This window comes from Agromyces sp. H66, assembly GCF_004959775.1.
Lineage (GTDB): Bacteria > Actinomycetota > Actinomycetes > Actinomycetales > Microbacteriaceae > Agromyces.
In genome coordinates this window covers 1-113,879 of the sequence record NZ_SJZG01000007.1, presented here as the reverse complement: position 1 = coordinate 113,879, position 113,879 = coordinate 1, and the positions used below count along the sequence as shown (strand labels likewise).

Here is a 113,879-nt window from a genome sequence, read left to right as displayed (position 1 = left end):
ATCTCGCCCGCCGGCACGTCGAGCGATACGTCGCCCAGGATGCGCGCGCCGCCGATGCGGAGGCCGACGTGCTCGAGACGGAGCATCGGGTGGTCGGTCATGGCTGCCTCACTGCGTTGGAAGGTGGGGTCCGAGGTCGAGGTCGGGCGAGGTCGCCCGCGCCGGTGCGCGGCGCGGGCGGCCTCGGGTCACTCGCCGGCGACCGGCGGTGCGACCGTCTCGGCGTCGATGGTCTCGACGAGCTCGGGCACCCAGTCGCCGCCGTCCTGCACGAGCCGCGCCTGGTACATCGGCTGGATCATCGCGTGGTCCTCGGCCCGAACGGTGATCTCGCCCTTGACCGATTCGAACGTCCAGCCCTCGAGCGCCTCGATCATGCCGTCGACCGTGTCGCCGCCCTCGCGGATGGCCTGCACGATCATCTGCGCGGCGACGAAGCCGTCGGGAGAGAACAGGTCGGCCTCGGCGCCCGCGGCCTCGAGGTGCTCGATCATCGCCGCCTCGGCGTCGGTGCCGGAGGCGCCGCCGAAGTAGTGGTTGAGGAACGAGATCTTGTCGGATGCGTCGCCGTATGCGCCGTAGGTCGCGACGTCGCCGAGGCCCGTGACGACGGGCACGGCGTCGAAGACGCCCTGCTGGGCGAGGGCGGTCCACATGGCGCCCGACGAGGCCCCGGCCCACGCCACGAAGACGAGGTCGGGCGAGGCGCCCAGCAGCTGCTGCGCGAACGGCGTGAACTCGGTGGCGTCCTCGGCGACGAGCACGCCTTCGACCGTGGCGCCCTGGCCGCCGAGCACGGCCTGAACGCCCGCGAGGTTGCCCTGGCCGAACGCCGTGTCCTGGGCGAAGACGACGACCTTCTTCCCGGCCGGATCGCCGATGAAGGTGCCCGCGGTCGCGACATCCTGGAAGGTCTGCCGGCCCGACCGGAACGTGTACTCGTTGACGCCGGTGATGGCGTCGGCGGCCGCGGGGCCCGAGATGTAGAGGATCTTGTTCTGCGCGGCCTGCTCGGCGAGCGCCGTGGCGATGCCGGACGCCGCGGTGCCGGCGAGGATCTGGTAACCCTGCCCGATGAAGTCCTTGGCCCTCGAGACCGCGGTGTCGGGGTTGCCCTGGTCGTCGGCCCACTCGATCTCGAGCTCGCGGCCGTCGACCGTGCCGGTGCCGTCGGTCGCGTAGTCGAGGCCGGCCTCGAAGCCCGCGGTGTACGCGGCCCCGTAGGCGGCGAGCGGTCCGGTCTGCGACGTGAGCATCGCGACCTTCACCGGAGCGCCGGCGTCCGTCGCGTCACCGCCGCCGGTCGCCGCGGTCGGTGCGCACCCGACCAGTGCAATGGATGCGGCGGCGATGATCGCCGTCGCGAGGTACTTCTTCGTAGCCCGCATGTGAATGCCTCTCGACAGTGAAATGGCTGGACGTGTGCAGTGCGAACCTGACAGGTGGTTCAGGTCTCAGAAACGTACAATAGGCTGGAAGTCGAAGCGCACGCAACTCGAACGAAGGAGTTCACCGAACCATGACCGTCCCCGATGTCGTCATCATCGCCGGAGCACGCACGCCCTTCGCGCGCATCAGCGGCAACCTCGCCGGCCGCACCGCCGTCGAACTCGGCACCGTCGCCATCCGCGGCGCCCTCGAGAAGGCCGGCGTCTCCCCCGATGACGTCGACGCCGTGATCATGGGCCAGGTGCTGCAGGCCGGCGCCGGCCAGAACCCCGCCAAGCAGTCCGCGGTCGCCGCGGGCATCCCGTGGCGGGTGCCCGCCACCACCGTCAACAAGGTCTGCCTGTCGGGCCTCGTCGCGATCACGGATGCCGCGCGCCTGATCCGCCTCGGCGAGGCATCCGTCGTCGTGGCCGGGGGCCAGGAGTCGATGACGCGCGCCCCGCACCTCCTGCCCGGCTCACGGGCCGGTTTCGCCTACGGCGGCGTCGAGCTCGTCGACCACGCCGCGAACGACGGCCTCACCGACGCGTTCGACCACGAGTCCATGGGCGCCTCGACCGAGCGCTTCAACGCCCGCTACGACATGACCCGGGCCGAGCAGGACGAGATCGCCGCCGCGTCGCACGTGCGCGCCGGGCAGGCGCAGGCCGCGGGCGTGTTCGCCGACGAGATCGTGCCGGTCGAGGTGCCCCAGCGCAAGGGCGACCCCGTCGTCGTCGCCGAAGACCAGGGTGTGCGGCCCGACTCCACCGTCGAGGTGCTCGGGAAGCTGCGTCCGGCGTTCACGGCCGACGGTTCCATCACGGCGGGCAATTCCTCGCCGCTCTCCGACGGCGCCGCGGCGGTGGTGGTCGCGAGCCGCGAGTGGGCCGAAGAGCGGGGGCTCCCCTGGCTCGCGCTGGTCGGCGCCGCCGGTCAGGTCGCCGGCCCCGACAACTCGCTGCACTCGCAGCCCGCCAACGCCATCGCGGCCGCGCTCGAGAAGGCCGGCCTCGGAGCCGGCGATCTCGACCTCGTCGAGATCAACGAGGCGTTCGCCGCGGTCTCGCTGCAGTCGGCCCGCGAACTCGGCATCTCGAACGAGATCGTCAACGTGCACGGCGGCGCCATCGCGGTCGGCCACCCGATCGGCGCATCCGGCGCCCGACTGGCCCTGCACGCGGCGCTCGAGCTGTCGCGTCGGGGCAGCGGTCGCGCCGCGGTCGCGCTCTGCGGCGGCGGCGGCCAGGGCGAGGCGCTGCTGCTGTCGCGCTGAGCGGACTCGTACCGCACGAGAGCTTGTGCAGGAGAAGGGGCCTCATCCCGTGCTGAGGTACGGGATGTGGCCGCTTCTCCTGCGCAGGCCTTGCGCGGCCGCGCGATCGCGCGACCGGACGGCCGCCGCTCGACCCTCGCGCGCGGGCATGCGACGATATGCCGCATGGCACTCGCGCATCTGCCGCTCGACCACCGCCTGCGGCGGATGACCGGACGCGACCCCGACGAACCGCATCGCTCGGCCACGCCCCTCGAGCTGTTCTTCGACCTCACGTTCGTCGTCGCCTTCAGCCAGGCCGGTGCGCAGACGGCGCACCTGCTCGAGCTCGGGCACTGGTGGCCCGCGATCGTCGGGTTCGCGTTCGCGGTGTTCGCCATCTGGTGGGCATGGATCAACTACTCGTGGCTCGCCTCGGCGTACGACAACGACGACATCTTCTTCCGCGTCGCCACGATGGTGCAGATGCTCGGAGTGCTGGTGCTCGCGCTCGGCCTGCCCGACCTGTTCCACTCGCTCGACGAGGGTCGGCACGTCGACAACGGCGTCGTCGTCGCGGGCTACGTGGTGATGCGCGTCGCCACCGTCGCGCTGTGGCTGCGTGCCGCGAAGCACGACCCGTCGCGCCGGCGCACCGCGCTCACCTACGCGGCGTTCGTGTCGGTCGCACAGGTCGGCTGGGTGGCGCTCATCTTCGTCAACCTCCCGCTCGCCCCGACGCTGGCCTTCAGTGCGGCACTCATCATCCTCGAAGTCGTCGGGCCGTACGTCGCCGAGCACGGCCGGGACGGCGGCACCCCGTGGCACGCCCATCACATCGCCGAGCGCTACGGGCTGCTCGTCATCATCACGCTCGGCGAGATCGTGCTCGGCACGATCCTCGCGCTCTCCGCCGTGGTCGACGAGCAGGGATGGTCGGTGGAGACCGTGCTCGTCGCCTTCGGCGGCACCGCACTGGCGTTCGGGTTGTGGTGGTCGTACTTCACCATGCCGTCGGGGAAGGTGCTCCACCGCTTCCGCGAGCGCGGATTCGTGTGGGGGTACGGGCACTACTTCGTCCTGGCCGCGCTTGCCGGCACCGGCGCGGGCCTGCACGTCGCCGCATACGAGATCCAGGGCATCGCGCACATCGGCATCGTGCAGGCACTGCTCACGGTCGTCGTGCCCGTCGGCATCTTCATGATCGCGCTGTTCACGGTGTACTCGCTGCTGCTGCGGCAGTTCGACCCGTTCCACATCTGGCTGTTCATCGGCAGCATCCTCGTGCTCGTGCTCGCGGTCGTCGCGGTGGCCGCCGGGGCGAGCTTCGGGGTCGGCATCCTGATCACCGCCGCGTCGCCGCTGATCGTCGTGGTCGGCTACGAGACGGTCGGCCACCGCCACCAGGCTGCGGCGCTCGATCACCTCCTGGCGCCCTGAGCTTGTGCAGGAAAAGGGGCCCATCCTCCGCTGGGACCGGGGATGGAGCCCATCTTCCTGCACGAGCTTCGGGTGCTACGCGTTCGGCCGGTTCGCGCGCAGCACCTCGAGGCGTGCGCGGTACTCCGACTCGTCGATGTCGCCCTTCGCGAACCGCTCGGCGAGCGTGGACTCGGCGCTCGCGCCGCGCGCCCACGGCGGGCCGTAGCCCTCGGGGCCGCCGTTCGCCCAGGCGTGCCGCCGACGGCTGACGAGGAAGACCACGAGGCCGATGACGAGGATCCAGAAGTCGGGGATGAGGAAGAACACCCATCCGAATCCGGCACTCCAGGGTCCGGCGTAGTGGGTGTCCATGGCGAGGGTGGCGAGGGTGGCGAGCATGAGGTGTCCCTTGATCATGCGACCCCGGGATGGGCCGTCGAGACCATGCTCGTGCGGCGGCGGCATCCGCGAATCCGCCCGGTGGAGGCACTTCGCCTCCTCCCCAGGGAGCAGGCGACGGATGCTACTGCCAGCCGGGTGCCACGAGCCCCGACTCGTAGGCGACCACCACGAGGTGGACCCGGTCGCGTGCATGCAGCTTCGACATGATGCGCGACACGTGGGTCTTCGCCGTGAGCGGGCTCAGCACGAGCCGAGCCGCGATCTCGTCGTTGGTGAGCCCCTGGCCGACGAGGCGCAGCACCTCGCGCTCGCGGTCGGTCAGTGCCGCGAGACGCTCCTCGTCAGGGGCGTCCCGCAGGCCGACGGCCATGCGCTCGAGCAGGCGCTTGGTCACGCCCGGCGAGAGCAGCGCCTCGCCGCCCGCCACCACTCGCACCGCGCGGATGAGGTCCTCGGGCTCGGTGTCCTTCACGAGGAACCCGCTCGCTCCGGCCCGCACCGCGCGGGCGACGTACTCGTCGAGCTCGAACGTGGTCACGATCACGACGTGGACGCCCGCGAGCGCCGGGTCGGCCGCGATCTGCTCGGTCGCCCAGAGCCCGTCGCCACCCGGCATCCGGATGTCCATGAGCACCACGTCGACGGGCTCGCGACGCACGAGCGCGAGGAGTTCCTCGCCGGTCGACGCCTCCCCCACGACGTCGAGATCGTCCTCCGCCTGCAGCAACGCCCGGAAGCCGGCCCGCACGAGGAGCTGGTCGTCGGCCAGCGCGACCCTGATCATGCCGTCGCCCCCCACGGGAGACGTGCGGTCACGCGCGTGCCGCCGCGGGGCGACGCCGAGATCTCCACCGAGCCGCCGAGGAGCGCCGCCCGCTCGCGCATGCCGAGGATGCCGGTGCCCTCCTCCGCGCCCCGGGAGCCTCGGCCGTCGTCGTCCACGGTGACGAGCAGCTCGTCGTCGAGCCGCTCGAGGGCGACGATCGCCCGCGTGGCATCCGCGTGCCGCACGACGTTCGTGAGCGCCTCCTGCACGATGCGGTACGCCGCGAACTGCACGGCGCGGCCGGGCGGCTCGGCGAGCCGGTCGACGAGCTCGGCCTCGAAACCGGGCGAGCGCACCCCGGCGAGCAGGCGCGGCAGTTCGGCGAGCTCGGCCTGCGGGGCGAGCGGCGCGTCGCCCTCGCTCCGGATGACCCCGAGGACGCTCCGCACCTCCTCGAGCGCCGTCTTCGAGGTCTCCTTGATGCTGCCGAGCGCGGTGCGGGCCTGCTCGGGATCCCGATCCATGAGGTGCAGCCCGACGCTCGCCTGCACGTTGATCTGCGACAGTGCGTGCCCGATGACGTCATGCAGCTCTCGGGCGATGCGCATTCGCTCGCGCTCCTCGGCGGTGCGGCGGCGGCGGATCGCCGCGGCCTGGAGCTCGGCGGCCCGGTCCCGACGCACCCGCACGAGGGCGCCGATGCCGAAGCAGGCGGCGAGCCCCAGTGTCACGAGGGCGATCCGGAACGGATGCCACGCCAACCCCACCATCGGAGCGAACACCATCGCGGCGACCCAGGCGATCACCACCGAGACGACCGCCCAGACGAGCGCGCGGCGCGCCACCGCCAGCACGATCGCGAATGCCAGGGCCAGGTAGGGCGGCCCGTCGTCGCGGACGAGCAGGAGATAGCCGAGTGCCGCGGCGGCGACGAACGCCACGGTCGGTCCCGGGTACCGGCGCGACGCGAGCAACGCGATCGGCCCCACCGCGGCGAGCGCGATCTGCGCAAGCCCCGCGGCGACCCCCGGTCGGTGCCAGAACACGCTGCTCATCGCCGCCGGCACCTGCACCAGGAGACTGATGACGACGGGGATCCACAGCACGGCGCCGGGCGGCGGGCGGAAGCGGTCGGGTCGTCCGTCCCACCGTGCCTCCCAGTGGGGTCGACCGTCGGTGACGGGCACCCCCCGATCGTATCGCCGCGGCATCCGCCCGGGATCGGCCCGTCGGACGCTCACGTGCTACTCCCGCGGGAGTACGACCGAGTCAGAACAGCTGCACCGGCTTCACGAGGTCGGCGTAGATGAGGAGCGCGCTCATCGCGCCGAGGACCACGACCACCGCGAGGGTCACCGGCATGAGCTTGGCGAGGTCGACCGGGCCCGGATCGGGGCGTCGGAACAGCTTCGCGAAGCCGCGCCGGATGGCCTCCCACAGGGCGCCGGCGATGTGTCCGCCGTCGAGCGGGAGCAGCGGGATGAGGTTGAAGACGAACAGGGCGATGTTCAGCGACGCGAGGATGCCGATGAGCCCTGCGGCCTTCGAGGCGAGCGGAATCTCCTCGAGGCTCGCGATCTCACCCGCCACCCGGCCGACGCCGACCACCGAGATGGGACCGTTCGGATCGCGGTCGCCGGGCCCGAAGGCGGCCTCGGCGACGTCGACCATGCGCTGCGGCAGGTTCAGGATGATCCCGACCACGCCGGTGATGTTCTCGCCGACGGCGGGGAGCACGGCCGTGACCGGCTGGCGCACCGTCTCGGATGCGGGGCCGATGCCCACGAAGCCCGCCTGCACGGTGACGGGCTCGCCCGCGGCATCCGTCACGAGCTGGCCTCGCTCGTCGGTGACGTAGCGCTCGCTCAACATGGGGGTGACGGTGAGCGCGACCTCGACGCCGTCGCGCTCGACCACGACGTCGAGCGGCTCGCCGGGGTGGTCGCGGATGATCGCGGTGGACTGCGTCCACGACTCGACGGCAGTGCCGTCGATCGAGACGATGCGGTCGCCGGGAAGGATGCCGGCCTCCGCGCCGGGCGCGGCCGGGTCGCCCGTCTCGCAGGTCTGGCGGTCGCTGGTGGCGGGCAGCACGCACTCGTTCACGGTCGCGACCGTGGTCGACGGCTGCGCCACCCCGAAGCCCATGAGCAGCACGGCGAAGAGCGCCACCGCGAGCACGAGGTTCATGAACGGACCGCCGAGCATGACGATGATGCGCTTCCACACCGGAAGGCGGTAGAAGGCGCGGTCCTCGTCGCCCGGCGTGATCGACTCGGTGCTCGAGTCGCGGGCGTCCTGCACGAGACCGCGGAAGAATCCCGTGCTGTCGGTGCCGGCCTGCTCGCCCTTCGCGGGCGGGAACATGCCGATCATCGAGATGTAGCCGCCGAGTGGAATCGCCTTCACGCCGTACTCGGTCTCGCCGCGGCGCTTCGACCACATGGTCGGGCCGAAGCCGATCATGTACTGCGTCACCTTGACGCGGAACAGCTTGGCGGGCACGAGGTGCCCGATCTCGTGCAGGCCGATCGAGACGGCCAGGCCGATCACGATGATGACGACGCCGACGATGAAGGCGAGCACGGAATCCACCCGTCGAGCGTACTGCCGCCGGCTCTGCGACGGCTGTCGTTCGGCTGTGAGAACGGGATGCCGCCCTTCGACCGGCTCAGGGACCTGCGACGCGGGCGATGCGCGCCTCCGCCGCGCGCCGGGCGCTGCGCTCCGCCTCGGCGAGCGAGGCGACCGAGACCCGGTCGGCGGATGCCTCGTGGGATTCGACGACGGCGCGCACCGTGTCGACGATGTCGGTGAAGCCGAGGCGGCCGGCGTGGAACGCCGTCACGGCCTCCTCGTTCGCCGCGTTGAACACCGCGGGGTACTCGCCGCCGGCGCGGCCGACCTGCTTGGCCAGGGCGACGGCCGGGAACGCCTCGGCGTCGAGCGGTTCGAAGGTCCAGCTCGTCGCGGTCGTCCAGTCGAGAGGCTTCCCGACGGCGGCGACCCGGTGCGGCCAGTCGAGGCCGAGCGAGATCGGCAGTCGCATGTCGGGCGGCGACGCCTGCGCGATGGTGGAGCCGTCGATGAACTCGACCATCGAGTGCACGATCGACTGCGGGTGCACCACGACCTCGATGCGGTCGTAGTCGACGTCGAAGAGCAGGTGCGCCTCGATCACCTCGAGGCCCTTGTTGACGAGCGTGGCGGAGTTCGTGGTGACGACCAGGCCCATGTCCCAGGTGGGATGGGCGAGCGCCTCGGCGGGCGTGACGTCGACGAGGTCCGCCCGGCGGCGCCCGCGGAACGGACCGCCCGAGGCGGTGAGCACGAGGCGCCGCACCTCGGCGTGGGTGCCGGCGAGGAGGGCCTGCGCGATCGCCGAGTGCTCGGAGTCGACGGGCACGATCTGGCCGGGCTGCGCCAGCCGGGTCACGAGATCGCCGCCGACGATGAGCGACTCCTTGTTGGCCAGGGCGAGCGTCGTTCCGCGTTCGAGTGCGGCCAGGGTGGGCCCCAGCCCGACCGAGCCCGTGATGCCGTTCAGCACCACGTCGGCGTCGACGTCGCGCACGAGCTGCACGGCCTCGTCGATGCCGACGGCGGTGTGCTCCACGCCGAACTGCGCGGCCTGCGCCTCGAGCAGTGCCCGATTCGATCCGACCGCGAGGCCGACGATCTCGAAGCGGTCGGGGTTGGCGCGGATGACGTCGAGCGCCTGCGTGCCGATCGAACCGGATGAGCCGAGGATGATGACGCTGCGCACCGTCCCACTGTACGGCCGGAGACCGACGCGGCGTTCTCGTTCAGGTGATGACGGCGACGGATGCCGCGCGGTTGCCCGGCACGGGCACGTCGTGGAACTCGACCCGTCGCCACACCGAGCCGAACTCGGGGACGCTGCGCACGATGCGGCCGACCCCGCCGTCGGCCCCGGGCATGGTGAGCGCGAGCCGCGACGGCTCGATGAAGTCGGTGTGGCCGACGGCGCGGAGCAGCGCGGTCTTGCGGGCCCACAGGGTGGCGCGCACGAGCGCGCGCCGCGCCGCGTCGAGTTCGTCGAGCGCGCGCCGTTCGTCGGCGTGGAACGCCGCCTCGTCGATGGCCTCACCCGCGTCGAGCGTCGCGGACTCCATGCCGATGCCGAGCGGATGCCGCGTGGCCGCCGCCGCGACGACGGCGTCGCCGCACACGGCCACGTCGGCGTACCAGGGCGCGCCCGACGCCGTCAGCGGGTAGGCGACCGCCACCCGTCCGTGGCGGGCGCCGCACGTCGCGCAGGCGTGCTCGAGCTCGACGTCCTCGGCGGGAACGCCGGACGAGCTCGCGATGAGCCCGCGGAGCGCCGCGTCGGCCGACGGCGGCCGTCGGGAACCCGCGAACACGAGGACCCGCACGCCGGTCCCCTCGAGCTCGACCAGCTCGCCCTCCGTCGTGACGTCCATGCGTCCCATCCTCGCGCATCCGGCCCGGCCGCGCCGTGCTCGCGCTGCCGGCGACGCAATATTCCGACCCGGGCATGCCGGCCCGCCTATGGTCGGATGGTGAGCGAGATCGAAGCCGACGCCGTTCCGGCGCCCGTCGTGCGGCAGGGTCCGCTGTACCGCATCGTCCGCGGCATCCTGCGTCCGCTCGTGCGGCTCCTGTACCGCCCGACCATCACCGGCGCCGAGCACGTGCCGAAGCGCGGACCGGTCATCCTCGCGAGCAACCACCTGTCGTTCGTCGACAGCATCGTCATCCCCCTCGCGTCGCCCCGGCCGGTGCAGTTCCTCGCCAAGTCGCACTACTTCACGGGCACGGGCCTGAAGGGCTGGATCTCCCGCACGTTCTTCACGGCCATCGGCGCCGTGAGCGTCGAGCGCGGGGCGGGCGCACAGGCGCAGGAGGCGCTCGACCAGGGTCGCCGCATCCTCGAGACGGGCGCCGCGTTCGCGCTCTACCCCGAGGGCACCCGCTCGCTCGACGGCCGGCTGTACCGCGGGCGCACGGGTGTCGCCTGGCTCGCCCTCGAAACCGGTGCGACCGTCGTGCCGGTGGGGCTCATCGGCACCGAGGCGATCCAGCCCGTCGGCGCGAAGCTCCCCCGCATCCGTCCGGTCACGGTGCGGTTCGGCGCGCCGCTCGACCTGAGCCGGCACGGCGCCTCGTCCTCCGGTCGTGCACGTCGCGCCGCGACCGACGAGGTGATGGCCGCCATCCACGCACTCACGGGCCAGGAGCTCGCCGGCCGCTACAACGAGACGCCGCCGTCGGGGACGCTGGCGAAGATCGCCGACCGCGTCGTGCCCCGCGAGCGGGTCTGACCGGATTCCCAGCCTGCCCTCGCGCGCGCCCGGTATCGTCGACACGATGAGGATCGCCGACGTCGCCCGAGGCATCGCCGTCGCACTCGTGGCCGTGGCGCTCGCCTCGTGCACCGTGCCCGCCGACGACGCCGGCCGAGCGCGGCTGCCCGCTGCGCCGGGCTGGTCGGAGCCGTCGACCTCGGAGTTCGACCCCGGCCACATCGTGAGCGACGACGCCTTCTACGACAGCGGGGCGATGACCGAGGACGAGATCCAGGAGTTCTTCGAGTCGGTGCCGTGCCGTGCCGACGAGGGCGTGCGCTGCCTCGCCGACTTCACGCAGACGACGACCACCCAGCCCGCCGAGGGCGGCGCGCACTGCGGCGAGTATCGCGGCGGCATCCGGGAGCGCGCGAGTCGCATCGTCGCCAAGGTCGCGGATGCCTGCGGCGTGAGCCCCCGCACGCTGATCGTGCTGCTGCAGAAGGAGCAGTCGCTGCTCACCCGCCCGACGCCGTACGGCTACGAGCGCGCGACCGGCTACGGATGCCCCGACACGGCCGACTGCGACGCGAAGTACTTCGGCTTCTTCAACCAGGTCTACAACGCGGCCTGGCAGTTCCGGCAGTACACCGAGGAGCCCGACCGCAGGTTCCGCATCGGCACCGTCGAGGTGGGGTACCACCCCGACGCCGCGTGCGGCGCCTCGCCCGTCGAGATCCGCAACCAGGCCACGGCGAACCTCTACAACTACACCCCGTACCAGCCGAGCGACGCGACCCTCGCGGATCCCGACGAGGGCGACGCCTGCTCGGCGTTCGGCAACCTGAACTTCTGGCGCATCTGGCATCGCTGGTTCGGCGACCCGCAGGCGGAGCGACTGCCGTCGTACTTCCCGCCGTGCTCGCGCCTCGTCGGCGGGCACGCCTGCCCGGCGCAGCCCACGCTGCCGGCCGCGGCCTCCGGTCGCTGAGTCCATCGAAGCGGCTCGCCGGCTCCCTTCGACAGGCTCCCTTCGACAGGCTCAGGGAGCGGCGACCACGATCGTGGGCTCGTGGCGCACCGGGAAGCCGACGGATGCCGCGATGAAGCACTTCTCGGACGCCTCGGCGTGGATCTCGCGGGCGGCGTCGAGCATCGAGGCATCCGCCACCGTGACGCGTGGACGCAGCACGACCTCGGTGAAGGAACCCCCGCCGCGGCCGTCCTCGACCATGGTGCCCGTCGGGGCATCCGAGTAGCCGCGCACGACGACGCCGTGCCGCGTCGCGACGTGCAGGTACGAGAGCATGTGGCACTCGCTGAGCGCCGCGAGCAGCAGCTCCTCGGGATTCCATCGTTCACGGTCGCCGTGGAACACCCGGTCGCTCGACCCCGCGATGTCGTGCAGCTTGCCGGCGGCGCGCACGACGTGCGCCCGGCTGTAGGCGCGGTAGTTCGACGTGCCTTCGCCGCGGTCGCCCTGCCACTCGACCTCGAGCGTGTAGTGGTGTGTCCCGAGCATCCCTCGTCCTCTCGACCGGTACCGTCCCGTCCTCGATTGTGCACCCTCCCGGCCGCGGCGGGCTCCGCCCGCGGCGATAGGCTTGGGGCACCATGACTGACACCCAGATTCCCGCAGAGACCGCGACCGCCCCGGTGTACTCCGTGCCGCAGGAGCGTCGGGTCGTGACCGCCATCCCCGGTCCGAAGTCGGAGGAACTGCACGCCCGACGTTCGAAGGTCGTCTCCGCCGGCGTGTCCTCGGCCCTTCCCGTGTACATCGAGCGCGCCAACGGCGCCGTCCTCGTCGATGTCGACGGCAACCGGTTCATCGACTTCGGCGCGGGCATCGGCGTGACCACCGTCGGCCACACCGAGCAGCGCGTGGTGCAGGCCGCCGCCGACCAGCTGCAGGACGTCATCCACACGCTGTTCACCATCACGCCGTACGAGGAGTACGTGCGGGTCGCCGAGCTGCTCGCCGAGCACACGCCGGGCGACTGGGCGAAGAAGTCCGTGCTCGTCAACTCGGGCGCCGAGGCGGTAGAGAACGGCGTGAAGATCGCCCGCAAGCACACGGGCCGCCGCGCCGTGGCCGTGCTCGACCACGCCTACCACGGCCGTACCAACCTCACGATGGCGATGAACTACAAGGCGCACCCCTACGCCACCGGCTACGGGCCGTTCGCGGGCGACGTCTACCACGCGCCGAGCTCCTACCCGTACCGCGACGGCCTGTCGGGCGCCGACGCCGCGGCGCGCACGATCGCCTACCTCGAGAAGGTCGTGGGCGCGACCGACCTGGCGTGCCTGGTGGTCGAACCCATCCAGGGCGAGGGCGGCTTCATGGTGCCCGCCGACGGGTACCTGCCGAGGCTCCAGGCCTGGTGCACCGAGCACGGCGTCGTCATGATCGCCGACGAGATCCAGAGCGGCATGGCGAGGACCGGCCGGTACTACGCGAGCGAGCACTTCGGTTGGGAGCCCGATCTCGTGCTCTCCGCGAAGGGCATCGCCGGCGGACTCCCGCTCGCCGCGGTCACCGGTCGTGCCGAGATCATGGATGCCTCCCACCCGGGCGGCCTCGGCGGCACGTTCGGTGGCAACCCCGTCGCCTGCGCCGCGGCGATCGCCGTGTTCGAGTCGATCGAGCAGAATCACCTCCTCGACGAGGCCGAGCGCATCGGGCGCACCCTGAAGGCCGGCCTCGAGCGCCTCAAGGAGCGCTACGACGTCATCGGCGACATCCGCGGCAAGGGCGCGATGGTGGCCATCGAGCTCGTGCAGCCCGGCACCGCCGAGACCACGAAGCAGCCGAACCCCGAGGCCGTCTCGGCGCTGGTGGCCTATGCCGCCCAGCACGGTGTGCTGTTCCTCAACGCCGGCACGTGGGGCAACGTGCTCCGCTTCCTGCCGAGCCTCGCGGTCACCGACGCCCTCATCGACGACGGACTCCGCGTGCTCGACGACGGCTTCGCGTCGCTCGGGTGACCCGGTGCCCGGTACATTCTCCGTCAGCGACGCCGTCGAACTCGCCGTGGTCGAGCGCAGTGGTTTCATCGAGTCCAGGCACGCCGGTTCCGCCGTCGTGCTCTCCCCCGAGGGCGAGGTCGTGCGTGCCCTCGGCGACATCCGCACGCCCGTCTTCCCCAGGTCCTGCCTGAAGCCGTTCCAGGCGGTGGCCGTCATGACCTCGGGCGTCACGCTGCGCGGCGAGGACGCGGCGATCGCCACGGCGAGCCATTCGGGCACGGCGGCGCACGTCTCGCTCGTGCGCGGACTGCTCGACCGGGTATCGCTGCCGCCATCGGCGCTCGGCTGCCCGCCGGCGGCGCCGTCGGACCAGGTCTCGCGCGAGGACCTGATCCGCAGCGGCGGCGCCCGCGAGCGCATATACATGAACTGCTCGGGCAAGCACGCGGCGATGCTGCTCTCGTGCGTCGCGAACGACTGGTCCCTCGACGGCTACCTCGACCCCGAGCATCCGCTGCAGAAGCGGGTGCTCGACGTCGTCGAGCGCCTCACCGGCGAGCGGCCGGCGGCGACCGCGGTCGACGGCTGCGGCGCCCCCGTGCACGCCATCAGCCTGGGCGCGCTCGCCCGCGGCATCCAGAAGATCACGACGGCCGCCGCGTCCTCCCCGTTCGCGTTGTTCCGCGAAGCCGCGGCGCTCACCGAGGCGGTGCGCGAGAACCCGTGGGCCGTCGGCGGACCCGGCCAGCCCGACACCGTCGCGATCGAGCGCCTCGGCGTGTTCGCGAAGGTGGGCGCCGAGGGGGTCATGGTGATGACCGCCCCCGACGGCACCACCACGGCGCTGAAGGTGCTCGACGGATCGTCGCGCGCCTCGACCATCATCGCGCTGCGCCTGCTCGCCGATTCGGGTTCGATCGAGCATGCCGCCGTCGATGCCGTGCAGACCGAGCTCGACCTGTGGGTCATGGGCGGCGAACGCCGTGTCGGCGAGGTGCGCGCCACGGTCTGAGCCTCGCGGCCCTGGCGGCGACTGCGCCATCTCGGCGGCCTCCGCGCCACTCGACGTGGCGCGGAGACGCACGAGATGGCGCAGTCGCGACGGTCGCTCGCCCGTCAGCCGAGCTTCGCGAGCCGCTTCGCGCGGGCCGCGCGCGACACCTGCGCGCCGATCACGAGCACGAGCGCGAACAGGAACACCGCCGAGGCGATGACGTTCGCCTCGGCCGGGATGCCGCGCGATGCGGAGATGTACACGTACTTCGGGAACGTGGAGGTCGAACCCGAGTTGAAGTTCGTGATGATGAAGTCGTCGAAGCTCAACGCGAACGACAGCAGCGCGGCGGCGAGGATGCCCGGGGTGAGCAGCGGGAACGTGACCCGCCAGAACACCTGCGCCGGGGACGCGTAGAGGTCGCGCCCGGCCTCCTCGAGCGCCGGATCGAGGCTCGCCACGCGCGCCTTCACCGTGACGACCACGAAGCTGATGCAGAACATGGTGTGGGCCAGGATGATCGTCGTCATGTCCTTGGGCACGCCCACCGCGAGGAACTGGGCGGCGAGCCCCGCGCCGAGCACGACCTCGGGCGTCGCCATCGGAAGGAACAGCAGGAGGCTGATCGCCGAACGCGCCCGGAACCGGTAGCGCACGAGGGCGATCGCGATCATGGTGCCGAGCGTGGTGGCGATCACCGTGGCCGTGAGGCCGATGACGACGCTGTTGCCGAAGGCCTCGCACACCGCGCCGCCCTCGACCCTGCAGACGTTCAGCCACTTGTCGAAGGTGAACCCGCGCCAAGAGATGTTCGACTTGATCGAGTCGTTGAACGAGAACACGAACGTGTAGACGATCGGGATGAGCAGGAACACGAACGCGATGATCGTGTAGGCCGGAAGCAACCAGTCGCCGAGGCCGATGCGGCGTCGTCGTGGCTTCTGGATCGGGATGCGTGCCCCCTCCCGCTGCTCCTGCTCGGCGAGACCGCCGAGCACGGCCCCCGCCTGGACTTCGCCGCTCACAGCAGGTCCTCCGTTCCGGAACGCTTCACGTAGATGCCGACGAGCACCAGGATCGCCGCCATCAGGATGATCGAGAGGGCCGCCGCCGCCGGATAGTTCAGGAGCACGAGGAAGTTGGCCTCGATGACGTTGCCCATCATCTGCGTGTCGGGACCGCCGAGGAAGTCGCGACTCGCGTTCACGTAGTCTCCCGCCGCCGGGATGAACGTGAGGAGCGTGCCCGCCACGATGCCGGGCATCGAGAGGGGCACCGTGATCTTGCGGAACACGGTGAACGGGTTCGCGTACAGGTCGCTGCCGGCCTCGAGGTACCGGGTGTCGAGGCGCTCGAGCGTCGTGTACAGCGGCAGCGTCATGAACGGGATGAAGTTGTAGGTGAGCCCGAAGATGACGGCGAAGGGCGTGCCCGTGAAGTGCGCGTCGGGGGCCATCAGCGACAGCGCCTTCAGCGACGAGATGATGATCGACTCGTCGGAGAGGATCTGCTTCCACGCGAGCGTGCGCAGGAGGAAGCTGATGAAGAACGGGGCGATCACGAGCACGAGCATGAGGCTCTGCAGCAGCGGCCAGCGCCTGGCCTTCACGCCGATGAAGTAGGCGAGCGGATAGCTGAAGAGCAGGGCCAGCACGGTGGCGGCCAGCGCGTACCCGAACGACCGCGCGATGTGCGGGAGGTACTGCTGGATGACGGTCACGTAGTTCTGCCAGTTGAACGCGTAGTCGAACTGGCCGATGTCGCCGAACTCCCGCGGCGCCTGCAGCGACGTGAGCACGAGCGAGATGAGCGGGGCGAGGAAGAACAGCACGAGGTACGCGATGCCGGGCAGCAGGAGGAAGAGCGCGATGCGGCTCTTCTTCTTGGGTGCCTGGGGCTGCGCCTCCGCCGTCGCGAACGCTGCGAAGGCCATCGTCAGTGCTCCTCGAGCTCCGAGACGAGCGCCTCGCGACGCTGCACCGCGATCGATCGCGTCGAGTCGTCCGACGGGAACCGGCCGACCTCGCTCGGTTCGTCTTCGAGCCCGAACCCGTGGTCGACCGCCCAGCTCAGCCACACGTCGGTGCCGACATCGGCGACGGGACCGAAGCCCATGTTCTGCGCGAACACGACGACGGTGCCGGCGCCGGCGACCTCGACGAGGTACTGCGTGCTGACGCCCGAGAACGAGACGTCCACGATCCGGCCCGGACCGAGCACGTTGCGATCCGACGATGCGGCGGGCTCGTCGACGTGGAGGGCGACCTTCTCGGGCCGGACCCCGACCGTGACCTCGCCCTGGTGGCGCTGGGCGCGCGATGTGGGCACGACGATGCGACCGCCCGCCGCCGCGACCGTGATCGCGGTGCCGGTCGTGCCGACGACCTCGCCCGTGAACAGGTTGGACTGGCCGAGGAAGTTCGCCACGAAGGACGTGCGCGGGAGCTCGTAGAGCTCCTCGGGGGCGCCCATCTGCTCGATCGCGCCCTTGTTCATGACCGCGACCGTGTCGGCCATTGTCATGGCCTCCTCCTGGTCGTGCGTGACGTGCAGGAAGGTGAGGCCCACCTCCTCCTGGATCGTCTTCAACTCGAGCTGCATCTGACGACGGAGCTTCAGGTCGAGCGCGCCGAGCGGCTCGTCGAGGAGCAGGAGGGCCGGGCGGTTCACGATCGCGCGGGCGAGTGCGACGCGCTGCTGCTGACCGCCGGAGAGCTGCTGCGGCTTGCGCTGCGCGACGTGGTCGAGCTCCACCAGCTTGAGCGCTTCGTGCGCCTTGCCGAGCGGATCGGCCATGCGACGGCGCTTCAGCCCGAACGCGACGTTCTCGATGATCGTCATGTGCGGGAACAGCGCGTAGCTCTGGAACACGGTGTTGACCGGCCGTTCGTGCGACTTCGTGTCGGTCACGTCCTTGCCGCCGATGAGGATCCGGCCCCTGGTCGGCTCCTCCAGACCTGCCACGAGCCGGAGGGTCGTGGTCTTGCCGCAGCCCGACGGACCGAGGAGGGCGAAGAAGGAACCGGCCGGGATGACCAGGTCGAGCTCTTCGATCGCGGTGAAGCCGGGGAACCGCTTCTGGATGCCGACGAGTTCGAGGTCGGCGCCGCGTTCGGCGAACTCACGTACCGCGATGCTCATGCGCCCAGCAGGATGCTCTGGAACTCGGTCTGGTACTTCTGCTCCTCGGCGCCGGAGAGGGAGCGGAAGACGTAGGCGTTGGAGAGCGTCTCCTCGTTGGGGAAGATGAGCTGGTTCTCCGCGAGCTCGGGGTCGATGGCCGCGGCGGCCTCCTGTGCGCCGACGACGGGCGTGATGAAGTTCACCCAGGCCGCGACCTCCGCGGCCACCTCGGGCTCGTAGTAGTAGTTGATGAGCGTCTCGGCGTTCGTCTTGCGCGGCGAGCCGATCGGCACGAGGAAGTTGTCGTTCCACAGCGTGCCGCCGCCCGAGGGGATCAGGAACTCCCACTTGTCGCCGGCCTCGGCGTTGATCACCGTGATGTCGCCCGACCAGACGATGGCCGCGAGGGTGTCTTCGCTCTTCAGGTCCTCGAGGTAGGAGTTGCCCTTGATGTTGCGGATCTGGCCGTCTTCGACCTGCTTGCGGAGCTGTTCGAGCGCCTCGTTGTACTCCTCGTCGCCCCATTCGCCCGAGATGTCCACGCCGTTCTCGAGCATGAGCAGGCCCATGGTGTCGCGCATCTCGGAGAGCACGCCGACGCGGCCCTTGAGCTCGGGGTTCCAGAGGTCTGAGACCGAGGTGAGCCCACCGGGGATGGCCTCCTTGTTCCAGGCGATGCCGGCGAAGCCGCCCTGCCACGGGATCGACATCTCGCGACCCGGGTCGAAGTCGACGTTCTGCAGCGACGGGGTGAGGTTCGCGAGGTTCGGGATGTTGCCGTGGTCGAGGGCCTGGGTGTATCCGAACCGGATCCAGCGCGCGACCATCCAGTCGGTGAGGCACACGGTGTCGGCGCCGATGTCCTGGCCGAGCGCCAGCTGGTCCTTGACCTTGCCGTAGTACGTGTTGTTGTCGTCGACGGCGACCTCGTAGTTCACCTTGATGCCCGTCTCCTCTTCGAAGGCGACCAGCGTGGGGTAGTTGCCGTCGTCATCCTCGTCGATGTACGCGGCCCAGTTCGCCCAGTTGAGGGTCTTGTCGTTCGCCGAGTTGTCGGCCGCGGCGGTCGGCTGCGACTGGCCGCCGCCGGTCGAGCACGCCGCGAGCGCGAGCGCCGAGGCGCCGGCACCGGCGCCGGCGAGCAGCGTCCGGCGATTGAGCTGAGTCTGACGCGCCTGGGCGATCAGCCGACGGATCATCGGGTCCTGGGGAAGAGGCCGAGCGGTCACGGGAACTCCATTCGGTGCAGGGACGTGCAAGGGGTTGATCGATATTGCCACACTGAGGTCAGAGAATCACGAGATCATGTCCGAATCGTTAATTTCTGACGACAGACCGTTCGGATTCCGTTCCGGATCGGTCACTCGGGCGACTGATTCCGTCGTCGCCGTGGAGGCCAGCCGGCCCGCCGCGACGCGGTTCCCGCGGCGGATACCACGCACTGGGTCACGCGGTCGTCGAGCAGCGGCGGCAGCCCCTGTCCGGCGTGGAAGACCCGATGCTCCCGCGGGCCGCCGTGCACGACGACCGTGGCCTCCTCGCGAGCCAGGGCGGCCGACGACCAGTTCGCCGCCCACGCGTCGGCGTCGCCCACGACGAATCGGGCCGCCACCGGCCGGGCGGCGCCGGCGATCGCGGTGCGGACGACCGTGTCGCCGACGGGCTCGAGCAGGAGCGCGTCGAAGCCCGCCTCCCGGAGCGCGGCGAGATCGGCCCGCGGCGCCGCCGACACGACGGCGTACAGGCCGGCGACCGCCTCGAGCGGTTCCGGAGCCGGGTGGGGCTCTGCGGCGCTCGCCGGCGCGTGCACCACCTGCATCCGATGGCCGTCCCATTGGCCGGCCCCTGGCGGCTCATGCGCGCGCCAGAGTTCGCCGGAGCCGCCGGCATGCACGAGCTCGGCCCTGCTCGCATGCCGGAGCAGCAGACGGCGCCCGAACGCCTCGAGGATCCCGGCGCCCAGCCGGTGGGCGAGGCCCGCCGCCGCGGCCACGTGCACGCCGGCCCGCCGCCCCTCTCGCAGCACCGCCTCGAGCGCCGCGATCGCCGCGTGCCGGTGGTCGTCGGGCCAGTCGCCGAACGCGTGATCGAGGTCGTCCACGAGGAGCAGGAGCTCCGGTCCGGGTTCGGCTCGCTCGACCCGAGCGAGCACGGCGTGCAGGATGTCCCAGCGCCGGCTCCGGGGACCGTCGAGGCGTAGCACCGCCGGAGTCGACTCCCGACGCTCCGCCGCCCGGGCGACCGCCGCGAGGGTGGTGGTGCGGCCGCTCCCCGGCGCGCCCAGGACGAGCAGGTGCCCGTCGTCGGCGGGCGACCAGGCCAGCACGTCGTGCCGCTGGCGTTCGGGCACGTCGACGAGGCCGATCGCGAGCGCGCCGGGTGGCAGGCTCGCGGTTGCCTCGGCCCGGTCGAGCTCACGGGCCGGGAGTCGCTCGGGCAGCGGATCCAGCCACGGCCGCCGCGCCGGGCGGGCGCCCGCGCCGGCCGCGCGAAGTCGTGCGAGCGCGCCGTCGCCGACCCGTGCGGACTGGAATACCACGGGCACGCCGTCGCCCACGTCGACGACACCGCGCCCCGGCGTGTCGGGCCGGATCGACGCCGCCGCCTCGGTGCCGACCACCGCCATGCTGTCGGCGCGCTGCATGACCCGCAGGGACACGCGGATCGAGCAGTTCGCGGTGACCTGTTCGCGGACGACGCCGTTGGGGCGCTGCGAGGCGAGGATCAGGTGCACCCCGAGCGAGCGGCCGCGCGCCGCGATGTCGGCGATCACCGCGCCGAGCTCGGGAAACCGTTCGACCATCGCCTGGAACTCGTCGACGACGATGACCAGGCGCGGGAGGTCGACGCCGGGGCCGAGCCCGACGATGTCGCGCGCCCGCTCGGCCCGCAGCACGGATTCGCGACGGCGCAACTCCGCACGCAGGCTGAGCATGGCGCGCTCGGCCTCGGATTCGTCGAGGTCGGTCACGATGCCCGTGACGTGGGGCAACCCGCGCAGGGGCTCGAACGAGGCGCCGCCCTTGAAGTCGACGAGCAGGAACGCCACCCGGTCGGGCGGATGCACGGCGGCGAGCGCGGCGAGCCAGGCCAGCAGGAACTCGCTCTTCCCGCTGCCGGTCGTGCCCGCGACGATGGCGTGCGGGCCGCCGGCGACGAGGTCCAGCCCGAGGGGGCCGTCCCGATGCACGCCCACGTGCACGTGCAGGTCGGCGCGCGAGCCCGGCACCCCGACCGGCTGCTCGAGGTCGTCGAGGTCGACGCGCGTCGCCAGGGCGGTGTCGGCGGCGTATCCCTCTCGCACGGCCGCCGCCCGCATCCGGTCCGCCCACGCCGTCGCCTCGGCCGCGCCGATCAGCTCGGGGACGACGACGTCGCGGACACCGCCGAGGCCACTCCGGTCCACCGTGGCGGACCCGTGACCCGCCACGTGCACGACGGTCGCGAGGCCGGGCGGCAACGCGGCGGGCTCCGCGGCGACCGCGATCACCGCACCCGCCGCGCCGATCGCGACCGATGCGCCCGTGCCGCTCGGACGCGACCGTGGCGGTTCGATCCGACCCCCGTCGTCCAGCACCCGGACGACGCGTTCGCCTCCGCCGCCGTGATGCGGCAGTCGCCGCGCCCATGACCACTCGGCGCCCGCGGGCACCTCGATCCCGACGAGGTCGGGTCGGCATCGATGGGCGAGCTGGAGGAGCAGGCCGCGTGCCGTCGCCCGCGCGAGGGGCGGCGGCCCCACGATCCCGATGCCGAGACCGGCGGGCGCGGGCACGGGCGCATCGTCGAGCCGCTTCGCGAGGGCGACCAGCTCGCGATCGGCGGCATCGACGGCCGTGCCGTCGACGCGGAGCCCGCTCGCGACGCCGCCCCGCCCGACGATCACGGCACCGGGCGTCGCCTCCCGCCAGTCGGCGGCCGCCGATGCCGCGGCGAGGTGCCGTGCCGACGGCGCCCGGCGCCACGCGGCGGCCCGCTCCTCGGCATGCCGCTCGATGATCTCCGCACGCGCCGACTCGAGGCGCTGCGCCCGATCGGCGACTCCCCGGCGGCGGGCGCGTCGCGCCTGCCGGCGCGAATCGAGCACCGAGGCCACCGCGACGAGCGGCCCGAGCGCGGCGAAGGCGAGCGAGACGGCCGACCCCGTCGCCATCCACAGCACGAGCGCACCCGCGACCGGAGCCGTGGTGGCCAGCAGCGGGAATCCGGCCGCCGGCGGCTCGGGCGGATGCGGCGGCAGGACGATCGGCGGGCCGACGGGCTCGTCGGGGGTGGGGTCGGATCGGTCCATCGCCTCATCCGATCACCCGGCGACCGCGACGGCGACGGAGGATCGCCTCGACGAGGCCGCACGCGACATCCGCTCGGCTGTGGAGGACGAGAGCGTCGCGACGGCGGATTCACTCCACGGTGAAGTACTGCTCCGCGAGCTCGACGCGACTTCCGCGCGGCACCAGGTAGCGACGGCCGGGCTCGCACCTGATGGCTCCGTCGTCGGGCCGGCGCACGATCGTGCCGTTGCCCGAGAAGCGATCGGCGATCCACAGCATGCCCTCGTGCTCGCCGAACTCGAGATGGGTCTTCGACACCGACAGCGTTCGGTCGGCGATCTGCACCAGCTGGTCGAACGACTCCCCCGGCTGCGGCAGCGGCTTGCGGCCGATGAGGCCCGTGCCGAACACCGTGCGCGTCTCACCCGTGCTGAACGCGAGCACGAACCGGGGAGACGGGTGGACGGACCGCCCCTCCTCCGCGACCGCGGCCTCCACGGTCGCGAGCGGCGTCGTGGGCCGGAATCCGTCGACGGGGATGCTGATGACACCGCTGTTGCGGCGCACCGGTTCCTCCATGATCGTGGTGTCGCCGGGTCGCGGATCGGCACGTCGGCGGGACTCGGGAGTGGCGGTCGTCGAACTGCCGCAGTCGCCGCAGAACATCGCGCCCTCGGGCAGCACGGCCCCGCAGATCAGACACGTCACGACTTGGCTCCCCTCCGCGAGACAGCGTACCCGCCGAGCGAGGCCAGGGAGATCGCGGCCCGCAGACGCTCCCGCCGGGTGCGCGGTGCGCCGAGGCGCTGCTGCAGGTCGTCGACCGACTCCCAGACGAGCCGGTCGGCCCCCTCGGGCGGACCGTCGGGAGCGAACACCGCCCGATCGACGACGGAGGCCAGCACCAGCGGTGCGAGTCCGCCGACGGTCGCGGCCTGTTCGGCGCGCGTCGCATTCGGCCGGATCGGGTAGCCGTAGTCGGCGGCCGTGTCGGCGAACTCCTGCCACCCGCCTTCGATCCGCTCGACGGGCGTGACGGCGAGCCGGCGCAGCCGGCGCCGGCGGAGCTTCGCGGCGATGATCGCGAGGAACGGGCTGACGAGCAGGGCGACGCCGAGCATGACGAACCCCGCCGTCGTGAGCACGCCGAGCAGCACGGCGACCCAGGGCTCGGTGCCGTCGTCGCGATCGTCGAGCGCGAGCTCGGGGTCCGCGTCGAGGCCGTCGACCGGCGTGCGCTCGGCCGGGGGCGGCAGCGCCGATTGCGGGCGGGAGACGACCGTCGGCTCGTCGGGCTCCTTCTCGGGGATCTCGCGCGGCTCGGGATTCGGGTCGATCGCGAGCCACCGGCCGTCCGCGGCCTGCACCTCGATCCATGCCTGCAGCTCGGCCCCCACGAAGACGGTCGTGCCGCCGGACGCCTCGTCGCCGGAGTCCTCGCCGTCGGGCAGGTAGCCCACCACGACGCGCGCCGGGAAGCCGATCCGGCGCGCCATGAGCGCCGCGGCGACCGCGTACTGCTCGCCGTCGCCGATCATCGGCCGCTCGGTCACGAGCTCGACCAGCCGGTCGTGGCCGTGGCCCGACCGGCTCGGTCGCTCGTCCTCGAGGCCGTGGCTCACGTACCCCTCGCGCTGGAAACCGGCGATCACGGCCGCCAGCCGCTCCCCCGGCTCGTCGGAGGCCGGAGCCCACTGGTCGAGCAGCCGTGCGAGGTCGGCGGGCAGCTCGGGTGCCGCGGGCAGCACGCTCGTACCCGGCCTCAGCCCGGCGAGGTCCTCGACGGGCGGCGGCGCGATGGCGCTCGCGACGTACCGGTCTCCGTTCTGCAGGCCCGGTTGCACGGCGGCCGTGCCGGTCACGTCGTTGTAGAAGAAGCCGTCGGCGAGGAGCTCGGCGCGCTCGCCCTCGAACGTGATCCGCTCGAGGCGGCCGACGCCCGGCACCCAGACGTCGGCGTAGCCGAGCACCGCCACCTCGACCACGACGCGCTCGCCGTACGTGTCGGACTGGTCGAGACGGTAGGGCACGCGCGTGAACCGACCCGACTCGGCCGTGCCGTCGGCTCCGCCCACGGAGTAGACGATCCCGTCGTACGTGTCGAGCGTCGCGATCCGGATGCCCCACCCCGGCGGCAGCCCGTGCACGGCGAGCATCGGGCGGTCGGCGACGTCGGGGTCGAACGCCGCCCGGAACCCGGCGAGCGGACTCTCGTGGTTCTCGGGCTCGAACGGCGGCTGCAGCTCGGCCCGCACGACGCTGCGCTGCGGGACCGGCAGCGCGAAGGCCGCCGCCGTCGCTCCGACGAGCGCCACCGCGACGAGGGCGGACGCGCCGAGGACGCGTCGCGCGTCGGCGAGGGCCGCCTCCACCGGCCGGCCCGTCGTGATCGCACGTCGCCTGGCGATGCCCACCCGGACGAGCCACGCCACGGCCGTGACGAGGAACACGAGGCCCGTCTCCAGCCCGTACGCCGCGTGCACGACACCCAGGGCGATGCCGGCGAGGAGCAGGAGCGCGGGCGGCACGACCGCGGCCGACGGGTGGCGGCTGCGGAGGGCCACGGTGATCGCGACCGTCGCGGCGACCAGGCCGAGGAGGAACGGCGGCACGAGGAGCGCCTGGTACGAGCCGACCGGCACCGCGATGGTCACGAGCTGCTTCCAGGAGAGCGCGGCGCCGGCCACGAGCTCGACGATGCCCTGCGCCGAGGGCAGCACGCCGGCGATCGAGCGACCGGGCACCGCGGCGGGCACGCCGAGCACGAGGTAGGCACCGAACACCGCGACGACCGTGAGCCATGCCGGCCACCCGAATCGTGCCCCGAGGATCCCGATGACCGTGCCCGCGAGGATGGCGACCGAGGCGGCGACGAGGAACGCCTCGCTCTCGTAGACCGGCCACCACGGGATCATCGCGGCCGCCAGCATCGCGACGACGAGCACGGCGCTGATGGCCGTCGGCCACGGCCGCTCGGCTCCGAGTGGTCGTCGGGCGGGGCTCATGCGACGGACGCCGATCTGGCGAACAGCGAGCGAAGGTCCTCGAGATACCCGATCCCGAACACCGTGAGCCCGGCGAGGGTGCGCGCAGAGGCCTCGCCCTCCGGCGAGCAGCGCACGGCGATTCCCTCGATTCCGGCAGGGAGCCGGGATGCCGCGGCGCGCAACGGCGCGATGCCCCGCGCCGTTCCGGTCACGAGGAAGGCGAGCGAGACGCCGGGCAGCCCCTCGGCCGCGGAGCGGGCGACATCGGGGAGCATCAGGGCCTCGTCCTCGCGCTCGACGACGCACAGTGCGTCGAGGAGTCGATCTCGCGTCACGGTGGGCAGCTCCCGCATGGCGCTGCCGCGCGTCGCACGCGCCCGGCTCGAACCCGACACCACGAACGACAGCGTCCGCGCGTCGCGGATCGCGCGTGCGCCGACGGATGCCGCGGTGCTCACCGCGAGCTCGAACTCGTCGTCGTCGGTGTACGCGCCCGGATCGATGTCGAGCAGCACCATGAGGCGGCTGCGCCTCGTCTCCTCGAACTGCCGCACCATGAAGGTGCCGGTCTTGGCGGAGCTCTTCCAGTGGATGAACCGGCGGTCGTCGCCCGGCACGTACTCCCGCAGCGCGTGGAACGCGATGTCGCTCGCCGTGAGATCCCGCGTCGGCGATCCCTCGAGATCGCGGATGAACCCCGTGCTCAGGGCCTCGATCGCGACCGTGCGCGGGTGCACGTGCAGCTCGACGACCTGCGACCAGACGATCTCGCGCCGCATGAGGCCGATCGGGTCGGCGCGCACCGTGCGCGCCGGGCCGATGCGCACGATGCCGCGTCGATCGGTCGGGATCCGGAACTGCTCGTCGACGGCGCCGCCGCGGGGCAGGCCCGGGAGCACCCGCTCGATCACCTGTTGGCCGACCGGCACCTCGAGTTGGACACCGCCGAACCGCCGGCGGCCGGGGTTCGCGGCGATGAGCCGCGCCTCGGCCTGCTCGCCGACGACGACGCGCGGCGTCGGCAGCACGAGCTCGATGGTCGACGCCCCGCGGCCCACGAGCCAGACGGATGCCGCGGCCACGAGCACCACGAGGCCCCAGCCGATCGCGATGAACTCGATCCAGCCCAGGGCGTAGCCGACCACGAGGGCGGCCACGGCGCCCCCGACGACGGACCAGCCGAGCGGCGTGACGACGCCCTGCACGGCGCGCGCCCATCGCACTCCCACGCCCGCCGCAGCCGTCGCCCATCGGATGGCACGCCCGATGACCACCGCGAGGAAGCCCTCTCGCTTCGCCTCCTCGGGGATCGTCGTGCGGGTCTGGGCGAGCGTCACACGGCCTGCCTGCTGGACGGCGGCGGGGTCTCGATGAGCACCTGGGCGATGAGATTCGACGTGGTCACGCCGTCGAACTCGGCCTCGGGATCGAGGATCAGCCGATGCGCGAGCACCGGCTCGGCGAGCGCCTTCACGTCGTCGGGCACCACGTAGTGGCGCCCGCGTCCGGCCGCGTGCGTCTTCGCCGCCCGGATGAGCGCGAGGGCGCCCCGCACGCTGACGCCGAGCCGCACCTCGCGCGCCGTTCGCGTGGCGTCGACGAGCCGCGACACGTAGTCGTGGATGGTCGGGTCGACGTACACGGTGCGGGCGAGCCCGGCCATGTCGGTGACCTCGTCCGCGTCGAGCTGCGCCTCGACCCGGTGCTCGTGCGCGCGCTGGTCGGCGCCCTCGAGGATGCGGATCGTCGACGCGTGGTCGGGGTACCCGATCGACGTGCGCATGAGGAATCGGTCGAGCTGCGCCTCGGGGAGTCGGTACGTGCCCGCCTGCTCGACGGGGTTCTGCGTCGCGATGACCATGAACGGCCGGCCCACGGCATGGGTCTGGCCGTCGACGGTGACCTGCCCCTCCTCCATGACCTCGAGTAGCGCCGACTGCGTCTTCGGGCTCGCGCGGTTGATCTCGTCCGCGAGCACGATGTTGGCGAACACCGGCCCGGGGTGGAACTCGAATGCGCCGCTGCGCTGGTCGTAGACGGTGACGCCCGTGATGTCGCCGGGCAGGAGGTCGGGCGTGAACTGCACCCGGTTGCTCGTGCCGTGCACCGACTGCGCCATCGCCCGTGCGAGCGACGTCTTGCCCGTGCCGGGCACGTCGTCGAGCAGCAGGTGCCCCTCGCTGAGGAACGCCGTGAAGGCGAGCCGCACGACGCGGTTCTTGCCGAGCAGCACCTCTTCGACCGCGCCGACGAGTCGGTCGAGGTTCGCCGCGAAGCGCGTCGCCTCCTCGGGGGTCATCGTCATGTCTGCTCCTCGCTCATCGGTTCCAGTACCTGGCCGTCACGCCGGCGATCTCAACATCCAACCAGACCCGATCGCCGGGCTTCGCCTCGGGGATCTGGCACGTGGTCGCGGATTGCGCGGAACGTCCGCCCTCGTCGCCGTCGACGCCGCACGTGAAGGCGACGGGCAGTCCGGAGTTCGCGGGCGCCGCGGTCCACGACCAGGTCTTGCCCGCCTCGTCCCAGACGCGGCTCGGCAGGGCGAACGTCAGCGACGGCTGCGGGTCGGTCGGCAGCACCTGCGACCACGGCCCGCAACTGCCCCACACCGAGCACTCGCGCACCTGGAACCGTGCCGCCTCGCCGAACGGGCGGCCGAGCAGCGACCGCAGCCAGCCCGAACCCCGGAACTCGACGGGGGTGCCGATCTGCACGCCGGCCGCGTCGACCGCGACGATCTGCAGGCGCGGCCCGGCGTCCACGTCCGAGATGTAGCGGTCCCAGGTCTCGACGTTCATCCAGTCCATGGCGCTGGTCACGTCGGAGACGGTCCGCGGCGCCGGCCGCACGACGATGCCCGCGACCTCGGTGCTGACGCACCCGGCGCGGTTGAAGCCCCAGACCACGAAGGAGTAGCGGGTGGACTCCGTGGCCGTGCCCGCGAACGTCACGCTCGAGGCATCCGGACCCACCCGCACGACCTCCGCGACCGTGCCGCCGCTCGCGGGCGGGATCACCTCGCCGGGCGCCGGGCTCGTGACCGAGCACGCCTGCGGCCCCGTCGGCACCGAGGTCTGACCGTCGGCCAGCCGCTGCACGAAGTATCCGCCCATGGCGTCCCCGTTGCCGGAGAACGGCGACCACGAGACGGTCACGGTGCCGGCGGCGGGGTCGCCGTCGACGTCGATGCCGCCCGCGATGGGCGAGCCGAACGGCATCCCGGTACCGCCCGCCGCGGTCCACACGGCGAGCGCCGGATACGCCTCGTTGCGCGCGCTCACGGTGAACGGCACCTGGCTGCCGTTCACGAGTCCGCCGGCCTCGATCGCACACGTCGTCGCGGTGCACGCGCCCGCGGCGTCCACCTCGCTCGAGATGCCCTCCACCGTGACGACGTAGGAGCTCACGGCGCTGCCGGCACCCGTGTCGACGGGTGCCCATTCGATGCGCAGGCCGCCGTCGAGCGGGAGCGCGCGGAGTCCGGTGGGCGGCGGCGGGATGACGTCCGACCAGATCGGTCCCGGCGCGTCGAGCGGGTCGGAGAGGCCGATCGCGTTGCGCGCCTGCACCCGCACGGTGACCGCGTTCGCCTGTCCGTTCCCGGGCGTGGCCACGGTGCAGGTCGTGGCGACGCACGTCGACGTGCCCACGACGTCGCCGCCGGGCGCGACGAGCGAGATGTCGTAGCCCGTGATCGGCGAGTTGTTGAAGGCCCCCGCCCCGAACACGACGTCGAGCGTGCCGTCGCCGAATCCGGTCACCTGCGCGCCCGTCACGGGGTCGGGGCGGTCCTGCACCGAGATCGTGACGGACCCCCACGCGTACCGGCTCGGGTCGTCGGTCGCGTCGGCGACCTGGTACTGCAGGGTGGTGTTGACGGGCGCCGCCCCGCTGGAGACCGCCACCGTGAGGGTCGAGTGGTCCTCGCTCGGCTCGATGGCGACGCCGGCGGGCAGTCGATCGCCGAGGCCGCGCACGCCCACGACGCGGAGCGGGGTTCCGGGGAACGGATTGGTCGCGCCGTCGTTCGCGAGCACGTCGATCGTGGTGGTGCGACCCCGGGCGGCGACCGCGAGGTCGGGGGCCGGCTGCGCGAGCGGACGCGTCGAGGGGACGACGCGCAACTCGATGCGGCCGGGCCTGCCGTCGCCGCGGTCGTCGCCGACGGCGATCGACACGGCCTGGCGCGTGCCGGTCGGCGTCGACTCGGCGGTCGTGATCGTGAGGTCCCGACCGTCGAGCGACAGGTCGAAGCCCACGGGTTCGGGCGGCAGCACGCGGAAGTCGAGTTCGTCGAGGGCGTCGGGGTACGGGTAGTTGGTGAGCTTGACGAGGTCGATGGTCTTCGACTGGCCGGGTTCGAAGTCGATGGTGCCGCCCGTGAACGCCGGCGGCTGGTCATCGGTGGGCTCCACCACGATCGGGATGACGATCGTGCCCGTGCGTGCGGTGGGATCGTCGGGCGATTCGCCGTCGGTGACGGTGAACGAGAGCGAGGCCGGGCCGAAGTAGCCGGGTTCGCTGCGGAACCGGATGGTGTCCTCGTCGACGACGAGATCGGTGCCGTCGCTGTGCGAGGCGCGCACGGTCGCGGCGTCGGTGATCCGCACCGGCCGGCCGGACGCGGCGATGACGTACTCCTCGAGCTCGAGCACGACCTCTTCGCCGCTCTGCACGCGTACCTCGGGCGCGTCGCGACGCAGCTGCGGGAGGGCGTCGTCGCGCCCGGGCACCCAGATGAACGCGTACGACGTGACCTCCGGGTCCTCGGGATGGCTCACGGAGAACGGGACGATGCGCCGCCGGTCCTCGACGCGGACGCGGATGGCGCCGTCGCGGCGCACCTGCGCACCCTCGTCGTAGCCCTCGACGAGCCCGACGTCGAGCTCGGCCGCGTCGCCGTCGGCCAGGAAGACGTTGCGCAGCACCGCCACGTCGACGTACTCCTCGCCGAGGATGTCGCTGAGCGTCAGCACGGTGTCGCCGGCCTCCGGCCGGGCGAGGGGCGCATCGGCGCGGGCCTCCACCCGGAGGAACGTCGACGCCTCGCCGAGGTGCTCGTTCTCGATCGTGTAGATGAACCCGTAGTCGCCCTCGCCGGCGGGCACCTCGACTCGGACGGTCTCGCCGTCGACACGCGCGGTCGCACCCGACGTGATGGGCTCGACCGAGCGGAGGACGAGCGCTCCGCCGTCGGGATCGGAGTCGTTCTCGAGCACGCGCACCGAGATGGTGCGGCCCGGGCGCACCGTGATGACGTCCTCGACGGCGATCGGGCGGCGGGCGCCGTCGAGCCGCGGTGCGACGCCCACCCGGATCGAGCCGGTCGCGCGCGCGCCCAGCGCGTCGACCACGGCGTACTGGAACGCGTCGGTGCCGGCGGAGTACTCCCCGGCCTCGTATTCGAGCCAGTCGCCGCCGCGCGCGACGACGGCGCCGCGATCGGGGTTGGACTCCTGGCCGAGCAGCTGCACCGAGTCACCGTCGGGGTCGACGCCGCCGAGCGGGATCGGGATGCGCACGGTGTCGCCCGCGAGCACGCGTGCGGTCACCGTCTGCGGCACCGGCGCGGTGTTCGTCTCGGGATCGGCATCGCGCACCGAGATGTGCACGGTCGCCGTCGCGAACTGGCCGTCCGGACCGTCGACGCGGTAGGTGGCCTCGAACTCGCCGGGTTCGTCGGGCGCGTAGTACCGCAGGCGGTCCCCTGCCGCGAACAGCAGTCCGGCCTCCGGTTCCTCGACGATGCCCGGCGCGAGCGAGATGGGCAGCGAATCGGGGTGCTCGTCGTTGTCGAGCACGGCGATGTCGACGACGTCGCCGGTGCGCGCCGAGATGGTGTCGGGCGCCGCGACGGGCGGCTGCGTGCGGCTCGGGTCGGGCACCTCGACGAGCGTGACCTCGCCGTCGGCGTCGGCCAGGCCGTTGCTCACGCGGTAGCCGAACGTCGTCGATCCCGTGGCGAGCGGCTGGGTGAGGGTGACCCGGAGGATGCGGTGGTCGATGATCTCCATGCGGACGCCCTCGGCCTCGGCCTCGGCCTCCTCGGTGAGACCGGTGACGATGAGCACGCCCCCCGTGGGGTCGATGTCGGTCGCGAGCACGTCGACGTCGACGGGTCGGTCGAGCCTGAGGAACGCGGAGTGCGGCACGGTGATGGGCGTCGTGTCCCGGTCGGGCGGCGCCGACACGTCGACGCGCACGAGGCCGGTCGCCGTGTCGGTGCCGTCGGTCACGGTGTACTCGAGGTAATGCGTTCGCACCGCGATGCTCGTGAACCGGAAGCTGCCGCCGTCGAAGTCGGGCACGATGTCGACCTCGGGCTTGGCGGGGACCGCGCTCAGTCGCGGGTGGCCGGAGCCGCCGCGCACGTGCCGCAGCGGGTCGATGCGGATCTCCTCGCCCGCGGTCGCCAGCGCCACGAACGGCTCGGCGACGAGCGGGACGTCGCCGGGAGCCCGCACCCGCACGGTGAGCACGCCGGCACCGTCGTCGCGGCCGTCCGAGACCGCGAGGGACACGCTGCGTTCGGAACCCGCGCCGCCCTTCTCGTCGAACACGACGACGCCGTCCGCGGTCGACGACACGGCGTCGGGCTCCCCGACGTTCGCCTCGCGGAGGAAGAACGGATCGCCGTCGGGATCGACCCAGTCGCCGAGCACCGCGGTGGTCAGGCGTCCGCCGCTCTGGACCGATGCCCGGGTCTCGCGCTGCTGCACGGGCGGCGCGTTCTCCTCGGGGTCGCGCACCGTCACGGTCACGGTGGCGCGCGCGGTGCCGCCGCGCCCGTCGCCCACGGTGTAGCCGAACGAGAGGGTTCCGGATGCCTCGTCGCCGAGCGTGAGCTGCAACTGCTGGTTGTCCGACACGCGGTCGAGCCTCGCGCCGCCCGGCAGTTCGCCGTCGACGCCGTCGACGACGAGCACGTCGCCGTTCGCGTCGTAGTCGTTGAGCAGCACGGGCAGGAGCGTCGACCGTCCGGGGCGCGCGCCGAACTCGTCGGCCAGCGCGACCGGCGGCACCTGGCTCTTCTCGATCGTGGGCTTCTGGTCGGGGTCGTTCTGCTCGACCGTCTCCTCCGTGCGATCGTCCTGGAGCAGCGCGTCCCAGTTGTCGATGAGTCCGTAGTCGTCCGACGCCGCCCACGTCCTGCCGCTCGATCGGTCGTTGAGCACGAGCGACTCGCCGTTGGCGAGGAAGGCGAGGCTCCCGGCGCCGGACGCGCGCTCGAGGTCGACCTGCCGCGGCCGCGTGCCGGGGCAGGAGCGCCACGCCTCACCGCGAGCCCACGCCGCGTGGAGGCATCCGTCGTGGAGGACCGGAGCGGCCGGCGCACCCACGACGTCGTCGACGAGCACCTGCGGCTCGCCGCCGTCCAGGCGCACCGACACGAGCCCCCGGCGATGCGCGATCGCGACGGAGTCGCCGTCGAGCGCCGGTTCCTGCAGCGCCGGGTCGGACGTCGGCTCGAGGACGCCGGAGAGGTCGACCTCGCGGCCGTCGAGCCAGAGCGTGCGGGCCGTCACGTCGAGCACGACCCAGCGGCCGTCGACCGACGTGATCTGCACCTCGGGATCGCCGTCGGCGGGCGGCACCTGCCATCTGGCCGCGACCGTCTCGGCCTCGGCGGCGTCGACACGGGCGATCCCGCCCGTCGACGGCGTGTAGGCGAACATGACGCCCGCCGGATCGACGCTCGTCACGGCGCTCGCGCCGAACGTGAGGACGGGGTCGGCCTCGCCGTCGAAGTCGGCGAACTCGGCGACCGGCACCGTCCAGACGTCGCCGTCCGCCGAGATGACGACGCGGGAGCCGGCGAGCGCGACCGACGTGGTCTCGGGAGGCACGGCGATCGTGTCGGTGACCGTCGACGTCGTCGCGTCGACGACGCCGACGCTGGCCCGGTCGGGATCGAAGACGAGCACGGTCGACCCCCGTTGCACGACCTCCGACGACGAGCCTCCGGTCTCGACCACGGAGTTCAACTCGTGGATCGCGGTGTTCGCGCGGCCCACCGCCTGCAGGCCGTCGTTCACGACCCAGACGGCGGCGTCGCCGAGATCGACCCGCTGCGCGGCATAGCCGCCGGATGCCACGGCCACGCCCGCCACGACGGCGACGATCGCGGTGACGGCGCCCGCCGTCGCGAGCGCCGACCGGTGGGCGCCGAGCCGCGGCATCCGCATCAACCGACCTCCGCCCCCACGTCGACGCAGCGCTCGACGCTCGGCACGCCCGACTTGCCGTCACGCGTGACGGTGACGCTCGCGCACACGCGATCGCCGGCGTCGGCGCCGACGTCGAGGCGCGCGGCGCGCTGCATGGGCCACGGCTCGCCGTCGACCGTCACGACGTAGGCGTCGCCGCCCTCGATGCCGGGGTCGTCCCACGTGAACACCACGGCGGCCCCGTCGACCTCGCCCCGCACGTCCGTCACGACGGGAATCGTCCTCGACCCCTGCACCACGGCGAGGATGCCCGCGCTCACGACCGCGATGAGCAGCGCCGCGGCGAGCGAGATGCCCCACACGAGACGCTTCGTGGTCGGCGGCGCGGTGCGACCGCGGGCGGTGGATCCCTCGCGGGGGTGGGACTCGGCGCCGACGCCCGAGGCGGAGCGCCGTGCGGCGGAACGTCGGGTGCGACGTCGTGCGCCGTGGCCGCCGTCGAGCGCGTGCTGGCCGCTGACGCGGGTGCGCTCATCGAGGTCGACCGCCGTGGCGAGGGCCCAGTCGTCCATCGCCACCTCGATCGGCGTCTGCGGGAGGCCGAGTTCCTCCTCGACGGCCTGCAGGTCCCGGATGAACTCGAGCGCGCTCGCCTGGCGATCCTTCGGTCGACGCGACATGGCCCGCGCCAGCACTCGCTCGAGGCTCGCCGGAACGTCGGCACGGCCGGTCGGTGCGGGCCGGGCCTTCTCGATCCGCGACATCAGCGTGATCGAGGAGTTGTCGCCGCCCGGCACCTCGAACGGGCTGCGACCCGCGACGAGGGAGTACACGGTCGCCCCGAGCGACCACACCTCGCTCGCGACGGTGCCCGACACGTCGTCGTGCAGCACCTCGGGCGCCGACCACGGGATGGACAGGCCCACGGCGTCGCTCATCGCGGCCTCGCCGAGCGTGGCGGCGATGCCGAAGTCGCTGAGCACCGGGTGCCCGTACGCCGTGGTCAGGATGTTCGACGGCTTGATGTCGCGGTGCAGCACGCCCTGCCGGTGCGCCGTCTCGACGGCGCTCGCGATGCGGACGCCGATCGAGAGCGCCTCGGCCAGCGGCAGTTGCACGGCGCGGTAGCGCTGCCCCAGCGCGGCGGAGCAGTACTCCATGACGAGGTAGGGGCGGCCGTCTGCCGCGACCGAGGCCTGGTAGACGGTGAGGATCGACGGGTGCGAGGAGAGCTGGGCCATGATGTTCGCCTCGGCCTGGAACATCTGGCGCATCTCGTCGTTGACGACCTCGGCCAGCAGCACCTTCACGGCGACGAGCCGGCGCGGCATGTTCTGCTCGTACAGGAACACGTCGGCGAACCCGCCGGAGCCGAGCACGCGGATGAACGCGAACCCGGGCAGGTTCGGCGGGGTGGACGGCAGACGCCTCGACACGTTCCTCCCTGCATCCGGTGCCTCGACGCCACCCGCGAACCGGCGGCGACCGGTGCCCCCATTGTAGGTTGGCGACGGATGCCGCAGCGAAGCGATGTGCGGGGCGATCTCGTCACCCAGTGGCATCCGTCAGTGCAGGTCGTCACCGCCGGCGCTGTGCCGCGCCCCGGGCGGGCGCACGACCTTCAGCACGTCGAGGACGATGACCGTCACGTTGTCGCGACCGCCGTTGCCGAGGGCCGCCTCGACGAGTTGGCGCGCCGCGGCGTCGGCCTTCCGGTTGGCCATGAGGAAGTGCCGGATCCCATACGCGGTGAGCTCCTTGGTGAGCCCGTCGGAGCAGATGAGCAGGCGCATCCCCTCCTCGATCGCGATGGCGCGGTAGTCGGGGATGGGCGCCTCGTGGAAGCCGACCGCACGCGTGATGACGTTCGAGTGCGGGTGCGTGTCGGCCTCCTCCCGCGTGATCTGGCCGGCGTCGACGAGTTCCTGCACGATCGAGTGGTCGACCGTGAGCTGCTCCAGCACGCCGCCGACGAGCCGGTACACCCGCGAGTCGCCGATGTTGAAGACGATCCACGCGGGCTCGTCGGAGATCGCGCCGAGCGCGGCGCCCGTGACGGTCGTGCCGCTGCCCTCGTCGGTGACCCCGGCCCCGCGACCCATGTCCTGCACGGCGAGGCGCAGCGCCTGGTCGATCTCGGGGGTCCCCATCAGGGGCTTGCCGCCGTGCTCGGCCAGTCTCGTCACGACCGCGGCGCTCGCGAAGTCGCCGGCCGCGTGCCCGCCCATGCCGTCGGCCACCGCGAAGATGGGCGCCTGCGCCACGTAGCTGTCCTCGTTGACCTCGCGACGCAGGCCCGTGTCGGTCATCGCGGCCCAGGAGATCTCGAGTTCGGTGCCGTCGGGCAGGTCGACGCGATGACGGGCGTTGCCGTTGCCAATCTGCGTCACGGGTGCGGCCTGCTGTCTGTCGGGTATGGCGCTGCGGGGGGTCCGGGGGCGGGAGCGAGGGAGATCTCGACGATCGTACCGTCTCCGAGGTCGAGGCTGGTGCCCGGCGGGACGACGATCGACTCGCCCGATCGCATCCGGCGAGTGCCGGACGCCCCGTGCACGACCGTGCCGTTCGTGGAGCGCAGGTCGGTCGCCACGAGGCGCGTGCCCTCGACGCGCAGCTCGAGGTGCGTGCCCGAGACCACGGCCCGCGGCGACGCGACCGTGACGAGCTCGTGGGCCATGCCGCTCCGGATGCGCGGCGCGAGGGGGCGGCGCCCGATGAGCACGGGCGCGATGACCGGGTGCGGCAGTCCGCCGCCGATGCGGAAGGCCGGCACGAGGGTCGTCGTCGACCCGTGCTCGTCGCCCGTCGTCGACGCCGATGAGGCCGACGGGGCATCCGCCACGGCGGTCGCGGCGAGCGCCGACGATGCGCCGGGCTCGTCGCGACCCGGGAGCTCGACGTCGATCGTGGGGATCGCCACCGGCCTCGTCGCCGTGGGCGACGGCTGCGGCGACGTGCGGACCGTGTCGTCGTCGTCGGTGTCCGGCGTCCGGCCGCGACGGGGCATCAGGATCGTGTCGGCGGCCGCCGCCGCGGCTGTGGCGTCCCGCAGCGCCGCCGCCGCGTCGCGCGCCGCGTCGGGGGCCGACTGCCATTCGATCGACGTCGCGCAGAGGCTCGCTCGTGCGTGCGGTACGGGGTCGGCGGCTCGGCCGAGCCGGTCCAGGGGCGCCTCGGCGGACGTGATCCGCAGGGCCACCACCTCGGCGAACTCGGCGAGATGCCACGGCCGGATGCCGCGGGCGTCGAACCGTCGCGTGCCGCCGGGCGAGGTGAGGTCGACGACGGCGTTCCCGCGCACCACTGCGGTCACCTCGGTGGGATCCGCGCTGGGCCACCAGACGATCGCGAAGTCGTCGACCTGCTCGGCGGAGTGGAGGGGGATCGACCCGACGAGGGCCTCGATCTGCACGCGGTCGTCGCCGGCCGCCTCGGCCAGCGCCGAGGCGCCGGCGTCGGGGGCGGGCGCGGCGAGCGCGGCGATGAACCGATCGCCGACGACGATGTCCCACGCGGTCGCGCCGGGCACCGCGGCGCTCATGAGGGATCCCGCGACCATGGCGACCAGTCTGGCACCGTCGCGCCCGGTCGTCAGCCGATGTGACTCATCACGTGCTTGATGCGGGTGTAGTCCTCGAAGCCGTAGTTCGAGAGGTCCTTGCCGTAGCCCGAGTGCTTGAACCCGCCGTGCGGCATGTCCGACACGAACGGGATGTGCGTGTTGATCCAGACGCAGCCGAAGTCGAGGCGCTTCGCGAAGCGCATCGCCCGGCGGTGGTCGCTCGTCCAGACCGAGGAGGCGAGCGCGTAGTCGACGCCGTTGGCCATCGCGAGCGCCTCCGAATCGTCGCGGAAGGTCTGCACGGTGAGCACGGGGCCGAAGATCTCGCGCTGGACCGCCTCGTCGTCCTGCCGGAGTCCGGTCACGATGGTCGCCTCCCAGAAGTAGCCGACGTCGCCCTGCCGACCGCCGCCGAGGACGATCTCGGCGTGTCCCGGGAGTCGCTCGACGAATCCCGACACGTGAGCGAGCTGGTTGGCGTTGTTGAGCGGTCCGTAGAGCACGCCCTCCTCGTGCGGCCCGCCGGTGCGCGCGTTCCGGCGCGCCTCGGCGACGAGCGCCGCGACGAGCTCGTCGTGCACCGACTCGTGCACGATCACCCGGGTCGCCGCCGTGCAGTCCTGGCCGGCGTTGAAGTACGCCGCCGTGACGATGCCGGCGGCCGCCTGCTGGATGTCGGTGTCGCCGAACACGATGGCCGGCGCCTTGCCGCCGAGCTCGAGGTGCACGCGCTTCAGGTCGGCGGCCGCGGCGCGCGCGACCTCCATGCCCGCGCGGACCGATCCCGTGATCGCGACCATCTGCGGCGTGTCGTGCCCGAGCAGCTCGCTGCCCGTCGAGCGGTCGCCCGTCACGACGTTGCAGACGCCTGCCGGCAGGAACTCGGCGGCGACCTCCGCGAGCAGGAGCGTCGAGAGCGGCGTGGTGTCGCTCGGCTTGAGCACCACGGTGTTGCCGGCGGCGATCGCCGGCGCCACCTTCCAGACGGCCATGTTGAGGGGGTAGTTCCACGGCGTCACCTGGCCGATCACGCCGATCGGCTCGCGGCGCACGAACGAGGTGTGGTCCTTCAGGTACTCGGCGGCCGACCGCCCCTCGAGGTTGCGGGCGGCGCCCGCGAAGAAGCGCAGCTGGTCGACCGACTGCATGATCTCGTCGGCGACGAGGGTGGCCCGCGGCTTGCCGGTGTCCCGGGACTCGAGATCGGCGAACTCCTCGGCACGCGTCTCCATGGCGTCCGCGATGCGGAAGAGGGCGAGCTGTCGTTCGGCGGGCGTCGTCTCGCCCCACACCTCGAAGGCGTCGGATGCCGAGCGGTAGGCGGCGTCGACGTCGGCCGTCGTCGACACGGGCGAGACCGCGTAGGCCTCCTCGGTCGCCGGGTCGATGAGGTCGATGACGGTGTCGCCGCGCGCCTCGACGTACTCGCCGCCGATGAAGTTCCGGAGTGGTGCGTTGCCCATGCGGATGCGTCCTCTGGTCGTCGGATCATGGCGGCGCAGGTCGCGCCGCCGCGGCGCGACCTGCGGCGCCGTGCGCCCATGGTAGCCGGGGAGGCACGGCGATGGCGAGCGAAGAGATATGGAATCAGTTGTGAAACCGGCATGATTCGACGGATTCGCTTGCGAGTGGCGTCCGTCACTGTCACAATCAACGAATGACGAACACAGCTCGCACGCCAACGGCGCGCCCGGTGACCCTCGACGACGTGTCGAAGGCGATCATCGAGCAGCTGCAGGCGGACGGGCGCCGGTCGTACGCCGACATCGGCAAGGCCGTCGGACTCAGCGAGGCGGCCGTGCGGCAGCGCGTCCAGCGGCTCACCGAGTCGGGCGTGATGCAGATCGTCGCCGTGACCGACCCCATGCAGCTGGGCTTCACCCGGCAGGCGATGATCGGGGTCCGCGTGGGCGGCGACACGCGAGAGGTCGCCGAACGCCTCGCGGAGATCCCCGAGATCGACTACGTCGTGCTCACGGCCGGCAGCTTCGACCTGCTCGCCGAGGTGGTGTGCGAGAACGACGAGGAGCTCATCAACCTCCTCAACTCGCGCATCCGGAGCCTGCCCGGCGTGCTCAGCACCGAGACGTTCGTCTACCTGAAGCTGCAGAAGCAGTTCTACAACTGGGGCACCCGCTGAGCGGGCACCCCGCCAAAGGAGGACAGCAATGACCACCCTCGACTCGGCGACGAACGCCGGAGCCGCCGGCTACGACGACGCCGCGCTGCAGCAGAAGGCGAAGGACCACCTCTGGATGCACTTCGCCCGCCAGTCGACGATGGAGACGTCGGGCGTTCCCATCATCACGCGCGGCAAGGGCCACCACATCTACGACATCGAGGGCCGCGAGTACTTCGACGGGCTCTCGGGCCTGTTCGTGGTGAACGCCGGACACGGACGCCGCCGACTCGCCGAGGCGGCCGCCAAGCAGGCGGAGGAGCTCGCGTTCTTCCCGATCTGGTCGTACGCCCACCCGTCGGCGATCGAGCTCGCCGACCGCCTCGCCGGGTACGCCCCGGGCGACCTCGACCACGTCTTCTTCTCGACCGGCGGCGGCGAGGCCGTGGAGACGGCCTTCAAGCTCGCCAAGTACTACTGGAAGCTCCAGGGGCGCCCGACGAAGCACAAGGTCATCTCACGCGCCGTCGCCTATCACGGCACGCCGCAGGGCGCGCTCGCCATCACGGGCATCCCGGCGATGAAGGAGATGTTCGAACCGGTCACCCCCGGCGGCTTCCGCGTGCCCAACACGAACTTCTACCGGGCGGCCGATGTCGGGGCGCCCGCCGACGACGTCGAGGCCTTCGGCGTCTGGGCCGCGAACCGCATCGAGGAGATGATCCTCTTCGAGGGCCCCGAGACGATCGCGGCGGTCTTCCTCGAGCCCGTGCAGAACTCGGGCGGGTGCTTCCCGCCGCCTCCCGGATACTTCCAGCGCGTGCGCGAGATCTGCGACCAGTACGACGTGCTGCTCGTCGCCGACGAGGTGATCACGGGCTTCGGCCGCATCGGGAACATGTTCGCCTCGACCACCTACGGCTTCCAGCCCGACATGATCACGTGCGCCAAGGGCATGACCTCGGGGTACTCCCCCATCGGCGCGACGATCATCTCCGAGAAGATCTACGAGCCCTTCAGGCACGGCACGACGTCGTTCTACCACGGGTACACCTTCGGCGGGCACCCCGTGTCGGCGGCCGTGGCGCTCGAGAACCTCGACATCTTCGAGGAGGAGGGGCTCAACGAGCGCGTCCGCGAGAACTCGCCGCTGTTCCGCGCCGAGCTCGAGAAGCTGCTCGACATCCCGATCGTCGGCGACGTCCGCGGCGACGGCTACTTCTTCGGCATCGAACTGGTGAAGGACCGGGCGACGCGCGAGACCTTCAACGACGAGGAGTCCGAGGACCTGCTCCGCGGCTTCCTGTCGAAGGCGCTGTTCGATGCCGGTCTGTACTGCCGTGCCGACGACCGTGGCGACCCCGTGATCCAGCTGGCGCCGCCGCTCACCATCGGCGTGCCCGAGTTCCAGGAGATCGAGCAGAAGCTGCGTGGCGTGCTCACCGAGGCGGCCGACCGCGCGGCCGGCTTCAAGGGTCACCGCCACGGCGGAGAGCACCTCCTCGTTCCCGCACGCGTCTGATGGCGCGACCGCGGCAGCCCACCGCCACCGATGCCTCGCAGTCCTCGTACCGACGTGCGAGCTTCTGGCTCGACGACCTCGTGGTCTCGGGGCGCGACGACCTCGCGCCCCGGGACCCGCTCACGGCCGACGCGCGCGTCGACGTGTGCATCGTGGGCGGTGGGCTGACCGGTCTCTGGACGGCGTACGAGCTCGCGAAGGCCGACCCGTCGCTGAAGATCGCCGTGCTCGAACGTGAGATCGCCGGGTTCGGCGCATCGGGCCGGAACGGCGGGTGGTGCTCGGCGCTCTTCCCGCGCTCGGCGGCCTCCCTCGAGCGCGAGCACGGCTTCGACGCCGCCGTCGCGATGCGCCGCGCCATGGTCGACACCGTCGACGAGGTGGGCCGCGTCGCCGAGGCCGAGGGCATCGACTGCGACTTCGAGCGGGGCGGCACGGTCGTGTTCGCCCGCACCGACGTGCAGCGACGCGGCGCCAGGGCCGACGTCGACGAGGCGCGCCGGTTCGAGGTCGACCGGCCCGAGTACTGGGACGGACGCACGGTCGCGGCGAGGTTCGGCGTGACCGGGGCCGACGACGGCGATCCGGGGGCGACGTTCGACCCGGCGTGTGCGCGCGTGCACCCGGCGAAACTCGTGCGCGGTCTCGCGGACGTCGTCGAGTCGCTCGGCGTGAACGTCTTCGAGCGCACCGAGGTCGTCGACTGGGCGGCCGGCCGCGTGCGGTTCCGAAGCGTCGACGGCGACCGGGAGGGCACCGTCTCGGCGCGCCACGTCATCATCGCGCTCGAGGGCTACGGCTCGCGACTGCCGAGGGTGCGCCGGCGCATCCTCCCGCTCTACTCGCTCATGATCGCCACCGAGCCGCTGGCCGACGAGGTGTGGGACGAGATCGGCCTCGATCACGGCCAGACGTTCAGCGACTACCGCCACCTGCTCGTCTACGGCCAGCGCACCGCCGACAACCGCTTCGCGTTCGGGGGCCGCGGGGCCAGGTACCACTGGGGCAGCGCGGTCGACCCCGCGTTCGAACGCGTCGACGGCGTGTTCGAGCATCTGCAGCACGCCCTGCGCGACCTGTTCCCCGCCGCGGGCGACGCCCGCGTCACCCACCGCTGGGGCGGTCCGCTCGGCGTCGCACGCGACTGGCACGCGACGGCGAGCTACAACCCGAGGACCGGCGTGGGCTTCGCGGGCGGCTACGTCGGCGACGGGCTGTCGACGACGAACCTCGCCGGCCGCACGCTCGCCGACCTGGTGCTCGAACGGGACACGCCGCTCACGCGACTGCCGTGGGCGAATCACCGCTCGCCGCTCTGGGAGCCCGAGCCGCTGCGCTTCGCCGGGGCGAATCTCGGCATCCTCGGCATGCAGCTGGCAGACCTCGAGGAGCACCTGACCGGCCGGCCGTCGGTCGCGGCGCGCCTCATCGCCCCGCTCACGGGTCACTGACCTCGTCCGCGGACGCGCCGCCGGCGTCGTCACCGTCGGCGAACGCCCACTCGGGGATGGCGCCGGTGCCGAGGTAGGCGTGGAGGAGCCCCGACATCGTGTGGGCGGGATCGATCTCGAGCGCCCGCTCGACGAAGGCGCCCGCCGCCGAGCCCCTACCCAGCGCCCACGCCAGCCACGCCGCCACGCAGAGCGGGCCCGGGCGATGGCGCTCCGGGGCGTGGGCGAGCGCACGCCTGAGCACCGCGATCGCACGTTCGATCCGATCGGGCTCGGGACGCGTCGAGCTCTCCCCGAGCAGCAGCCGGGTGAGGAGCCCGGCGACCGTCTCGGCGCCGCGCTGCGACCACTCCCGGGCGACGAGCTCGCCCACGTCCTCGCCGTGCTCCGCCGCCCGCTCGTTCGCGTCCATGGCGTCGTCGAGCGCCATCGCGCCGATCGCCGGCCCGAACGCGAACTGCAGCATCATCGCGTCGCGGAACGCCGGGCGACCCGTGAGGTGCACGAGCCAGGCGAGCCGGTCGGCGCCCACGTCGGCGGGATCCGCGTCGAGCAGAGCCTCGACCAGTTCGACGGGGTCGGTGAGCGCGCCGAGCCCGTCCAGCAGCCGTTCGACGTCGCGCGGGCGCCTGCGCCGACCGAAGGCGTCGACCCGATCGTCGGCGGCGCAGGCATCGAGCAGGTCCGCCACCCGCGTGGCGAGGTCGGCGTCGGGCTCGGGCAGCGCCGCGAGACCCGCGGCGCCGGCGGGATCGGGCACCCCGCATCGGGCGTCGGAGGCCGCCGGGCTGCACGTGATCATCTCGAGCGGATGCCCCTGCGCCGGCGTCTGCGGATCGAGCACCGAGCCCCATCCGTCGCCCGCCACGCAGAACGCGTCCCGCACGACGAACCCCGCCGACTCGGCGCGAGCGGCGACGAGCTCGAGGAGCGCTCGCTCCGGCATGGCGCCCCGACGGGCGAAGGTGGCCTCCGTGTAGGCGATCGGGACGATCGCGTCCACGCCGGGCATCCGGCAGACGGTGCCCACCATGGCGGAGGCGACCGCGTCGCGGTCGCGGGCCCGCCCGGGCAGGTCGTAGCGCAGCACGCCCGCGCTGCGGTTGCCGCGGAATGCGATGCAGACGAGTGAGCGCATCGGTGCGTGGCCGATGAGGGCCGGGACGAGGGCCAGGAGGTCGTGCGCCGCGTCGGCGCGGATGATGGTGGTCATGCCGCCAGCGTGCGGCCGCGGCATCCGTCACCGAGCCGTCACGGGCGCGCGCGGGGTCGCAGCGACGAGGTTCGTCGTTGTCGAGGACGAGTCAGCGATCGGCGAAGATCTCGGAGACCTCGGCCACCTCGGCGGCGGTCGGACGCCAGGCCGAGCCGGCGGCCGCGTTCTGCCGGATCTGCTCGGGCTTCGTGGCCCCGGCGATGACGCTCGCCAGGGCGGGCTGGGCGAGCATCCACCCGAAGGTGGCCTCCAGCATCGTGAGGCCGCGCTCCTCCGCGAACGCGCGATAGCGGTCGAGCTCGTCCCACGGCGCCTGCTCGACCAGGTACGACCGCTGCCGCATGATCCGGGTGTCGGCCGGTCGCTCGTCGCGACGGAACTTGCCGGTGAGCAGGCCGTTCTGCAACGGGAAGAAGGGCAGGAACCCGACGCCGAAGTGCCTCGCGGCCGGCAGTACCTCGGCCTCCGCACCGCGGGACAGCAGGCTGTACTCGTTCTGCGCCGAGACGAAGCGTGCCGTCCCGAGCTCGCGGGCGAGGAGCTCCGCCTCGGCGAGCTGCCACCCCGACAGGTTGGAGTGCCCGATGTAGCGCACCTTGCCCTCGCGCACGAGGTCGTCGAGCGCGGCGAGCGTCTCGTCGACGGGCGTGCCGGGATCGGGGGTGTGCAACTGGTAGAGGTCGATCCAGTCGGTCTGCAGGCGGCGCAGCGAACCCTCGACCGCGAGCCGGATGTACCGTCGCGATCCGCCGGCGCCCCACGAGGGCAGCGGCGACCGGATGCTCGAGTGCCCGAACTTCGTCGCGATGACGACCTCGTCGCGGCGGCCGCGCAGCGCGTTGCCGAGCAGGGTCTCGCTCAGCCCGTATTCGCGACCGTACACGTCGGCCGTGTCGATGAGGGTGACGCCCGCGTCGAGCGCGGCGGCGACGACCGCGTCGGTGCCCTCCTGGGTCTCGGTGGCGGTGCCCGGGCGACCGAAGTTGTTGCCGCCGAGGCCCACCGACGACACGCGGAGTCCGGAACGGCCGAGGGGACGGTAGTCGAGTCCGGTCATCCGCCCAGCCTACGCGGGCCCGGCCCTTCCGCGCGGCGCCCGGCGACCCGACTCGTCCTCGACAGGCGGCGTTCCGGCGAGCGTTCCGCGATGTCCGATTCCCGCGAGTCGATGTCGGATGCCGCGGCTACCCTCGAACCATGACCAGCGTGTACCTCACCCGCCTCGACAGCCCCATCGGGCGCGTCGAGCTCGTCGGCGACGACGTCGCCGTCACGGCACTCAACATCGAGCGCGACGGCGCCCTCCCCCACGACGGCCGGCCCGAACGCTCGAACGACGTCCTCGACGCCGCCCGCGAGCAGCTCGTCGAGTACTTCGCCGGCTCCCGCACCGAGTTCGACGTTCCCGTGCGGCTCGTCGGCACCCCGTTCCAGCAGGCGGTGTGGGCCGAGCTCGAGCGGCTCGGCTGGGGCGAGGCCACCTCGTACGGCGCGCTCGCGGCCGCGGTCGGCAGGCCCGGCTCCGCTCGGGCCATCGGCGGCGCGGTCGGTGCCAACCCGGTACCCATCATCGTCGGCTGCCATCGGGTGCTCGCGTCCGACGGGCGCATCACCGGGTACTCGGGCGGCGAGGGCGTCCCGACGAAGCTCTGGCTCCTCGGTCACGAGCGCATCGGCTTCGCCGCGTGAGCGTGGTCCCGCGCGCCGAGCTGGTCGAGGGCGACGACGGACTCGTCCGTTGCGCCTGGGGAGCGAGCGACCCCGAGTACCGCCGCTATCACGACGAGGAATGGGGCACGCCGCAGCACGATCCCGTGCGCCTGTTCGAGAAGGTCTGCCTCGAGGGATTCCAGGCCGGGCTGTCGTGGATCACGATCCTGCGCCGCCGCCCCGCGTTCCGCGAGGCCTTCCACGGGTTCGACGCCCATCGCGTCGCCGCCATGACCGAGGCCGACGTCGAGCGCCTCCTCGGCGACGCGCGCATCATCCGGCACCGCGGCAAGATCGAGGCGACCATCCAGAACGCACGCGCGACCCTCGCGCTCGACGTGCCACTCGCCGAGCTCCTGTGGAGCTTCGCCCCGGCGCCGCGCGCATCGTCACCCGGCTCCTTCGCGGAGGTGCCCGCGGTGACGCCCGAGTCGACGGCCATGAGCAGGGAGCTTCGCAAGCGCGGGTTCCGCTTCGTCGGACCGACCACCATGTATGCGCTCATGCAGGCTGCGGGCATGGTCGACGACCACCTCGCCGGTTGCCATCGGGCGCGAGCGGCCACCGCAGTCCCCGGGGCCTGACCGAGCGGCGCGCTCGAGGCGCTCAGGCGACGAGCTCGAGCTCGTGGGGCGCGTCATCCGACGACCGGAGTTCGAGCGTGAAACCCGCTGTGGTGGCCCAGTCGACGAGGTCGCCGAGCGATGCGATGTCGGGTCGCGACTCGAGCAGGGCGCGCGTGAAGCGACCCTTCGCCTGCTTGTTGAAGTGGTTCAGCGCACGCCGGCGCCCATTGGCGTCCTCGGCCACGACCCGGACGAACGCGCAGCCCCCACGGACGGGGGCGGGTCCCAGCTCGACGTAGCCCTCCGAACGCAGGTCGACGATCACACCCTCGTGTGCGGCGAGCCGCTCGGCGATCGCGGCTCGCCAGTACCGGCGCAGGGTCGGCCCCGGCAGACGCGAGTCGTGCGAAAGCCGGTACGCCGGAATCGCGTCGAGCGCGCCGACGAGGCCGAACAGGGCCGAGTGCACCACCACCGTCTCGGCAGCGAACGAGCGCGCCGGCCCGTCGAGGGTGCCGGCCTCGAGCGCGTCGAACAGCACCCCCGTGTACCGGTCGATCGCGGGCATGGTCGGCGACGCTCGGAGAGCGCCGTTCCGATCGACCTCGGAGGCGAGACGCGGTCCGAGCCTCAGCGCCCGCATCATCGCCTCAGGGTCGGCGGCGAGCCCCACGACGCGCTCGACGAGCTCCTCCCGGAGCCCGGTGAGCTCCGGGAACGCGAGCGTCGCCGTGTCGAGCGGCGGACCCTCGCCGCCGTCGCGCTTGGTCTCCGACGGCGGCAGCAGGACGAGCATCTACGAGGCGATGAACGCGAGCGCGGCGTCGACGTTCGAGCCCAGGGATTCGATGCTGTCGATCGTCACGCGCGGCAGCGCCGCGCTTGGTCCCGTCCACGCGGCGTAGCCCTCGAGACTCTGCTCCACGGCGCGCCAGGTGGTCTCGTCGAGGTGCGGCAGGTTGCGCTCCCGCTTCTCGAGCCGTTCGCGATGCAGGCCCTCGTCGGAGCAGACGACCTCGATGACCCGCAGGCGCACCTCGGTGCGCTCGGCGAGGTCGCGCCACTGCAGGCGAGCCGCCTCCGCCGCGTTCACGGCGTCGACGATCACGGTGCGACCGGACTCCAGCTCCTTCTCCGCGATCTGCTCGGCGACGAGGTACGCCGCGAGGCCGGTCGGCTGGTCGGCGTCGATCCCGGCGCGCAGGATCGCCGACTCGATGGGATCGACCGACACGACGGTGGCACCGAGGCGGGCGCCGACGATCTCCGCGATCGTCGACTTGCCCGCACCCGGCAGCCCCGCCATGACGACGAGTTGGGTGACGCTCAGGTCACCGAATTGGCGGTCGATCGGCTGCTCCCCCGGCATCCCGACCTCCTCAGGCGAGTTCGGCGCGGGAGGCGACCACCTGCACCGCGTCGGCATGCACGGACAGGAACCCATCTTCGGCGCTGGCCGTGATCTTCTCACCGCCGGTCAGCGTGACGCGCACCTCGCCGCCGGCGAGGATCGCGAGCATCGGCTCGTGACCGGGCAGGATGCCGATCTCGCCTTCGACGGTGCGTGCCACCACCATGGTCGCCTCGCCCGACCAGACTTCCCGGTCGGCCGAGACGACGCTCACGTTGAGGGCGGCCATGCTCAGCCGTTCTCCTTCTGGATTCGCGCCCAGTTCTCCTCGACGTCGGAGATCGGTCCGACGTTGAAGAAGGCCTGCTCGGCGACGTGGTCGAAGTCGCCGCGGGCAATCGCGTCGAACGACTCGATCGTGTCCTTCAGCGGCACCGTCGATCCTTCGACGCCGGTGAACTTCTTCGCCATGTAGGTGTTCTGCGAGAGGAACTGCTGGATACGACGCGCGCGCGACACCGTGATCTTGTCCTCCTCGGAGAGCTCGTCGACACCGAGGATCGCGATGATCTCCTGCAGTTCCTTGTTCTTCTGGAGGATCTGCTTGACCGTGGTCGCAACACGGTAGTGGTCCTCGCCCAGGTACCGGGGGTCGAGGATTCGCGACGTCGAGGTCAGCGGGTCCACGGCCGGGTAGAGACCCTTCGACGCGATCTCACGCGAGAGCTCGGTCGTCGCGTCGAGGTGCGCGAAGGTCGTCGCCGGCGCCGGGTCGGTGTAGTCGTCGGCGGGCACGTAGATCGCCTGCAGCGAGGTGATCGAGTGACCGCGGGTCGAGGTGATGCGCTCCTGCAGGATGCCCATCTCGTCGGCGAGGTTCGGCTGGTACCCCACGGCGGAAGGCATACGGCCGAGCAGCGTCGACACCTCGGAGCCCGCCTGCGTGAAGCGGAAGATGTTGTCGATGAAGAGGAGGACGTCCTGCCCCTGCACGTCGCGGAAGTACTCCGCCATCGTGAGGGCCGAGAGCGCGACGCGGAGACGCGTGCCCGGCGGCTCGTCCATCTGGCCGAAGACGAGGGCCGTCTTGTCGAAGACGCCCGCCTCCTCCATCTCGTGGATGAGGTCGTTGCCCTCACGCGTGCGCTCGCCGACTCCGGCGAACACCGACACGCCACCGTGGTCCTGCGCCACGCGCTGGATCATCTCCTGGATGAGGACGGTCTTGCCGACGCCCGCACCGCCGAAGAGGCCGATCTTGCCACCCTGCACGTACGGGGTGAGGAGGTCGATGACCTTGATGCCGGTCTCGAAGAGCTGCGTCTTCGACTCCAGCTGGTCGAAGGCCGGCGGCTTGCGGTGGATCGGCCAGCGCTCGGTGATCTCGATCTGCTCGCCCGGCTCGGCGTTCAGCACCTCGCCGATGACGTTGAAGACCTTGCCCTTGGTGACATCGCCCACGGGAACCGAGATCGCGGCGCCGGTGTCGCGGACCTCCTGGCCGCGCACGAGGCCGTCGGTCGGCTTCAGGGCGATCGCACGCACGAGGTCGTCGCCGAGGTGCTGCGCGACCTCGAGGGTGATCTCGTTGGACTCGTCACCGATCGTGATCGTGGTCTTCAGGGCGTTGTAGATCTCGGGGATCGAGTCGTGCGGGAACTCGATGTCGACGACGGGGCCCGTGACGCGGGCGATGCGGCCGACGGCGCCCGCAGTCGACTCGGCGACCGGCGCGGTTGCGGTGTCAGTCATTCTGCTCTCTCTTTTCTGGATTACTTGGTGGCGACGAGCGCGTCGGCGCCACCCACGATCTCGGAGATCTGCTGCGTGATCTCGGCCTGCCGCGCGTTGTTGGCGAGGCGCGTGTAGTCGATGATGAGCTTGTCGGCGTTGTCGCTCGCCGACTTCATGGCCTTCTGCGTCGCGGCGTGCTTGGCGGCCGCCGACTGCAGGAGGGCGTTGAAGATGCGGCTCTCGATGTACACCGGAAGCAGCGAGTCGAGCACGGTCTCGACATCGGGCTCGAACTCGTAGAGCGGCTGCACCGTGGCATCGGGCTCCTCGACGCCCTCGACCACCTCGAGGGGAAGCAGGCGAACGACCTCGGGGGTCTGCGTCATCATGCTCACGAACCGGTTGTAGACGATGTGGATCTCGTCGACTCCGCCGTCGCTCGCGTCACGCAGGAAGGCCTCGAGCACGGCGTCGGCGATGTCCTTCGCGAGCTCGAACTCGGGGTTCTCGGAGCTGCCGGTCCACTGCTGCTCGGAGGCCCGCCGGCGGAACTGGAAGTAGCCCACCGCCTTGCGACCGACGAGGAAGTACACGACCTCCTTGCCCTGCGAGCGGAGCAGCTCGCTGAGCTCCTCCGCCTCGCGCAGCACCTGCGAGTTGAACGCACCGGCGAGTCCGCGGTCGGACGTGAGGATCACCACGGCGGCCCGCTCGATCGTCTCGGGCTCGGTGGTGAGCACGTGGTCGACGTTCGAGTACGTCGCGACCGCCGAGACGGCACGCGTGATGGCTCGCGAGTACGGCGTCGAAGCCTTCACCCGTGCCTGCGCCTTCTGGATGCGCGAGGCGGCGATGAGCTCCATCGCCTTGGTGATCTTCTTCGTCGTCTGGGCAGACTTGATCTTCTGCCGGTAGACCCGAAGTTGCGCTCCCATGTCTCTCCTGTATCCCTAGAGTCCGATCGACGGCCGAATCGCCTAGCGGCGAGACTTGACGATCTTCTCCTGGTTGACGTCTTCGACGGCGATCGCCTCGAACTGCTCCGACCCGACCGATGCGAGGGGCTTGCCCTCACCGGTCTGGAACTCGAGCTTGAACTTGTCGACCTCGGCCTCGAGCGTCGCGACGTTCTCGTCCGAGAGGACGTTGGTGTCGCGCAGCTCCGTCAGCACCGTGGTGTTGCGGCCGAGGTAGTCGAGGAGCTCGCGCTCGAAGCGCAGGATGTCCTCGACGGGCACCTCGTCGAGCTTGCCGTTGGTGCCCGCCCAGATGGACACGACCTGCTCCTCGACGGGGTACGGCGAGTACTGCGGCTGCTTGAGCAGCTCGGTCAGGCGCGCACCGCGGGCCAGCTGGCGCCGGCTCGCCGCGTCGAGGTCGGATGCGAACATCGCGAACGCCTCGAGCGAGCGGTACTGGGCGAGCTCGAGCTTCAGCGTGCCCGAGACCTTCTTGATGGACTTGACCTGGGCGTCGCCGCCGACTCGGGAGACCGAGATGCCGACGTCGACCGCGGGACGCTGGTTGGCGTTGAAGAGGTCGGACTGCAGGAAGATCTGGCCGTCGGTGATCGAGATCACGTTGGTCGGGATGTACGCCGAGACGTCGTTGGCCTTGGTCTCGATGATCGGAAGTCCGGTCATCGAGCCCGCGCCGAGCTCGTCGGAGAGCTTCGCGCAGCGCTCGAGCAGGCGCGAGTGCAGGTAGAAGACGTCACCGGGGTACGCCTCGCGGCCCGGCGGGCGACGGAGCAGGAGCGACACGGCGCGGTAGGCCTCGGCCTGCTTCGAAAGGTCGTCGAAGATGATCAGGACGTGCTTGGCGTCGTACATCCAGTGCTGCCCGATGGCCGAGCCGGTGTACGGCGCGAGGTACTTGAAGCCGGCCGGGTCGGACGCGGGGGCCGCGACGATGGTCGTGTACTCCATGGCGCCGGCGTCCTCGAGGGCGCCCTTCACGCCGGCGATCGTCGAGCCCTTCTGGCCGATCGCGACGTAGATGCAGCGAACCTGCTTGTCGGGGTCGCCCGACTCCCAGTTGGCCTTCTGGTTGATGATCGTGTCGATCGCGATGGCCGTCTTGCCCGTCTGGCGGTCGCCGATGATGAGCTGGCGCTGACCGCGGCCGATCGGGATCATGGCGTCGATGGCCTTGATGCCGGTCTGCAGCGGCTGGTGCACCGACTTGCGCTGCATGACGCCCGGCGCCTGCAGCTCGAGGGCACGGCGGCCCTCGAGGCCGGTGATCTCGCCCAGGCCGTCGATGGGGTTGCCGAGCGGGTCGACGACGCGGCCGAGGTAGCCCTCCCCCACGGGCACCGAGAGCACCTCGCCCGTGCGGGTCACCTCCATGCCCTCCTCGATGCCGGTGAACTCACCGAGCACGACGACGCCGATCTCGTCCTCCTCGAGGTTCAGCGCGAGGCCGAGCGTGCCATCGGCGAAACGCACGAGCTCGTTCGCCATCACGGAGGGCAGGCCCTCGACGTGGGCGATGCCATCGGCGGCGTCGGTGACGTACCCGACCTCGGTCTTCTGGGCCGCGCCGGGCTCGTATTCCCGGGCGAACTCCGAGAGAGCCGAACGGATCTCGTCGGGGCTGATGGAGAGTTCTGCCATTGCCATTTCCTTCTCTGCGGGCCAGGCCCTTTTCTGTACTGGTTGTACAGCTACTGGTGTGTCGCGGCGAGGGACGCCGGTCGTGTTCGTCCGGCGTCAGCCGGCAAGCTTCTGCCTCAGCGAGCTGAGGCGGCTGGCGACGGAGCCGTCGATGACGTCGTCGCCGATCTGCACGCGAACCCCGCCGAGCATGGCGGGATCGACGATGGTGTCGAATCGGATGCGTCGACCGGCCTGCGCCGAGAGGCTCTGCTCGAGGCGCGAGAGCTGGGCGTCGGTGAGCGGCACCGCCGTCGTGACCGTGGCGACGTCGAAGCCTCGCTGGTCGGCGACGATGGATGCCGCCGTGCGAAGCATCTCGCCGATGCGGCGTCCGCGGGGATCCAGCACGAGGTGCCGCACGATCACGACCGTGGCGGGCGAGGCCTTGCCGGTGAGCAGACGGTCGACGACGGCGGCCTTCGCGGCCGGCGAACCGAGCTTCGAACCCAGCGCGAGTTCGAGCTCGGAATCGGCGGCCACCGTGCGCTCGAAGGAGAAGAGCTCGGCGTCGATGTCGACGCCCTTCCCGGCGGCATCGGCGGCCAGGCGGAACCCGAGCTCCTCGAGCCCGGCGAGGAAGTCGGACGGGCTCGACCAACGACCGGAGGCGACGCTGACCAGCAGCGACGCCGCATCGGCCGAGATCCTGCCGCCGAAGACCGTCTCGACGAGTGCGCGCTTCTGTGCGGCATCCGCCTCGTTGTCGGTGAGGGCGGTGCGCAACTGCGACGTCGCCCCGATGACGCGGCCCGCGGCGAGGAGGTCCTCGGCAACCGGCAGTGCGGCACTGCCGAGCGACGCGAGCGCCGCCCGGGCCCGGGCCAGGGCCTCTCTCGTAGCGCTACCCATGGATTACTTCTTCCCTCCGGCGGTGGCCTCGGATGCCTCGAGGTCGGCGAGGAAGCGGTCGACCACGGACTTCGCCTTCTGGTCGTCGGAGAGCGACTCCCCGATCACGCCCGACGCGAGGTCGATCGCGATGGTGCCGACCTCCGACCGCAGCGACACGAGTGCCGCCTGGCGCTCGGCCTCGATCTGCGCCTGCGCGCTCGCGGTGACGCGGGCGGCCTCGCTCGAGGCCTGGTCCTTCGCCTCGGCGACGATCTTCTTGCCGTCCTCGCGGGCGGTCTCGCGGATGCGACCCGCCTCGGCACGCGCGTCGGCGAGCTGGGCGGTGTACTCCTCGAGCGCCGCCTCGGCCTTGCGCTGCGCCTCGTCGGCCTTCGCGATGTTGCCCTCGATCGCCTCGGCACGCTCGTCGAGCAGCTTCTGGACGCGCGGGAGCGCGTACTTCCAGAAGAAGACGAGGATGATGACGAAGCAGACCGCCGACCAGACGATGTCGTACAGCTCCGGAATCACCGGGCTCTGGGTCTCGCCACCCTCGGTTGCAGCGCTCAGTACTGCATGGAGCACGTTGGCCTCCTCAGTTGGGGCGGGTGGATCAGACGAAGATGAAGTACGTGGCGATGCCGATGAAGGCGAGCGCCTCGGTGAAGGCGATGCCGATCCACATCAGGACCTGGAGGCGGCCGGCGAGCTCGGGCTGGCGGGCGACACCCTCGATCGTCTTGCCGACGACGATGCCCACGCCGATGGCCGGGCCGATCGCCGCGAGGCCGTATCCGACGGTCGCGATGTTGCCGTTGATCTCAGCGAGAACGGTAGTTGCGTCCACGTTTGGGTTTTCCTTTCCTAGGGATGTTCTGGGCGGATGCCCGGGCTCAGTGCTCTTCCGCCACCGCGAGCTGGATGTAGACCGCGGTGAGGAGGGCGAAGACGTAGGCCTGCAGGACGGCGACGAGGATCTCGAACAGCGTGAAGACCAGGCCGAAGGCCAGGCTGCCGACACCGAGGAGCGACCACCAGCCGCCTGCCGTGAAGAAGAAGAACTGCGTCGCCGCGAAGAAGAGCACGAGCAGGAGGTGCCCGACGATCATGTTCATCATGAGTCGGAGCGTGAGCGTGATCGGGCGGATGACGAACGTCGAGATGAACTCGATCGGCGTGACGATGATGTAGACCGGCCACGGGACCCCCGCGGGGAAGAGGGAGTTCTTGAAGAAGTTCTTGGGGCTCTTCTTCACGCCGGCGTAGATGAACGCGACGTAGGCGACGATCGCGAGCACGAGCGGCACGCCGATGACCGAGGTGCCAGCGATGTTCAGGAGCGGGATGACGCCCGTGAGGTTCATGAACAGCACCATGAAGAAGATGGTGGTGAGCAGCGGCAGGAACCGCTTGCCGTCCTTCTTGCCGAGCAGGTCGTCGGCGATGTTCACGCGCACCAGGTCGAGGCCCATCTCGACGAGGCTCTGGAAACGCCCGGGCACGACCCGCATGCGGCGGGTGCCGAGCCAGAACACGAGGATGAGCGCGGCGACCGCGATGAAGCGGACGAGCATGATGCGGTTGATCTCGAACGGCGTGCCCTCGAAGAGCAGGGGCCCCGGGAAGAACTCCGCGATCGACGGACCGTGGAACTCACCATCGTCGGCGGACATCGGTACCAGCAGGTTCAGGGCGTTAGCTAGCAGCGCTATCTCCTGTTTCGGGGCGTGGAGCTCGGCTCTCGCGACGACGAACATCGGGAACGGCTTCCGCACATGCCGGAGCAGGGCGGGAAACCGTGGGGGATCTCCATCACTCTAGCAAGAGTTCTACGAGCAGACGAATTCCACGGGCCACCTCTTCGCCTCGCGGAAGAGTCATTCGTCGCGGGGGGCCTCTGGCAGTTCCACATCGCTCGCGTACGGCAGACGCGACTTCGCGACCACGAGCACGTCGACGACGAGGGAGGCGATGACGCCGGCGACCAGGCTGAGGAAGAGGACGGTGGGGTTCAGCCACTCCGCGTCGCGCAGCAGCACGACGAGCACGATGAAGACGATGAACTTCAGGAGCCATCCGCCGAGCACTATGCCGAAGAAGGCGCCCACGAAGAGGTCGCTCGACGCGAACCGGTTGGCGAGCAGGATGCTCGCCGCCGTGATGCCCATGAAGACCGCCGCCATGAGCGTGCCGACGAGCGCACTCACGAGGCCCTCCGTGCCCGCGAAGACCAGGCCGAGGATGCCGCTCACGACGAGCACGGCCGACGCGAGCGCGGCCCCCCAGGCGAGCGCCCTCCGGAGGACGGGGTTCGAGGTCGGCGTGCGGTCGGCTTCAGGACGTGGGTCGGTCATGGTGCTCCAGTTCGGGGTCGCCCGATTCTAGTCGCCGGCGCGGATCGGCGGCTGGGTGCGCCCCGAGCGAGGACTCGTCGAACCGGTCGATGTGATGCACCGGGATGGGGCCGGTCTCGAGCTCGTCGTACACCGAGGCCTCGGCGGCGACGGGCTCGGCCTCGGCGGCCACCGTCAGCCGCTTCCGGCGCCCGAGGGGGGCGAGCGTGAACGCGGCGCTCACGACGAAGCCCACGCCGAGGAAGACGAAGCCCCACACGGCATCGATGCCGAACAGCGGGAAGACGTAGGTGAGGAGGAATCCGACGGAGGCGACCGCCGTCCACGCATAGAAGATGAGCACGGCGTTGAGGTGCGAGTGGCCCATGTCGAGCAGGCGGTGATGCAGGTGCTTGCGGTCGGCGGCGAACGGCGACTTGCCCGCCCGCAGGCGCCGGATCACGGCGAGGCCGAAGTCGAGCAGCGGGATGACGAGCACCGCGAACGGCAGGAGGATGGGGATGAAGGCGGCGAACAGCTCCTCGAGGCCGACGGAGCCGGGATTGATCTGCCCGGTCACCGAGATGGCGGACGTCGCCATCAGCAGGCCGACGAGCAGCGCCCCGGCGTCGCCCATGAACAGCTTCGCCGGATGCCAGTTGAGCGGCAGGAACCCCACGCACGCCCCCACCAGCACCACCGCGATGAGCGACGCGAGGTTGAAGTAGTTGAGCGGCGAGGTCTGCTGCACGAGGAGGTACGTGTAGAGGAAGAACACTCCGTTCGCGATGAGCGCGACGCCCGCGACGAGGCCGTCCAGGCCGTCGATGAAGTTGATCGCGTTCATCACGAGCACGATCGCGAAGACCGTGATCGTGGCGCTCATCCACGACGATCCGACCGTGATGCCGCCGATGGGGAGCGAGACGATCGAGACGCCCTGCCAGGCGATGAGGCCGGCCGCGATGAACTGGCCGGCGAGCTTCGTCGTCCAGTCGAGGTCCCAGATGTCGTCGGCGACGCCGATGAGCACGATGAGCAGCGCGGCGCCGAGGATCGAGAGCACCTGTCCGGGGTTCTGGAAGATGATCGAGATGTTCGAGAACCTCGTCGATCCGAGCGAGGAGATGAACGCCGCGGCTCCGAACGCCGCGAGGATGCCGACGAACATCGCGACGCCGCCGAGGCGCGGCGTGGGCCGGGTGTGCACGTCGCGGTCTCGGATCTTCGGGTAGAGCCGGTACTTGAGGCTGAGCTTCCACACCAGCACCGAGCCGCCGAAGGTGACGAGCGCCGCGACGAGGGCGAGCAGCAGGAAGAGGGTCATGAGGCGGCGGCATCCGCTTCGTCGGGAGCGTCCGCCGAGGCATCCTCTGCCTGCGCCACGCCGTCGGCCGACGCCGCATCCTCGGCCGGCGCCGCGCCCTCGGCCGGCGCCAGGAGTTCCTCGCCCACGACCGCCGCGATGCGTTCGCGGGTGATGACGCCCGCGCGCACGATGCGCAGCACTCCCCCGTCGCCGTCGAGGCCCGTGGCGTCCACGATCGTGGAGGACGTGTCGCCCGGCCGCTCCCCGATCGGCTCGTAGCCGGTGCCGGCGGGGCCGCCGTCGAGATACACCGACACCGCGTCGCCGAGCATCGCCTCCGCCTCGGCCGCGGTGGTGGCCGACGGCTCGCCCGACCGGTTCGCGCTCGACACCGCGAGCGGGCCGGTCTCGGAGAGCAGTTCCAGGGCGATGGGATTGGCCGGCATGCGCAGCGCGACGGTGCCGCGCGTCTCGCCGAGGTCCCACTGGAGCGACGGCTGCGCGTGCAGGATGACCGTCAGACCGCCGGGCCAGAACTCCGCGACCAGTCGGCGGACCGGCTCGGGCACGTCGCTCGCGAGTGCGTCGAGCGTGGGGATCCCCGGGATGAGCACGGGGGGCGGCGAGGTGCGCTCGCGGCCCTTCGCCTCGAGCAGGCGTGCGACGGCCGCGGGCGCGAACGCGTCGGCGGCGACGCCGTAGACCGTGTCGGTCGGGATCACCACGAGTTCGCCGCGCCCGATCGCACCACGGGCGAGGCGCATTCCGGCGAGCAGTTGGGAGTCGACCGAACAGTCGTAGATGGCAGTCATGACCGCTCGATTCTAGACCCCTGCGCTTGTCATACTCGGGTGATGGCCGCGCTGCTGTTCCTGTTCGATTTCGACAAGACCCTGTACGCGTACGACTTCCGCAGGCGGCTGCCGCGGCTGGCCGAACTCACGGGCGTCAGCCAGTACGCGCTCGCGAAGCGATGGTGGGAGGAGGGCTTCGAGGCCGCCGCGGAGGCGGGCGAGTACGCGTCGACCGAGGAGTACCTCGCGGCCTTCAACGAGGCGACCGGGGGAACGCTCACGGCCGACGGATGGCGCGACGCCCGCCGGGCGGCGATGACGCCCATCCCCGAGTCGATCGCCGCGCTGCGCCGGGCCGCGGAGCTCGGCACGGTGTCGCTGCTCTCGAACAACCCCGTCATCTTCCGCGACTCGCTGCCGGAACTCGCGCCCGAGGTCGCGAGCCTGCTCGGCGCGAACGACCTCGTCTCGGCGGTGCTCGGTGCGCGCAAGCCCGAGGCGCGCATCTACACGCGAGCGCTCAGCCGCTACGGCATCCCGGCCGAGGACGCGATGTTCGTCGACGACTCGGGCGCGAACGTGCGCGGCGCCGAGGCGGTGGGCATCACCGCGTTCCAGCTCTTCGAAGTCGACGGCGGCTACAACACCGACGCGCTCGTCGAGGCGATCGAGGCGTTCGCCGCCGAGCGCGGGGTCGGATGAACGACGGATGCCGCGAGCCCGTGCGGCCCGCGGCATCCGTCGTCCCGGCTCCGGTTCAGCGACGGCCCGCCTTGCGGCGGAAGAGCCACGCTCCCCAGCCGACCGAGATCGCGATGATGGCGACGCACCACCCGACCGCCCACCAGGCCGAGTCGCCGAGCGGGGCATCCATGAGCAGGGCGCGGATCGTCTCGATGACCGGCGTGATGGGCTGGTGCTCGGCGATCGGCCGCAACCAGTCGGGCATCGTCTCGACGGGCACGAAGGCGCTCGAGACATAGGGCAGGAACAGCAGGATGAAGCCGTATCCGTTCGCCGCCTCGGGCGAGGAGGCCGCGAGGCCGATCGCCGCGAACAGGTAGGTGATCGCGAGGATGTAGAGCGCGACCACGCCGAGCACCGCGACCCACTCGAGCGGCGTCGCGACCGGCCGGAAGCCGACGAGGAGCGCGACCGCGATCACCACGGCCGTCGCGACGAGGTTGCGCACGAGGCTCGCCACGACGTGCCCGGTGAGCACCGCCCCGCTGCGGATCGGCATGGTGCGGAAGCGGTCGATGATGCCCGTGGTCATGTCCCGCGAGACCGAGACGGCCGTGGAGGAGGCCCCGAAGCCCGCGCAGAGCAGGATGATGCCCGGCACGACGTAGTCGACGTAGCCGCCGGACGGATCGATGGCGTTGCCGAAGATCCACGTGAACATGAGCATGAGCATCGTCGGCAGCACGACGGCCATGAGCAGCGCCTCGACGTCGCGCACGGAGTGGATGAAGCTCCGGGAGACGAACGTGGACTCCGCCGTGACGGCGCCGAGCCGTGGCCGGGTGGTGGTGGTGGTGGTGGTGAAGGTCGTCATGTTCGTCACTTCGTCTCGAGGAGTTCACGGGGGTCGGACCCTTCGACAGGGCTCAGGGGAACTGCCGCGTCGCGGGCGGTGATGGCCAGGAACACGTCGTCGAGGCTGGGGCGGCGGATGAACACGGACGCGCCGTCTGCGGACGCGGCCGGGCTGCGGTCGAGTTCGTCGACGGCGGCCCGCAGCCCGTGCACGGTGCCGTCGGTCGGCAGTTCCACGACGAGCCCGCCGTCGGCGTCGCGCAGTTCGACGACGTCGCCGCCGATGCGCGCCTTCAGTTCCTCGGACGTGCCCTCGGCGGCGATGCGGCCGCGGTCGAGCACGGCGATGCGGTCGGCGAGCCGATCAGCCTCCTCGAGGTACTGCGTGGTGAGGAAGACCGTGCTGCCGTCATCGGCGAGCGAGCGGATGACGCTCCAGAGTTCCTGCCGGCTGCGGGTGTCGAGACCGGTGGTCGGCTCGTCGAGGAACAGCACGGGCACGGGCACGATGAGGCTGAGCGCGAGGTCGAGGCGACGGCGCATGCCGCCCGAGTAGGTGCCGACCCGGCGGCCGGCGGCATCCGCGAGCCCGAATCGCCCGAGCAGCTCGGCGGCGCGGACGTGGGCGTCACGGCGACCGAGCCCCGACAGGCGACCGAGCATCACGAGGTTCTCGGTCGCGGTGAGCACCTCGTCGACGGCCGCCGACTGCCCGGTGAGCGCGATCCGGCGCTGCACCTCGCCGGGCTGTGCGACGACGTCGTGCCCGGCGACGTGCGCGGTGCCCCCATCGGGCCGCACGAGCGTGGTGAGGATATTGATGGTCGTCGTCTTGCCGGCGCCGTTCGGCCCGAGTAGTGCGAACACCGATCCGGCGGGCACCGCGAGATCGAGTCCCGCGAGCACGTCGGTGCGGCCGAAGCGCTTTCGGAGGCCGACGGCCTGGATGGCGAGGGTCATGGTTGCTCCGTTCATGTCGAAGTCTGCGTATGTGGCAAACTGTTTAGATGATCCACGACGGTTTAAGTAATACACAGTTCTAGACTGTCGTCAACACCGAATCCGGAGATCACCGACGAACGGGAGCCGATGACCAGCGACACGCCCGGCGAGGCCCGCCTGCCCGACCCCGAGCTCCCCCGCGCCGTCGCGCTGGCCTGGGGGGTCGCGGCGCACCCGCAACGCGGTCCCAAGCGCGAACTGTCCATCGAGCGCATCGTCGACGCCGCCATCGAGATCGCCGACGCCGAAGGGCTCGCCGCGGTGTCGATGAGCCGGGTGGCGGCCTCGCTCGGCTTCACCACCATGTCGCTCTACCGCTACGTGACGAGCAAGGACGACCTCATCCTCCTCATGCAGGAGCGAGCGGTCGACGCCATCGCACCCGACGACGAGGTCGAGCGCGCCTGGCGGGAGGGCGTCACCGCGTGGGTGATGGCCCTCAGAGGCGCCTACGCCGAGCATCCATGGGTCGTCGACATCCCGATCTCGGGCCCGCCGATCACGCCGAACAGCCTCGCCATGGTCGACTGGTTCCTCCGCGAGGTGCGGTCGCTTCCACTCAGCGACGGCGAGAAGATGTCGACCCTGCTCCTGCTCACGAGCTACGCCCGGGCGACGAGCGCGCAGGACCGCGACCTGGCGGCGGCCGCGGCGGCGGCCGCGAACCCGAGCGAGGTGACCGGCGAGGACTTCTTCGCGGCGCTCGCCGAGTTCGTGACCCCCGAACGCTTCCCCGATCTGGCGCCCCTCTTCGCGGCGGGCGGATACATCGCCGCGCCCGGCCAGGACGGCGGCGAGCTCGACGACGACTTCGCGTTCGGGCTCGAACGCATCCTCGACGGACTCGAGCACCACATCGCCCGGCTGGAGGCCGGGGAACCGCCGCGCACGACCGAGCCGCCCGCGGCACTCGACCACCCCCGCGACAAGGCGGTGCGCGAGGCCGCACGTGCGCGCCGCGAGGCGGAGCGGGCGCTGCGCGAGGCCCGCAAGCGCGAACGCGAGGCGATCAAGCTCGCGTTCGAGCGCGAGGAGCGCGCGCGAGAGCGGGCCGAGCGGGCCGAGCGGAAGGGATAGCGGATGCCGCGCGTCAGCGCACCGCGGTCGTCGCCCGGTCGCGCAGCGTGAGGTCGCGGTGGTGCGCGACCGCGCGCCAGCCGTCGGCGGCGAGGATCTCGGCGATCGGCGCGGACTGCGTCTCGGCATGCTCGATCACGAGCACGCCCCCCGGATGCAGCAGTTCGAGGGCGCGTTTCGAGAGCACGCGCACGACGTCGAGACCGTCGGGCCCCCCGTAGAGCGCGACCTCGGGGTCGTGCAGGTGCACCTCGGGATCCCGTGGCAGCTCCGCGGCGGGCACGTACGGCGGGTTCGAGATCACCACGGCGGCGCGGCCGTCGAGCTCGGGAAGCGCGGTCGCGAGGTCGCCGAAGACGAGCTCGAGGTTCGGGGCGCCGATCTCGTCGACGTTCCGGCGGGTCCACGGGAACGCCTCGGGCGAGTTCTCCACCGCCCAGACCCGGGCGTGCGGCACCTCGGTCGCCATCGCGAGCGCGATGGCGCCGCTCCCGCTGCCCAGGTCGATCGCGATGGGCTCGGGTTCCGCCGTGGCGCGCAGCGCGTCGATCGCGAGCTGGGTGACCTGCTCGGTCTCGGGCCGGGGCACGAACACGCCCGGGCCGACCGCGAGCTCCAGCGAGCGGAACGGCGCGCGGCCCGTGAGGTGCTGCAGCGGCTCGCGCCGCACCCGGCGCGCGACGAGCGGCTCGAGCGCCGCGGCATCCGCGTCGGAGAGCCGGCCGCCCATCACGAGCCTCGCCTGCACGCCGCCGCGCGACAGGCCGAGCACGTGCCCGATCAGCAGCTCGGCGTCCACCTCGGGGTCGGGCACGCCCGCCGCGGCGAGCCGGGCGGCCGTCTCGTCGCGCACCTGGCGCAGGTCTCGCGCGCGAGCCTGCGACATCCGTTCATCCACGCAATGGAATGTAACGCACCCGTGCCCTGCGGCACCCGGCCCGTAGGCTGGAACCCGGCACCCCGCCGCACGCACCCGAGAGGACGCACCATGGCCAAGGTCTTCGACAACATCACGCAGGTCTTCGGAGGCACGCCGCTCGTCCGGCTGAACCGGGTGACCGACGGGGCCGCGGGCGAGGTGCTCGCGAAGCTCGAGTTCTACAACCCCTCGGCCAGCGTGAAGGACCGCCTCGGGGTCGCCATCGTCGACGCCGCCGAGGCGTCGGGCGAGCTGCAGCCCGGCGGCACGATCGTCGAGGCGACGAGCGGCAACACCGGCATCGCGCTCGCGATGATCGGCGCGGCGCGCGGCTACAAGGTCATCATCGCCATGCCCGAGACCATGAGCCGCGAGCGCCGCGGGCTCCTCCGCGCCTACGGGGCCGAGCTCGTGCTCACGCCCGGCGGCGAGGGCATGAAGGGTGCCGTCGCCCGTGCCGAGCAGATCGTGGCCGACACCCCGGGCGCGGTGCTCGCGAAGCAGTTCGACAACCTCGCCAACGTCGAGATCCACCGCCGCACCACGGCCGAGGAGATCTGGAACGACACCGACGGCGGCGTCGACGTGTTCGTCGCCGGCATCGGCACCGGCGGCACCGTCTCGGGCGTCGGCCAGGTGCTCAAGGAGCGCAAGCCCGACGTGCGGATCGTGGGCGTCGAGCCGGCCGAGTCGCCCATCCTCACCGGCGGACAGCCCGGCCCCCACAAGATCCAGGGCATCGGCGCGAACTTCGTGCCGTCGATCCTCGACCGCGACGTCTACGACGAGATCATCGACGTGAACATCGACCAGGCCGTCGCGATGGCTCGCCGGCTCGGGGTCGAGGAGGGCATCCTCGGCGGGATCTCCTCGGGCGCGACCGTGCACGCGGCCGTCGAGCTCGCGAAGCGCCCCGAGAACGCCGGCAAGACCATCGTCGTGATCATCGCGAGCTACGGGGAGCGATACCTCTCGACGGTCTTGTATGAAGGTCTGCTTGACTGATCGGGTGCCGATCCTCAGGACTCTCAGGGAAGACCTCGCGACCGCTCGCTCGCACGACCCCGCCGCGCGGAGCGATCTCGAGGTCTTCCTCGCGTACTCGGGCCTGCACGCGATCTGGGCGTATCGCCTGACGCATCGGCTGTGGCGTGCCGGGTTCCGGCTGGCGGCGAGGCTGCTGTCGCAGCTCGTCCGGTTCCTCACGGGCATCGAGATCCACCCCGGGGCGACCATCGGACGGCGCTTCTTCATCGACCACGGCATGGGCGTCGTCGTCGGCGAGACGTCGGTCGTCGGCGATGACGTGATGCTCTACCACGGCGTCACGCTCGGCGGGAAGGCACCGCGGAACACGCCGCCCGGGTCGAAGCGGCATCCCACGCTCGAGGACGGCGTCACCGTCGGCGCCGGCGCGAAGATCCTCGGCGACATCGTGATCGGCGCATGGAGCGCGGTCGGCGCGAACGCGGTCGTGACGCGCTCCGCTCCCCCGCACTCGCTCGTCGTGGGCGTGCCCGCGAGCATCAGGCCGCTCTCGCCCGCGACGGCCGATGCGGCGCGGGGCGTGCACGACTGGCACATCTGAGCGGGCGCTGCCCGCTGCCGCCCCGCGCCTCCCGCCTCTGCGCCACTTCGGTGTCCTCTGCGCCAACACAACTGGCGCGATGGGCGCGCACGTGGCGCAGAGCCGCGGGTGGGCTGCGCCCACTTCCGCCTCGCCCCTCAGGCTCCGCGCCACTTCGGTGCCCTCCGCGCCACTTCTGCTGGCGCGATGGGCGCGCAAGTGGCGCAGCGCCGCGAGGGCGGGCAGGCAGCGGCGCGTCAGCGCAGCCGCGGCAGGCCGGCTTCGAGGAGGATGTCGCGGAGCGGGCCGGACTTCCACGCATCCGCCCATTCCCATCGCGCGCAGGCCCACCGCGTCGCAGCCCGCACCTCGTTCTCGCGCGCCTTCTCGTCGCGGACGATCTCGGCGGCGGATCGAAGGTCGCCGTTCCGCCGCGCGTTGCCGAGATACTTGCCGTCGCCGTCCGCCTCACCCCAGACCCCGTGTTCGGGCCAGGCGAAGTCGAGGAACGCGAGCGAACCACTGCGCGGGCGTTGCACGGACCGCTGCAGCTCGGGCTGCGGGAAACCCAGCTCGTCGATCCGGACTCGGCTGAGCGTCTCGAGTGGCGTCTCGGCGAGATGGGTCGCCCGATCGAGTACCGCTGCGACCCTGCGGCTGCCCGGGAACGGCAGCATGGCCGCGAACGCCTGCCGGAGCTCCTCCAGCGTGCACTTCGCGCCGGCCTCGCCGAACCGCGGGCGGTACAGTTCGGCGTCCACGATGGCAAGTGCCGTGAGCAACGGCCGCGTCCGCGCCACCTCGAGCAGCGTGTCGATCCGCGAGGTCGTCGTGACACCATCAGCCGTCATGACGTGCGTGCCGACCCTCCGGACGATCTCGACGACGCCATTGCGCCGTCGACCGGACTTCTTCGTCGCCAGCACGACGACCTCGCGGGGCACACCGCCCACGACGGGCATCCCCTGAAGCACCGCCGCGGTGAATCCGGCGAACACCACGCCGGGGCGCTGATGCGCCACGGCGAAGGCGCGAGTGCGATGCTGCTCGACGGCCGGCAGCTCATCGAAGCCCGTCGGCACGTACACGCCGCGCCGCACCACGACGAGTTCACCGGCGTCGCGCGCGGTCAGGAGCGACGCCGACACTCCGATCGACCGGGCGCGAGCCGACGGGAACACGTCGCCCGGGCCGCGCGGGAGGGCGTCGAGGTCCATGCTCCCGAGCGTCGCAGGCCGCAGGCGCCGCCACGAGGCATCCGCCCGCCCCGTGGACGCGCTCGTGGTGCGCCGCCGTGTGGAGGACGAGTCACCGATCTCTGTGCGCGCCAGGTCGGCGCGCCCTGCGCCACTTCAGCCGGCGCAGGCCCTGCCGAAGTGGCGCAGACCCGCGCGGCTCATTCGTCGCCGATCGCGGCGAGCCGCGCCTCCTCGTCGGCCTGGACCGCCGACTCGATGATCGGCTCGAGCGCGCCGTTCATGACCTGGTCGAGGTTGTACGCCTTGTAGCCCGTGCGGTGATCGGCGATGCGGTTCTCGGGGAAGTTGTACGTGCGGATGCGCTCGGAACGGTCCATCGAGCGGATCTGCGACTTGCGGGCATCGGATGCCGCGGCCGCCTGCTCCTCCTGCTGACGCGCGAGGAGACGCGCCCGGAGCACCCGCATGGCCGCCTCGCGGTTCTGCAGCTGCGACTTCTCGTTCTGCATCGACACCACGATGCCCGTCGGAAGGTGCGTGATGCGCACCGCGGAGTCGGTCGTGTTCACCGACTGGCCGCCGGGGCCCGAGGAGCGGTACACGTCGACCTTCAGGTCGTTCGGGCTGATGTCGACCTCCTCGGGCTCGTCGACCTCGGGGAAGACGAGCACCCCCGTCGTCGACGTGTGGATGCGGCCCTGCGTCTCGGTGACCGGCACGCGCTGCACGCGGTGCACGCCGCCCTCGTACTTCAGGTGCGCCCACACGCCCTGCGACGGGTCGGTCGCGTTCGACTTGATCGCGACCTGCACGTCCTTGTAGCCGCCGAGGTCCGACTCGTTCTGGTCGAGGAGCTCGACCTTCCAGCCCTTCGACTGCGCATACTGCATGTACATGCGCAGCAGGTCGCCCGCGAACAGGGCGCTCTCGGCGCCGCCCTCGCCGCCCTTGATCTCCATGATCACGTCGCGTCCGTCGTCGGGGTCGCGCGGGATGAGGAGCCGCCTGAGGCGCTCCTGGGCCTGGGCGAGCCCATCCTCGAGCGCGGGGATCTCCTCGGCGAACGCGTCGTCCTCCTTGGCGAGCTCCTTCGCGGCCGCGAGGTCGTCCTGCGCCTCCAGCCATGCCGCGTGGGCGTGGACGATCCGGCTGAGCTCGGCGTAGCGCCGGTTCACCTTCTTCGCGCGCGCGGGGTCGGCGTGGAGGGCCGGGTCGGCGAGCTGCTCCTGCAGCTCGCCGTGCTCGGCGAGCAGGGCCTTGACGGACTCGAACACTTACCGGTGGTCGCTCTCGTGCCCGTGCGAGTGCGCGGCGCCGTTGGCGACCGGCATCGACTTCTGCATGAGCAGCAGGAACTCGGCGTTCGACTGGGTCTCCTTCAAGCGCCCCAGCACGGCCTCGAGTGCCTGCTGCGGCTCCAGGCCCGCGAGGGCGCGGCGGAGCTTCCAGGTGATCTTCACCTCGTCGGGCGACAGGAGCATCTCCTCGCGACGCGTCGACGACGCGTTCACGTCGACCGCCGGGAAGATGCGCTTGTCGGCGAGCTGGCGCGACAGGCGCAGCTCGGAGTTGCCGGTGCCCTTGAACTCCTCGAAGATCACCTCGTCCATCTTCGACCCGGTCTCCACGAGCGCCGTGGCGAGAATGGTGAGCGATCCGCCGTTCTCGATGTTGCGCGCGGCACCGAAGAAGCGCTTCGGCGGGTACAGCGCCGACGCATCGACACCGCCCGAGAGGATGCGACCGGATGCCGGCGCGGCCAGGTTGTAGGCCCGGCCGAGGCGCGTGATCGAGTCGAGCAGCACGACGACGTCGTGGCCGAGCTCCACGAGGCGCTTGGCGCGCTCGATGGCGAGCTCGGCGACCGTGGTGTGGTCCTCGGCGGGACGGTCGAAGGTCGAGGCGATGACCTCGCCCTTCACCGTGCGCTGCATGTCGGTGACCTCCTCGGGGCGCTCGTCGACGAGCACGACCATGAGGTGCACCTCGGGGTTGTTCGTCGCGATGGCGTTCGCGATCTGCTGCAGCACGATCGTCTTGCCCGCCTTCGGGGGCGCGACGATGAGGCCGCGCTGGCCCTTGCCGATGGGGGCGACGAGATCGATGATGCGCTGCGTGAGCTTGGTCGGCTCGGTCTCGAGCCGCAGGCGCTCCTGCGGGTACAACGGAGTGAGCTTCTGGAAGTCGACCCGGGCGGCGGCCTCCTCGTTCGACTGACCGTTGACCGAGTCGACCTTGACCAGCGCGTTGTACTTCTGGCGGCTGTTCGACTCGCCCTCGCGCGGCTGCTTGATGGCACCGACGACCGCGTCGCCCTTGCGCAGGTTGTACTTCTTCACCTGGCCGAGCGAGACGTAGACGTCGCTCGGACCCGGGAGGTAGCCCGTCGTGCGCACGAAGGCGTAGTTGTCGAGCACGTCGAGGATGCCGGCGATCGGGATGAGCACGTCGTCGTCGAGGATCTCGGGCTCGACCTCCTCGGCAGCGCCCTGGCCGCGACGCTTGCGGTCGCGGTAGCGGCTGCGCCGACCGCCCTCGCCCTCGCCCTGCTGGGCTTCGCGGCCCTCGCGACCCTCACGGCCCTGGCCGCGGCCCTCTGCGGGCTGCTTGCCGGACTCGGACTCTGCCTGGCGCTCGCGCGCGGGCTTTCCGCCCTGCTCCTCGCCCTTGCGGCCGGCGTCGCCGTTCTGGCGCTCGCCGCCCTGGCCGTTGCGGCCCTGACGCTCCTCGCCGCCCGACTTCTGCTGCTCGTCGCCGCCTCGCTCGGCGCGGTCGCCGCCGCGGCGGCCGCGGCTGCGGCTGCGGCCCTGGCGCGGCTGCTCGGGAGCCGCTTCGCCCTCGCCCTCGGCCGGCTGCGCGCCCCGGGCGCCCTCGCCCGTGGCCGCGGCGAGCTGCTCGCGCACCGCCGCGCGCGCGGCCTCGCGCGCTGCGACATCGGCGTCGGCCGGCACGAGCTCGACGCCCGCGCCGCCGTGGTTCACGTGCTGCAGGGCCGACGTCGACGCGGTGGTCACTCGGCGCGACTGGCGGCCCTGCCGGGCCGGCGGGGCCGCGACGGGGGTGTCGATCGAGGCGTCGGGCTGCCCCGCCTCGCGGGCGGCGCCGTCGGCGGGTACCGCCGCGGGCTGGGCCGCTGCGGTCTCCGCCGTGGTGGACTCCGCGGCGGAGGGCCGGCCCGTCTCGCGCTCGGTCGCGGCGGGCGCCACGGGCTCGGCGAGGGCCTCGACGGCGGACTCGGCGGGCGCCTCGGCCGGCTCCGCCTGCTCGGCCGTCTCGCTCGGTGCCTCGCTCGCGGGTGAGGAGGCGGGTGCTTCGGTCACCGTCTCCTCGTCAGGTGCGTCGACGGCGATGTCCGCGTCCTGGTGAGCGGAGATCAGGTCCACGAGTTCTCCCTTCCGGCGCTTGGAGGCACCCGCGATGCCGAGGGAGGCGGCGAGCTCCTGGAGCTCGGGGACCTTCATGGCGCTCAGTCGGGTGCGGTTCGCCACGCTCACCTCGGCGTGGTCGGTTGCGTTCGTCACTGGGTATGTCCTTTCCCCTGTTCGCGAGAGATGCGACCCAGGAGAGCTGATCGCTGGCACGAGCGATGTCGGTGCGCGGTGGCGCAGACATGCGCGAGAGCGTGAGCAATGAATTGCGGGAAGTGCACGATGCGGCCGGATGACGCGGTGCTGATTGCGTCGCCTGCCGGGTGCGCTGCAATCCTAACACCGAACCGCGACCGGTTCGTGCGCGCGACGCGCCCGGTGCGGCGGATCCCGCCCGGACGCGGCGGCTCAGGACGCGGCGTCGGTGACCGTCGCGCCGAGGAAGTCCACGGCCAGCGGCAGGGCGTGCCACTCGGTGTCGGCGGACTCCTCGAGGAGGCGGATGGCGTCGGCGCGCTCGCTCGGGTCGCTCGCCAGCACGAGGATCGACGGGCCGGCCCCGGAGACGACCGCCGGATGCCCCGCCGCCCGCAGCACCCGGATGAGCCGGTCGGTCTCGGGCATCGCCTGGGCGCGGTAGTGCTGGTGCAGCTTGTCCTCCGTGGCCGCGAGCAGCAGCTCGGGGCTCTGGATGAGCGCGGCGATGAGCAGGGCCGAGCGCGACACGTTGAACACGGCGTCCTCGTGCGGCACCGACTCGGGCTGCAGCGAGCGCGCGAGCGCCGTCGACATCTCGTGTTCGGGCACGAGCACCAGCGGTGAGACGCCGCGGTGCACGATGAGCTTCTTGTGCCGGGGCCCCTCTGGCGTCACCCATGCGATGGTGAGACCGCCGAAGAGCGCGGGGGCGACGTTGTCGGGGTGGCCCTCGAGCTCGGTCGCGAGCTCGAGCAGTTCGTCGGGGGTGAACTCCACGATGCCCGCCAGCAGGCCCTTCGCGGCCATGACGCCGGCCACGATCGCGGCGCCCGAGGATCCGAGGCCGCGGCCGTGCGGGATCGAGTTGTGCGCCACGAGGTGGAGCTTCGGCATAGGCACGCCCGCCCGGTGGAACGTGTGCGCGATGGCGCGCACCACGAGGTGCGACTCGTCGAGCGGCACCTGTCCCTCGCCGACGCCGTGCACCTCGATGCGGTGGTCTGCGGCATCCGTCGCCTCGACGTCGAGCTCGTCGTACCGGGCGAGCGCGAGGCCGAGCGTGTCGAAGCCGGGGCCGAGGTTCGCGCTCGTCGCGGGCACCTTGACGTGCACCGCGCGGCCGACCAGCGACTCGGCGAGCGAGTCCGCGGCGGCGGTCGCGGCGGTCACGACGCGAGCCCGAGCACGTCGGCGATGGCGGCCACGTCGACCGGCACCACGGTGGGCTGGACCTCGGAACCGTCGGGAAGCCGCAGCGCCCACTGGGGATCCTTCAGTCCGTGGCCGGTGACCGTCAGCACGACCCGCGCGCCGGCGGGCACCGCGCCCGCGGCCGAGCGCTCGAGCAGGCCTGCGACCGAGATGGCCGACGCGGGCTCGACGAAGATGCCCACCTCCGCCGAGAGGATGCGCTGCGCCTCGAGGATCTTGTCGTCGTCGATCGCGCCGAAGTAGCCGTCGGTCTCGTCGCGCGCCTGCAACGCGAGCTCCCACGACGCCGGGTTGCCGATGCGGATGGCGCTCGCGATGGTCTCGGGGTGCTTCACCGGCTCTCCGCGCACGATGGGGGCGGAGCCGGATGCCTGGAAGCCGAACATCCGCGGCATCCGAGTCGCGTTGCCCGCCGCGATGTCCTCGCGGTAGCCGCGCGTGTACGCCGTGTAGTTGCCCGCGTTGCCGACGGGGATGAAGTGGAAGTCGGGCGCGTCGCCGAGCACCTCGACGACCTCGAACGCCGCGGTCTTCTGCCCCTCGATGCGGTCGTTGTTCACCGAGTTCACGAGGTGCACGGGGTAGTTCGCCGCGAGTTCGCGCGCGATGTCGAGGCAGTCGTCGAAGTTGCCCTGCACCTGGAGGAGGTGCGCGTTGTGGGCGACGGCCTGGCTGAGCTTGCCCATCGCGATCTTGCCCTCGGGCACGAGCACGGCGGCCTTGATGCCCGCGTGCGTCGCGTAGGCCGCGGCCGACGCCGACGTGTTCCCGGTGGAGGCGGCGATCACGACCTTCGCGCCGTGCTCGACGGCCTTCGTCACGGCCATGGTCATGCCCCGGTCCTTGAAGGAACCGGTGGGGTTCATGCCTTCGACCTTCACCCACACGTCGGCGCCGGTGCGGCGGGACAGCGCCGCTGCGGGCACGAGCGGGGTGCCGCCCTCGCCGAGGGTGACGACGGGCGTGGCATCCGTCACGTCGAGCCGGTCGGCGTACTCGCGGATGACGCCGCGCCACTGGCGGGAGGCCTTGGGGGTGGGCTGGTTCACACTGCTCCTTCGACTCGGAGGACGGACGCGACGGATGCGACGACTGGGCTCTCGGCGAGGGCGGCGACGGTCTCGGCGAGCGCGGACTCCTTCGCCTCATGCGTCCCGATCACCAGCGTAGCCCGCTCGGCCTCGCCGCTCACCGTCTGCTGGAGCTGCTCGACCGAGACGCCGTGCTCGGCGAACACGCGGGCGATCTGCTCGAGCACGCCGGGCTCGTCGGCCACCTCGAGCGTGATGGCGTAGCGCGTGGTGATGCGGCCGATGTCGAGCACCGGCAGCTCGGCGTGCGTCGACTCCGCGGTGCCTGGGCCGCCGATGACGTGCCGGCGGGCGATCGCGACGAGGTCGCCGAGCACGGCGGACGCGGTCTGCACTCCCCCGGCGCCCGCACCGTAGAACATGAGCGGGCCGGCCGCTGCGGCCTCGACGAAGACGGCGTTGTTCGCCCCGTGCACGGCGGCGAGCGGATGGGTCCTCGGCACGAGCGCGGGATAGACGCGCGCCGAGACGCCCTCCTCGCCCGTCTCGTCGTCGACGAGCCGCTCGCAGATCGCGAGGAGCTTCACGACGAACCCGGCGCGCTTCGCGGACTCGACCTGGTCGGCGCTGACGCCCGTGATGCCCTCGCGGTGCACGGCGTCGACCGGGACGCTCGTGTGGAACGCCAGGCTCGCGAGGATCGCGGCCTTCTGCGCGGCGTCGTAGCCGCCGATGTCGGCGGTGGGATCGGCTTCGGCGTAGCCGAGCTCGGTCGCGGTCGCGAGGGCGTCCTCGAGGGAGGCGCCCGTCGTGTCCATGCGGTCGAGGATGAAGTTGGTGGTGCCGTTCACGATCCCGAGGATGCGGTCGATGCGGTCGCCCGCGAGGCTCTCGCGCAGGGGCCGGATGATCGGGATCGCCCCGCCCACGGCGGCCTCGTACGACAACTGCGCGCCGACCTGCTCGGCGGCGGCGAAGAGCTCGGGACCGTGACTCGCGAGGAGGGCCTTGTTGCCCGTGACCACGTCGGCGCCGGAGGCGATCGCCTCGAGCACGAGGGTGCGGGCGGGTTCGATGCCGCCCATGAGCTCGATGACGATGTCGCTGCCGAGGATGAGCGACTCGGCATCCGTGGTGAGGAGTTCGGCGGGCAGTTCGACGTCGCGACGGGCGGACGGGTCGCGCACCGCGATGCCGACCAGCTCGATGCGCGCGCCGATGCGCTGCGTGAGCTCGTCGGCGTGCTCGAGGAGGAGCCGGGCGACCTGGGAGCCCACGGATCCGGCGCCGAGCAGTCCGACGCGGATGGTGCGGTACTCGATCATGCGGTGGCCCCTTCTTCGGAGTCGGATGCGACGGATGCGGACATGCGGTCGGATGCCTCGCCGCCGACGACCGCGTCGAGCCCGGCGTCTCGGGCGAGCAGGTCGGCCTCGGTCTCGCCGCGCACGATGACGCGGGCGACGCCGTCGCGGACGGCGACCACGGGTGGACGCGGCACGTGGTTGTAGTTGTTCGCGAGCGACCAGCAGTAGGCGCCGGTCGCGGCCACCGCGAGCAGGTCGCCGGGGGCGACGTCGTGCGGCAGGTAGTCGGCGTCGACGACGATGTCGCCCGACTCGCAGTGCTTGCCGACCACCCGCACCAGCGCGGGCGGTTCCTCAGAGACCCGCGACGCCACGCGGACGGTGTAGTCCGCGCCGTACAGCGCGGTGCGGAGGTTGTCGCTCATGCCGCCGTCGACCGACACGTAGTGACGCCACCCGCCCTCGATCGGCACGGGCTTGGTGGTGCCGACCGTGTACAGGGTGATGCCGGCGGGGCCGATGATCGAGCGTCCCGGCTCGAACGCGAGTCGCGGCACCGGCACGTCGTGCGCCCGGCACGCACGGGCGACGGCCTCGGCGATGCCGAGTGCGATCTCCTCGATCGGCGCGGGCTCGTCGGCCGACGTGTAGGCGATGCCGAATCCGCCGCCGAGGTTCAGCTCGGGCACCGGCGCCACCCGGGCGAGCTCGGCGTGCGCGGCGAGCAACCGCTCGGCGGACTCGGCGAATCCGGCGGAGTCGAAGATCTGCGAGCCGATGTGGCAGTGCAGCCCGAGGAAGTCGAGCGACGCGTGCGACCGGATGCGCTCGCCGAGTTCCGCGGCGCGCTCGAGCGAGACGCCGAACTTCTGGTCCTCGTGCGCCGTGGCGAGGAACTCGTGCGTCGAGGCGTGCACACCGCTGTTCACGCGGAGCCGCACGCGCTGCACGCGGCCGGCGCGCGCCGCGGCATCCGCCACCCGTTCGATCTCGACCTCGCTGTCGATGATGATCGCCCCGACGCCGGCGGCGACGCCGCGCTCGATCTCGGCGATCGACTTGTTGTTGCCGTGGAAGCCGATGCGGACGGGGTCGGCTCCGGCGGCGAGCGCGACCGCGAGTTCGCCGCCCGTGGCGACGTCGACGCCGAGGCCCTCCTCGGTGACCCAGCGCACGACGGCGCCCGAGAGGAACGCCTTGCCCGCGTAGTACACGGTCGCCCCGGTGCCGACGGATGCCGCGGCGCGTTCGAACGCGGTGCGGATGCGTGCCGCGCGGGCCCGCGCGTCGGTCTCGTCGACGACGTAGAGGGGCGTGCCGAACCGCTCGGCGAGCGAGGTCGCCGTCACGCCGCCCACGACCAGCCGCCCGTCGGCATCGCGGTGCGTGCGCGCAGGCCAGACGTGCTGGGCGAGCGCGTTGGCGTCATCGGGAACGCGGAGCCATGCGGGACCTGCTGCGCTGGATGCCACGGGAAAACCTCACGGGACGGAACTGGTCGATGGGTCGCTCGCGGCGAGCGAACCCGGATCGGTTCCTGAAGCCTGCTGCGTGCCGCCCTTGTGGGGAGGCCTCCCCGAGTCTACCGAGGCTCGTATGCCGGGCCGAATCGGTGACGCCCCGCGGCGCGCTCGTTCTGCCGGTCGCCCCGGACCTTCACGAGCGAGAGTCGAGGTGATCCGCACCGCTCGTGCCCGTCTCCCGGCACGGTGCGGCTCCCGAGTTGAGGCCATCCGCACCGCGCGTTCCTTCCACCGGTGCAGATGAGCTCAACTCGTGCCGCCAGTCGCAGCCGCCCGTGCGCCAAGTCACTGCTCTCGTCAGTCGCAGCTGCCCGTGCGGGCGAGGCTCGCCTCATCGAGCATCAGGGCCTGCGCCCGCAGCTCGACGGTCGCCGTGCCGGGCGAGATGGCGATGTCGTGCACCTCGACGCCCTCGGGCAGGTACTGGGCGACGCAGATCGAGAGCGGGTCGTCGCCGAGCAGCCGGCCGACGACCACCGACACGTCGACGACGCCGGCGCCCGACGTGAGCTCGACGCCCTCGGGCAGGAGCAGGACGCTCTCGCCGGCCGCCGTCGGGCGGGCCGTCGCCGTGTAGTCGAGGCTGAATCCCAGGATGTCGATGGTGCCCGCGTACCCGACGAGGCCGTCGCCGAGCGTGAACGCCCCGTTGACGGCGGGAACCGACACGAGCGCGTTGAGCGACTCCTCGTCGACGGTGATCGTGCCGACCACGGACTCCACCGGCGACGCGAGATCGACGGGCACCCCCTCGCCGACCACGTCGACCGCGACCGAGGCGCTGTTCACCCGGAGCTCCGGCGCGCTGATCTCGACGCGATCCATCGTGCCGGCGAGGTACTGCGCGATCACCGAGAACCCGCCGATCTCCACGTCGACCTCGCCGTCGATGCCGTCGGGCAGGTTGGCACGGACCTGCTGGGCGAACCGATCCTCCGCGATGCCGCGCGCCACGACGTCGGCCACGACGAGCAGCGCCGCGAGCACGACCACGATCGCGGCGAGCGTCCCCCACAGGCGCCCCGCGCGCCGGCGCGGCCGCGCGGACGTGGGCGCGGACATCACATGCGCTCGGGCGCCGAGACGCCGAGCAGGTCGAGGCCGTTGCGGATGACCTGACCGGTCGCATCGTTCAGCCAGAGTCGGGTGCGGTGCAGGTCTCCGACGGGTTCGTCGCCGAGCGGCAGCACGCGGCAGTTGTCGTACCAGCGGTGGTAGAGGCCCGCGAGCTCCTCGATGTAGCGCGCGACCCGGTGCGGCTCGAGCAGCTCGGCGGCGTGGGCGACGATGCGCGGGAACTCCTGCAGCCCGCCGAGGAGCGCCGACTCCGTCTCGTGCGTGAGCAGTTCGGGCGCGAAGGTCGAGCGGTCGACGCCGACGGATGCCGCGTTGCGGTCGACCGCGGCCGTGCGCGCGTGCGCGTACTGCACGTAGAACACGGGGTTGTCGTTCGTGCGGCGGGTGAGGATCTCGGGGTCGATCGTGAGCGGCGAGTCGGCCGGATAGCGCGCGAGCGTGTAACGCAGCGCGTCGGTGCCGAGCCAGGCCTGCAGGTCGTCGAGCTCGATGATGTTGCCGGCGCGCTTGGAGAGCTTCGCGCCGTTGATGCTCACCAGCTGGCCGATGTACACCCGGATGTCCCGCTCGGGATCGTCGCCGGCCGCTCCGGCGAGCGCCTTGAGCCGGTGGATGTACCCGTGGTGGTCGGCGCCCAGGAGGTAGATCTTCTTCGTGAATCCGCGGTCGCTCTTGTCGAGGTAGTAGGCCGCGTCGGCGGCGAAGTACGTGTACTCGCCGTTGCTGCGCCGGATGACCCGGTCCTTGTCGTCGCCGAAGTCGGTCGTGCGCACCCAGACCGCGCCGTCCGCATCGAAGACGTGCCCCTGCGCGCGCAGGCGCTCGACGGCCGTGTCGACGTCGGAGAGCCCGTCGTCGCCGCGGTCCTGCAGGCGGCGTTCGCTCGTCCAGACGTCGAAGTGCACGTTGAACCGCTCGAGCGACGCGCGGATCTCGGCGAGCTGCAGCTCGTACGCGATCTCCTTGGCGGTGTGCAGCGCGACGTCGTGCGGCAGCTCGAGCAGGTGCGGCTCGCGCTCGAGCACGTGCGCCGCCAGGTCGGCGATGTACCGGCCGGGGTACCCGTTCTCGGGCGTGGGTTCGCCCTTCGCGGCGGCGAGCACCGACGCGCCGAAGTTGTCCATCTGGGTGCCGGCGTCGTTGATGTAGTACTCGTTGGCCACGACGGCGCCGGCCGCGCGCAGCACGCGGCTCATCGCGTCGCCGAGCGCCGCCCAGCGGGTGTGGCCGATGTGGAGGGGTCCGGTGGGGTTCGCCGAGACGAACTCCAGGTTGATGACCTGGCCGGCGAGTGCGTCGCTGTGCCCGTACGCGGCCCCCGCGTCGACGATCGTCTTCGCGAGCGCGCCGGCAGCGGCGGCGTCGAGCCGGATGTTGATGAAGCCGGGGCCGGCGACCTCGGCGCTCGCGACGCCCTCGACGTCGCCGAGCGCGGCGGCCAGCTCCGTGGCGATCTCGCGCGGGCGGGCGCCGAGCGGCTTCGCCACGCGCATGGCGATGCTCGAGGCCCAGTCGCCGTGCTCCCGGAGCTTCGGTCGCTCGAGCGTCACCTGATCGGCCGTGAGCGTGAGCGGCACCTCCTCGCCGGCCGCCCGACGTCGCTCGGCGATCCCGTTCACGAGGTCGAACAGGATGCGCGAGAGGTCGTCGGGAGTCACCCGCAAATCCTATCCGGCGCGGTTGGTAAGGTTCGTCACATGCCGCGCCCGATCCGCCTCGCCACCGCCCGCTCCGCCGGCCTCGTACTCGTCGCCGCGGCATCCGTCGCCCTGCTGGCGGGATGCACCGGCCGGATGCCGGGACCGACCGACACGGCCGCCCCGACCACCGTGCCGGCGAACCCGAGCGAGACGAGCGTGCCGGCGCCGCCGACCGAGACGGCGGAGCCGCCCATCCCGTTCGAGATCGCCTGCGACGCGCTCATCACCGCCGACCAGCTCTACGCGTTCAACCCGAACTTCGGCGTCGACCCCGGCTACCAGCCGCAGGCGGCCGCGATCGTCACGGCGGTCGAGGAGGACGCGGGCACCGCGTGCGGCTACCTCAACCAGACGAGCGGCGACGTCATCGAGATCGCCGTCGCCACGCCGACCGAGCAGGCCGGTGAGGCACGCCGGAACGACGCGGCGCTGACGAGCAAGCCCGTGCCGACATACGGTACGCCCCCGGAGGTCGAGGGCTACTTCCACGTGGTCGGCGGCTCCGGCGAGGCGCAGGTGTTCAGCGGTCCGTACTGGATCGTGATCGACTCCCCCGCCCTGTTCGAACCCGGCGACGCGCAGCAGCTCGTGGCGTCGGTGCTCCAGAACCTGCCGGCCGCCTGATCGGACGACGACGGTGACGGCCAACTCCGCGACGGGCACGCCCTCCTGGCTGGGCGCCGTGAACGATCGCGCCGGACTCGCGGTGCTCCTCGAGCAGGGGCCGCTGACCCGCAACCGGATCTGCGAGCTGGTCGGGGTCTCGAAGCCCACGGCCTCGCAGATGATGTCTCGGCTCCTCGCCGCGGGGGTGATCGAGGAGCGTGGTCGCACGTCGGGGTCGGCGGGCCGCAGCGCCGTCGTCTACGCCGCGCGAACCGACCGTCCGCTCGGCGTCGCCCTCGATCTCGACGCCTTCGAGCTGCGCGCGACCGTGGTCGACGCGACCGGCGCAGAGCGGCCGGTCGTGCGGTTCGGCCTGCCACGCGACCCGACCGAACGCTCGCCGGTCGACGAGGTGATGCGGGCGATCGCCGAGGCGAGCGCCGCCGCCGGCACCGACCCCGCCGAGGTGCACTCGGTGTGCATCGGCATCCCCGGCTACGTCGACCCCGGCGAGACCGGCGAGCTGTTCAGCGAGACGCTGCCCGGCTGGCCCGTGCGCGGCCTGCGTGCCATCCTCGAGACCGAGCTGGATCGCACCGTGCACATCGAGAACGACGTGAACCTCGCGGCGCTCGCCGAACGCGAGCACGGAGCGGGCGCCGACAGCGACGTGTTCGTGCTGCTGTGGCTCGGCAACGGCGTCGGCGCGTCGTTCGACGTGGCCGGCGACCTGCACCGCGGCAGCTTCGGCGGCGCCGGCGAGATCGGCTTCCTCCCGCTGTCGGTCGAGGCGAACGCGATCGACCCCGGCGCCAGGACCGTGCAGGATCTCGTCGGCGGACGCGCGGTGGCCCTGCTCGCCAGGCGGTACGGCATCGAGGCGAGCGGCTACCACGCGACGCGTGCGGCGCTCGAGGCTCCCGGGTCGCAGCAGGCCCGCGAACAGGTCTTCCGCGCGCTCGCCGAACGGGCGGCGCACATCGCGCTGCCGCTCCTCGCGATCCTCGACCCCGGCCGCCTCGTGCTGGCCGGTCCCTCGGCGAGTCTCGGTGGGCCCGCGTTCGCGTCCGAGGTCGGCCGCGTCATCCGGCGCATCAGCCGCTGGAGCCCCGACGTCGTCGCGACGGGCGTCGACCGCGACCCCGTGCTGCGCGGCGCGCGGCTCCTCCTCGCCGGGAAGGTGCGCGACGAGCTCCTCGACACGGTCGCGAGCGTGAGCCTGGCCTGAGGCGCCGACGTCCGACGGCCCCGCCGGTGTGCGGATCGGAGCCCGCGCAGTGGTAGTCTTTCCAACTGTGCGCCTCCGTAGCTCAGGGGATAGAGCGCCGGTTTCCGGTACCGTAGGTCGGGGGTTCGAATCCCTCCGGGGGCACGTTGTGATGAGTCGGATCCGATCAGGTCGCTGAGGATCCGGCTCGTTCCGTCTGCTCCTTCGGCAGGAGGAGTGCGAGGCCGAGGCCGGTCTCGATCGCGTTGTAGCCGCGCACCACCTGCAGGTAGGCGGCGACCACGAACGAGGTGCCCATGAGTAGCATCCACTGCAGCACCGGGTGAGCACCTCCGACTCCGACCCCAACGAAACGACGGCGCCGCACGTCTGAGAAGATGACGGCGGAATCGCCGCCGTCGGGAGGAGCGCAGGTGGCCCGGGCGTGGGACGAGGTGGCGACGACGCTCGTCGTCGAGCGCGGCGACGCGCTCAGTCGCTACGCGTACCTGCTCACGGGCAGCGTCGACGACGCGGCCGACCTCGTGCAGGAGGCGCTGGTGCGCACGTTCGGCACGCCACGCCTGGGCATGACGCTGCCGAGGGCCGAGGCCTACGTGCGTCGGGCCATCCTGAACGCGGTCATCGACCGGTCGCGGCGCGACGGCACGTGGCGCAACGTGCGGCACCTCGCCGTGGTGCCGGCTGCGGTGGACTCGCCCGCGTCGGCGACCGACGAGCGGCTCGATCTCATCGACCGGATCCGGCGGCTCGCGCCCCGGCAGGCCGCGTGCATCGTGCTGCGCTACTACGAGGACCTCACGGTCGACGGGGTGGCGCAGGTGCTCGGCATCAGCTCGGGAGCCGTCAAGCGGTACCTGAGCGACGGCCTCAAGGCGCTCTCCTCGTCCATCGATCCAGCGGGCGCACGCGCCGCGCGGAGCGGAGGCAGCCATGTCGGCTCCTGACCCGAACGAGCCCGGCGGGCTCGGCGAGCGGCTGAAGCGGGCAGCGGATGCCGCGACCCCGAGTCCGATCGACGTCGACGTGATGTTGCGCCGCAGCCGGGCCGCCCGACGCACCCGGCGCACCGCGCTCGTTCGCGGGGCCGGCGCGGTCGTCGGCGTGCTCGCGGTCGCGGGACTCGCGTTCGGCCTCCAGGGCATCGCCGGTCCTTCGGCGACCGACGGGCAACTCGCGCTCGAGTCGGACGAGTCCGGGGGGATGACACCCGAGGCCGCCGAGGACGGCGCGTCCGAGGAGGCCACCGGACCCCGGCTCCCGGCCCCGTACGAGGTGAATCGCTGCGGCGCCCCGGTCGCTCCGCCGACGGATGCCGCGGCGAGCCCGCTCGCCGTCGCCGTCGCCCCTCCGCCCGGCGCGGTGCCGCCCGGCACCTCCGCAACCGTCACGATCACGGTGACCAACCTGGGCGACGACGTCGTGTCGGGCACCCTCGCGGCCGATCCGCCCGTCACGGTGGCGAGCGCCGGCATCACGGTCTGGCATTCGGATCCCGTGGGCGACGCAGCGGCGATCCCCGTCACCCTCGCGCCCGGCGCGTCGGTCTCGCTCGAGACGGTGCTGGAGACGCGGTCCTGCACCGAGGCGGATGACGCCGGCGGGTCGCTGCCACCCGACCTGCCGGCGCTCGCGCCCGGCGAATACGGGCTCGGCGTGGTCGTCTCCTTCACGGACCCCGACGGAGCGGCCACCGTGCACCTGGTGTCTCCGCTCGCGCCGTTCGCGGTCGGCTGAGCACGGGGCGACGGCGCCCACCACGTGGACGCGGCATCCGCGCGCCGCATAGACTCGGAGGCGTCCGCTCGGCCCGGGGGAAAGGCACTGGTGCATGGCATCCGTTCGTGGCAGCTCGGTGGTGCTCGGGATCGCGGTGGGGGCAGTGCTCGGCCTCGCGTCATCGACCATCGCGTGGGCTGAAGACCCGGTCGACTTCGGGTCGACGCCCATCGTCGACACGGTGGGGGCGCTCGACGGCCGAACCGACGAGGTCATCGAGGCCATCGACCGGGCCGCCGATCGCAGCGGCCGGCAACTGTTCGTCGCCTACGTCGACGAGTTCACGAATCCCGAGGCCGCCGACACCTGGGCGAACGACACCGCGATCGCGAACAACATGGGCACGGAGGACTACCTGCTCGCGGTCGCCGTCGAGGGGCGGGCCTACTACCTCTCCGCCGACGGCGGGTCCTCGCTGTCGGACGACGAGCTCGACCGACTCCAAATCGAGGTCATCGAGCCGCGCCTCCGCGACGAGGACTGGGCCGGCGCCGCCATCGCGGCCGCCGACTTCCTGGGCGGTGGATCCGGCGGCGCCGACGGCGGAGGCGGCTGGGGCTGGGTGTGGTTCATCGTCATCGCAGCCGTGGTCGTCGCGATCGTCGCCATCGTGCTCGCCCGGAGGAGGAAGCAGCGACCCGAAGCCGAACAAGGCCCGCCGCCGCCCTCGATCGAGGAGCTGCGCCGGGAGGCCGGAAGCGCGCTCGTCGCGGCCGACGACGCCGTGAAGACGAGCGAGGAGGAGCTCGCCTTCGCCGTCGCCTCCTACGGCGACGAGGCGACCGCGGAGTTCCGCACCGCCCTCGACGGCGCCAAGGCGAAGCTCGCCGAGGCCTTCGCGCTCCAGCAGCGGCTCGACGACGCCGAGCCCGACACCGAGGAGGAACGCCGCGCCTGGTACGGCGGCATCATCCGCCTCTCCGACGAGGCCGACGCGCTGCTCGACGCCCAGGCCGAGCACTTCGACGCGCTGCGCGCGCTCGAGCGCAACGCGCCCGCCGAGCTCGAGCGCGTGCGCGCCGAGGCCGACGCCGCGCAGGCCGCCGTGGCCCCGGCCGCCGAGCGGCTCGCCGCGCTCACCGCGGTGTATGCGGCATCCGCCATCGCCCCCGTCGCCGACAATCCCGCACAGGCCGAGGGCCGGCTCGCGTTCGCACGCGAGGCGCTCGACGAGGCCGCCGCAGCGCTCGCCGCCGGCCGGGCGAACGACGCCGCCGTCGAGATCCGCGCGGCCGAGGAGGCCGCCGACCAGGCCGCACTCCTCAGCAACGCCGTCGACCGGCTCGCCGCGGACCTCGCCGCGGCCGACCAGGCGGTCGCCGCCGGAGTCGCCGACCTCGAACGCGACGTGCAGACCGCGCACGGGTTCGGCACGAGCGCCGTCGCCCAGCTCGCCGAGCGCGTGGCCTCCGATGCCGCACAGCTCCGATCCGCCATCGACGGGCCCGGACGCGACCCGCTCGCGGCACAGGCTCGCCTCGAGCAGGTGAACGCCGAGATCGACGCGGCCATCGCCGGCGCGCGCGACGCCGCCGAGCAGCGCGCCCGCGCCGAAGCCCAGCTCGGGCGCTCGCTCACCGCCGCCCGCGCACAGGTGCAGGCCGCCGAGGACTACCTCGTCGCCCGCCGGGGCGCCGTCGGCGCCGAGGCGCGTACCCGCCTCGCCGAGGCCGGGCGACTGCTCGTGGAGGCGGAGGCGGTCGCGGCATCCGACCCCGCGAGCGCGCTCGCCACCGCGCAGCGCGCCGAGTCGTTGGCCCGCACGTCGCTCTCGCTCGCCCAGCAGGACGTCGGCGGATTCGGAGCGAGCGCGGGCGGCGGCTTCGGCGGCGGCGTGCCCACCGGCAGCCGAGGCGGCGGCGACCTGTTCGGCGCGGTGCTCGGCGGAATCCTCATCAACTCGGTGCTCGGCGGAGGCGGAGGCGGGTTCAGCGGCGGCAGCCGGAGCGGCGGGTTCAGCGGCGGCAGTCGCAGGAGCGGCGGCTTCGGCGGCGGCTTCGGCGGCGGCGGACGACGGTCGCCCGGCAGCTTCGGCGGCTCGGGCACGCGCTCCCGCCGTGGCGGCGGAGGGCGATTCTGACCACCGAGACCGACACGACCACGACCTGACGACCAACGATCACCACGGAAAGGAACCACCATGACGAAGCAGTCCATCTTCGGCCGCATCTCACAGCTCCTGAGGGCGAACATCAACGCGCTCATCGACCAGGCCGAGGATCCGCGGGTGATGCTCGACCAGATGGTGCGCGACTTCACCAACTCGATCGCCGACGCCGAGGCCGCGATCGCCGAGACGATCGGCAACCTGCGCCTGCTCGAAGACGACCACCGCGAAGACGTCGAGGCGGCGCGCGAGTGGGGCGAGAAGGCCCTCGCCGCGAGCCGCAAGGGCGACGAACTGCGCTCGGCAGGCGACGCCGCGGGCGCCGACAAGTTCGACAACCTCGCGAAGGTCGCCCTGAGCCGGCAGATCTCGGCCGAGAACGAGGCGAAGGCCGCGGAGCCGCAGATCGCCGCGCAGACCGAGGTGGTCGAGAAGCTCAAGGCCGGCCTGAACGGCATGAAGGAGAAGCTCGTCCAGCTGCAGAACAAGCGCTCCGAGCTGATCGCGCGTTCGAAGACGGCCGAGGCGCAGAAGCAGGTGCACGATGCGATCAAGTCGATCGACGTGCTCGACCCGACCAGCGAGATCGGGCGCTTCGAGGACAAGATCCGCCGCGAGGAGGCCGTCGTGCGCGGCCAGGCCGAGCTCGCGGCATCCAGTCTCGACGCGCAGTTCAACGAGCTCGACGACCTGGGCGAACTCACCGAGGTCGACGCGCGCCTGGCCGCGCTGAAGGCCGGCGGCTCCTCGCAGGGCCAGCTCTCGAGATGACGCGGAGAATCGGTGCCGGATGCCGCGACCCACGCCGTGGGTCGCGGTATCCGTCGTCCGACCGCGCGGGACGCGTCGCAGCAGGCCCGCGTCGTGCTCGACCGCGGCGGCATCGGGCGCGATACTGAGAGCCATGCCCGCAACCTTCGTCGTCGTCCCCCTCTGGCAGGGTTCCGTGTCCGCTCGTGCGATGAGCCTTGCCGACGGGGCGACCGCCATCCAGGGCGACCTCCCATCCGCCGCGACCATCGCCGTCGACGTACCGGCCGAGGCCGGCGACTCCCTCGGCACCGGCGTTCGCCGGTACAGCGCGCTGCGACGCGTGCGGGAACGCATGGAGGAGTCGCTCGCCGGCGTGCCCGACTGGGCGTTCACGATCGGCGGTGACTGCAGCGTCTCGCTCGCCGCGGTCGCGCACGCATCACGGCGGACGGGCGGCGACCTGGCCGTGCTCTGGCTCGACGCGCAACCCGACCTGAACACGCCGGAGTCGTCGCCGTCGGGCGGGTTCGGCGGCATGACGCTCCGCGCGATCGCGGGCGACGGCGCCGAGGGACTCGCGCTCGACGAGGCGACGCGCGTCGCCGCCCGGCGCCTCGTGCTCGGCGGGATCCGGGCGATCGACGACGAGGAGCAGCGCTTCATCGACGAGCGGGGCGTGGCGGTCCTCACCGTGGACGACCTCTCGGATCCGGCGGTCGTCGTCGGCGCGCTCGAGCAGACGGGTGCCGCGAACGTGTTCGTGCACGTCGACCTCGACGTGCTCGACCCGTCGGCGCTCGCGGGACTCCCCTACCCCATGCCGTTCGGCGTCGACGCCACCGCCCTCGCGGCGCTCCTCCGCGCGGTGTCCGCCCGCTTCCCGCTCGCCGGGGCGGCGATCGCCGGCTTCGCCCCCGCGACGCCCGACGCCGCGAGCGACGACCTGCCCACGATCCTCCGGCTCGTCGGCGCACTCACGTCGGGTGCGCGAGCGGCGCGCGACGGCGCGGAGCGGGTGGCTGATGCGGAGCCCGAGTCCGACGCGGAGCGCCAGGCCGACGCGGTCTGACGCGGCAACCCCACCGAGAGGAGACACATGGAGCGCGAGGTGGACGTCGTCGTCCTGGGCGGCGGCCCCGTCGGTGAGAACGTGGCCGACCGGGCCCGCGCGGGCGGCCTCCAGACGGTGATCGTCGAGCGCGAGCTCGTCGGTGGCGAGTGCTCGTACTGGGCGTGCATCCCATCGAAGACGCTGCTGCGCAGCGCCGCCGCGCTGCGGGCCGCCCAGCGCGTGCCCGGTGCGGCCGAGGCGATCACGGGATCGCTCGACGTGTCGGCGGTGCTCCGCCGACGCGACTACTGGGTCTCGGACTGGACCGACACGGGCGCCGTCGGCTGGCTCGACAGCGTCGGCATCGAGCTCGAACGCGGAACCGGCCGCCTCGACGGGCCCCGGCGCGTCGTCGTCGATCGACCCGACGGCACCGAGGTCACCCTCATCGCCCGACACGCCGTCGTGGTCTCCACGGGCTCCGACCCGGTGGTGCCGCCCATCCCCGGACTCGCCGAGGCCCGCCCATGGACGAGCCGCGACGCGACGAGCGTGCAGGATCCGCCCGCCCGCCTCGCCATCATCGGCGGCGGCGTCGTGGCCACCGAGATGGCGACCGCCTTCGCGGGCTTCGGCACCGAGGTCACGGTGCTCGTGCGCAGCCGCCTGCTCGGCGGCTTCGAGCCCTTCGCGGGCGAGGCCGTCGCGGCGGGACTGCGCGGGCTCGGGGCATCCGTGCGGCTGGGCGTCGAGCCGACGAAGGTCGAGCGCACCGCGGCGGGCGAGGTGGTCGTCACGCTCGACGACGGCTCGACGGTCACGGCCGACGAGGTGCTCGTGGCGACCGGTCGCGCGCCTCGCACGGGTGCGATCGGTCTCGACACGGTGGGCCTCGAGCCCGGCTCCTGGCTCGACGTCGACGAGACCATGCTCGTGCGCGGCGCGTCAGGCGACGGCGACTGGCTGTACGCGACCGGCGACGTCAACCATCGCGCACTGCTCACCCACCAGGGCAAGTACCAGGGCCGCGCCGCCGGCGACGCGATCGCCGCGCGGGCGAAGGGAGCTCCCGTCGACGCCTCGCCGTGGGGGGTGCATGCGGCGACGGCCGACCACACGGCGGTGCCGCAGGTCGTGTTCGCCGAGCCCGAGTGCGTCGCCGTCGGGCTCACCGAGGCCGCCGCCCGGGACGCGGGCATCGACGTGCGCGTCGGCGACGTCGCCATCGAGTCGGCGAGCGGGGCCGGCATCCTCGCGGACGGCTACGATGGACGCGCGCGCCTCGTGGTCGACGCCGGGCGAGGGGTCGTCGTCGGCGCGACCTTCGTCGGCCAGGACGTCGCCGAACTGCTGCACGCCGCGACGACCGCGATCGTGGGCGAGGTGCCCGTCGACCGGCTCTGGCATGCGGTTCCCGCCTTCCCCACCGTGAGCGAGGTCTGGCTGCGACTGCTCGAGGACCTCGGGCGCCCGGAGGTCGCCGCGTGAGCGAGCGGATGCTCCGGATCCGCCTCACCGACTCGCCGATCAGCCGCGCGGGGTACTGGTGGGCGACCCTCGTGGGCTTCACATGGGGTTTCCTGTGGAGCACCGGGCCGATCGAGGTGCGACAGGGACTCGTGGTCTTCACGGGTATGCCGAAGTGGACGTTCCGCCGCGGCGGGACGTGCGTCGGCGCCTGCTACCTCACCGACCGGAACGCCGGCGACCTCGTGCTCGGGCACGAAGCGGTGCACAAGGCGCAGTGGCGCAGGTACGGATTCCTCTTCCCGTTGCTCTACTTCGCGTCGGGCCTCGATCCGCTGCGCAACCGCTTCGAGATCGAGGCCGGACTGGAGGCCGGTGGCTACGTCCGCCGCGGGCGGCCGGTGCGGAGGCCCGGCACGCCGCGCTGAGACGCCGAACGGAACCCCGGTCAGCCGGCCTGCGCGGCCGACGAGAGCGACGCGACGAGCTCGTCGAGTCCGTAGGTCAACGACAGGGCGGTGGGCGGCGAGACCGCCGCGATGAGCTCGGTGCCGACGACCTGGGCGACCTGCCCGCGGGTGACGGCGGGGATGGCCCGGATCGGCGCCGAGGCGAGGAACGCGTCGGCCTCCGCCGGCGTGTCGTGGTAGCTGATCACGAGGTCGCTGTCGAGCCGGTCGAGCTGCTCGTAGCTCAGCGTGAAGAAGTAGGGCGAGTCGCCATTGGCGAGCTCCGCCACCGCGGGCGCGTCCTCGAGGCCGAGTGCCGACAGGAACTCCACGCGCGAATCCTCGGGCGTGTACACGTAGAACGTGCCCGCGACATCCCAGACCGCGGCCACCGTGAGGCCGTCGAGCTCGGGATGGGCCTCGGCCTGCGCCGCGAGCTCGGCGTCGAGGTCGTCGAGCACGCCCCGCGCTTCGCGCTCGAGCCCGAGCGCCGTGCCGACGATCGTGACGGTCTCGCGCCACGGCGTGGTCCAGGCCTCGCCGGGGTAGGCGACGGTCGGCGCGATCTCGCTGAGCAGGTCGTACTGCTCCTCGGTGATCCCCGAGTACGGGGCGAGGATCACGTCGGGCGCGGCCTCGACGAGCTCCTCGTACGGCGGCGCCTCGCCGTCGTCGGTGAGGATGGCCGGCGTCTCGGCGCCGAGCTCCTCGAGCTCGTCGGCCACCCAGGGCAGCACGCCCTCGTCGTTCGCGCCGTACGTCTGCTGCGCCATCGCGACCGGAACGACGCCGAGCGCGAGCGCGGCCTCGGTGCTCCCCCAGCCCCAGGTCGCGACGCGCTCGGGTTCGGCGGAGATCTCGGTCTCGCCGAAGGCGTGGGCGATGGTCACGGGGAAGGCGCCGTCGGATGCCGCGGCGGCGCCGCCGTCGCCCGATGCGGGCGCCGAGCATCCGGCGAGGGCGAGGACGGATGCCGCGGCGGCGGCGATGACGGCGGGGGTGCGTCGGGCGTGCATGGCTCCCTTTCCGAGGCAAGGTCAAATTGAGGTTAGCCTAACCTAATCTCTGAGCACGATGAAATCGCCCGATCGGCACCACCATGGGCCAGCCCGTCACGGGGTCGTCGACCACGACGCAGTCCAGGTCGAACGCCGCCCCGACCGTGTCGGCGGTCATCACGGCGACGCTCTCCCCCGCCGCCGCGATCCGCCCCGCGTCGACGACGACGAGGTGATCGGCGTAGCGGGCCGCGAGGTTGAGCTCGTGCAGCACCATGACGACGGTCGTGCCGTGCCGGCGGTTCGTCTCCGTGAGCAGGTCGAGGAGTTCGAGCTGGTGGCTCACGTCGAGGAAGCTCGTGGGCTCGTCGAGCAGCACGATGTCGGCGCGCTGCGCGAGCGCCATGGCGATCCAGACGCGCTGGCGCTGGCCGCCCGACAGCTCCGAGACGACGCGATCGGCGAGCTCCGCCGTGCCCGTCGCCTCGAGCACCTCGGCGACGACGCGGTCGTCGTCGCTCGACCGGCCGCCGAACCAGCCCCGATGCGGGTGCCGTCCGCGCGCCACGAGCTCGGCGACGGGCACGCCGTCGGGTGCGACCGGCTGCTGGGGCAGCACGGCGACCCGGCGCGCGAACTCCTTCGGCGCGTACGAGCGGATGTCGCGGCCGTCGAGCGTGACCCGGCCCGCCTCCGGGCGCATGAGCCGGGCGAGACCGCGAAGGAGCGTCGACTTGCCGCTCGCGTTGGGTCCGACGATGGCCGTGATGCGCCCGTCGGGGATCTCGAGGTCGAGGCCCTCGATCACGGTGCGCCCGTCGTAGGCGAGCGCGAGGGACTCCGCGCGGAGGGTGTGGGACGCCGACCGGATCATCCGTCGAATCCTTTCCGGTTGCTGCTCGCGATGAGCCAGAGCAGGTAGGGCGCGCCGATGAGGCCGGTGACGATGCCGACGGGCACCGCGATGCCCGCGAAGGCGTGCTGGGCGACGAGGTCGGCGACGAGCACGATGGCCGCCCCGACCCCCGCGGAGGCGGCGAGCGCCGCCTGCCCGTGGCCGATCAGCGCGCGGGCGATGGGCGCGGCGACGAGGGCGACGAACGCGATCGGCCCCGCGAGCGCCGTCGCGACGGCGACGAGGCCGACGCCGAGCACGATCGCCACGGCACGGGCGAGCGTCGCCTCGAGCCCGAGCGAACGCGCGCTGTCGTCGGAGAGCGCGAGGAGCGGCATCCGCGGTGCGAACAGCGCCGTCGCCACGGCAAGCACGGCGAGCGCGCCGCCGGCGGTGGCGAGCTCGTCCCAGCCGACCGAGGCGATGCCGCCGACCATCCACACGATCGCCTCCGACGCCTCGCGCAGGTCGGCACGCGTGATGAGCCAGCCGAGCAGCCCCGACACGATCGACGCGAGGCCGATGCCCACGAGCACGAATCGGATGCCGGTGAGCCCGCCGCGCCAGGCCAGCGCCCACATGAGCGCCGCGACCACCAGGGCGCCCGCGAACGCCGCGAGCGAGACCGCGGGACCGTCGAGCCCCAGCACGAGCATCGACCCGACGGCGGCGAGGCTCGCGCCGCCGGTGACGCCCAGGATGTCGGGGCTCGCGAGCGGGTTGCGCAGCGTCGTCTGGAACATCGCGCCGCCGAGCCCGAGCGCGCCGCCCGCGATGAGCGCCGCGATCACGCGCGGGAGCCGCAGCCGCAGGATGACGAACTCGGCCGTCGGGGAACCCCGGCCCGCGAGCGCGGCGACCACGTCGCCGACGCCGAGTCCGGCGGCGCCGATGAGGAGCGACGCGGTCGCCGCCACGATGCCGACGAGCGAGACGACGGCGATGACGGATGCCCCGCGCCGGCGCCGGCGCGCCCGCCCGGCCGCCACGGCGGCGACGACGGCGCCGCCCCGCATCCCTGGCTTCGACTCGGTGCCCACTCCGCCCGCGCTCACAGCGCCGACCCCCGGCTGCGCCGCACGAGCGCGATGAGCACGGGCGCGCCGACGATGGCGGCGACGATGCCCGCCTCGAGCTCCGCGGGGGCGACGACGACCCGGCCGATGACGTCGGAGGCGAGCAGCACGATCGCGCCGAGCACGGCGGCCAGCGGCGTGAGCCACCGGTAGTCGCCGCCGACGAGGCCTCGCGCGGCGTGCGCGACCGCGAGGCCGAGGAGCGCGATCGGCCCGGCGAGCGAGGTCGCGGTTCCCGCGAGCACGATGACGGCCGCGGCCGTCACGAGGCGCGTGGTGCCGAGGCGTACGCCGAGCCCGCGCGCGACGTCGTCTCCGAGCGCCAGCAGGTTGAGCCGGCTCGCGAGCCATGCCGCGAGCACGAGACCGGCGAGAAGGAACGGCCAGAGCAGGGCCGCGGTCTCGAGTCCGCGGCCCGCGAGGGAGCCAACCGACCAGAACCGGTACTGCGAGAGCGTGCCCTCGTCTCGGATCAGGAGCAGCGTGACGAGCGGCGTGGTCGCCGCTGTGACCGCCGCCCCAGTGAGCGCGAGCCTGGCGGGCGTGGCACCGCGACCGCCCGCCGAGCCGATGGCGAACACGACGGCTGCCGCCAGCGCGGCGCCGCCGAACGCGAACCAGACGAAGCCGAGCGGCGAGGCGGCGCCGGTGAACGTGATCGCCGCGACGACGGCCAGCGACGCGCCCGCGTTGATGCCGAGCAGGCCGGGGTCGGCGAGCGGGTTGCGCGTCGCACCCTGGAGGAGCGCGGCGACCACCCCGAACGCCGCGCCCGCGAGGACGCCGATGACGGCGCGCGGGAATCGCAGGTCGCGCACGACCACCTGGCCGGCATCGCCGGGCTCGGGCGAGGTGATCGCCTGGAGCACGACGTCGAGGGGCACCTGCCGCGTGCCGATCGCGAGGCTCGCGAGCACGACGAGCGCGAGCAGCGCGACGGATGCGCCGAGCACGATCGCGGGCGGGAGGCGCCGCCCGGCGCGGCGGGCGGGAGCGCCGGTCTCGCCGGGCGCGCCCGGCACCCGCGTCACCGCCGCGGTGCGCGGCATCCGCTCGACCACCGCGGTCAGTCGAGCTCGGCCCGACCCAGGCGCCAGTAGCCCATGAAGGCGACCTGGCGGCGGTCGAGTCCGGCCTCGCGCACGAGGAAGCGGCGGAGGGTCGTGATGGCGGATGCCTCGCCCGCGAGCCAGGCGTAGCAGTCGCCGTCGAGGCTCAGCCCTTCGGGCACGTCCCACAGCGGCGCATCGGGCACGTCGGCCCGCTCGGCGGCCGAGAGTTCGGCGGAGGAGCGCTCGGCATCGGCGGCTCGGGCGACGCCGCGGGCGGCGAGGTGACGCGCGACCCAGTCGCGCACCGCCGGCACGAGCAGCTCCCCGTGGGCGCAGTCGGCTGCGTCGCGTGCGAGCCAGCGCACCTCGACGCCGCCCGGCGCGCGGACCTCGAGCAGGTCGCCCGCGGTCGGCACCTCGATCATGGCGATGCCCCGGGCATCGGCGGGCAGCGACTCGAGGATCGAGGCGATCGCCGGGGCCGCGGTCTCGTCGCCCGCGAGCACGAGGGTCTCGACGTCGCCCGGACGCCAGTCGATGCCGACGGTGCGACCGGCGCTCAGCTCGTCGGGGCCGACCAGCACGATCTCGTCGCCCGGCGCCGCCGACGCCGCCCAGGCGGACGCGGGCCCGGCGTCGCCGTGGGCGACGAAGACGACGTCGACCTCGCGCACGTCGGGGCGCACCGCGCGCACGGTGTAGGTGCGGAACGGATTGCGCAGCTCGGTCGGCAGCTCACGCCACGCGGCGTACCAGTCCTCGCCGTCGGGGAACGCGGCGAACCCGATCTCGGGCAGCGGCAGCACGACCTTCACCCGCTGGTCGAGCCCGGCGGTGCCGAAGCCGTCGAGGTCGTCGCCCGTGAACGTCACGCTCGTGAAGTGCGGCGCGAGGCGTTCGACCCGCGACACGTGAACCCGGAAGCTGCGGTACGCGGGTCGCTCCCGCGCCGGTGCCGCGGCAAGTGAGGTAAGCATTACCTAAGTCTTGCATACCCGACACGTCCGCGAATCTCACCAGATCGGCGGATGCCGGTGCCCACGTCGCACGCGACGCTCCAGCTGCGCCGCGAGGGCGAACAGCGTGGCCTCGCCGCCGGGCCGACCGATGAGCTGCACGCCCATGGGCACGCCGCCCGCCGTCTCGTCGACGGGCACCGTAATGGCCGGCAGGCCCGCCACGTTGACGAATGACGTGAACGGCGTCACCTGCACCTGCTGGGCGAAGTTGCGCTCGCCGTCCTCCTGGTCGTACCAGCCGACCGGCGGCGGCGTGAGCGCGAGGGCGGGCGTCAGCACCGCGTCGAAAGGCGCGAACCGGCGGATGACGCGCTCCTCGAAGCCTGCGAGCCACGCGAGCGCCTCGGCGAGCTGCTGAGCCGGCAGCGACCGCCCACGCCGCATGAGCCATCGCGTGAGCGGCTCGAGCAGCGCCTCCGCCTCGCCGTCGACGTCGATCGTCGCCGCACCGGCCTGCCAGATGGTGCGGAAGGCGGCGGGATATCCCGGCTCGGGCGCCGGCGCGATCGCCTCGATGCCGTGGCCGAGCGCGTCGAACGCCGCGATCCCCTGTTCGAGCGCGGCGTGCGCCTCGGGCGCGATGGTGATCTCGTAGGCGTCGTCCCACGGCGTGTCGGTCATGACGCCGAGCTGGAAGCGGCCCTCGCCGCGGATCGCCGCCCCGAGGTACGGGCCGTCGTCGCCGGGCGCACGCACCGCGAACCGATGCGCGGCGGGGTACCCGGTCGGTGCGATGAGCCCGTCGATGAGCAGGGCGGCATCGGCCACGTTGCGCGCGATCGGCCCCGCGACGCCGAGTCCGGCGAGGCTCGCGATCCCTGGGCCCGCCGGCACCCGACCGCGCGACGGCTTGACGCCGACGAGGCCGCAGGCGGCCGCCGGGATGCGGATCGACCCGCCGCCGTCGGAGCCGGGCGCGAACGGCAGCATCCCGGATGCCACGGCCGCGGCCGCTCCCCCGCTCGAGCCGCCCGCGCCGAGCGACGGGTCCCACGGGTTGCGGGTCGGCGGCCCGGCGAGGCCCTCGGTGTACGACGGCAGCCCGAACTCGGGCGTCGCGCTCTTGCCGAGGCTCACCGCGCCGGCGTCGTCGACCGCGCGCACGAGCTCGTCGGATTCGTCGGGGACGAAGTCGGTGAATGCACGCGAGCCCAACCGGGTCGGCACCCCCGCGCGCCGGTGCAGGTCCTTGTCGGCGAGGGGCATGCCCCACAGCGGGGCGGCGGTGGGCACGTGCTCCGCCACGAACCGCGCCCGTTCGAGCGCGGCCTCGCGGGTCACCTCGGCGAAGGCGCCGATCGCGCCATCGATCCGTTCGATGCGATCGAGGTAGTGGCTGGCCGCCTCGACGGGCGACACCTCGCTGCGCTGCAGCAGCTGGTGGAGCTCGAGGGCCGTGTACTCGTGCAGCTCGGTCATCCTCCGAGCCTACGGTCGTGCGACCCCTGCGATCGCTAGGGTGAGGGCATGCGTGCTGGCGGCAGCGGAGGATCGGCGACCCGGGCATCGATCGGGGCGTCCTCCGTGGCGTCGCTCGTGGCGCATCCGCTCGTCTGGGGAGCCGTCTGGGCGGCGGCGTTCGCCGCACTCATCGTGATCGCCGGCATCCTCGACTGGCCGACGCCGGTCTGGTCGGTGCTCGTGATCGTGCTCGTGGCGCCGAGCCTCGCCGCCGCGATCCTCGTGCTGAGCGTCACCCCGCGCGATCACCTCCACGACCGGTCCACGGTGTTCGGGCACTTCTTCGTGCGCTACGTCACGCTCGTGTTCGCGTTCATGGCCTGGTCGGCGTCGGTCGTGCTCGGCGCCGCGATCTCCACCTCGATCCAGCTCGCGGCCCGTGGTGACGAGGAGGAGGTCGCGAGCATCGGGTTCGACCTGATGGCGGCACTGACTCCCCTGGTCGCGGCCGTGCTGTGGGGGGCCCTCATCGTGCGCTGCGCGTGGTTCCTCGGCCGACTGCGCGGCTGGCGCGAGGCGCCCGAGACCAGCGACGTGCCCGCGCACCTGCTCGCCGACCGTCCCGGGCTCCGACGGGTCGTCATCGGCCTCGCGCACCCCGGACTGCTCCTGGCCACGGGCCTCGCCTCCACGGTGACCGCGCTCATCGCCGCCGAACTGGAGCTGCAGGTGGTGTTCTGACCCGGCGCGGGTACGTCGGGCGCCGGCCGTTCGTCGCGGATCGGCCTGCGGCATCCGTTTCGCTACTTGAGCGACTTCTGCAGCAGCACGGTGCCGAGCCACCGGTCGAACTTGTAGCCGACGCGGCCCATGCGGCCGATCTCCTCGAACCCGAACTTCTCGTGCAGCGCGATCGACGCCTCGGCGCCCTGGTCGGCGATCACGGCGATGATCTCCTTCAGGCCCGCGGCCTTCGATCGGTCGATGAGCTCGGCGAGCAGCGCCCGGCCGAGCCCCTTGCCCGCGGACGCCGGCCCGAGGTAGATGGAGTTCTCGACCGTGTACCGGTACGCCCGCTTCTGCTTCCACGGCGACACGAGCGCATACCCGAGGAGTTGCCCCGACGGCGACTCGGCCACGAGGAACGGCATGCCGAGCTTCTGGAGGTAGGTGAACTTCGCCTTCCACTCGCGCAGGGTCATCGCGTCCTCGTCGAAGGTGACCGTGGAGTTCGCGACGTAGTAGTTGTAGATCTCGCGCACGGCGGGCATGTCAGGGAGCTGCGCATCGCGGATCGAGTACTCGAACGGCGCCTCGGCCGGCTCGGGCTTGCGCAGGTGACGGGGCAGCACTCGCCGCTCCTGGTATTCCTCCTCGAGCATCACGCCAGATTACTCCGCGGATGTTGCAGCCGGATGTCGCGGGCCGATCGTGCCCCGGCTCGATCGGGTCGACCAGCTCGGCGTCGCGGTCAGGCGGGCAGGCGCCAGTCGACCGGTTCGCCGCCCTGCGCCTCGAGCAGGGCGTTCGCCCGGCTGAACGGCCGCGATCCGAAGAAGCCGCGACTGGCCGAGAGCGGACTCGGGTGCGCGGACTCGATGACCGGCGTGTCGCCCAGCAGCGGCTTGAGGCCCTGGGCGTCACGACCCCAGAGGATCGCGACGAGCGGCGACCGACGCGCCACGAGGGTGCGGATGGCGTGATCGGTCACCTCCTCCCAGCCGCGCCCGCGGTGCGACGCCGGCCGGCCCGGCTGCACCGTGAGCACCCGGTTCAGCAGCATGACCCCGTTGCGGCTCCAGTGCGTGAGGTCGCCGTGCGCAGGTGGGGCGATGCCGAGGTCGTCGGCGAGTTCGCGGTAGATGTTCTGGAGGCTCCGCGGCACCGGACGCACCTGCGGATCGACGGCGAAGGACAGACCGATCGGATGCCCCGGCGTCGGGTACGGGTCCTGGCCGACGATGAGCACCCGGACGTGATCGATCGGCGCGCCGAACGCCCGCAGCACGCGGTCGCCGCTCGGCAGGTAGCCGCGGCCGGCCGCCGTCTCGGCGCGGAGGAAGTCGCCGAGTGCGGCGATGCCCGCCGCGGCGGGAGCGAGGGCGCGCGCCCAGCCCTGGTCGATCAGGCCGTCGGCGGCGAGCTCGTCGAGGGTCTTCGCCACGTCAGGCGCCCATCGTGCTGACGAGGACCCCCGACTCGGCGGGCAGCACGCGCCAGACGCTGCCATGGCCCGCGACGCGGAGTCCGCCCTCGCCGACGACGAGCGCGGTCGACTCGTCGATCCCGAGTCCGCCCTCGACGAGTCCGGCCTCGACGGCGGCGACGAGCCGCGAGAGCGTGCCCCACTGCGCCACGTGCGCATCGACCGACACGTCCACGAGCCCGATGCCGTGCGCGACGGTGATCTCGTCGAGGCCCTCCGACGCGTGCTCGGGCGAGACGGGGACACCGCCGATCCGCCAGCCGCCGACGAGCGCGCGCTCGGCGGCGATCGCCGCGCCGGCCGAGTACCCGGCGTAGGGCACCCCCGCCGCGACCTGCCGGCGCAGCTCGCCGAAGTGCGGCTCGATCAGGTCGCGATACACGGGCGTGAGGCCGCCGCCCACCAGGATGCCGTCGACGTCGGCGAACGCCGTCGCCGGGATCTCGCCGTCGCGCCCCATCGCCGTCACGTGCGGCTCGAACTCGCCCGCCACGGATGCGGCGCGCACGAGCTGCTCCGCGTGCTCCGCCGCGTCGCCGTCGCCCACCGCGACGACCGCGATGCGCGGCACGTCCCGGCCGGAAGCCGCGGCTCGTGCCGCGGCCTCGGCGACGAACGCCGCGTAGGCGGCGCCGTCGGGCTCGTCCTGCCAGCCGCCGCCGACGAGATGCACGCTCACGCGGCGCCCTCCGCCAGCTCGACGGGCGGCAACGCCGACCACGGGAAGACGATCCAGTCGTCGGTGCGCCGGTAGTCGTCGTCGGGTGCGAGCACCGTGTGCGACTTCGTGTAGAGGGTCGCGGTGCGCACCTCGGCGCCTTCGTCGCGGATGATCGCGACGACCTTGGCGAGGGTCCGGCCTGAGTCCGACACGTCGTCGACGAGGAGCACGCGCCTGCCGCCGAGCGCGGGCGCGTCCAGCATGGGCGGATGCAGCACGGGCTCGGGAAGGCGCTCGTCGATGCCCGTGTAGAACTCGACGTTGATCGAGCCGCAGGCCTTGGTGCCGAGGGCGTACGAGATGGCCCCCGCGAGCAGTAGGCCGCCCCTGGCGATCGCGATCACGACGTCGGGCCGGAAGCCCGATCGGAGTACGTCGCCGGCGAGCGCTCGCGCCGCGTCGCCGAACTCGTCCCAGGTGAGGATCTCGCGGCGGATTCCATCGACGCCCGTGGCAGCGTCGTTCGCATCGAAGGTCATCCCCACAGGTTAACGGGCACGCGACCGGCCGGACGCGACATCCGGCTCACACCCGGCCGTCCGCCGGCGGCTCGTCGTCGTGCCGCTGTCGCACCTGCCCGATGCGCTCGTTGATGAGCGAGATGATCGTCGCCGACGCCGTGCCGACGATGGCCACCCCGCCGACCATGAGCATGACCGCGTAGATGCGGCCCGGCACGGTGATCGGGTACGTGTCGCCGTAGCCGACGGTCGCGATCGTGACGACGGCCCACCACACGGCGGAGCCGAAGCTCGTGATCGTCGCCCCGGGCGCGTCGCGCTCGGCGGCGAGGGTCGCGAGTGCGATGAAGTACACGAACATGAGTGCGTAGCTCAACGCGAACACGACGATCCTGGTGCGCACGGCCGTGCCGCTCCGGCGCTTGAGGTAGGGCACCTCGCCGAGCATCGACACCACCCGCAGCGCCCGGAACAGCGGCAGCACGGCCGAGAGCACGTCCACCGGATGCCGCAACACGAACGCCCAGCGCTGCCCGCGGGGGGTCAGCACGATGCGTGCGACGACCTCGGCGATGAAGACCACCCACACCATCCCGAGGAGCACGATGAGCAACGCTCGCACCGCGGGCGGGGCGTCGGGCCAGAGCACCACGACGGAGTACGCGACGATGAACACGCCGCCGAGCACGACGAGGAGCGTCGCCGTGCGCTGCTCCCAGTGCGTACGGCGCTGCGGCCCGGTCGCCTCGTCCACGTCAGCCCACGTCTCCGCGCACCCGGAGCTCGCCCTTCGCCACGAGGTGCGGGGCCGACTGCGCGACCGGCTTCACCACGATGAGGTCGAGGTCGACGTGCCGCGGCTTCAGCACGGCGTCGACGATGACCGCCGCGATGTCGTCGGCGACCAGCGGCTCGGGCACCTGCTCGTACACCGCGTCGGCCCGCGCCCGGTCGCCGCCGAAGCGGACGAGCGAGAATTCCTCGGTCTTCACCATGCCGGGTGCGACCTCGATGACTCGCAGCGGCTCGCCGTTGAGTTCGAGCCGGAGCACCTCGGTGAGGGCGTGGGCCGCGAACTTCGCCGCGTTGTACCCGCCGCCGCCGACGTACGCGACGTGGCCGGCGATGGACGTGATGTTCACGATGTCCGCGACGCCCCGGCCCGTCGCCCCGCGGCGCAGGAGCGGCAGAAGTGCGCTCGTCACGCGCTTCAGGGCGAGCACGTTCACCTCGAGCATCCATGCCCAGTCGTCGATCGACGACGCCTCGACCGAGTCGAGTCCCTTCGCGCCGCCGGCGTTGTTGACGAGCGCGTGCACGGGTCCGGTCTCGTCGAGGTGGGCGACGAGCGCGTCGACGTCCGCCTGCCTCGTGACGTCGGCCACGAACACGGATGCCCCGGTCTCCTCGGCGAGCGCCCGCAGCCGATCCTCGCGGCGGGCGACGCCGACGACATCCCATCCCGCCGCGCGGAACGCGCGCACCGTGGCTGCGCCGATTCCCGAACTCGCACCTGTCACGACCGCCCGAAGCTCACTCATGCGCCCATTCTGCCGTCTCCGAGGCCGCGCAACCCCCGGCGCGGCTCGATCCCGGATGTTTGAATGGGACGATGCACACGAGGCCGAACGCGACAGCCCCGCTGAAGCGGCGCCGCGTGCCGATGTGGGACAACGCGAGGTGGCTCGCGATCACGCTCGTGGTGGTCGGCCACGGCATCCTGCCGCTCATCGCGGAGGATGACGTCGCCTACAGCGTGTACCTCTTCATCTACTCCTTCCACGTCGCGGTGTTCGTGACGGTGAGCGGGTACTTCGCGAAATCCGGGCCGCCGAACGCTCGCGCGATGCGCCAGATCCTGACCGACATCGTCTTCCCCTTCTTCATCTTCGAGACGATCTGGACGGTCATCCGCTGGATGCTCGGCGGCGCGTTCGATCTCGACTACACCTCGGCCTCGTGGACCCTGTGGTTCCTCATCGCGCTCGCCGTCTGGCGCATCGTGCTGCCCTTCCTCGTGCTGCTGCGCTATCCGCTCATCATCGCGATCGTCGTCTCCATCGGTGCGGGCTACACCGAGGCGATCGACTCGACGCTCGCGTTGACGCGGACGTTCGGCATGCTCCCCTTCTTCGTGTTCGGCTGGAAGCTCCGGCAGTGGCAGCTCACGGCCCGCTGGCTCGACCTGCCCGCGTCCGTCGCCTGGCGCTGGCGCGCCGGCGCGATCGCCCTCTTCGCGGCCGTGCTCGTGGTCATGCCCATCGCGATCGAGACGTGGCGCGACCTGAAGCTGCGCCGTTTCATGCTCTACGACGAGGCGTACGTCGCGATCGGCTACGACGAGCCGTGGTCCGGCGCCATCCGCCTCACCCTGCTCCTGTCCGCCATGGTGCTCGCGGTGGGCTTCCTCGTGCTCATGCCGCGGGGCGCGACATGGTTCACGCCGTTCGGCACCGCGACCATGTACATCTACCTCCTGCACACGTTCGTGCTCTTCCCGTTCCGCGAGACGGGCCTGCTCGCCGGCGACCAGCCGTTCTGGGTGCTCCCGGCCATGATCCTGTTCTGCATCGGCATCTCCGTGGTGCTGTCGCTGAGACCCGTGCGGCGGGTCTTCCGCCCGCTCGTCGAACCGCGCGCCAGGTGGCTCCTGCGACCCGATCCGGCGACCGCCACGGGCACCATCGTGCTGCCCCCCGACGCGCTGCCTCCGCCACCGTCCGGGGATTCGCGATCGGGCGAGTGACCCGCGGTTACGCCGTGTGTCGGCCGTCGTTGCCCGGCCATCGGAGCAGACGTAACGTGGCTCGCGACCCGGGCGGGGGATCCTGCCCCTGAGAAGGAGACCTCCATGAGCGAGAACGCCGCCGACTGGCGCTTCGAGACCAAGCAGGTGCACGCCGGCGCCGCACCCGACCCGGTGACCAACGCCCGCGCCACGCCGATCTACCAGACCACGTCCTACGTGTTCGACAGCGCCGAGCACGCGCAGAACCTGTTCGCGCTCGCGGAGTTCGGCAACATCTACACGCGCATCCAAAACCCCACCCAGGCGGTCGTCGAGGAGCGCCTCGCCGCGCTCGAGGGGGGCACCGGGGCCCTGCTCGTGGCATCCGGCCAGGCGGCCGAGACCTTCGCGGTCCTGAACATCGCGCAGGCGGGCGACCACATCGTCTCCTCCTCGTCGATCTACGGCGGCACGTACAACCTCTTCAAGTACACGCTCGCGAAGCTCGGCATCGAGACCACCTTCGTCGAGAACCAGGACGACGCCGACGAGTGGCGCCGGGCGGTGCGCCCGAACACGAAGCTGTTCTTCGCCGAGACCATCGGCAACCCGAAGATCAACGTGCTCGACATCCGGCTCGTCTCCGACGTCGCGCACGAGGCGGGCATCCCGCTCATCGTCGACAACACGATCGCCACCCCGTACCTGATCCGTCCCTTCGAGCACGGCGCCGACATCGTGATCCACTCGGCGACGAAGTTCCTCGGCGGCCACGGCACGGTCATCGGCGGCGTCATCGTCGACGGCGGCACGTTCGAGTGGTCGAAGAACGTCGAGAAGTTCCCCGGCCTCACCGAACCCGACCCCTCGTACCACGGCGCCAGCTACACGGCCGCGGTCGGCGACGGCCTCGCCTACATCATCAAGGCGCGCGTGCAGTTGCTCCGCGACCTCGGCTCGGCGATCTCGCCGCAGAGCGCGTGGCTGCTCATCCAGGGCATCGAGACGCTCTCGCTGCGCATCGAACGCCACGTGCAGAACGCCCAGGAGATCGCGGAGTGGCTCGACGACCACCCCGACGTCGCGAGCGTGAACTACTCGGGCCTGCCGTCGAGCCCCTGGTACGCCGCCGCCAACACCTACGCTCCGAAGGGCGTCGGCGCGGTGCTGTCGTTCGAGCTCAAGGGCGGCGTCGACGCGGGCCGTGCCCTCGTCGACAACCTGCAGCTGTTCAGCCACCTCGCGAACATCGGCGACGTGCGCTCGCTCGTCATCCACCCGGCGTCGACGACGCACTCGCAGCTCACGCCCGAGCAGCAGCTCACCACCGGCGTGACGCCGGGCCTCGTGCGCCTCTCGGTGGGCATCGAGAACATCGACGACCTGAAGGCCGACCTCGAGGCCGGCCTGGCCGCGGCACGCGCCGCCACGGACGCCGCCCGGGTCTGACCACGAGACGACGGATGCCGCGGGCCCACGGGCTCGCGGCATCCGTCGTCTTCGCCGTGGAACGTGTAACAATCGCCCACCCGGAGCCGGCGGTCGGGGAGAATCGGAACATGGACTGGCAGACGACGGCCGACGCGATGCCGGCACGCATCGTCTCGGAGGCGCGCGCACTCACCATGGCCGGTCGCGCGCCGGCGACCGGGGCGTGGCGCGAGGGCGACCCGGTCGGCGACCGTCGCTTCGTGACCATCGGCGACCTGCCCCTCGAGTCCGGCGAGACCCTCCCGGGAGTGCGCATCGCCTACGAGCAGTGGGGAACGCTCTCGCCCCGAGCCGACAACGCCATCCTCGTGCTGCACGCGCTCACGGGTGACAGCCACGTCATCGGACCGGCGGGACCGGGACATCCGAGCGCCGGGTGGTGGCCGGGCGTCGTCGGTCCCGGGCTGCCGATCGACACCGACCGGTACTTCGTGGTCGCCCCGAACGTGCTCGGCGGATGTCAGGGATCCACCGGGCCGGCGTCGCTCGCCCCCGACGGATCGGAGTGGGGCGCACGATTGCCGTTCCTCACCATCCGCGACCAGGTGAGTGCACAGCTCGCGTTCGCCGAGCGGCTCGGCATCAGTCGCTTCGCCGCCGTGGTCGGCGGCTCGATGGGCGCCATGCACGTGCTCGAGTGGGCGATCATGGCGCCCGACGCGGTCGAGCGCATCGCGGTGCTCGCGGCCCCCGCTGCGGCGACGGCCGACCAGGTCGCGCTCAACTCGGTGCAGATCGAGGCCGTCCGCGCCGACCCGGCATTCCGCGGCGGCGACTACTACGACGCGCCCGATGGCGAGGGCCCGACCCGCGGGCTCGCGCTCGCCCGGCGCATGGCGATGCTCAACTACCGCACCGCGGCCGAGCTCAACTCCCGGTTCGAACGCAGCTGGCAGTCCGGCCTCGATCCTCTCGGCGGCGGCGGCCGGTTCGCCGTCGAGTCCTACCTCGACTTTCACGGCAACAAGTTCACCCGCCGCTTCGATGCCAACAGCTACGTCGTGCTGACGCAGGCCATGAACTCGCACGACGTGGGCCGCGGGCGCGGCGGCGTGGCGTCCGCCCTCGCGAGGGTCACCGCCGCAAGCCTCGTGCTCGGCATCGACAGCGACCGCTACTTCCCCCTCGACGGGCAGGTCGAGATCGCCGCGGCGCTGGGTCGCAGCGCACACGGCCCCGACCCGGTGATGCTGCACTCCGAGTACGGCCACGACGCGTTCCTCATCGAGCATGCGGCCGTCGGCGAGGCCCTTCGCACCCTGCTCGCCGCCTGAGCCGACACGTCGCCGACGCGAAACGGGGGTTTTCTCGACTACAGTTCGAGATGACGGCACTCGCGTGCCGGGGTGTGAGACCCTGCTGAGGGGGTGGAGTGAAGCGCATCCACAAGGAACGCGACCGGCTGCTGCGACGCCTCGCCCGCGTCACGGGATTCGTCGGTGCCACGAGCGCCTTCGTGTGCCTCCTGGTTCCCGGCTCGGCCACCCCCGTGGAGTTCATCGTCGCGGCGCTCACCAGCGTCGCGATCGTGGCGCTCGTCGGTGTCCATTCCGCGCGCGGACTCCTGCTGCCGGCCCTCGGCGCGGTCGCCGGCGCGATCGTGCTCGTCGTCGCACTCGGCACCGCCTCGGTGCTCGACCCGGCGACCGTCACGTCGATGGCGATCACCGGCGGCGTCACGTCGGCGTCGGTGGCGATGTCGCTCATCGTGCGGCCGCGGGGACCCATTCTCGTCGCCGGCCTGCTGGCGGCCGTCCTCATCTCGGTGTGGATCGTCTCGGCCCGGGGGCATGACCTGCGCGCGGTCGCCGTGGTGACCGTCGCCGGCTGGGCGGTGTGCATGACGCTCGGAGCGTGGATCGACCGCGCCATCGCCGACGCGTCCGAGCGCATCGAGGAGGTGGGCCGGGCGCATGAGGCCGAGCGGCTCGCGAGCGAACTCGAGGCGCAGCAACGACAGGACGCCCGCGTGCTGCACGACACGGTGCTCGCCACCCTGTCGCTGCTCGCGCACTCCGGCGTCGGCGTGGGACCGAGCGCCCTTCGGCAGCAGGCCGGCGACGATGCGCGGCTCCTCCGGCAGCTTCGCCTCGGGGCGCCGCTCGACTCGGGCTCCACCGCGCTCTTCTCCCCCGACTCGCCCGACGACGAGCTCGGCACGACGTTCGAGGCGGTCAGGCAGCGATTCGCGCGCATGGGCCTCGATGTGAACTGGCACGGCGCCGGCCAGCTCGCCCTGCCCCGAGAGACGCTCGACGCCCTGATCGGGGCGCTCGGCGAGTGCCTCGAGAACGTCCGGCGCCACGCGGGCGTGAACGAGGCCGACGTGACCGTCACCGACGATGACCGCACCGTGCGCGCCATGGTCACCGACACCGGTCGCGGATTCGAACCCGAGGCCGTCGACGGCGCGCGGCTCGGCTACGCCGAGTCCGTGGTCGGCCGACTGCACACGGTGGGCGGACGCGCCCGCGTCTTCTCGTCGCCCGGTTCCGGCACGACCGTCATGCTCGAGGTGCCGAAGCCATGAGCGACGTACGCATCGACGATCTCCGAACGCGACCGCGCGCGTTCCGGCGACCCGCTCGGTCGGCGCGGGCAGCGGGCGACGTGCGCGAGAGCCACGGCGGGCGACGACTCGCCACCGGCATCACGATCGCGGCGGCGTTCGTGGCGCTCGCGCACCTCGTGCACGCCATCGTGCTCGCCCCGTACTTCCTCCTGTCCGGCCCCGGCCCATGGCCCGCGTGGATCGCGCTGGCGCTCGTCGTCGGCATCGGCGCCCTGTCGCGGATCGTGTCGCGCAGCATGCCCGACTGGTTCTACCTGCTGCTCCTGGCAGCCCTGGTCGTACCGGTCGCGCTGGACCTGACGGCATCGGCGGGCCTGCTGCACCACGGCGTGACGACGACGGCCGCGGCGGCGGCGGGTGCCGTGCTGATGCCGGTCGCCGCGGTGCGCGGCACGCGCATCCCGCTCGTCGTGGCTGGGGCCATCGCGTCGGCGATCGCGATCCAGTCGCTCGTGCAGGTGGACAGGGCGGGAACCGGCGTGGTCGCGGGCGTCGCAGTCGCGGCATCCGCCGTCTTCCCGGTGCTCCTCGTCACGCTCGCGATCGACGGATTCCGGCGCCTGGTCGGGCGGGAGCTGGACCTCTCGCTCGTGCAGAGCACCGTGGCCACCTCGCGGACGGCCGTCGGGATGCGCGCCTCCGAGGAACTCGCCCAACTGGACTTCGACGCCGAGACCCTGCTCGACGACGTCGGATCGGGGCGCATCGCGATCCCGCTGCCTCCCGACGCCGCGGAACGCGCCGGCTCCCTCGCGGCCCGGCTGCGCGTGCGCCTCATCGAGGGGCGAACCGACACCTGGCTTCGCCACGCCGTCACCGAGTCGGCCTACCTCAGCGATCGTGTCAGCGTCGACGACCCGAACGGGTGCGCCGGCCTGCTGTCGCAATCGCAGCGCGACGGCCTCCTGCTCGCGCTCTGGGTGCTCACCGCCGACCATCCGAAGAAGTCGGCGCAGCCGATGTCGGCGGTGGTGCGGTGCCGCCGGATCGCCGATCACGGCGAGGTCGAACCCGATGGCTTCGCCATGTCGATCGAGGTCTCCGGAGTCCCACGGCGACGCGTCGACCCGTCCGCATGGGACGCTATCGGTAGTGTCGGAGTCCACGAGGTCGTGCCGGGGGCCGAAGGTTTCCGTGTCGACATCGCCTGCAGGGTCGACCCGAACGCCGCTGCAGGCAGCCCGTCGGCCCGAGCGGCCGCCAGATCGAGGGGAAGCTGAATGGCTGAGAACGGTTCGCCCATCCGCCTTGCGATCGTCGACGACCACCGCATGCTGTTGGGGGCGCTCTCGGAGTGGCTGCGCGCCGCGGCATCCGACATCGACCTCGTCGCGGCCGTGGCGTCGTGGTCGGAGCTGCTCGCGCACCCCGAGTTCCCCGTCGACGTCGTGCTCCTCGACCTCGACCTGCGCGACAACATCCCGATCTCGCTGAAGCTGTCGATGCTGAAGAGCGCGGGCGTGCAGACGATGCTGATGAGCACGTACTCCGAGCCCGCGGTCGTGCGCGAGGCGCTCGGGGCGGGAGCGCTCGGCTACCTCGTCAAGTCGGAGCCCGTGGAGAACATCATCGAGGCGATCCGCGCCGCACGCGTCGGCGAGTCGTACCTGACTCCCGAACTCGAGGACGCCCTCGCCGACGACGGCGCCGTGCCCAAGCTCTCGGCCCAGGAGCGCCGCGTGATGGCGCTCTACGGGGCCGGGCAGCCCGTCAAGGCCGTCGCCTTCCAGCTCGGCATCTCGGAGGAGACGGCGAAGAGCTACCTGAAGCGCATCCGCGAGAAGTACCGTGCGGCGGGCTTCGACGTGGGCACCAAGGTGGCGCTCCGCAAGCGCGCCATCCTCGACGGGATCCTGCTGCAGTCCGACTGAGCGGCGGCCCCTCCCCTCGGCCGCCCCTCCGCGCTCTCCGCTCTCCGCTCTCCGCTTCACGTCCGTTTCAGCGGATATACGATCCGCCTCGCGGCGGATCGGGCGCCGCAAGCGGCGCGCCGGATCGTATATCCGCCGTAGAGGACCTGCCGTCGGCCGGCGCGCGCCGTGCGCGATCAGTGCGGTCAGCGCCGCGCGCCGGGCGCGACCAGTGCGGTCGCCGGCGCGCGCCGAGCTCGCGCGTCCTTACGCGGCGCCCTCGTCGGCCCCGCCGATCGCCGTCTCGAGCCGCTCGATCTTCGCGTCGAGCTCGCCGGACCAGCCCGGGCGGATGTCCGCCTTCAGCACGAGCGACACCCGTGATCCGTACTCGCCGACGGCGTCGGTCGCACGACGGACGACGTCGAAGACCTCGTCCCATTCGCCTTCGACCTCGGTGAACATCGACGTCGTCCGGTTCGGGAGTCCCGATTCGCGGACGATCCGCACCGCTGCGGCGACCGCGTCGTGCACGGATCCGTCCGCGCGACCGGTGCCGCTGGGCGCGACCGAGAATGCGACGAGCATGATTCCTCCTCGTGGGTTCAGGCGCCGGCAGGGCGACGCGGGACCCGGATGTCTCCAGCCTGCCACACGGCTCGCACGCACCACGCGAGGAGCACGACGAGCAGCAGGACCTTGACGGTGAGCGCCAGCACGAGCACGGGGTGTGCCATGAGGAGCCGCTCGTACCAGTACGGGTAGATCAGCTGGGTCACGAGCGCGATGCCCGCGGCGAGCAGGGCCGGCACCGCGAATCGCCGCGGACGCAGCACGAGGCCGAGGACGACGGGCGCGGCCAGCCAGGTGACGAACTGCGGCGAGCCCACCTTGTTGGCGAGCATCAGCACGAGGACGAACGCGAGCGCGAGCGGCGGCAGGAGGCGCCCGAACCCGGCGCCCCGCCGCGCGGCACGCACGCCGAGGAGCAGCACGGCGACCACGCCGGCCGCCATGACGGGCGTCGTGAGGGCGGCCGCGACATCCGCACCCGGGCCCTCGATCTGGAACGTGAGGATCTCGCGGTCGTAGACGATCCCGACCCCGTCGACCCCGGCCGCGATCTGCCACAGCCACGCGAGCGCGAGCGGCGCCTCGATCTGGAGCCCGCGCCCGGCCTGTTCGGCGACGAACCCGAGGGCGTTCAGGCCCGAGCCGGCGATCAGGCTGGCGCCGACGATGCCGGCGCTGAGCGCGACGGCGACCGTCGCCACCTCGCCGCGCCGGCGCGACGCGACGACGAGCGCCCCGAGCAGGGCGGCGGGCCAGACCTTCACCCACGCGCCGATCGTGAGGAGCACCGCGGCGACGCGCGGACGACCGGCCGCCCACAGCAGGCCGGCCATCGCGATCGGCACGGTGATCGCGTCGATGCGACCGAGCGCGATCGGACCGAGCAGCGCGAGGAAGCCCACCCACCACCACGCCGCGAGCCGACGGGTCCGCGAGAGTCGTCGCCGGCCGAGGAGGATCGCGAACGCCACGGCGTCGAGGAGCACGACGATCCCGAGCCAGGTCTGGGAGTACCAGTCGGGGCCGAACGCGAGCGCCGCCGTCATGGGCGCGAAGGCGAGGATCGGGTACACCCACGGCACGTCGATGCCCATGCGAACGTAGCCGTCGGCGGCGTTCGTCGCCCAGACCCGGTAGACGCCCTCGACGTCGCCGAGCGGCCAGCCCGGCGCCCAGAGGTTCAGCTGGACGAGCGCGGCGTGCACGAGCGCGAACGCCGCCCAGAGGGCGAGCCGGCCGCCGAGGAGGCGCCGCCACCGGGTGCGTGGCCGGGTACCGGACGCGGATGCCTCGCGCACGCGCCCCGCCGTCATGACGACGAGCATAATCCAGCGTCACAATCCGCCAACGCTCCCACCGCGGGACGCCCGAGTGCGCCATGCTGGAATCCCCAGCACGCAACCCGGAGGCCCCCATGACCCGACGTCCGTTCGCCACCCTCGCCGTCCTGGCATCCGCCGCGCTCCTGCTCGCCGGCTGCGCGGCGTCGGAGACGGCCGGCGGCTCGTCCGAGGATGCCGGCGATTACGTGACGCCGGGCAAGCTCACGATCGGCACCGGCGAACCCGCGTACTACCCGTGGGTGCAGGACGACGCGCCCGAGTCCGGCCAGGGCTTCGAGGCGGCCGTGGCCTACGCGGTCGCCGAGCAGCTCGGCTTCGCGAAGGACGACGTCGAGTGGGTGCGCACCACGTTCGACCAGGCGATCGCGCCCGGGCCGAAGGACTTCGACTTCAACCTCCAGCAGTTCTCGATCACGCCCGAGCGCGCCGAGGCGGTGGACTTCTCGTCGCCGTACTACGAGACCACGCAGGTCGTCATCACGGTGGAGGACTCCCCCGCGGCCGACGCGACGTCGATCGCCGACCTGAAGGACCTCCTGATCGGCGCGCAGACGGGCACGACGAGCTTCGACGCCATCGAGTCGGCGATCGCGCCCACCGCGGGGGCGCAGGTGTTCAACACGAACGACGACGCCAAGCTCGCGCTGGAGTCCGGCCAGGTCGACGCCATCGTCGTCGACCTGCCGACGGCGTTCTACCTCACGGCCGTCGAGCTCGAGGGCGGCGAGATCCTCGGCCAGCTCCCCGCCACGAGCGGCGGGGACCAGTTCGGACTCGTGCTCGAGAAGGATTCGCCGCTCACGGCCAAGGTCACCGCCGCAGTCGACGCGCTCCGCGCCGACGGCACCCTCGACGAGCTCGCCGCCGAGTGGCTCGGCGCCGACGACGCGGCGCCCGTCCTCGAATGACGGATGCCGCGGCATCCACGGGCGACGCCGCCTGGCGGCCGAGCGAACTCGAGCTCGGCCGGCGGGCGTTCCGACGTCGGCAGACTCGGCGTTCGATCGGCGTCAGCGCGATCTCCACTGTCGTGCTCGCGGTGGCCCTCGGATTCGCCGTCGTCGGCTCCCCGGGCTGGGCGCGCGTGCAGGAGACGTTCTTCGATCCCGAGGTCGCACTCGCCTCACTCCCCCGCATCTTGCAGGGGCTCTGGCTCAACGTCCAGGTGCTCGTGTTCGCGAGCATGGGCGTGCTCGTGGTCGCGCTCGTCCTGGCCACGCTGCGCACGCTGCGCGGGCCGGTGTTCTTCCCCCTTCGCGCCCTGTCGGCCGCCTACACCGACCTGTTCCGGGGCATCCCGCTCATCATCGTGCTCTACCTCGTGGGCTTCGGCATCCCGGGCCTCGACTTCTTCGAGCGCATGCCCGCGGCGTTCTGGGGCACGATCGCGCTCATCCTCACCTACTCGGCCTACGTCGCCGAGGTGTTCCGGGCCGGCATCGAGGCGGTGCATCCGTCGCAGCGACTCGCGGCACGCTCGCTCGGACTGAGCCACGCGCAGACGATGCGGCGGGTGGTGCTGCCCCAGGCCGTGCGGCGGGTGACCCCCGCGCTCATGAACGACTTCGTCGCCATGCAGAAGGACGTGGGCCTCATCTCGGTGCTCGGCGCGGTCGACGCCGTGAAGGCGGCGCAGATCGAGACCGCGCACTTCTTCAACTACACGCCGTACGTGGTGGCCGGGCTCCTGTTCGTGCTCCTCGCGTGGCCGACCATCCGGCTCACCGACTGGGTGTCCGCGCGCACGCGGGCGCGTGAGCAGGCCGGGAGCCTCGTGTGAGCGCGGTGGGGGGGACGGAGCGAGTGGATGCCGCGGCGCCGGGTTCCACGCCGGTGCTGCGACTCCGGGGCATCCGTCGGGCCTTCGGCGACCGCCAGGTGCTGCGCGGCGTCGACCTCGACGTGGCCGCGCACGAGGTGGTCGCCCTCGTCGGCGCGAGCGGCTCGGGCAAGTCGACGCTGCTGCGCGCGGTCAACCTCACCGAGTCGATCGACGACGGCGTGATCCTCCTCGCCGGCGAGGACGTGAGCGACCCGCGCGTCGACGCCGACCGCGTGCGGGCGCGCATCGGCGTGGTGTTCCAGCACTACAACCTGTTCCCGCACCTCAGCGTGCTCGACAACGTCACGCTCGCCGCACGCCTCGTGCACCGGATGCCCCGTGCCGCCGCCGAACGCCGCGCGCTCGAGCTGCTCGACTCGATCGGCCTCGCCGAGCACGCACGCGCCTATCCCGACCGACTCTCGGGCGGGCAGCAGCAGCGCGTCGCGATCGTGCGCGCCATCGCCACGACGCCGGAACTGCTGCTGCTCGACGAGGTGACCAGCGCCCTCGACCCCGAACTCGTGGGCGAGGTCCTGGAACTCGTGCGCTCGCTCGCCGATTCGGGCACGACCATCGTGATGGCCACGCACGAGATGGCGTTCGCACGTGATGTGGCCGACCGGGTGGTGTTCCTCGACGAGGGTCGCATCATCGAGGAGGCGCCCGCGGCGGAGTTCTTCAGTGCGCCCCGCGAGGAGCGGACGCGCGAGTTCCTCGCGCGGTTCCTGCCGCGCGGGTGAGCACCGGCGATGAGGTCAGCGCTCGATGAGGGCGCCCACCACCGTGGGCACGGCGGCGGCGATGTCGAGGGCGGTGACCGGTCCCCCGCCCGCGGCCGCGCTGGCGCGCCGGGCGGCCTCGCCCTGCACCCAGGCCGCGGTCGCGGCGAGCGCCGTGAGCACCTCGGCGTCCGTCGCGAGCTCGGCGTGGTGGGTGGCCGCGAGCGAGCCGAGGATGCCACCGAGCACGTCGCCCGATCCGGCCGTGGCGAGCCAGTGCGTGGGCGCCGTCACGGTGCGGCGATTGCCGTCGGGATCGCACACGTGGGTCACGGCGCCCTTGAGCAGCACGACCACACCGAGTTCCCGCGCCGCACGCTCGGCCCAGCCGCTCGGGTCGCCACGCACCTCGTCGACCGTCGCGGGGATCTCGCGGATCGTGAGCAGCTTCGCGAGTTCGCGGGCGTGCGGGGTGATCACGGTGGGGGCCGTGTGGGTGCCGACCAGGTCGAGGGCGCCCGCATCGAGCACGACGGGCACCCGTTCGGCGAGCGCGTGCTCGAGGTCGCCGATGAGCACGAAGGAGCGGCGGCCGGGGTCGATGCCCGAGCCGATGAGCCATGCCTGCACGCGGCCGGCGACGGTCACGGTCTCGGGACGCCGTGCCAGCACGGCCTGGCGCAGGGCACGCGGGCCGATGTAGCGCACCATGCCGACGCCCGCCCGGTGCGCGGCCTCGACGCCGAGCACGGCGGCACCGGGATACTCCGACGAGCCGGTGAGGACGCCCAGCACGCCGCGGGTGTACTTGTCGTCACCCGCCGTCGGTGCCGCGATCCACTCCGCCGCGCCGCCCGCGGTCCACTCCTGCCAGGCCGTCGTCATGCTCCAACGATAGTTTGGGTGGATGCCCCGCGATGTCCTCGCCCCGATCAGCCTCTCACCGCGTGTCGTGGTGTTCGACTACGGCGAGGTGATCTCCCGCGAACCGACCGACGACGACCGCGCCGCGCTCCTGGCGCGCGCGGGCGCACCCGCCGAGCCGTTCTGGTCGGCGTACTGGGCGCATCGCGAGGGACTGGACCAAGGCACCGTGTCGATCGCCGAGTACTGGGCGCGGGTCGGTCATGACGTCGGCGCGGACTGGAGTCCGATCGACGTGCACGAGCTGTGGTCGATCGACCACCGCAGCTGGCTGAGCGTGGATCCGGGCACGCTCGGGGTGCTGCACGCGCTCGTCGCGGGCGGAACGCGCATCGCGCTGCTCTCGAACGCCGGCGCCGACTTCACGGGGTGGCTGCGGTTCGGTTCGTTCGCGCCGCTCTTCGAGCGGGTCTTCGTGAGCGGCGAGCTCGGACTGGTGAAACCGCACGCGGCGATCTACGAGCACGTCATGCGCGAACTCGGCATCGCGCCCGACGAGTTCGTATTCATCGACAACAAGTCCGAGAACGTCGCGGGTGCGGAGGCCGTCGGCGGCGCCGGGCACGTGTTCGCCGATGCCGCGACCCTCGAGTCGTGGCTTCGGACGCTCAGCGCCTGAGCGCGCCGGTCAGGCCATGCCGGCCGCGGAACCGCGCAGCTTGGCCGCCATCTCCCTCATCTGCGGCGATACTCGGCTGATGGCGATGATGTTGCCCTCGCTGTCGCTGAACCACGCGGTGCGCTCCTCGCCGACCTCGGCGACGCCGTCGACGGTCTTCAGTCCCGGCATGTCGTAGTCATGGAACATGACCCCGTGCGTGCGCAATGCGGTCATGTCACGGTCGAGGTCGTCGGTCATGAGGTTGAGCGCCGTGTTCTGCGCCGTTCCGGCGTAGTCGCTCCGGTAGATCATCACGACGGTTCCGCCGATGTCGTAGAACAGGCCTTCGCCTTCCATGTCCTCGTACACGGGGTCGCGGCCGAGCACGTCGTGCCACCAGCCGCGGGCCCGGGCGAGGTCCGATGCAGGGAGGACGGCGGTCGCCATGAGTTTCTCGAACATGATGTTTCCTCAAATCCTCGGGTCGGCGCGAGTCTACGCCGACCCGAGGGAAGCCGCACCGTATTCCGGTCGACCGGTCAACCGCGCCGGGTGGCGTCCTGGACCTCGCCGACGAGCTCTTCGATGATGTCCTCGAGGAAGATCACGCCGGTCGTGGTGCCGACCTTGTCGAACGTCCTCGCGACGTGCGTGCCGAGCCGGCGCATGGTCGCGAGCGCATCCTCGAGGTCGGTGCCGTCGTAGATCGAGACGAGCCGGCGCACCCGCTTCGCGGGAATGGGATCGTCGAACTCGTCGTCGTCGAGGTCGATGACGTCTTTGAGGTGCACGTAGCCGTCGGGCTCGTCGTCGACGCCACGGATGACGTAGCGCGAGAAGCCGCGCCGTGCGACCGCCCGCTCGACGTCGCCCGGCGTCGCGGTCGGCGGCAGGCTCACGAGCGCGGACATCGGAATCGCGACATCCTTCACCTGCTTGGTCGTGAACTCGAAGGCGGCCGTGAGCGTGCCGCTGGCGTCCTCGAGCACGCCCTCGCGACGCGACTGGTCGACGATCGTCTGCACCTCCTCGAGCGTGAACGTCGAGGTCGCCTCGCTCTTCGGTTCGACGCGGAACAGCCGCAGCACGCCGTTCGCCGTGGCGTTGAGCGCGACGATGATCGGGCGCGAGAGGCGCGCGAGGAACACGAGCGGCGGTGCGAGGATCAGCACGGCCCGGTCGGGCACCGAGAAGGAGAGGTTCTTCGGCACCATCTCGCCGAACACCACGTGCAGGTACGACACGAGCAGCAGCGCGATGACGAACGCCACGGTCGACACGACGCCCTCCGACCAGCCGGTGAGCCCAAGCGGCACCTCGAGCAGGTGGTGGATGGCCGGCTCCGAGACGTTCAGGATGAGCAGCGAACACACCGTGATGCCGAGCTGGCTCATCGCGAGCATGAGCGTCGCGTGCTCCATGGCCCAGAGCGCGGTCTTCGCCCGCCGGCTCCCGGCTTCGGCGAGCGGCTCGATCTGCGAGCGGCGCGCGGAGATGACGGCGAACTCGGCGCCGACGAAGAAGGCGTTCGCGATGAGCAGCACGAACAGCCACATGATGCCGAGCCAGTCGCTCATCGCGTCCCCTCCTCGAGTTCGGAGTGCGTCGGTCTCGGCGTCGGCACGAAGCGGATCCGGTCGATGCGTCGCCCGTCGAGGCGCTGCACGACGAGGGTCCCCTCGTCGATCGGAACCTCGTCGTCGAGCATCGGGAGGCGCCCGAGCTCGGCCATCACGAATCCGCCGACGGTCTCGTAGTCGCCGTTCTCGGGGACGCGGATGCCGGTGCGGTCGACCAGTTCGTCGGGCCGGAGGATGCCGGGGAAGCTCACGACGTCGCCACGGCGCACGATGCCCGCCCGGGTGCGATCGTGCTCGTCGGCGACCTCGCCGACGAGCTCCTCGACGAGGTCCTCGAGGGTGGCGACGCCCGCGGTGCCGCCGTACTCGTCGACGACGACCGCCATCTGGAACCCGCGTCCGCGGAGTTCGCCGAGCAGCGCCCCGAGCTTCATGGTCTCGGGCACCCGCAGCGCCTCCGACTGCAGGGCCGAGGCCGGGACATCCGCCCGCCGCTCGCGGGGCACCGCGACGGCCTGCTTGACGTGCACGAGCCCCACGACGTCGTCGAGGTTCTCGTCGTAGACGGGGAAGCGCGAATAGCCCGTCTGGCGCGCGAGCTCGAGCACGGCCTCCGCCGGCTCCAGGCGCTGCACCGCCGCGATCGCGGGGCGCGGCGTCATGACGTCGGAGGCGTCGTGGTCGGCGAATCGGAGCGTGCGCCCGAGGAGGGTCGCGGTGTCCTGCTCGAGCAGGCCCGCGCTGGCGGAGCGGCGGACGAGCGACGAGAGCTCCTCGGCAGACCTCGCGCCCGACAGCTCCTCCTTCGGCTCGATGCCGATGGCGCGGAGCATCCCGTTCGCGCTGCCGTTCAGTACGGAGATCGCCGGGCGGAACACCCAGGTGAACGCGGACTGGAACGGCATCACGAGCTTCGCCGTGGCGATCGGGAGCGCGAGCGCGAAGTTCTTGGGCACGAGCTCCCCGAGCACCATCGACAGCAGCGTGGCGATGACGATGGCGGTCGTGGCGCCCACCGGCCGCAGCGCGGCCTCGGGCAGGCCGATCGCGGTGAGCGGCCCGGCGAGGAGGGAGCTGATGGCGGGCTCCATCGTGTAGCCGGTCAGGAGCGTCGTGAGCGTGATGCCGAGCTGTGCGCTCGACAGGTGCGTCGACGTGATCTTCAGCGCCGAGATCGTGAGGCCCAGCCGCGTCTCACCGCGGGCTCTGCGCGCCTCGAGGTCGGCGCGATCGAGGTTGACGAGCGCGAACTCGCTCGCAACGAACAAGCCCGTGCCGATCGTGAGGAGGAGTCCGATGCCGAGGAGAACCCACTCAGACATCCGCACCTCCCCGATCGGTCACGGGCGAGGGTCTATGGCCGGGCGTTTTCGCAGAGGGAGGATCGTCCATTGTCCGCCAAGTATATCTTCGGCGGCGGCGCGATGACTGAGCCGTAACGCGGTGGTCACACGTGCGGTGGTCGCCACGGCGGCGAGCCCCGGCGTCCGTTCGGGTCGTCTCGCTCGCTCGCGTCGAATCCGCCTCACATGAGGCCGAACGGACACGAGCGACGGAGAACACACACTCCGGAGTGGCGAGTCGCTGAAGACGAGTCGGCCCCGAGGCATCCACAGCCCTACCAGCTGACCGGCAGCGCCTTGCCCTCCTCGTAGCCTGCAGCCGACTGCACGCCGACCAGCGCGCGCTCGCGGAACTCCTCGATCGAGCGCGCACCCGCATACGTGAATGCGCTGCGCACGCCCGACGTGATCATGTCGAGCAGGTCCTCGAGCGAGGGTCGCAGCGGGTCGAGGTAGATCGACGACGACGAGATCCCCTCGGCGAACAGCTCCTTGCGCGCGAGCTCGTACGGCGAGAGCCGGTCGAAGCGTTCGCGCACCGCCTTCGTCGACGCCATGCCCCAGCTCTCCTTGAAGAGGCGGCCGGATGCGTCGCGCCGGAGTGTGCCCGGTGCCTCGATGGTGCCGGCGAACCACGAGCCGATCATGACGGATGCCGCGCCGGCGGCGAGCGCGAGCGCGACGTCGCGCGGGTACCGCACGCCGCCGTCCGCCCACACCTTGGCGCCGAGCTCGCGCGCCGCGTCGGCGGTCTCGAGCACGGCGGAGAACTGGGGCCGCCCGACCGCGGTCATCATGCGCGTGGTGCACATCGCGCCCGGCCCGACGCCCACCTTGAGCACGTCGGCGCCCGCCTCGACGAGATCGGCGACGGCGTCGGCGGTCACGATGTTGCCGGCGACGATCGGCACGCCGAGGCCGAGGTCGCGGACGATGCCGACCGCGCGGATCATGCCCTCCTGGTGGCCGTGCGCCGTGTCGATCACGAGCATGTCGACGCCCGCGGCGACGAGGGCCCGCGCCTTGGCAGCCACATCGCCGTTGATGCCGACCGCCGCGGCGACCCGCAACCGGCCCCCGGCGTCGACGTTCGGCTCGTACAGCGTGCCGCGCAGGGCGCTCCGCCGGCTCAGGGTGCCGACCACCCGACCATGCTCCATGACGGGGGCGAAGTCGATGCCGGCGTCGACCATGAGGTCGAACGCGCGGCGGGGGGTGTCCACGTCGTCGGCGTCGAGCGACGCCAGCCCGCCGTGCACGAGATCGCCGAGCCGTGCGTCGGGCAGGGCCGTCGCCAGACGCTCCGCGGCGATGCATCCGACGAACTCATCACGCGCATCGTGCAGCACGATGCCGTGCCCCGGCACCGGCGGGAGCACCGCGAGCGCGTCGCCGGCCGTGTCGTCGGGGCCGAAACGGTGGGGCGTGTCGAACCGGGGCGACTGGGCCTTCACCCAGCGGATCGCCGCGTCGAGGTCCTGCAGGTGCAGGTCCTGCGGCAGCACGCCCAGGCCGCCGCGCCTGGCCAGCGTCGCCGCCAGCCTCGGACCCGTGATCGAGTTCATGTTCGCCGAGACGAGCGGAATGGACGCCCCCGAGCCGTCGTCGGGGGCGAGCGAGACGTCGAGCCGACTCGTGACCCCCGAGCGACTCGGGACCAGGAACACGTCGGAGTACGTGAGGTCGTGGCGCGGGGTCGTCCGGTAGAACTCCATGGGCATTACGCTACCGTCGCAACCGGGGCGCCCGGCCTCCCGGAGGGGTTTAGGCTTGTGTGGGTGATCGGGCACCGTATGCGTGTGCACGTGGCGGTCGCCGCAGGCAATCCAGCAGCGATGGAGAGAGTGGGCGAGAGGCTGTGTCGAGCCAACTGACCGGGTCGGGATCCGAGGAGACGACAGCGGGCGAATACGGGGCCAATGAATGGCTCGTCGACGAGATGTACGAGAAGTACCTCGCCGATCCCGAGTCCGTCGACCGGACCTGGTGGCCCGTCCTCGAGCACTACCGCCAGGTGCGCACGGGCACCGCCACCGCGACCCCGGCGCCCCAGACGACGGATGCCGCGGCCCCCGCCGCCCCCGCGGCCCCCGCCGCCCCCGCCGAGGCGCCCGCGCAGCCG

106 protein-coding genes and 1 tRNA gene (1 of these 107 running past the window's edge) are annotated in these 113,879 nt (G+C 72.1%); 37 read left to right on the top strand and 70 right to left on the bottom strand.

Annotated features, from left to right (window positions below; translation table 11 throughout):
- Together EZM51_RS13205 and EZM51_RS13200 are read right to left on the bottom strand one after the other, a co-directional pair.
- On the bottom strand, positions 1-101 hold the beginning of the coding sequence (locus tag EZM51_RS13205; protein ID WP_136708728.1) for an ABC transporter ATP-binding protein. Its footprint begins 655 nt before the window's first position; the window shows 101 of its 756 coding nt (coding positions 1-101); the start codon lies at positions 99-101; its stop codon lies off the left edge, out of view.
- Positions 102-188: 87 nt separating this feature from the next.
- Positions 189-1,388 (bottom strand): substrate-binding domain-containing protein, encoded by a 1,200-nt coding sequence (locus EZM51_RS13200; RefSeq protein ID WP_136708727.1) that lies wholly within the window; start codon positions 1,386-1,388, stop codon positions 189-191.
- A gap of 131 nt (positions 1,389-1,519) precedes the next feature.
- On the opposite strand from EZM51_RS13200, the gene EZM51_RS13195 reads away from it, so the two are divergent.
- Together EZM51_RS13195 and EZM51_RS13190 are read left to right on the top strand one after the other, a co-directional pair.
- On the top strand, positions 1,520-2,704 hold the full coding sequence (locus tag EZM51_RS13195; protein ID WP_136708726.1) for an acetyl-CoA C-acetyltransferase: 1,185 nt from the start codon (positions 1,520-1,522) through the stop codon (positions 2,702-2,704).
- 165 nt (positions 2,705-2,869) lie between these two features.
- Positions 2,870-4,123 (top strand): low temperature requirement protein A, encoded by a 1,254-nt coding sequence (locus EZM51_RS13190; RefSeq protein ID WP_248305646.1) that lies wholly within the window; start codon positions 2,870-2,872, stop codon positions 4,121-4,123.
- Between the two features lie 75 nt (positions 4,124-4,198).
- On the opposite strand, the gene EZM51_RS13185 is transcribed toward EZM51_RS13190, so the two are convergent.
- From EZM51_RS13185 to EZM51_RS13160, 6 genes are all read right to left on the bottom strand, one after another.
- Positions 4,199-4,504, bottom strand: coding sequence for an SHOCT domain-containing protein (locus EZM51_RS13185; RefSeq protein WP_136708725.1), 306 nt, complete (start codon positions 4,502-4,504; stop codon positions 4,199-4,201).
- Between the two features lie 124 nt (positions 4,505-4,628).
- Positions 4,629-5,291, bottom strand: coding sequence for a response regulator transcription factor (locus EZM51_RS13180; protein ID WP_136708724.1), 663 nt, complete (start codon positions 5,289-5,291; stop codon positions 4,629-4,631).
- Positions 5,288-6,460, bottom strand: coding sequence for a sensor histidine kinase (locus EZM51_RS13175; RefSeq protein ID WP_169053903.1), 1,173 nt, complete (start codon positions 6,458-6,460; stop codon positions 5,288-5,290). Before EZM51_RS13175 ends, EZM51_RS13180 begins: the two co-directional genes overlap by 4 nt.
- Before the next feature lie 82 nt (positions 6,461-6,542).
- On the bottom strand, positions 6,543-7,868 hold the full coding sequence (locus EZM51_RS13170; RefSeq protein ID WP_248305645.1) for a site-2 protease family protein: 1,326 nt from the start codon (positions 7,866-7,868) through the stop codon (positions 6,543-6,545).
- A 76-nt stretch (positions 7,869-7,944) separates the two neighbouring features.
- Positions 7,945-9,039: a 1-deoxy-D-xylulose-5-phosphate reductoisomerase gene (dxr, locus tag EZM51_RS13165; RefSeq protein WP_136708722.1), complete on the bottom strand. Its 1,095-nt coding sequence runs from the start codon at positions 9,037-9,039 to the stop codon at positions 7,945-7,947.
- Between the two features lie 40 nt (positions 9,040-9,079).
- A complete protein-coding gene (locus EZM51_RS13160; RefSeq protein WP_136708721.1) occupies positions 9,080-9,718 on the bottom strand; it encodes a hypothetical protein in 639 nt (212 codons plus the stop codon).
- A gap of 96 nt (positions 9,719-9,814) precedes the next feature.
- Here EZM51_RS13160 and EZM51_RS13155 point away from each other — a divergent pair, with 96 nt between their 5' ends.
- Positions 9,815-10,579 (top strand): lysophospholipid acyltransferase family protein, encoded by a 765-nt coding sequence (locus EZM51_RS13155; RefSeq protein ID WP_136708720.1) that lies wholly within the window; start codon positions 9,815-9,817, stop codon positions 10,577-10,579.
- 46 nt (positions 10,580-10,625) lie between these two features.
- Positions 10,626-11,534, top strand: coding sequence for a hypothetical protein (locus tag EZM51_RS13150; RefSeq protein WP_136708719.1), 909 nt, complete (start codon positions 10,626-10,628; stop codon positions 11,532-11,534).
- 51 nt (positions 11,535-11,585) lie between these two features.
- Here the strand turns inward: EZM51_RS13150 and EZM51_RS13145 are convergent, their stop codons facing one another.
- A complete protein-coding gene (locus EZM51_RS13145; protein ID WP_136708718.1) occupies positions 11,586-12,065 on the bottom strand; it encodes an OsmC family protein in 480 nt (159 codons plus the stop codon).
- A gap of 92 nt (positions 12,066-12,157) precedes the next feature.
- On the opposite strand from EZM51_RS13145, the gene gabT reads away from it, so the two are divergent.
- Positions 12,158-13,534: a 4-aminobutyrate--2-oxoglutarate transaminase gene (gene gabT, locus EZM51_RS13140; protein WP_136708717.1), complete on the top strand. Its 1,377-nt coding sequence runs from the start codon at positions 12,158-12,160 to the stop codon at positions 13,532-13,534.
- 4 nt (positions 13,535-13,538) lie between these two features.
- A complete protein-coding gene (locus EZM51_RS13135; protein WP_136708716.1) occupies positions 13,539-14,528 on the top strand; it encodes an asparaginase in 990 nt (329 codons plus the stop codon).
- Positions 14,529-14,632: 104 nt separating this feature from the next.
- Here the strand turns inward: EZM51_RS13135 and EZM51_RS13130 are convergent, their stop codons facing one another.
- The 14 genes from EZM51_RS13130 to EZM51_RS13065 form a co-directional block, all read right to left on the bottom strand.
- Positions 14,633-15,433, bottom strand: coding sequence for an ABC transporter permease (locus tag EZM51_RS13130; RefSeq protein ID WP_211195909.1), 801 nt, complete (start codon positions 15,431-15,433; stop codon positions 14,633-14,635).
- 98 nt (positions 15,434-15,531) lie between these two features.
- Positions 15,532-16,443 (bottom strand): ABC transporter permease, encoded by a 912-nt coding sequence (locus tag EZM51_RS13125; protein ID WP_136708715.1) that lies wholly within the window; start codon positions 16,441-16,443, stop codon positions 15,532-15,534.
- 2 nt (positions 16,444-16,445) lie between these two features.
- Positions 16,446-17,651 carry an ABC transporter ATP-binding protein gene (locus tag EZM51_RS13120; protein WP_211195904.1) on the bottom strand — a complete coding sequence of 402 codons (1,206 nt, stop codon included), beginning with the start codon at positions 17,649-17,651 and terminating at the stop codon, positions 16,446-16,448.
- Positions 17,648-18,862: a spermidine/putrescine ABC transporter substrate-binding protein gene (locus tag EZM51_RS13115; protein ID WP_248305644.1), complete on the bottom strand. Its 1,215-nt coding sequence runs from the start codon at positions 18,860-18,862 to the stop codon at positions 17,648-17,650. The genes EZM51_RS13120 and EZM51_RS13115 overlap by 4 nt, the downstream gene beginning before the upstream one ends.
- A 131-nt stretch (positions 18,863-18,993) precedes the next feature.
- Positions 18,994-21,924 (bottom strand): FtsK/SpoIIIE domain-containing protein, encoded by a 2,931-nt coding sequence (locus EZM51_RS13110; RefSeq protein ID WP_136708714.1) that lies wholly within the window; start codon positions 21,922-21,924, stop codon positions 18,994-18,996.
- 109 nt (positions 21,925-22,033) lie between these two features.
- Positions 22,034-22,612, bottom strand: coding sequence for a zinc ribbon domain-containing protein (locus EZM51_RS13105; RefSeq protein ID WP_136708713.1), 579 nt, complete (start codon positions 22,610-22,612; stop codon positions 22,034-22,036).
- Positions 22,609-24,909, bottom strand: a complete 2,301-nt coding sequence (locus tag EZM51_RS13100; protein WP_136708712.1) for a transglutaminase domain-containing protein — start codon at positions 24,907-24,909, stop codon at positions 22,609-22,611. Before EZM51_RS13100 ends, EZM51_RS13105 begins: the two co-directional genes overlap by 4 nt.
- Entirely contained in the window at positions 24,906-26,228 is a 1,323-nt protein-coding gene (locus tag EZM51_RS13095; protein WP_248305643.1) for a DUF58 domain-containing protein, read from the bottom strand. The genes EZM51_RS13100 and EZM51_RS13095 overlap by 4 nt, the downstream gene beginning before the upstream one ends.
- Positions 26,225-27,196, bottom strand: coding sequence for a MoxR family ATPase (locus tag EZM51_RS13090; protein WP_136708711.1), 972 nt, complete (start codon positions 27,194-27,196; stop codon positions 26,225-26,227). The genes EZM51_RS13095 and EZM51_RS13090 overlap by 4 nt, the downstream gene beginning before the upstream one ends.
- A 13-nt stretch (positions 27,197-27,209) precedes the next feature.
- Positions 27,210-33,074 (bottom strand): Ig-like domain-containing protein, encoded by a 5,865-nt coding sequence (locus EZM51_RS13085; protein ID WP_169053902.1) that lies wholly within the window; start codon positions 33,072-33,074, stop codon positions 27,210-27,212.
- Between the two features lie 5 nt (positions 33,075-33,079).
- Positions 33,080-34,498 (bottom strand): serine/threonine-protein kinase, encoded by a 1,419-nt coding sequence (locus tag EZM51_RS13080; protein ID WP_248305642.1) that lies wholly within the window; start codon positions 34,496-34,498, stop codon positions 33,080-33,082.
- A gap of 129 nt (positions 34,499-34,627) precedes the next feature.
- Complete coding sequence (locus EZM51_RS13075) at positions 34,628-35,452, bottom strand: protein phosphatase 2C domain-containing protein (protein WP_136708708.1); 825 nt, start codon at positions 35,450-35,452, stop codon at positions 34,628-34,630.
- On the bottom strand, positions 35,449-36,621 hold the full coding sequence (locus EZM51_RS13070) for an FHA domain-containing protein (RefSeq protein ID WP_136708707.1): 1,173 nt from the start codon (positions 36,619-36,621) through the stop codon (positions 35,449-35,451). Before EZM51_RS13070 ends, EZM51_RS13075 begins: the two co-directional genes overlap by 4 nt.
- A gap of 32 nt (positions 36,622-36,653) precedes the next feature.
- Positions 36,654-38,087: a gamma-aminobutyraldehyde dehydrogenase gene (locus EZM51_RS13065; RefSeq protein WP_136708706.1), complete on the bottom strand. Its 1,434-nt coding sequence runs from the start codon at positions 38,085-38,087 to the stop codon at positions 36,654-36,656.
- Between the two features lie 194 nt (positions 38,088-38,281).
- On the opposite strand from EZM51_RS13065, the gene EZM51_RS13060 reads away from it, so the two are divergent.
- The 3 genes from EZM51_RS13060 to EZM51_RS13050 are packed head-to-tail and all read left to right on the top strand — an operon-like array spanning position 38,282 to position 41,716.
- Positions 38,282-38,764, top strand: a complete 483-nt coding sequence (locus tag EZM51_RS13060; RefSeq protein WP_136708705.1) for an Lrp/AsnC family transcriptional regulator — start codon at positions 38,282-38,284, stop codon at positions 38,762-38,764.
- Between the two features lie 28 nt (positions 38,765-38,792).
- Positions 38,793-40,265 carry an aspartate aminotransferase family protein gene (locus tag EZM51_RS13055; protein ID WP_136708704.1) on the top strand — a complete coding sequence of 491 codons (1,473 nt, stop codon included), beginning with the start codon at positions 38,793-38,795 and terminating at the stop codon, positions 40,263-40,265.
- Positions 40,265-41,716: an FAD-binding oxidoreductase gene (locus EZM51_RS13050; protein ID WP_136708703.1), complete on the top strand. Its 1,452-nt coding sequence runs from the start codon at positions 40,265-40,267 to the stop codon at positions 41,714-41,716. Before EZM51_RS13055 ends, EZM51_RS13050 begins: the two co-directional genes overlap by 1 nt.
- Here the strand turns inward: EZM51_RS13050 and EZM51_RS13045 are convergent.
- The gene (locus tag EZM51_RS13045) at positions 41,703-42,929 is read right to left on the bottom strand and encodes a DUF4192 family protein (RefSeq protein ID WP_169053901.1); all 1,227 of its coding nucleotides are present in this window, start codon (positions 42,927-42,929) and stop codon (positions 41,703-41,705) included. The genes EZM51_RS13050 and EZM51_RS13045 overlap by 14 nt on opposite strands.
- A gap of 91 nt (positions 42,930-43,020) precedes the next feature.
- Complete coding sequence (locus EZM51_RS13040) at positions 43,021-43,989, bottom strand: aldo/keto reductase (protein WP_136708701.1); 969 nt, start codon at positions 43,987-43,989, stop codon at positions 43,021-43,023.
- 140 nt (positions 43,990-44,129) lie between these two features.
- Between EZM51_RS13040 and EZM51_RS13035 the strand changes: the two genes are divergently transcribed.
- Together EZM51_RS13035 and EZM51_RS13030 are read left to right on the top strand one after the other, a co-directional pair.
- Positions 44,130-44,621 (top strand): methylated-DNA--[protein]-cysteine S-methyltransferase, encoded by a 492-nt coding sequence (locus tag EZM51_RS13035; RefSeq protein ID WP_136708700.1) that lies wholly within the window; start codon positions 44,130-44,132, stop codon positions 44,619-44,621.
- Positions 44,618-45,226, top strand: coding sequence for a DNA-3-methyladenine glycosylase I (locus EZM51_RS13030; RefSeq protein WP_136708699.1), 609 nt, complete (start codon positions 44,618-44,620; stop codon positions 45,224-45,226). The genes EZM51_RS13035 and EZM51_RS13030 overlap by 4 nt, the downstream gene beginning before the upstream one ends.
- Before the next feature lie 22 nt (positions 45,227-45,248).
- Here EZM51_RS13030 and EZM51_RS13025 read toward each other — a convergent pair whose 3' ends face one another.
- From EZM51_RS13025 to EZM51_RS12965, 13 genes are all read right to left on the bottom strand, one after another.
- Positions 45,249-46,004, bottom strand: coding sequence for a peroxide stress protein YaaA (locus EZM51_RS13025; protein ID WP_136708698.1), 756 nt, complete (start codon positions 46,002-46,004; stop codon positions 45,249-45,251).
- The gene (locus EZM51_RS13020; RefSeq protein WP_136708697.1) at positions 46,005-46,577 is read right to left on the bottom strand and encodes an ATP-binding protein; all 573 of its coding nucleotides are present in this window, start codon (positions 46,575-46,577) and stop codon (positions 46,005-46,007) included.
- 10 nt (positions 46,578-46,587) lie between these two features.
- Complete coding sequence (locus EZM51_RS13015) at positions 46,588-46,848, bottom strand: F0F1 ATP synthase subunit epsilon (RefSeq protein WP_136708696.1); 261 nt, start codon at positions 46,846-46,848, stop codon at positions 46,588-46,590.
- Between the two features lie 2 nt (positions 46,849-46,850).
- On the bottom strand, positions 46,851-48,311 hold the full coding sequence (atpD, locus tag EZM51_RS13010; protein WP_136708695.1) for a F0F1 ATP synthase subunit beta: 1,461 nt from the start codon (positions 48,309-48,311) through the stop codon (positions 46,851-46,853).
- Positions 48,312-48,331: 20 nt separating this feature from the next.
- Positions 48,332-49,228 carry a F0F1 ATP synthase subunit gamma gene (locus EZM51_RS13005; protein ID WP_136708694.1) on the bottom strand — a complete coding sequence of 299 codons (897 nt, stop codon included), beginning with the start codon at positions 49,226-49,228 and terminating at the stop codon, positions 48,332-48,334.
- A 42-nt stretch (positions 49,229-49,270) separates the two neighbouring features.
- Positions 49,271-50,911 (bottom strand): F0F1 ATP synthase subunit alpha, encoded by a 1,641-nt coding sequence (gene atpA, locus EZM51_RS13000; protein WP_136708693.1) that lies wholly within the window; start codon positions 50,909-50,911, stop codon positions 49,271-49,273.
- A gap of 96 nt (positions 50,912-51,007) precedes the next feature.
- Positions 51,008-51,802 carry a F0F1 ATP synthase subunit delta gene (locus EZM51_RS12995; protein WP_136708692.1) on the bottom strand — a complete coding sequence of 265 codons (795 nt, stop codon included), beginning with the start codon at positions 51,800-51,802 and terminating at the stop codon, positions 51,008-51,010.
- Between the two features lie 3 nt (positions 51,803-51,805).
- On the bottom strand, positions 51,806-52,369 hold the full coding sequence (locus EZM51_RS12990) for a F0F1 ATP synthase subunit B (protein ID WP_136708691.1): 564 nt from the start codon (positions 52,367-52,369) through the stop codon (positions 51,806-51,808).
- A 28-nt stretch (positions 52,370-52,397) separates the two neighbouring features.
- Complete coding sequence (atpE, locus tag EZM51_RS12985) at positions 52,398-52,631, bottom strand: ATP synthase F0 subunit C (protein WP_022888426.1); 234 nt, start codon at positions 52,629-52,631, stop codon at positions 52,398-52,400.
- A 46-nt stretch (positions 52,632-52,677) separates the two neighbouring features.
- On the bottom strand, positions 52,678-53,457 hold the full coding sequence (gene atpB / locus EZM51_RS12980) for a F0F1 ATP synthase subunit A (protein ID WP_248305641.1): 780 nt from the start codon (positions 53,455-53,457) through the stop codon (positions 52,678-52,680).
- A 204-nt stretch (positions 53,458-53,661) separates the two neighbouring features.
- Entirely contained in the window at positions 53,662-54,138 is a 477-nt protein-coding gene (locus tag EZM51_RS12975) for a hypothetical protein (RefSeq protein WP_136708690.1), read from the bottom strand.
- Complete coding sequence (locus EZM51_RS12970; RefSeq protein WP_136708689.1) at positions 54,119-55,444, bottom strand: MraY family glycosyltransferase; 1,326 nt, start codon at positions 55,442-55,444, stop codon at positions 54,119-54,121. Before EZM51_RS12970 ends, EZM51_RS12975 begins: the two co-directional genes overlap by 20 nt.
- Positions 55,441-56,238: an L-threonylcarbamoyladenylate synthase gene (locus EZM51_RS12965; protein WP_136708688.1), complete on the bottom strand. Its 798-nt coding sequence runs from the start codon at positions 56,236-56,238 to the stop codon at positions 55,441-55,443. Before EZM51_RS12965 ends, EZM51_RS12970 begins: the two co-directional genes overlap by 4 nt.
- Positions 56,239-56,280: 42 nt before the next feature.
- Between EZM51_RS12965 and EZM51_RS12960 the strand changes: the two genes are divergently transcribed.
- Positions 56,281-56,922 carry an HAD-IA family hydrolase gene (locus EZM51_RS12960; RefSeq protein ID WP_136708687.1) on the top strand — a complete coding sequence of 214 codons (642 nt, stop codon included), beginning with the start codon at positions 56,281-56,283 and terminating at the stop codon, positions 56,920-56,922.
- 55 nt (positions 56,923-56,977) lie between these two features.
- Here EZM51_RS12960 and EZM51_RS12955 read toward each other — a convergent pair whose 3' ends face one another.
- On the bottom strand, positions 56,978-57,778 hold the full coding sequence (locus EZM51_RS12955) for an ABC transporter permease (RefSeq protein WP_136708686.1): 801 nt from the start codon (positions 57,776-57,778) through the stop codon (positions 56,978-56,980).
- 5 nt (positions 57,779-57,783) lie between these two features.
- On the bottom strand, positions 57,784-58,719 hold the full coding sequence (locus EZM51_RS12950) for an ATP-binding cassette domain-containing protein (RefSeq protein ID WP_248305640.1): 936 nt from the start codon (positions 58,717-58,719) through the stop codon (positions 57,784-57,786).
- Positions 58,720-58,848: 129 nt separating this feature from the next.
- Here EZM51_RS12950 and EZM51_RS12945 point away from each other — a divergent pair, with 129 nt between their 5' ends.
- Positions 58,849-59,838 (top strand): TetR/AcrR family transcriptional regulator, encoded by a 990-nt coding sequence (locus tag EZM51_RS12945; protein ID WP_136708684.1) that lies wholly within the window; start codon positions 58,849-58,851, stop codon positions 59,836-59,838.
- A 13-nt stretch (positions 59,839-59,851) separates the two neighbouring features.
- On the opposite strand, the gene prmC is transcribed toward EZM51_RS12945, so the two are convergent.
- Complete coding sequence (gene prmC / locus EZM51_RS12940) at positions 59,852-60,724, bottom strand: peptide chain release factor N(5)-glutamine methyltransferase (protein WP_136708842.1); 873 nt, start codon at positions 60,722-60,724, stop codon at positions 59,852-59,854.
- Positions 60,725-60,826: 102 nt separating this feature from the next.
- Between prmC and cysK the strand changes: the two genes are divergently transcribed.
- Positions 60,827-61,762, top strand: coding sequence for a cysteine synthase A (gene cysK, locus EZM51_RS12935; RefSeq protein ID WP_136708683.1), 936 nt, complete (start codon positions 60,827-60,829; stop codon positions 61,760-61,762).
- Between the two features lie 4 nt (positions 61,763-61,766).
- Positions 61,767-62,345 carry a serine O-acetyltransferase EpsC gene (gene epsC, locus EZM51_RS12930; RefSeq protein WP_248305639.1) on the top strand — a complete coding sequence of 193 codons (579 nt, stop codon included), beginning with the start codon at positions 61,767-61,769 and terminating at the stop codon, positions 62,343-62,345.
- Positions 62,346-62,581: 236 nt separating this feature from the next.
- On the opposite strand, the gene EZM51_RS12925 is transcribed toward epsC, so the two are convergent.
- The 9 genes from EZM51_RS12925 to EZM51_RS12885 form a co-directional block, all read right to left on the bottom strand.
- Positions 62,582-63,541 (bottom strand): hypothetical protein, encoded by a 960-nt coding sequence (locus tag EZM51_RS12925; RefSeq protein ID WP_136708681.1) that lies wholly within the window; start codon positions 63,539-63,541, stop codon positions 62,582-62,584.
- A 179-nt stretch (positions 63,542-63,720) separates the two neighbouring features.
- Positions 63,721-64,797 carry a peptide chain release factor 1 gene (gene prfA / locus EZM51_RS12920; protein WP_136708680.1) on the bottom strand — a complete coding sequence of 359 codons (1,077 nt, stop codon included), beginning with the start codon at positions 64,795-64,797 and terminating at the stop codon, positions 63,721-63,723.
- On the bottom strand, positions 64,798-67,044 hold the full coding sequence (gene rho / locus EZM51_RS12915; protein ID WP_136708679.1) for a transcription termination factor Rho: 2,247 nt from the start codon (positions 67,042-67,044) through the stop codon (positions 64,798-64,800).
- A 255-nt stretch (positions 67,045-67,299) separates the two neighbouring features.
- Positions 67,300-68,259: a homoserine kinase gene (thrB, locus tag EZM51_RS12910; RefSeq protein WP_136708678.1), complete on the bottom strand. Its 960-nt coding sequence runs from the start codon at positions 68,257-68,259 to the stop codon at positions 67,300-67,302.
- Complete coding sequence (gene thrC, locus EZM51_RS12905) at positions 68,256-69,350, bottom strand: threonine synthase (protein ID WP_136708677.1); 1,095 nt, start codon at positions 69,348-69,350, stop codon at positions 68,256-68,258. Before thrC ends, thrB begins: the two co-directional genes overlap by 4 nt.
- Positions 69,347-70,657: a homoserine dehydrogenase gene (locus EZM51_RS12900; RefSeq protein ID WP_136708676.1), complete on the bottom strand. Its 1,311-nt coding sequence runs from the start codon at positions 70,655-70,657 to the stop codon at positions 69,347-69,349. Before EZM51_RS12900 ends, thrC begins: the two co-directional genes overlap by 4 nt.
- Positions 70,654-72,111 (bottom strand): diaminopimelate decarboxylase, encoded by a 1,458-nt coding sequence (gene lysA, locus EZM51_RS12895; RefSeq protein ID WP_136708675.1) that lies wholly within the window; start codon positions 72,109-72,111, stop codon positions 70,654-70,656. The genes EZM51_RS12900 and lysA overlap by 4 nt, the downstream gene beginning before the upstream one ends.
- A 348-nt stretch (positions 72,112-72,459) precedes the next feature.
- Positions 72,460-73,224, bottom strand: coding sequence for a DUF2993 domain-containing protein (locus tag EZM51_RS12890; RefSeq protein ID WP_136708674.1), 765 nt, complete (start codon positions 73,222-73,224; stop codon positions 72,460-72,462).
- Entirely contained in the window at positions 73,224-74,897 is a 1,674-nt protein-coding gene (locus tag EZM51_RS12885; protein ID WP_136708673.1) for an arginine--tRNA ligase, read from the bottom strand. Before EZM51_RS12885 ends, EZM51_RS12890 begins: the two co-directional genes overlap by 1 nt.
- Before the next feature lie 39 nt (positions 74,898-74,936).
- Here EZM51_RS12885 and EZM51_RS12880 point away from each other — a divergent pair, with 39 nt between their 5' ends.
- The 3 genes from EZM51_RS12880 to EZM51_RS12870 all read left to right on the top strand — a co-directional run bounded on the left by EZM51_RS12880 (position 74,937) and on the right by EZM51_RS12870 (position 76,917).
- Positions 74,937-75,563: an iron ABC transporter ATP-binding protein gene (locus EZM51_RS12880; RefSeq protein WP_136708672.1), complete on the top strand. Its 627-nt coding sequence runs from the start codon at positions 74,937-74,939 to the stop codon at positions 75,561-75,563.
- A 13-nt stretch (positions 75,564-75,576) separates the two neighbouring features.
- Positions 75,577-76,773 carry an ROK family transcriptional regulator gene (locus tag EZM51_RS12875; protein ID WP_136708671.1) on the top strand — a complete coding sequence of 399 codons (1,197 nt, stop codon included), beginning with the start codon at positions 75,577-75,579 and terminating at the stop codon, positions 76,771-76,773.
- A gap of 71 nt (positions 76,774-76,844) precedes the next feature.
- A tRNA-Arg gene (locus EZM51_RS12870) sits at positions 76,845-76,917 on the top strand.
- 22 nt (positions 76,918-76,939) lie between these two features.
- Here EZM51_RS12870 and EZM51_RS21235 read toward each other — a convergent pair.
- The gene (locus EZM51_RS21235; protein ID WP_282568143.1) at positions 76,940-77,071 is read right to left on the bottom strand and encodes a hypothetical protein; all 132 of its coding nucleotides are present in this window, start codon (positions 77,069-77,071) and stop codon (positions 76,940-76,942) included.
- 115 nt (positions 77,072-77,186) lie between these two features.
- On the opposite strand from EZM51_RS21235, the gene EZM51_RS12865 reads away from it, so the two are divergent.
- From EZM51_RS12865 to EZM51_RS12835, 7 genes are all read left to right on the top strand, one after another.
- A complete protein-coding gene (locus EZM51_RS12865) occupies positions 77,187-77,720 on the top strand; it encodes a sigma-70 family RNA polymerase sigma factor (protein ID WP_248305638.1) in 534 nt (177 codons plus the stop codon).
- Positions 77,707-78,510 carry a hypothetical protein gene (locus EZM51_RS12860; RefSeq protein ID WP_136708669.1) on the top strand — a complete coding sequence of 268 codons (804 nt, stop codon included), beginning with the start codon at positions 77,707-77,709 and terminating at the stop codon, positions 78,508-78,510. The genes EZM51_RS12865 and EZM51_RS12860 overlap by 14 nt, the downstream gene beginning before the upstream one ends.
- A 94-nt stretch (positions 78,511-78,604) precedes the next feature.
- A complete protein-coding gene (locus tag EZM51_RS21230) occupies positions 78,605-80,632 on the top strand; it encodes a TPM domain-containing protein (protein ID WP_136708668.1) in 2,028 nt (675 codons plus the stop codon).
- Positions 80,633-80,692: 60 nt separating this feature from the next.
- A complete protein-coding gene (locus EZM51_RS12850; RefSeq protein WP_136708667.1) occupies positions 80,693-81,430 on the top strand; it encodes a PspA/IM30 family protein in 738 nt (245 codons plus the stop codon).
- Between the two features lie 133 nt (positions 81,431-81,563).
- Positions 81,564-82,481 (top strand): arginase family protein, encoded by a 918-nt coding sequence (locus EZM51_RS12845; protein WP_136708666.1) that lies wholly within the window; start codon positions 81,564-81,566, stop codon positions 82,479-82,481.
- Positions 82,482-82,508: 27 nt separating this feature from the next.
- Entirely contained in the window at positions 82,509-83,951 is a 1,443-nt protein-coding gene (locus EZM51_RS12840) for an NAD(P)/FAD-dependent oxidoreductase (protein WP_136708665.1), read from the top strand.
- An 8-nt stretch (positions 83,952-83,959) separates the two neighbouring features.
- Positions 83,960-84,358, top strand: coding sequence for a Fe-S oxidoreductase (locus EZM51_RS12835; RefSeq protein ID WP_136708840.1), 399 nt, complete (start codon positions 83,960-83,962; stop codon positions 84,356-84,358).
- Positions 84,359-84,378: 20 nt separating this feature from the next.
- Here EZM51_RS12835 and EZM51_RS12830 read toward each other — a convergent pair whose 3' ends face one another.
- The 6 genes from EZM51_RS12830 to EZM51_RS12805 are packed head-to-tail and all read right to left on the bottom strand — an operon-like array spanning position 84,379 to position 90,838.
- On the bottom strand, positions 84,379-85,395 hold the full coding sequence (locus EZM51_RS12830; RefSeq protein WP_136708664.1) for an iron-siderophore ABC transporter substrate-binding protein: 1,017 nt from the start codon (positions 85,393-85,395) through the stop codon (positions 84,379-84,381).
- A 37-nt stretch (positions 85,396-85,432) separates the two neighbouring features.
- Entirely contained in the window at positions 85,433-86,251 is an 819-nt protein-coding gene (locus tag EZM51_RS12825) for an ABC transporter ATP-binding protein (protein WP_136708663.1), read from the bottom strand.
- Entirely contained in the window at positions 86,248-87,327 is a 1,080-nt protein-coding gene (locus tag EZM51_RS12820) for an iron chelate uptake ABC transporter family permease subunit (RefSeq protein WP_248305637.1), read from the bottom strand. Before EZM51_RS12820 ends, EZM51_RS12825 begins: the two co-directional genes overlap by 4 nt.
- Positions 87,324-88,409: an iron ABC transporter permease gene (locus tag EZM51_RS12815; RefSeq protein WP_248305636.1), complete on the bottom strand. Its 1,086-nt coding sequence runs from the start codon at positions 88,407-88,409 to the stop codon at positions 87,324-87,326. The genes EZM51_RS12820 and EZM51_RS12815 overlap by 4 nt, the downstream gene beginning before the upstream one ends.
- A 5-nt stretch (positions 88,410-88,414) precedes the next feature.
- Complete coding sequence (locus tag EZM51_RS12810; RefSeq protein ID WP_136708662.1) at positions 88,415-89,377, bottom strand: siderophore-interacting protein; 963 nt, start codon at positions 89,375-89,377, stop codon at positions 88,415-88,417.
- Positions 89,378-89,413: 36 nt separating this feature from the next.
- Positions 89,414-90,838, bottom strand: a complete 1,425-nt coding sequence (locus EZM51_RS12805) for an amidase (RefSeq protein WP_136708661.1) — start codon at positions 90,836-90,838, stop codon at positions 89,414-89,416.
- 48 nt (positions 90,839-90,886) lie between these two features.
- Here EZM51_RS12805 and EZM51_RS12800 point away from each other — a divergent pair, with 48 nt between their 5' ends.
- On the top strand, positions 90,887-91,561 hold the full coding sequence (locus EZM51_RS12800) for a hypothetical protein (RefSeq protein ID WP_136708660.1): 675 nt from the start codon (positions 90,887-90,889) through the stop codon (positions 91,559-91,561).
- 62 nt (positions 91,562-91,623) lie between these two features.
- Here the strand turns inward: EZM51_RS12800 and EZM51_RS12795 are convergent, their stop codons facing one another.
- The 6 genes from EZM51_RS12795 to EZM51_RS12770 form a co-directional block, all read right to left on the bottom strand.
- On the bottom strand, positions 91,624-92,202 hold the full coding sequence (locus EZM51_RS12795) for a GNAT family N-acetyltransferase (protein ID WP_169053900.1): 579 nt from the start codon (positions 92,200-92,202) through the stop codon (positions 91,624-91,626).
- 89 nt (positions 92,203-92,291) lie between these two features.
- Positions 92,292-92,984, bottom strand: a complete 693-nt coding sequence (locus tag EZM51_RS12790; protein ID WP_211195902.1) for a uracil-DNA glycosylase — start codon at positions 92,982-92,984, stop codon at positions 92,292-92,294.
- Between the two features lies 1 nt (position 92,985).
- Positions 92,986-93,705, bottom strand: coding sequence for a Type 1 glutamine amidotransferase-like domain-containing protein (locus EZM51_RS20845; protein WP_136708658.1), 720 nt, complete (start codon positions 93,703-93,705; stop codon positions 92,986-92,988).
- Complete coding sequence (locus tag EZM51_RS12780; RefSeq protein ID WP_136708657.1) at positions 93,702-94,226, bottom strand: phosphoribosyltransferase; 525 nt, start codon at positions 94,224-94,226, stop codon at positions 93,702-93,704. The genes EZM51_RS20845 and EZM51_RS12780 overlap by 4 nt, the downstream gene beginning before the upstream one ends.
- A 46-nt stretch (positions 94,227-94,272) precedes the next feature.
- Positions 94,273-94,962: a potassium channel family protein gene (locus EZM51_RS12775; protein WP_136708656.1), complete on the bottom strand. Its 690-nt coding sequence runs from the start codon at positions 94,960-94,962 to the stop codon at positions 94,273-94,275.
- Between the two features lies 1 nt (position 94,963).
- Positions 94,964-95,749: an SDR family oxidoreductase gene (locus tag EZM51_RS12770; protein WP_136708655.1), complete on the bottom strand. Its 786-nt coding sequence runs from the start codon at positions 95,747-95,749 to the stop codon at positions 94,964-94,966.
- Between the two features lie 71 nt (positions 95,750-95,820).
- On the opposite strand from EZM51_RS12770, the gene EZM51_RS12765 reads away from it, so the two are divergent.
- The 6 genes from EZM51_RS12765 (at position 95,821) to EZM51_RS12740 (ending at position 102,870) form a co-directional block, all read left to right on the top strand.
- Positions 95,821-96,954: an acyltransferase family protein gene (locus EZM51_RS12765; protein ID WP_136708654.1), complete on the top strand. Its 1,134-nt coding sequence runs from the start codon at positions 95,821-95,823 to the stop codon at positions 96,952-96,954.
- Between the two features lie 105 nt (positions 96,955-97,059).
- Positions 97,060-98,385, top strand: a complete 1,326-nt coding sequence (locus EZM51_RS12760; protein ID WP_136708653.1) for a bifunctional o-acetylhomoserine/o-acetylserine sulfhydrylase — start codon at positions 97,060-97,062, stop codon at positions 98,383-98,385.
- A 110-nt stretch (positions 98,386-98,495) separates the two neighbouring features.
- Positions 98,496-99,701: a homoserine O-acetyltransferase gene (locus EZM51_RS12755; protein ID WP_136708652.1), complete on the top strand. Its 1,206-nt coding sequence runs from the start codon at positions 98,496-98,498 to the stop codon at positions 99,699-99,701.
- Positions 99,702-99,799: 98 nt separating this feature from the next.
- Positions 99,800-100,957, top strand: coding sequence for an ATP-binding protein (locus EZM51_RS12750; RefSeq protein WP_136708651.1), 1,158 nt, complete (start codon positions 99,800-99,802; stop codon positions 100,955-100,957).
- Entirely contained in the window at positions 100,954-102,219 is a 1,266-nt protein-coding gene (locus EZM51_RS12745; protein WP_136708650.1) for a hypothetical protein, read from the top strand. The genes EZM51_RS12750 and EZM51_RS12745 overlap by 4 nt, the downstream gene beginning before the upstream one ends.
- Positions 102,220-102,870, top strand: a complete 651-nt coding sequence (locus EZM51_RS12740; protein WP_136708649.1) for a response regulator transcription factor — start codon at positions 102,220-102,222, stop codon at positions 102,868-102,870.
- A 246-nt stretch (positions 102,871-103,116) separates the two neighbouring features.
- Here EZM51_RS12740 and EZM51_RS12735 read toward each other — a convergent pair whose 3' ends face one another.
- Together EZM51_RS12735 and EZM51_RS12730 are read right to left on the bottom strand one after the other, a co-directional pair.
- Positions 103,117-103,437 carry a thiamine-binding protein gene (locus EZM51_RS12735; RefSeq protein ID WP_136708648.1) on the bottom strand — a complete coding sequence of 107 codons (321 nt, stop codon included), beginning with the start codon at positions 103,435-103,437 and terminating at the stop codon, positions 103,117-103,119.
- A gap of 17 nt (positions 103,438-103,454) precedes the next feature.
- Entirely contained in the window at positions 103,455-104,735 is a 1,281-nt protein-coding gene (locus EZM51_RS12730) for a glycosyltransferase 87 family protein (protein WP_169053898.1), read from the bottom strand.
- A gap of 101 nt (positions 104,736-104,836) precedes the next feature.
- On the opposite strand from EZM51_RS12730, the gene EZM51_RS12725 reads away from it, so the two are divergent.
- The 3 genes from EZM51_RS12725 to EZM51_RS12715 are packed head-to-tail and all read left to right on the top strand — an operon-like array spanning position 104,837 to position 107,330.
- Complete coding sequence (locus EZM51_RS12725) at positions 104,837-105,673, top strand: transporter substrate-binding domain-containing protein (RefSeq protein ID WP_136708646.1); 837 nt, start codon at positions 104,837-104,839, stop codon at positions 105,671-105,673.
- Positions 105,670-106,545 carry an amino acid ABC transporter permease gene (locus tag EZM51_RS12720; protein ID WP_136708645.1) on the top strand — a complete coding sequence of 292 codons (876 nt, stop codon included), beginning with the start codon at positions 105,670-105,672 and terminating at the stop codon, positions 106,543-106,545. The genes EZM51_RS12725 and EZM51_RS12720 overlap by 4 nt, the downstream gene beginning before the upstream one ends.
- A 23-nt stretch (positions 106,546-106,568) precedes the next feature.
- Positions 106,569-107,330 carry an amino acid ABC transporter ATP-binding protein gene (locus EZM51_RS12715; protein ID WP_136708836.1) on the top strand — a complete coding sequence of 254 codons (762 nt, stop codon included), beginning with the start codon at positions 106,569-106,571 and terminating at the stop codon, positions 107,328-107,330.
- Positions 107,331-107,345: 15 nt separating this feature from the next.
- Here EZM51_RS12715 and EZM51_RS12710 read toward each other — a convergent pair whose 3' ends face one another.
- Positions 107,346-108,194, bottom strand: a complete 849-nt coding sequence (locus EZM51_RS12710; RefSeq protein ID WP_136708644.1) for an ADP/ATP-dependent (S)-NAD(P)H-hydrate dehydratase — start codon at positions 108,192-108,194, stop codon at positions 107,346-107,348.
- Between the two features lie 22 nt (positions 108,195-108,216).
- Here EZM51_RS12710 and EZM51_RS12705 point away from each other — a divergent pair, with 22 nt between their 5' ends.
- Entirely contained in the window at positions 108,217-108,852 is a 636-nt protein-coding gene (locus tag EZM51_RS12705) for an HAD-IA family hydrolase (RefSeq protein WP_136708643.1), read from the top strand.
- 9 nt (positions 108,853-108,861) lie between these two features.
- Here the strand turns inward: EZM51_RS12705 and EZM51_RS12700 are convergent, their stop codons facing one another.
- The 4 genes from EZM51_RS12700 to EZM51_RS12685 form a co-directional block, all read right to left on the bottom strand.
- Complete coding sequence (locus EZM51_RS12700) at positions 108,862-109,296, bottom strand: VOC family protein (RefSeq protein WP_136708642.1); 435 nt, start codon at positions 109,294-109,296, stop codon at positions 108,862-108,864.
- 77 nt (positions 109,297-109,373) lie between these two features.
- The gene (locus EZM51_RS12695; RefSeq protein WP_136708641.1) at positions 109,374-110,411 is read right to left on the bottom strand and encodes a hemolysin family protein; all 1,038 of its coding nucleotides are present in this window, start codon (positions 110,409-110,411) and stop codon (positions 109,374-109,376) included.
- The gene (locus tag EZM51_RS12690) at positions 110,408-111,736 is read right to left on the bottom strand and encodes a hemolysin family protein (protein WP_136708640.1); all 1,329 of its coding nucleotides are present in this window, start codon (positions 111,734-111,736) and stop codon (positions 110,408-110,410) included. The genes EZM51_RS12695 and EZM51_RS12690 overlap by 4 nt, the downstream gene beginning before the upstream one ends.
- Before the next feature lie 296 nt (positions 111,737-112,032).
- Positions 112,033-113,472, bottom strand: coding sequence for a GuaB1 family IMP dehydrogenase-related protein (locus tag EZM51_RS12685; protein WP_136708639.1), 1,440 nt, complete (start codon positions 113,470-113,472; stop codon positions 112,033-112,035).
- Between the two features lie 143 nt (positions 113,473-113,615).
- Between EZM51_RS12685 and EZM51_RS12680 the strand changes: the two genes are divergently transcribed.
- Positions 113,616-113,879: hypothetical protein (locus EZM51_RS12680; protein ID WP_136708638.1), on the top strand; the 264-nt coding region annotated here is incomplete at its 3' end.

Bases quoted from the DNA above. Each gene is read 5' to 3' on its own strand.
- EZM51_RS13200 (WP_136708727.1), bottom strand. From the start codon at position 1,388: ATGCGGGCTACGAAGAAGTACCTCGCGACGGCGATCATCGCCGCCGCA.
- EZM51_RS13195 (WP_136708726.1), top strand. From the start codon at position 1,520: ATGACCGTCCCCGATGTCGTCATCATCGCCGGAGCACGCACGCCCTTC.
- EZM51_RS13190 (WP_248305646.1), top strand. From the start codon at position 2,870: ATGGCACTCGCGCATCTGCCGCTCGACCACCGCCTGCGGCGGATGACC.
- EZM51_RS13185 (WP_136708725.1), bottom strand. From the start codon at position 4,504: ATGCTCGCCACCCTCGCCACCCTCGCCATGGACACCCACTACGCCGGA.
- EZM51_RS13180 (WP_136708724.1), bottom strand. From the start codon at position 5,291: ATGATCAGGGTCGCGCTGGCCGACGACCAGCTCCTCGTGCGGGCCGGC.
- EZM51_RS13160 (WP_136708721.1), bottom strand. From the start codon at position 9,718: ATGGACGTCACGACGGAGGGCGAGCTGGTCGAGCTCGAGGGGACCGGC.
- EZM51_RS13155 (WP_136708720.1), top strand. From the start codon at position 9,815: ATGGTGAGCGAGATCGAAGCCGACGCCGTTCCGGCGCCCGTCGTGCGG.
- EZM51_RS13150 (WP_136708719.1), top strand. From the start codon at position 10,626: ATGAGGATCGCCGACGTCGCCCGAGGCATCGCCGTCGCACTCGTGGCC.
- EZM51_RS13145 (WP_136708718.1), bottom strand. From the start codon at position 12,065: ATGCTCGGGACACACCACTACACGCTCGAGGTCGAGTGGCAGGGCGAC.
- gabT (WP_136708717.1), top strand. From the start codon at position 12,158: ATGACTGACACCCAGATTCCCGCAGAGACCGCGACCGCCCCGGTGTAC.
- EZM51_RS13125 (WP_136708715.1), bottom strand. From the start codon at position 16,443: ATGGCCTTCGCAGCGTTCGCGACGGCGGAGGCGCAGCCCCAGGCACCC.
- EZM51_RS13120 (WP_211195904.1), bottom strand. From the start codon at position 17,651: ATGAGCATCGCGGTACGTGAGTTCGCCGAACGCGGCGCCGACCTCGAA.
- EZM51_RS13110 (WP_136708714.1), bottom strand. From the start codon at position 21,924: ATGGACCGATCCGACCCCACCCCCGACGAGCCCGTCGGCCCGCCGATC.
- EZM51_RS13100 (WP_136708712.1), bottom strand. From the start codon at position 24,909: ATGAGCCCCGCCCGACGACCACTCGGAGCCGAGCGGCCGTGGCCGACG.
- EZM51_RS13090 (WP_136708711.1), bottom strand. From the start codon at position 27,196: ATGACGATGACCCCCGAGGAGGCGACGCGCTTCGCGGCGAACCTCGAC.
- EZM51_RS13085 (WP_169053902.1), bottom strand. From the start codon at position 33,074: ATGCCGCGGCTCGGCGCCCACCGGTCGGCGCTCGCGACGGCGGGCGCC.
- EZM51_RS13070 (WP_136708707.1), bottom strand. From the start codon at position 36,621: ATGGTCGCGGGATCCCTCATGAGCGCCGCGGTGCCCGGCGCGACCGCG.
- EZM51_RS13065 (WP_136708706.1), bottom strand. From the start codon at position 38,087: ATGGGCAACGCACCACTCCGGAACTTCATCGGCGGCGAGTACGTCGAG.
- EZM51_RS13060 (WP_136708705.1), top strand. From the start codon at position 38,282: ATGACGAACACAGCTCGCACGCCAACGGCGCGCCCGGTGACCCTCGAC.
- EZM51_RS13055 (WP_136708704.1), top strand. From the start codon at position 38,793: ATGACCACCCTCGACTCGGCGACGAACGCCGGAGCCGCCGGCTACGAC.
- EZM51_RS13050 (WP_136708703.1), top strand. From the start codon at position 40,265: ATGGCGCGACCGCGGCAGCCCACCGCCACCGATGCCTCGCAGTCCTCG.
- EZM51_RS13045 (WP_169053901.1), bottom strand. From the start codon at position 42,929: ATGACCACCATCATCCGCGCCGACGCGGCGCACGACCTCCTGGCCCTC.
- EZM51_RS13040 (WP_136708701.1), bottom strand. From the start codon at position 43,989: ATGACCGGACTCGACTACCGTCCCCTCGGCCGTTCCGGACTCCGCGTG.
- EZM51_RS13035 (WP_136708700.1), top strand. From the start codon at position 44,130: ATGACCAGCGTGTACCTCACCCGCCTCGACAGCCCCATCGGGCGCGTC.
- EZM51_RS13025 (WP_136708698.1), bottom strand. From the start codon at position 46,004: ATGCTCGTCCTGCTGCCGCCGTCGGAGACCAAGCGCGACGGCGGCGAG.
- EZM51_RS13020 (WP_136708697.1), bottom strand. From the start codon at position 46,577: ATGCCGGGGGAGCAGCCGATCGACCGCCAATTCGGTGACCTGAGCGTC.
- EZM51_RS13015 (WP_136708696.1), bottom strand. From the start codon at position 46,848: ATGGCCGCCCTCAACGTGAGCGTCGTCTCGGCCGACCGGGAAGTCTGG.
- atpD (WP_136708695.1), bottom strand. From the start codon at position 48,311: ATGACTGACACCGCAACCGCGCCGGTCGCCGAGTCGACTGCGGGCGCC.
- EZM51_RS13005 (WP_136708694.1), bottom strand. From the start codon at position 49,228: ATGGGAGCGCAACTTCGGGTCTACCGGCAGAAGATCAAGTCTGCCCAG.
- atpA (WP_136708693.1), bottom strand. From the start codon at position 50,911: ATGGCAGAACTCTCCATCAGCCCCGACGAGATCCGTTCGGCTCTCTCG.
- EZM51_RS12995 (WP_136708692.1), bottom strand. From the start codon at position 51,802: ATGGGTAGCGCTACGAGAGAGGCCCTGGCCCGGGCCCGGGCGGCGCTC.
- atpB (WP_248305641.1), bottom strand. From the start codon at position 53,457: ATGTCCGCCGACGATGGTGAGTTCCACGGTCCGTCGATCGCGGAGTTC.
- EZM51_RS12975 (WP_136708690.1), bottom strand. From the start codon at position 54,138: ATGACCGACCCACGTCCTGAAGCCGACCGCACGCCGACCTCGAACCCC.
- EZM51_RS12970 (WP_136708689.1), bottom strand. From the start codon at position 55,444: ATGACCCTCTTCCTGCTGCTCGCCCTCGTCGCGGCGCTCGTCACCTTC.
- EZM51_RS12965 (WP_136708688.1), bottom strand. From the start codon at position 56,238: ATGACTGCCATCTACGACTGTTCGGTCGACTCCCAACTGCTCGCCGGA.
- EZM51_RS12960 (WP_136708687.1), top strand. From the start codon at position 56,281: ATGGCCGCGCTGCTGTTCCTGTTCGATTTCGACAAGACCCTGTACGCG.
- EZM51_RS12955 (WP_136708686.1), bottom strand. From the start codon at position 57,778: ATGACGACCTTCACCACCACCACCACCACCACCCGGCCACGGCTCGGC.
- EZM51_RS12950 (WP_248305640.1), bottom strand. From the start codon at position 58,719: ATGACCCTCGCCATCCAGGCCGTCGGCCTCCGAAAGCGCTTCGGCCGC.
- EZM51_RS12945 (WP_136708684.1), top strand. From the start codon at position 58,849: ATGACCAGCGACACGCCCGGCGAGGCCCGCCTGCCCGACCCCGAGCTC.
- prmC (WP_136708842.1), bottom strand. From the start codon at position 60,724: ATGTCGCAGGCTCGCGCGCGAGACCTGCGCCAGGTGCGCGACGAGACG.
- cysK (WP_136708683.1), top strand. From the start codon at position 60,827: ATGGCCAAGGTCTTCGACAACATCACGCAGGTCTTCGGAGGCACGCCG.
- EZM51_RS12925 (WP_136708681.1), bottom strand. From the start codon at position 63,541: ATGGACCTCGACGCCCTCCCGCGCGGCCCGGGCGACGTGTTCCCGTCG.
- EZM51_RS12900 (WP_136708676.1), bottom strand. From the start codon at position 70,657: ATGATCGAGTACCGCACCATCCGCGTCGGACTGCTCGGCGCCGGATCC.
- EZM51_RS12890 (WP_136708674.1), bottom strand. From the start codon at position 73,224: ATGTCCGCGCCCACGTCCGCGCGGCCGCGCCGGCGCGCGGGGCGCCTG.
- EZM51_RS12880 (WP_136708672.1), top strand. From the start codon at position 74,937: ATGCCGCGCCCGATCCGCCTCGCCACCGCCCGCTCCGCCGGCCTCGTA.
- EZM51_RS21235 (WP_282568143.1), bottom strand. From the start codon at position 77,071: ATGGGCACCTCGTTCGTGGTCGCCGCCTACCTGCAGGTGGTGCGCGGC.
- EZM51_RS12860 (WP_136708669.1), top strand. From the start codon at position 77,707: ATGTCGGCTCCTGACCCGAACGAGCCCGGCGGGCTCGGCGAGCGGCTG.
- EZM51_RS21230 (WP_136708668.1), top strand. From the start codon at position 78,605: ATGGCATCCGTTCGTGGCAGCTCGGTGGTGCTCGGGATCGCGGTGGGG.
- EZM51_RS12850 (WP_136708667.1), top strand. From the start codon at position 80,693: ATGACGAAGCAGTCCATCTTCGGCCGCATCTCACAGCTCCTGAGGGCG.
- EZM51_RS12845 (WP_136708666.1), top strand. From the start codon at position 81,564: ATGCCCGCAACCTTCGTCGTCGTCCCCCTCTGGCAGGGTTCCGTGTCC.
- EZM51_RS12840 (WP_136708665.1), top strand. From the start codon at position 82,509: ATGGAGCGCGAGGTGGACGTCGTCGTCCTGGGCGGCGGCCCCGTCGGT.
- EZM51_RS12835 (WP_136708840.1), top strand. From the start codon at position 83,960: ATGCTCCGGATCCGCCTCACCGACTCGCCGATCAGCCGCGCGGGGTAC.
- EZM51_RS12830 (WP_136708664.1), bottom strand. From the start codon at position 85,395: ATGCACGCCCGACGCACCCCCGCCGTCATCGCCGCCGCCGCGGCATCC.
- EZM51_RS12825 (WP_136708663.1), bottom strand. From the start codon at position 86,251: ATGATCCGGTCGGCGTCCCACACCCTCCGCGCGGAGTCCCTCGCGCTC.
- EZM51_RS12810 (WP_136708662.1), bottom strand. From the start codon at position 89,377: ATGCTTACCTCACTTGCCGCGGCACCGGCGCGGGAGCGACCCGCGTAC.
- EZM51_RS12805 (WP_136708661.1), bottom strand. From the start codon at position 90,838: ATGACCGAGCTGCACGAGTACACGGCCCTCGAGCTCCACCAGCTGCTG.
- EZM51_RS12800 (WP_136708660.1), top strand. From the start codon at position 90,887: ATGCGTGCTGGCGGCAGCGGAGGATCGGCGACCCGGGCATCGATCGGG.
- EZM51_RS12795 (WP_169053900.1), bottom strand. From the start codon at position 92,202: ATGCTCGAGGAGGAATACCAGGAGCGGCGAGTGCTGCCCCGTCACCTG.
- EZM51_RS12780 (WP_136708657.1), bottom strand. From the start codon at position 94,226: ATGACCTTCGATGCGAACGACGCTGCCACGGGCGTCGATGGAATCCGC.
- EZM51_RS12770 (WP_136708655.1), bottom strand. From the start codon at position 95,749: ATGAGTGAGCTTCGGGCGGTCGTGACAGGTGCGAGTTCGGGAATCGGC.
- EZM51_RS12765 (WP_136708654.1), top strand. From the start codon at position 95,821: ATGCACACGAGGCCGAACGCGACAGCCCCGCTGAAGCGGCGCCGCGTG.
- EZM51_RS12760 (WP_136708653.1), top strand. From the start codon at position 97,060: ATGAGCGAGAACGCCGCCGACTGGCGCTTCGAGACCAAGCAGGTGCAC.
- EZM51_RS12755 (WP_136708652.1), top strand. From the start codon at position 98,496: ATGGACTGGCAGACGACGGCCGACGCGATGCCGGCACGCATCGTCTCG.
- EZM51_RS12745 (WP_136708650.1), top strand. From the start codon at position 100,954: ATGAGCGACGTACGCATCGACGATCTCCGAACGCGACCGCGCGCGTTC.
- EZM51_RS12740 (WP_136708649.1), top strand. From the start codon at position 102,220: ATGGCTGAGAACGGTTCGCCCATCCGCCTTGCGATCGTCGACGACCAC.
- EZM51_RS12735 (WP_136708648.1), bottom strand. From the start codon at position 103,437: ATGCTCGTCGCATTCTCGGTCGCGCCCAGCGGCACCGGTCGCGCGGAC.
- EZM51_RS12730 (WP_169053898.1), bottom strand. From the start codon at position 104,735: ATGACGGCGGGGCGCGTGCGCGAGGCATCCGCGTCCGGTACCCGGCCA.
- EZM51_RS12725 (WP_136708646.1), top strand. From the start codon at position 104,837: ATGACCCGACGTCCGTTCGCCACCCTCGCCGTCCTGGCATCCGCCGCG.
- EZM51_RS12720 (WP_136708645.1), top strand. From the start codon at position 105,670: ATGACGGATGCCGCGGCATCCACGGGCGACGCCGCCTGGCGGCCGAGC.
- EZM51_RS12710 (WP_136708644.1), bottom strand. From the start codon at position 108,194: ATGACGACGGCCTGGCAGGAGTGGACCGCGGGCGGCGCGGCGGAGTGG.
- EZM51_RS12705 (WP_136708643.1), top strand. From the start codon at position 108,217: ATGCCCCGCGATGTCCTCGCCCCGATCAGCCTCTCACCGCGTGTCGTG.
- EZM51_RS12700 (WP_136708642.1), bottom strand. From the start codon at position 109,296: ATGTTCGAGAAACTCATGGCGACCGCCGTCCTCCCTGCATCGGACCTC.
- EZM51_RS12695 (WP_136708641.1), bottom strand. From the start codon at position 110,411: ATGAGCGACTGGCTCGGCATCATGTGGCTGTTCGTGCTGCTCATCGCG.
- EZM51_RS12690 (WP_136708640.1), bottom strand. From the start codon at position 111,736: ATGTCTGAGTGGGTTCTCCTCGGCATCGGACTCCTCCTCACGATCGGC.
- EZM51_RS12685 (WP_136708639.1), bottom strand. From the start codon at position 113,472: ATGGAGTTCTACCGGACGACCCCGCGCCACGACCTCACGTACTCCGAC.